Source organism: Blautia sp. MCC283, from assembly GCF_018785565.1.
GTDB lineage: Bacteria > Bacillota > Clostridia > Lachnospirales > Lachnospiraceae > Blautia_A.
On sequence record NZ_WQQB01000069.1, the window covers coordinates 56,014 to 171,356 of the forward strand.

At 46.1% G+C, this 115,343-nt stretch carries 99 protein-coding genes and 2 tRNA genes (2 of these 101 only partly in view); 82 read left to right on the top strand and 19 right to left on the bottom strand.

All coding sequences use genetic code 11. The annotated features are described in order from the left end of the window. The 4 genes in view from GPK81_RS16770 to GPK81_RS16785 are tightly spaced (at most 14 nt apart) and all read left to right on the top strand, a layout consistent with a single transcriptional unit that may run on beyond the window. Window positions 1–274, top strand: the 3' end of a protein-coding gene (locus GPK81_RS16770) for a MurT ligase domain-containing protein (RefSeq protein WP_148447486.1). It extends 1,061 nt beyond the left edge of the window; 274 of the gene's 1,335 nt are visible here — the last part of the coding sequence; its start codon lies off the left edge, out of view; the stop codon is at window positions 272–274. After that, the gene (locus GPK81_RS16775) at window positions 271–999 is read left to right on the top strand and encodes a type 1 glutamine amidotransferase (RefSeq protein WP_148447484.1); all 729 of its coding nucleotides are present in this window, start codon (window positions 271–273) and stop codon (window positions 997–999) included. Before GPK81_RS16770 ends, GPK81_RS16775 begins: the two co-directional genes overlap by 4 nt. Window positions 1,000–1,008: 9 nt before the next feature. Then, window positions 1,009–1,629 carry a WYL domain-containing protein gene (locus tag GPK81_RS16780; protein WP_148447482.1) on the top strand — a complete coding sequence of 207 codons (621 nt, stop codon included), beginning with the start codon at window positions 1,009–1,011 and terminating at the stop codon, window positions 1,627–1,629. Between the two features lie 14 nt (window positions 1,630–1,643). After that, window positions 1,644–3,065, top strand: a complete 1,422-nt coding sequence (locus GPK81_RS16785) for a substrate-binding domain-containing protein (protein ID WP_215707383.1) — start codon at window positions 1,644–1,646, stop codon at window positions 3,063–3,065. A gap of 81 nt (window positions 3,066–3,146) precedes the next feature. Here the strand turns inward: GPK81_RS16785 and GPK81_RS16790 are convergent, their stop codons facing one another. Continuing rightward, complete coding sequence (locus GPK81_RS16790; RefSeq protein WP_118071076.1) at window positions 3,147–3,719, bottom strand: xanthine phosphoribosyltransferase; 573 nt, start codon at window positions 3,717–3,719, stop codon at window positions 3,147–3,149. Window positions 3,720–3,892: 173 nt separating this feature from the next. Here GPK81_RS16790 and GPK81_RS16795 point away from each other — a divergent pair, with 173 nt between their 5' ends. From GPK81_RS16795 to GPK81_RS16805, 3 genes are all read left to right on the top strand, one after another. Continuing rightward, window positions 3,893–4,120, top strand: a complete 228-nt coding sequence (locus tag GPK81_RS16795) for a hypothetical protein (RefSeq protein WP_015526956.1) — start codon at window positions 3,893–3,895, stop codon at window positions 4,118–4,120. Window positions 4,121–4,134: 14 nt separating this feature from the next. Then, a complete protein-coding gene (locus tag GPK81_RS16800) occupies window positions 4,135–4,512 on the top strand; it encodes a metal-sensing transcriptional repressor (protein ID WP_021976076.1) in 378 nt (125 codons plus the stop codon). A 95-nt stretch (window positions 4,513–4,607) separates the two neighbouring features. Continuing rightward, complete coding sequence (locus tag GPK81_RS16805) at window positions 4,608–5,444, top strand: Mrp/NBP35 family ATP-binding protein (protein WP_021976075.1); 837 nt, start codon at window positions 4,608–4,610, stop codon at window positions 5,442–5,444. A gap of 68 nt (window positions 5,445–5,512) precedes the next feature. Here the strand turns inward: GPK81_RS16805 and GPK81_RS16810 are convergent, their stop codons facing one another. Beyond that, window positions 5,513–6,391: a LysR family transcriptional regulator gene (locus GPK81_RS16810; protein ID WP_021976074.1), complete on the bottom strand. Its 879-nt coding sequence runs from the start codon at window positions 6,389–6,391 to the stop codon at window positions 5,513–5,515. Between the two features lie 153 nt (window positions 6,392–6,544). Here GPK81_RS16810 and GPK81_RS16815 point away from each other — a divergent pair, with 153 nt between their 5' ends. The 26 genes from GPK81_RS16815 (at window position 6,545) to GPK81_RS16940 (ending at window position 36,504) form a co-directional block, all read left to right on the top strand. Continuing rightward, window positions 6,545–10,300 (top strand): phosphoribosylformylglycinamidine synthase, encoded by a 3,756-nt coding sequence (locus GPK81_RS16815; protein ID WP_215707384.1) that lies wholly within the window; start codon window positions 6,545–6,547, stop codon window positions 10,298–10,300. Window positions 10,301–10,483: 183 nt separating this feature from the next. Beyond that, window positions 10,484–10,556 (top strand) — tRNA-Val (locus tag GPK81_RS16820). Between the two features lie 16 nt (window positions 10,557–10,572). Continuing rightward, window positions 10,573–10,646: transfer RNA gene (locus GPK81_RS16825), tRNA-Met, on the top strand. Window positions 10,647–10,825: 179 nt separating this feature from the next. Next, window positions 10,826–11,791 (top strand): diacylglycerol/lipid kinase family protein, encoded by a 966-nt coding sequence (locus GPK81_RS16830; protein ID WP_118062111.1) that lies wholly within the window; start codon window positions 10,826–10,828, stop codon window positions 11,789–11,791. A gap of 93 nt (window positions 11,792–11,884) precedes the next feature. Next, window positions 11,885–14,002, top strand: a complete 2,118-nt coding sequence (locus tag GPK81_RS16835) for a glutamine synthetase III family protein (protein ID WP_174087962.1) — start codon at window positions 11,885–11,887, stop codon at window positions 14,000–14,002. 161 nt (window positions 14,003–14,163) lie between these two features. Further along, window positions 14,164–15,081, top strand: a complete 918-nt coding sequence (locus GPK81_RS16840; RefSeq protein ID WP_215707385.1) for an AAA family ATPase — start codon at window positions 14,164–14,166, stop codon at window positions 15,079–15,081. Continuing rightward, entirely contained in the window at window positions 15,074–16,873 is a 1,800-nt protein-coding gene (locus GPK81_RS16845; protein WP_021977265.1) for a hypothetical protein, read from the top strand. Before GPK81_RS16840 ends, GPK81_RS16845 begins: the two co-directional genes overlap by 8 nt. A gap of 218 nt (window positions 16,874–17,091) precedes the next feature. After that, complete coding sequence (locus GPK81_RS16850; RefSeq protein WP_215707386.1) at window positions 17,092–18,990, top strand: OPT family oligopeptide transporter; 1,899 nt, start codon at window positions 17,092–17,094, stop codon at window positions 18,988–18,990. Further along, the gene (locus GPK81_RS16855) at window positions 18,990–19,364 is read left to right on the top strand and encodes a PqqD family protein (protein WP_215707387.1); all 375 of its coding nucleotides are present in this window, start codon (window positions 18,990–18,992) and stop codon (window positions 19,362–19,364) included. Before GPK81_RS16850 ends, GPK81_RS16855 begins: the two co-directional genes overlap by 1 nt. 110 nt (window positions 19,365–19,474) lie before the next feature. After that, on the top strand, window positions 19,475–20,344 hold the full coding sequence (locus GPK81_RS16860) for a YitT family protein (protein WP_173763034.1): 870 nt from the start codon (window positions 19,475–19,477) through the stop codon (window positions 20,342–20,344). 136 nt (window positions 20,345–20,480) lie between these two features. Further along, window positions 20,481–21,572 carry a PucR family transcriptional regulator gene (locus tag GPK81_RS16865; RefSeq protein ID WP_118062117.1) on the top strand — a complete coding sequence of 364 codons (1,092 nt, stop codon included), beginning with the start codon at window positions 20,481–20,483 and terminating at the stop codon, window positions 21,570–21,572. A gap of 305 nt (window positions 21,573–21,877) precedes the next feature. Beyond that, on the top strand, window positions 21,878–22,561 hold the full coding sequence (gene ftsE, locus GPK81_RS16870; protein ID WP_021976897.1) for a cell division ATP-binding protein FtsE: 684 nt from the start codon (window positions 21,878–21,880) through the stop codon (window positions 22,559–22,561). Further along, complete coding sequence (gene ftsX / locus GPK81_RS16875; protein WP_215707388.1) at window positions 22,551–23,456, top strand: permease-like cell division protein FtsX; 906 nt, start codon at window positions 22,551–22,553, stop codon at window positions 23,454–23,456. Before ftsE ends, ftsX begins: the two co-directional genes overlap by 11 nt. Before the next feature lie 166 nt (window positions 23,457–23,622). Beyond that, on the top strand, window positions 23,623–24,810 hold the full coding sequence (locus GPK81_RS16880; RefSeq protein ID WP_021976895.1) for a S41 family peptidase: 1,188 nt from the start codon (window positions 23,623–23,625) through the stop codon (window positions 24,808–24,810). Window positions 24,811–24,835: 25 nt separating this feature from the next. After that, entirely contained in the window at window positions 24,836–25,759 is a 924-nt protein-coding gene (locus tag GPK81_RS16885; RefSeq protein WP_118062119.1) for an AEC family transporter, read from the top strand. Window positions 25,760–25,923: 164 nt separating this feature from the next. Beyond that, on the top strand, window positions 25,924–26,571 hold the full coding sequence (locus GPK81_RS16890) for an L-rhamnose mutarotase (protein ID WP_173772454.1): 648 nt from the start codon (window positions 25,924–25,926) through the stop codon (window positions 26,569–26,571). Window positions 26,572–26,895: 324 nt separating this feature from the next. Continuing rightward, window positions 26,896–27,597, top strand: a complete 702-nt coding sequence (locus GPK81_RS16895; RefSeq protein ID WP_173772455.1) for a phosphatase PAP2 family protein — start codon at window positions 26,896–26,898, stop codon at window positions 27,595–27,597. Continuing rightward, window positions 27,594–28,610, top strand: coding sequence for a lysylphosphatidylglycerol synthase transmembrane domain-containing protein (locus GPK81_RS16900; RefSeq protein WP_021976891.1), 1,017 nt, complete (start codon window positions 27,594–27,596; stop codon window positions 28,608–28,610). Before GPK81_RS16895 ends, GPK81_RS16900 begins: the two co-directional genes overlap by 4 nt. A 26-nt stretch (window positions 28,611–28,636) precedes the next feature. After that, window positions 28,637–29,320, top strand: a complete 684-nt coding sequence (locus GPK81_RS16905; protein WP_215707389.1) for a CDP-alcohol phosphatidyltransferase family protein — start codon at window positions 28,637–28,639, stop codon at window positions 29,318–29,320. Then, complete coding sequence (locus GPK81_RS16910) at window positions 29,317–30,183, top strand: phosphatidylserine decarboxylase (protein ID WP_021976889.1); 867 nt, start codon at window positions 29,317–29,319, stop codon at window positions 30,181–30,183. Before GPK81_RS16905 ends, GPK81_RS16910 begins: the two co-directional genes overlap by 4 nt. Window positions 30,184–30,432: 249 nt before the next feature. Further along, on the top strand, window positions 30,433–31,113 hold the full coding sequence (locus tag GPK81_RS16915; RefSeq protein WP_021976888.1) for a response regulator transcription factor: 681 nt from the start codon (window positions 30,433–30,435) through the stop codon (window positions 31,111–31,113). Continuing rightward, window positions 31,110–32,627, top strand: a complete 1,518-nt coding sequence (locus GPK81_RS16920; RefSeq protein WP_021976887.1) for a sensor histidine kinase — start codon at window positions 31,110–31,112, stop codon at window positions 32,625–32,627. Before GPK81_RS16915 ends, GPK81_RS16920 begins: the two co-directional genes overlap by 4 nt. A 146-nt stretch (window positions 32,628–32,773) precedes the next feature. Continuing rightward, window positions 32,774–33,406: an imidazole glycerol phosphate synthase subunit HisH gene (hisH, locus tag GPK81_RS16925; RefSeq protein ID WP_021976886.1), complete on the top strand. Its 633-nt coding sequence runs from the start codon at window positions 32,774–32,776 to the stop codon at window positions 33,404–33,406. A gap of 2 nt (window positions 33,407–33,408) precedes the next feature. Then, window positions 33,409–34,167, top strand: coding sequence for an imidazole glycerol phosphate synthase subunit HisF (gene hisF / locus GPK81_RS16930; RefSeq protein WP_021976885.1), 759 nt, complete (start codon window positions 33,409–33,411; stop codon window positions 34,165–34,167). 21 nt (window positions 34,168–34,188) lie between these two features. Next, entirely contained in the window at window positions 34,189–34,863 is a 675-nt protein-coding gene (gene ung, locus GPK81_RS16935) for a uracil-DNA glycosylase (protein WP_021976884.1), read from the top strand. A gap of 15 nt (window positions 34,864–34,878) precedes the next feature. Further along, window positions 34,879–36,504, top strand: coding sequence for a putative polysaccharide biosynthesis protein (locus GPK81_RS16940; RefSeq protein ID WP_021976883.1), 1,626 nt, complete (start codon window positions 34,879–34,881; stop codon window positions 36,502–36,504). A 163-nt stretch (window positions 36,505–36,667) separates the two neighbouring features. Here GPK81_RS16940 and pepT read toward each other — a convergent pair whose 3' ends face one another. Further along, entirely contained in the window at window positions 36,668–37,894 is a 1,227-nt protein-coding gene (gene pepT / locus GPK81_RS16945) for a peptidase T (RefSeq protein WP_174087957.1), read from the bottom strand. A gap of 187 nt (window positions 37,895–38,081) precedes the next feature. Here pepT and uraA point away from each other — a divergent pair, with 187 nt between their 5' ends. The 6 genes from uraA (at window position 38,082) to xerD (ending at window position 44,578) form a co-directional block, all read left to right on the top strand. After that, a complete protein-coding gene (uraA, locus tag GPK81_RS16950) occupies window positions 38,082–39,332 on the top strand; it encodes a uracil permease (RefSeq protein WP_215707390.1) in 1,251 nt (416 codons plus the stop codon). A gap of 175 nt (window positions 39,333–39,507) precedes the next feature. Beyond that, entirely contained in the window at window positions 39,508–40,560 is a 1,053-nt protein-coding gene (recA, locus tag GPK81_RS16955; protein ID WP_118062123.1) for a recombinase RecA, read from the top strand. A 3-nt stretch (window positions 40,561–40,563) separates the two neighbouring features. Beyond that, complete coding sequence (locus GPK81_RS16960) at window positions 40,564–41,052, top strand: regulatory protein RecX (protein ID WP_173772461.1); 489 nt, start codon at window positions 40,564–40,566, stop codon at window positions 41,050–41,052. Between the two features lie 140 nt (window positions 41,053–41,192). Next, entirely contained in the window at window positions 41,193–42,752 is a 1,560-nt protein-coding gene (gene rny, locus GPK81_RS16965; RefSeq protein WP_021976878.1) for a ribonuclease Y, read from the top strand. 129 nt (window positions 42,753–42,881) lie between these two features. Then, window positions 42,882–43,490 (top strand): stage II sporulation protein M, encoded by a 609-nt coding sequence (locus GPK81_RS16970; protein WP_021976877.1) that lies wholly within the window; start codon window positions 42,882–42,884, stop codon window positions 43,488–43,490. Between the two features lie 203 nt (window positions 43,491–43,693). Continuing rightward, window positions 43,694–44,578: a site-specific tyrosine recombinase XerD gene (xerD, locus tag GPK81_RS16975; protein ID WP_021976876.1), complete on the top strand. Its 885-nt coding sequence runs from the start codon at window positions 43,694–43,696 to the stop codon at window positions 44,576–44,578. A 269-nt stretch (window positions 44,579–44,847) separates the two neighbouring features. Here xerD and GPK81_RS16980 read toward each other — a convergent pair whose 3' ends face one another. Then, window positions 44,848–45,879, bottom strand: a complete 1,032-nt coding sequence (locus tag GPK81_RS16980; protein ID WP_021976875.1) for a 3-deoxy-7-phosphoheptulonate synthase — start codon at window positions 45,877–45,879, stop codon at window positions 44,848–44,850. Window positions 45,880–45,920: 41 nt separating this feature from the next. Beyond that, entirely contained in the window at window positions 45,921–47,255 is a 1,335-nt protein-coding gene (locus GPK81_RS16985) for a polysaccharide biosynthesis protein (RefSeq protein ID WP_215707391.1), read from the bottom strand. Between the two features lie 122 nt (window positions 47,256–47,377). On the opposite strand from GPK81_RS16985, the gene GPK81_RS16990 reads away from it, so the two are divergent. The 4 genes from GPK81_RS16990 to GPK81_RS17005 all read left to right on the top strand — a co-directional run bounded on the left by GPK81_RS16990 (window position 47,378) and on the right by GPK81_RS17005 (window position 52,170). After that, on the top strand, window positions 47,378–47,806 hold the full coding sequence (locus GPK81_RS16990; protein ID WP_015526993.1) for an RrF2 family transcriptional regulator: 429 nt from the start codon (window positions 47,378–47,380) through the stop codon (window positions 47,804–47,806). A 25-nt stretch (window positions 47,807–47,831) separates the two neighbouring features. Continuing rightward, window positions 47,832–49,019, top strand: a complete 1,188-nt coding sequence (nifS, locus tag GPK81_RS16995; RefSeq protein ID WP_119247866.1) for a cysteine desulfurase NifS — start codon at window positions 47,832–47,834, stop codon at window positions 49,017–49,019. 28 nt (window positions 49,020–49,047) lie between these two features. Next, complete coding sequence (gene nifU, locus GPK81_RS17000; protein ID WP_118062128.1) at window positions 49,048–49,494, top strand: Fe-S cluster assembly scaffold protein NifU; 447 nt, start codon at window positions 49,048–49,050, stop codon at window positions 49,492–49,494. 90 nt (window positions 49,495–49,584) lie between these two features. Then, the gene (locus tag GPK81_RS17005) at window positions 49,585–52,170 is read left to right on the top strand and encodes an HAD-IC family P-type ATPase (protein ID WP_174087954.1); all 2,586 of its coding nucleotides are present in this window, start codon (window positions 49,585–49,587) and stop codon (window positions 52,168–52,170) included. Between the two features lie 138 nt (window positions 52,171–52,308). Here the strand turns inward: GPK81_RS17005 and GPK81_RS17010 are convergent, their stop codons facing one another. Together GPK81_RS17010 and GPK81_RS17015 are read right to left on the bottom strand one after the other, a co-directional pair. Continuing rightward, window positions 52,309–54,279 (bottom strand): hypothetical protein, encoded by a 1,971-nt coding sequence (locus GPK81_RS17010; protein WP_215707392.1) that lies wholly within the window; start codon window positions 54,277–54,279, stop codon window positions 52,309–52,311. A gap of 74 nt (window positions 54,280–54,353) precedes the next feature. Beyond that, the gene (locus GPK81_RS17015; RefSeq protein ID WP_021977193.1) at window positions 54,354–55,172 is read right to left on the bottom strand and encodes a histidinol-phosphatase HisJ family protein; all 819 of its coding nucleotides are present in this window, start codon (window positions 55,170–55,172) and stop codon (window positions 54,354–54,356) included. A 260-nt stretch (window positions 55,173–55,432) separates the two neighbouring features. Between GPK81_RS17015 and gap the strand changes: the two genes are divergently transcribed. The 3 genes from gap (at window position 55,433) to tpiA (ending at window position 58,628) form a co-directional block, all read left to right on the top strand. After that, window positions 55,433–56,452 (top strand): type I glyceraldehyde-3-phosphate dehydrogenase, encoded by a 1,020-nt coding sequence (gap, locus tag GPK81_RS17020; protein WP_215707393.1) that lies wholly within the window; start codon window positions 55,433–55,435, stop codon window positions 56,450–56,452. Between the two features lie 185 nt (window positions 56,453–56,637). Further along, complete coding sequence (locus GPK81_RS17025; protein ID WP_118169292.1) at window positions 56,638–57,834, top strand: phosphoglycerate kinase; 1,197 nt, start codon at window positions 56,638–56,640, stop codon at window positions 57,832–57,834. Between the two features lie 44 nt (window positions 57,835–57,878). Continuing rightward, window positions 57,879–58,628 (top strand): triose-phosphate isomerase, encoded by a 750-nt coding sequence (gene tpiA / locus GPK81_RS17030; protein WP_021977259.1) that lies wholly within the window; start codon window positions 57,879–57,881, stop codon window positions 58,626–58,628. 230 nt (window positions 58,629–58,858) lie between these two features. Here the strand turns inward: tpiA and GPK81_RS17035 are convergent, their stop codons facing one another. After that, on the bottom strand, window positions 58,859–59,131 hold the full coding sequence (locus GPK81_RS17035) for a helix-turn-helix domain-containing protein (protein WP_021977257.1): 273 nt from the start codon (window positions 59,129–59,131) through the stop codon (window positions 58,859–58,861). Window positions 59,132–59,582: 451 nt separating this feature from the next. Between GPK81_RS17035 and GPK81_RS17040 the strand changes: the two genes are divergently transcribed. From GPK81_RS17040 to GPK81_RS17065, 6 genes are all read left to right on the top strand, one after another. Continuing rightward, the gene (locus GPK81_RS17040; protein ID WP_021977255.1) at window positions 59,583–60,701 is read left to right on the top strand and encodes an Mbeg1-like protein; all 1,119 of its coding nucleotides are present in this window, start codon (window positions 59,583–59,585) and stop codon (window positions 60,699–60,701) included. A gap of 54 nt (window positions 60,702–60,755) precedes the next feature. Beyond that, complete coding sequence (locus GPK81_RS17045; protein WP_021977254.1) at window positions 60,756–62,051, top strand: homoserine dehydrogenase; 1,296 nt, start codon at window positions 60,756–60,758, stop codon at window positions 62,049–62,051. A 139-nt stretch (window positions 62,052–62,190) separates the two neighbouring features. Next, window positions 62,191–63,732 (top strand): 2,3-bisphosphoglycerate-independent phosphoglycerate mutase, encoded by a 1,542-nt coding sequence (gene gpmI, locus GPK81_RS17050; protein WP_021977253.1) that lies wholly within the window; start codon window positions 62,191–62,193, stop codon window positions 63,730–63,732. Window positions 63,733–63,978: 246 nt separating this feature from the next. Beyond that, on the top strand, window positions 63,979–65,331 hold the full coding sequence (locus GPK81_RS17055) for an MATE family efflux transporter (protein WP_215707394.1): 1,353 nt from the start codon (window positions 63,979–63,981) through the stop codon (window positions 65,329–65,331). Between the two features lie 153 nt (window positions 65,332–65,484). Beyond that, window positions 65,485–67,245 carry a L,D-transpeptidase family protein gene (locus GPK81_RS17060; protein ID WP_252196690.1) on the top strand — a complete coding sequence of 587 codons (1,761 nt, stop codon included), beginning with the start codon at window positions 65,485–65,487 and terminating at the stop codon, window positions 67,243–67,245. An 81-nt stretch (window positions 67,246–67,326) separates the two neighbouring features. Beyond that, window positions 67,327–67,626, top strand: coding sequence for a DUF3784 domain-containing protein (locus tag GPK81_RS17065; RefSeq protein ID WP_021977250.1), 300 nt, complete (start codon window positions 67,327–67,329; stop codon window positions 67,624–67,626). Between the two features lie 168 nt (window positions 67,627–67,794). Here GPK81_RS17065 and GPK81_RS17070 read toward each other — a convergent pair whose 3' ends face one another. Both GPK81_RS17070 and GPK81_RS17075 read right to left on the bottom strand, forming a co-directional pair. After that, window positions 67,795–69,171, bottom strand: a complete 1,377-nt coding sequence (locus tag GPK81_RS17070) for an MATE family efflux transporter (RefSeq protein WP_215707431.1) — start codon at window positions 69,169–69,171, stop codon at window positions 67,795–67,797. Window positions 69,172–69,173: 2 nt separating this feature from the next. Further along, window positions 69,174–69,794 carry an HAD family hydrolase gene (locus GPK81_RS17075; protein ID WP_215707395.1) on the bottom strand — a complete coding sequence of 207 codons (621 nt, stop codon included), beginning with the start codon at window positions 69,792–69,794 and terminating at the stop codon, window positions 69,174–69,176. A 149-nt stretch (window positions 69,795–69,943) separates the two neighbouring features. Between GPK81_RS17075 and sfsA the strand changes: the two genes are divergently transcribed. The 3 genes from sfsA to GPK81_RS17090 are packed head-to-tail and all read left to right on the top strand — an operon-like array spanning window position 69,944 to window position 72,705. Continuing rightward, window positions 69,944–70,624 carry a DNA/RNA nuclease SfsA gene (gene sfsA / locus GPK81_RS17080; RefSeq protein ID WP_215707396.1) on the top strand — a complete coding sequence of 227 codons (681 nt, stop codon included), beginning with the start codon at window positions 69,944–69,946 and terminating at the stop codon, window positions 70,622–70,624. Window positions 70,625–70,636: 12 nt separating this feature from the next. Continuing rightward, window positions 70,637–71,692, top strand: a complete 1,056-nt coding sequence (gene mutY, locus GPK81_RS17085; RefSeq protein WP_021977246.1) for an A/G-specific adenine glycosylase — start codon at window positions 70,637–70,639, stop codon at window positions 71,690–71,692. Further along, a complete protein-coding gene (locus tag GPK81_RS17090) occupies window positions 71,689–72,705 on the top strand; it encodes a glycosyltransferase family 2 protein (protein WP_118062135.1) in 1,017 nt (338 codons plus the stop codon). The genes mutY and GPK81_RS17090 overlap by 4 nt, the downstream gene beginning before the upstream one ends. A 37-nt stretch (window positions 72,706–72,742) precedes the next feature. Here GPK81_RS17090 and GPK81_RS17095 read toward each other — a convergent pair whose 3' ends face one another. Together GPK81_RS17095 and GPK81_RS17100 are read right to left on the bottom strand one after the other, a co-directional pair. Then, window positions 72,743–73,432 carry a phosphatase PAP2 family protein gene (locus GPK81_RS17095; protein WP_021977244.1) on the bottom strand — a complete coding sequence of 230 codons (690 nt, stop codon included), beginning with the start codon at window positions 73,430–73,432 and terminating at the stop codon, window positions 72,743–72,745. 84 nt (window positions 73,433–73,516) lie between these two features. Beyond that, window positions 73,517–74,449, bottom strand: coding sequence for a diacylglycerol/lipid kinase family protein (locus tag GPK81_RS17100; RefSeq protein WP_021977243.1), 933 nt, complete (start codon window positions 74,447–74,449; stop codon window positions 73,517–73,519). Window positions 74,450–74,628: 179 nt separating this feature from the next. On the opposite strand from GPK81_RS17100, the gene GPK81_RS17105 reads away from it, so the two are divergent. The 6 genes from GPK81_RS17105 to GPK81_RS17130 all read left to right on the top strand — a co-directional run bounded on the left by GPK81_RS17105 (window position 74,629) and on the right by GPK81_RS17130 (window position 81,054). Next, window positions 74,629–75,303: a response regulator transcription factor gene (locus GPK81_RS17105; RefSeq protein ID WP_021977242.1), complete on the top strand. Its 675-nt coding sequence runs from the start codon at window positions 74,629–74,631 to the stop codon at window positions 75,301–75,303. Between the two features lie 151 nt (window positions 75,304–75,454). Next, the gene (locus tag GPK81_RS17110; protein ID WP_118071057.1) at window positions 75,455–77,647 is read left to right on the top strand and encodes a DNA topoisomerase III; all 2,193 of its coding nucleotides are present in this window, start codon (window positions 75,455–75,457) and stop codon (window positions 77,645–77,647) included. Between the two features lie 105 nt (window positions 77,648–77,752). After that, window positions 77,753–78,133 carry a DUF6483 family protein gene (locus GPK81_RS17115; protein WP_021977240.1) on the top strand — a complete coding sequence of 127 codons (381 nt, stop codon included), beginning with the start codon at window positions 77,753–77,755 and terminating at the stop codon, window positions 78,131–78,133. Next, window positions 78,133–78,804, top strand: coding sequence for a YkgJ family cysteine cluster protein (locus tag GPK81_RS17120; RefSeq protein WP_021977239.1), 672 nt, complete (start codon window positions 78,133–78,135; stop codon window positions 78,802–78,804). Before GPK81_RS17115 ends, GPK81_RS17120 begins: the two co-directional genes overlap by 1 nt. Window positions 78,805–78,883: 79 nt before the next feature. Further along, window positions 78,884–79,783, top strand: a complete 900-nt coding sequence (locus GPK81_RS17125; protein WP_021977238.1) for a LysR family transcriptional regulator — start codon at window positions 78,884–78,886, stop codon at window positions 79,781–79,783. Window positions 79,784–80,265: 482 nt separating this feature from the next. Then, the gene (locus GPK81_RS17130) at window positions 80,266–81,054 is read left to right on the top strand and encodes a shikimate kinase (protein WP_021977237.1); all 789 of its coding nucleotides are present in this window, start codon (window positions 80,266–80,268) and stop codon (window positions 81,052–81,054) included. Between the two features lie 137 nt (window positions 81,055–81,191). On the opposite strand, the gene GPK81_RS17135 is transcribed toward GPK81_RS17130, so the two are convergent. After that, window positions 81,192–82,100, bottom strand: coding sequence for a LysR family transcriptional regulator (locus GPK81_RS17135; RefSeq protein ID WP_021977236.1), 909 nt, complete (start codon window positions 82,098–82,100; stop codon window positions 81,192–81,194). A 283-nt stretch (window positions 82,101–82,383) separates the two neighbouring features. Here GPK81_RS17135 and GPK81_RS17140 point away from each other — a divergent pair, with 283 nt between their 5' ends. The 5 genes from GPK81_RS17140 to GPK81_RS17160 all read left to right on the top strand — a co-directional run bounded on the left by GPK81_RS17140 (window position 82,384) and on the right by GPK81_RS17160 (window position 89,042). After that, window positions 82,384–83,223 carry a sugar phosphate isomerase/epimerase family protein gene (locus GPK81_RS17140; RefSeq protein WP_118062138.1) on the top strand — a complete coding sequence of 280 codons (840 nt, stop codon included), beginning with the start codon at window positions 82,384–82,386 and terminating at the stop codon, window positions 83,221–83,223. An 18-nt stretch (window positions 83,224–83,241) separates the two neighbouring features. Continuing rightward, on the top strand, window positions 83,242–85,167 hold the full coding sequence (locus tag GPK81_RS17145; protein ID WP_118062139.1) for an oxidoreductase: 1,926 nt from the start codon (window positions 83,242–83,244) through the stop codon (window positions 85,165–85,167). Between the two features lie 160 nt (window positions 85,168–85,327). After that, complete coding sequence (aroE, locus tag GPK81_RS17150) at window positions 85,328–86,209, top strand: shikimate dehydrogenase (RefSeq protein WP_021977232.1); 882 nt, start codon at window positions 85,328–85,330, stop codon at window positions 86,207–86,209. A gap of 5 nt (window positions 86,210–86,214) precedes the next feature. Beyond that, window positions 86,215–87,414: an MFS transporter gene (locus tag GPK81_RS17155; protein WP_118062140.1), complete on the top strand. Its 1,200-nt coding sequence runs from the start codon at window positions 86,215–86,217 to the stop codon at window positions 87,412–87,414. Window positions 87,415–87,650: 236 nt separating this feature from the next. Further along, on the top strand, window positions 87,651–89,042 hold the full coding sequence (locus tag GPK81_RS17160) for a hypothetical protein (RefSeq protein WP_021977230.1): 1,392 nt from the start codon (window positions 87,651–87,653) through the stop codon (window positions 89,040–89,042). A 240-nt stretch (window positions 89,043–89,282) separates the two neighbouring features. Here the strand turns inward: GPK81_RS17160 and aroD are convergent, their stop codons facing one another. The 3 genes from aroD to GPK81_RS17175 form a co-directional block, all read right to left on the bottom strand. Continuing rightward, window positions 89,283–90,044 (bottom strand): type I 3-dehydroquinate dehydratase, encoded by a 762-nt coding sequence (gene aroD / locus GPK81_RS17165; protein ID WP_021977229.1) that lies wholly within the window; start codon window positions 90,042–90,044, stop codon window positions 89,283–89,285. 31 nt (window positions 90,045–90,075) lie between these two features. Next, window positions 90,076–90,954 (bottom strand): shikimate dehydrogenase, encoded by an 879-nt coding sequence (locus GPK81_RS17170; protein ID WP_215707397.1) that lies wholly within the window; start codon window positions 90,952–90,954, stop codon window positions 90,076–90,078. A gap of 191 nt (window positions 90,955–91,145) precedes the next feature. Further along, a complete protein-coding gene (locus tag GPK81_RS17175; RefSeq protein WP_215707398.1) occupies window positions 91,146–93,143 on the bottom strand; it encodes an oxidoreductase in 1,998 nt (665 codons plus the stop codon). Window positions 93,144–93,463: 320 nt separating this feature from the next. On the opposite strand from GPK81_RS17175, the gene GPK81_RS17180 reads away from it, so the two are divergent. The 6 genes from GPK81_RS17180 (at window position 93,464) to GPK81_RS17205 (ending at window position 97,408) form a co-directional block, all read left to right on the top strand. After that, on the top strand, window positions 93,464–93,967 hold the full coding sequence (locus tag GPK81_RS17180) for an NUDIX hydrolase (RefSeq protein ID WP_215707399.1): 504 nt from the start codon (window positions 93,464–93,466) through the stop codon (window positions 93,965–93,967). Between the two features lie 362 nt (window positions 93,968–94,329). Beyond that, window positions 94,330–94,695, top strand: a complete 366-nt coding sequence (locus GPK81_RS17185; protein ID WP_021977225.1) for a BMC domain-containing protein — start codon at window positions 94,330–94,332, stop codon at window positions 94,693–94,695. 11 nt (window positions 94,696–94,706) lie between these two features. Beyond that, window positions 94,707–95,138 (top strand): BMC domain-containing protein, encoded by a 432-nt coding sequence (locus GPK81_RS17190; protein ID WP_021977224.1) that lies wholly within the window; start codon window positions 94,707–94,709, stop codon window positions 95,136–95,138. Window positions 95,139–95,156: 18 nt separating this feature from the next. After that, complete coding sequence (locus tag GPK81_RS17195) at window positions 95,157–95,687, top strand: EutP/PduV family microcompartment system protein (protein WP_021977223.1); 531 nt, start codon at window positions 95,157–95,159, stop codon at window positions 95,685–95,687. Window positions 95,688–95,983: 296 nt separating this feature from the next. Then, window positions 95,984–96,475, top strand: coding sequence for a DUF4867 family protein (locus GPK81_RS17200; RefSeq protein WP_021977222.1), 492 nt, complete (start codon window positions 95,984–95,986; stop codon window positions 96,473–96,475). 9 nt (window positions 96,476–96,484) lie between these two features. After that, window positions 96,485–97,408 carry a radical SAM protein gene (locus GPK81_RS17205; RefSeq protein ID WP_021977221.1) on the top strand — a complete coding sequence of 308 codons (924 nt, stop codon included), beginning with the start codon at window positions 96,485–96,487 and terminating at the stop codon, window positions 97,406–97,408. A 293-nt stretch (window positions 97,409–97,701) separates the two neighbouring features. On the opposite strand, the gene GPK81_RS17210 is transcribed toward GPK81_RS17205, so the two are convergent. Together GPK81_RS17210 and trkA are read right to left on the bottom strand one after the other, a co-directional pair. Beyond that, a complete protein-coding gene (locus GPK81_RS17210) occupies window positions 97,702–99,141 on the bottom strand; it encodes a TrkH family potassium uptake protein (RefSeq protein WP_021977220.1) in 1,440 nt (479 codons plus the stop codon). Window positions 99,142–99,153: 12 nt separating this feature from the next. Then, window positions 99,154–100,512 (bottom strand): Trk system potassium transporter TrkA, encoded by a 1,359-nt coding sequence (trkA, locus tag GPK81_RS17215; protein ID WP_215707400.1) that lies wholly within the window; start codon window positions 100,510–100,512, stop codon window positions 99,154–99,156. 244 nt (window positions 100,513–100,756) lie between these two features. Between trkA and GPK81_RS18110 the strand changes: the two genes are divergently transcribed. Genes GPK81_RS18110 through GPK81_RS17230 form a run of 3 tightly spaced genes read left to right on the top strand, consistent with a single transcriptional unit; the run spans window position 100,757 to window position 102,032 of the window. After that, on the top strand, window positions 100,757–101,128 hold the full coding sequence (locus GPK81_RS18110; RefSeq protein ID WP_021977217.1) for a spore coat associated protein CotJA: 372 nt from the start codon (window positions 100,757–100,759) through the stop codon (window positions 101,126–101,128). Continuing rightward, complete coding sequence (locus tag GPK81_RS17225; RefSeq protein WP_118062144.1) at window positions 101,128–101,406, top strand: spore coat protein CotJB; 279 nt, start codon at window positions 101,128–101,130, stop codon at window positions 101,404–101,406. The genes GPK81_RS18110 and GPK81_RS17225 overlap by 1 nt, the downstream gene beginning before the upstream one ends. 2 nt (window positions 101,407–101,408) lie before the next feature. Continuing rightward, window positions 101,409–102,032 (top strand): manganese catalase family protein, encoded by a 624-nt coding sequence (locus tag GPK81_RS17230; RefSeq protein WP_015527157.1) that lies wholly within the window; start codon window positions 101,409–101,411, stop codon window positions 102,030–102,032. Window positions 102,033–102,166: 134 nt separating this feature from the next. Here the strand turns inward: GPK81_RS17230 and GPK81_RS17235 are convergent, their stop codons facing one another. Then, a complete protein-coding gene (locus tag GPK81_RS17235) occupies window positions 102,167–106,408 on the bottom strand; it encodes a 2-hydroxyacyl-CoA dehydratase (protein ID WP_118071053.1) in 4,242 nt (1,413 codons plus the stop codon). 302 nt (window positions 106,409–106,710) lie between these two features. Here GPK81_RS17235 and tgt point away from each other — a divergent pair, with 302 nt between their 5' ends. The 7 genes from tgt to ilvD all read left to right on the top strand — a co-directional run. Continuing rightward, window positions 106,711–107,862 (top strand): tRNA guanosine(34) transglycosylase Tgt, encoded by a 1,152-nt coding sequence (gene tgt / locus GPK81_RS17240; protein ID WP_118071052.1) that lies wholly within the window; start codon window positions 106,711–106,713, stop codon window positions 107,860–107,862. 178 nt (window positions 107,863–108,040) lie between these two features. Continuing rightward, complete coding sequence (gene yajC / locus GPK81_RS17245; RefSeq protein WP_015527154.1) at window positions 108,041–108,355, top strand: preprotein translocase subunit YajC; 315 nt, start codon at window positions 108,041–108,043, stop codon at window positions 108,353–108,355. Window positions 108,356–108,931: 576 nt separating this feature from the next. Further along, window positions 108,932–110,272, top strand: a complete 1,341-nt coding sequence (locus GPK81_RS17250) for an SPFH domain-containing protein (RefSeq protein ID WP_021976426.1) — start codon at window positions 108,932–108,934, stop codon at window positions 110,270–110,272. An 85-nt stretch (window positions 110,273–110,357) separates the two neighbouring features. Continuing rightward, window positions 110,358–111,443, top strand: coding sequence for a hypothetical protein (locus GPK81_RS17255; protein ID WP_215707401.1), 1,086 nt, complete (start codon window positions 110,358–110,360; stop codon window positions 111,441–111,443). Between the two features lie 14 nt (window positions 111,444–111,457). Continuing rightward, window positions 111,458–112,258 (top strand): TPM domain-containing protein, encoded by an 801-nt coding sequence (locus GPK81_RS17260; protein ID WP_021976424.1) that lies wholly within the window; start codon window positions 111,458–111,460, stop codon window positions 112,256–112,258. 324 nt (window positions 112,259–112,582) lie between these two features. Next, window positions 112,583–113,668 carry a 3-isopropylmalate dehydrogenase gene (gene leuB / locus GPK81_RS17265; RefSeq protein ID WP_021976423.1) on the top strand — a complete coding sequence of 362 codons (1,086 nt, stop codon included), beginning with the start codon at window positions 112,583–112,585 and terminating at the stop codon, window positions 113,666–113,668. A 58-nt stretch (window positions 113,669–113,726) separates the two neighbouring features. After that, window positions 113,727–115,343, top strand: the 5' portion of a protein-coding gene (ilvD, locus tag GPK81_RS17270) for a dihydroxy-acid dehydratase (protein ID WP_021976422.1). 57 nt of this gene lie beyond the right edge of the window; 1,617 of the gene's 1,674 nt are visible here — the first part of the coding sequence; the start codon lies at window positions 113,727–113,729; the stop codon falls past the right edge of the window.

Genomic DNA, 115,343 nt, shown 5'->3' on the forward strand with positions numbered 1-115,343 from the left:
ACAGGACGGAAAAGATATCTCCTGGCTCTGGGACGTGGATTTTGACCTTTTCGGAGGAGATAATATCAATTCCATCACAGTCAGCGGCATTCGCTGTCAGGATATGCGCCTCAGACTGAAATATGTGGATATCCCGTCCATGCTGGAAAGTGATGTGGAGACAGCCATCCGCAAGCGGATCGAGGATGGATGCGGCAATCTTTATGTACTTGTAAACTATACGGCGCTGTTTGGCACCAGAAATATCCTGAAGAAACTGGAGGGTGAGAAATGAAGATAACGATTGGACATTTATATCCGGATCTTCTGAACCTTTACGGTGACAGAGGAAATATCCAGTGCCTTATGAAACGCTGTCTCTGGAGAGGCATTGAGGCAGAAACCATTGCGTTTGAACTGGGAGATAAGATCGACTTTTCCAAACTGGATATCGTTCTTCTCGGAGGCGGTTCTGACCGTGAGCAGATGCTGGTATGCGAAAAGCTGAAAGAGATCCAGAAGGATTTCAAGGCCTATGTGGAAGATAATGGTGTTGTCATCGCAATCTGTGGTGGATATCAGCTCCTTGGAAACTACTATAAGACCGATCAGGGAATGATCGAGGGACTGAAACTGGTGGATATGAGCACAGAGCAGGGAAAAGGCCGTCTTATCGGAAATATTGTGATGCAGAGCAACCTTTTTGATATGCCCATTGTAGGGTTTGAGAACCATGGAGGACGTACCACCATCGGAAACAACAAAGCTCTGGGAAAAGTACTGTCCGGATATGGCAATGACGGACAGTCTGGCGAGGAAGGTGTTGTATACAAAAATGTGATCGGAACCTATCTTCACGGACCACTTCTTCCAAAGAATCCACAGCTTGCTGATCTTCTGATCAGCCGTGCACTGGAAAAGAAATATGGTAAGAAGATCGAACTTGAGAAACTGGATGACAGCGAGGAGCAGGAGGCAAACTCCTATATTTTCCACCGCTTTGTAAAGAACGAAGGATAAGAGGATAGTATGGCAAAATCAAACAATCAGAAAGCGAAGATCCTGTATCTTGAAAAAATGCTGCGGGAGACAGGGGAGCATCATGCAATATCCATGCAGACGATTCTTGCAAATCTTATGGAACATGGGATCCGTGCGGAGAGAAAGAGCATTTATGATGATGTGGAGGTTCTGCGGGAGTTTGGAATGGATATCCGCTATACAAGGGAGCGGCCAGGTGGTTATTATCTGGCAGGACAGCAGGGGGCAGAGCAGCCATCCGTTCAGACGGAAAATGCAAATGTTTCCACTCTGGAAAAAGTTCAGGAAAAGGCAGAAACAAAGAGCATTGATATAAGTGGGTACCAGGCGCTTCTTAAGAATTCTGCGGGAACCATAAAAAAAGAAATGCGCCTTCTCTGTACAGGCGTTGCACAGGCTGAAATCCGTGATTTTTTTGGCGAAGACGCAGAGTATAAAATAAAGGAAAACGGAGATCTGATGGTAACGGTTCAGCTTCCGGAAAATTCCAAGTTTTACGGCTGGCTGACAGGCATGGGCGGAGATGTCCGCATCCTGAAACCAAAGAAATCCGCACTGGCATACAGAGATTATCTGAAATCACTGGCAAAGGAATATAAAGGCTTATAGGAGAGGATTTGACCATGAAGAAAAAAACAGCGATCCTGCTTGTGGGAGCTTTGGCTCTTACAGCAGTTCTTTCCGGCTGCGGCAAAAACAAAGAGGCAACAGAGGCTGCCAATGAAAGTGTAGAGTCCGAAGATCCGGAAGGAAAAGCCAAAAACAGCGATGATGCAGAGGAAGAAGAAAAAGAGGAAGAAAAAGAAACAGCAGCTGCCGATAAGAAAGTAGGAGTATTTCTGCCTTCAGCTGCGGATGATTCCCGCTGGGCCCTGGATGGAGAAAGTCTTCAGACTGCACTGGAAGGAGACGGCTATGATGCGGAGATCTTTTTTGCAGATGAGGACAGTGATACACAGGTGTCACAGATCCAGTCCATTCTGGACGATGAAAAAACATCTGCCCTTGTGATTGCACCGGTAGATGCCTATGGCCTGAACGATGTGCTTGAACAGGCCTATGAGAAATCCATTCCTGTAATTTCCTATGATCAGCTGATCATGGATACGGATAAGATCAACTATTATGTTACTTTTGATACGAGAAAAGCAGGAAAAATGGTGGGAGATTCCATCATCAAAAAAATGGATCTGGAGAAAGCCAGAGAAGAAAAACGCACGCTGACCATCGAGTTCCTGATGGGTTCTCCGGATGACCGTGATGCACTGTTCTTTTATAATGGCGTGATGGAAAAACTTCAGGAATATTTCGATGACGGAACACTGGTGTGCACTTCAGGAAAGCAGACGCTTGATGATACTGCAGTGATGCGTTCCGGAAGAAATACCGCGAAGAACGATATGGCAGAGATCCTTTCCCAGAATTATACAGAAGGCACACCGGACATTATCTGCACAGGTGCCGATGACCTTGCTCTTGGTGCCGTTGATGCCCTGGAGGATGCTGGCCATGTGTCAGGTGAAGAGGGATGGCCAATGATCACTGGCTGTGGCTGTGAGGCAGAAGCAGTAACTGCTGTGATTGAGGGAAAACTTGCAGACAGTCTGTTCTTTGACAACCGCGTGCTGGCAAATGACTGTGTGACTATGGTGGACACTTTTCTGAAAGGGGAGAAACCAGAGATTTCTGATTACGAGCAGTATGACAACGGAACCAAGATCGTGGGAACTGTAACAAGCGATATCCAGCTGATCGATGCGGATAATTACCAGATGCTTGTGGATGACGGATATTATGATGAGGATGAGATTGTACCGGAAGCAACTCCGACACCGATTCCGACAGCAACACCGGAAGTTACGGTAACAGAAGAACCGGATAAAGATGTAACTCCTACACCGTCTGAGAAAGCTGACGGAGAAGATGACAAAACCACCCCGACACCGTCAGAAGAGGCTGGTGCTTCTGTGACTCCGACACCGGAAGCAGATGAAACGGCAACTCCGACACCTACAGAGAAAGCTTCCAAAGGTGCAGATGCATAAAACAAAATAAATATGGCAAAATAAAAATACTCCTGGAAACCGACATACGTAAGTTTCCAGGAGTATTTTTTATGATAAATCTTATTCGCGGAAAGTAAGCTTGCCACCTTCAATGGAATCAATGATGGCAAGGGATTCCAGATGGATACCCATATCACGGATGGTCTGTCCGCCGGACTGGAAGCCTTTTTCGATAACGATTCCGGCACCTTCCAGAGTTGCACCGGATTTCTTCACGATGTCGATCAGGCCAAGAAGTGCGCAGCCGTTTGCAAGAAAATCATCGATCAGGAGTACGTGATCTTCAGGACCAAGGAATTTCTTGGAAAGGATTACATCATAAACTTTCTTGTGTGTAAAGGATTCTACCTTGGTGGTATACATTTCACCGTCAAGGTTTACACTCTGTGCTTTCTTTGCAAATACAACCGGTACGTGGAAATACTGTGCCGCAATGCAGGCAATACCGATACCGGAAGCCTCGATGGTAAGGATCTTGGTGATTGGACAGTGGTCAAAACGTTTCTTGAATTCTTTACCGATCGCATTGATCAGGTCAATATCCATCTGATGATTCAGGAAGCTGTCCACTTTTAAAATATTTCCTTCTTTTACTACGCCGTCTGTCAGAATTCTGTCTTTTAAAAGCTGCATGAAATTTATCTCCTTTGATTTATCACATTAATGTATGTTTACTGCTCACGGACAGAGCAGTAATATTTTTAATATGTATCATACGACAATATTTGCGTGAGTGCAATTATTTTTGACAAAAAAACATAAAATTATTATAATAGATAAGATGACAAAGAAAGGAACAGACACGGATGAAAGAGTACGAAGTAATCTGGGAAATTTTTAACAAATGCCCGAGAAATCAGATGCGTGATGTATTTGTGGAAGAAGTGGAGATCGCAGATCCGGAAGCGTATGTGAAACAGAAATTTCAGGGAAAGGATGTCTCCTACGAGAAGACAGTACTGGAAGACGGAACCATCATTTTTGACATTCAGACATCCATGATCCGGCAGCGCTGTTCTTTCACGGAAATCTGAAGGAGGAATTACACATGAGTGATAAAAACGAAACGCATGTGCACGTTCTCGAGGATGGAACCGTTCTTGAACATACCCATGGGGAGCAGGAACATGTGCATACTCATAATGGCACACATCCTCATCATCACAGCCACGCACAGACCAAGGCTGTGCTCAACAGACTTTCCAGGGCCATCGGTCATATGGAATCCATCAAGCGCATGGTGGAGGACGGACGTGACTGCAGCGAGGTGCTGATCCAGCTGTCAGCCGTGAAATCTGCGATCAATAATACAGGCAAGATCATCCTGCAGGATCATATAGAGCACTGTATCGTGGATGCAGTGGAGCATGGAGACCGGGATGCTATCAAGGAACTGGAAAAAGCGATCGACAGATTTATGAAATAAGGTAAGGCGTTCATGAGCAAATCGTGAATGAGGAAAATGCACGGACAGAGAGCCAGTTCTGCCTGTGTAAATACAAAGAATGAGAGGAACCTATTATGGCAAAAGAGTGCAGCAATTCATCCTGCAACAAATCAAGCTGTGAAGGCTGCGGCCAGAAACAGCCCCAGAGCCTCATGGCAGAACCAAATGTTTTTTCTGACGTAAAACATGTGATCGGAGTTGTCAGCGGAAAGGGTGGCGTTGGTAAATCCTTCGTAACAGGCTCCCTGGCCAATCTGATGGCTTCCAAGGGATATAAAGTGGGCATTATGGATGCGGATATCACAGGTCCGTCCATCCCGAAGATGTATGGCATCAAGGGTAATGCACAGGGCAGTGACAACGGAATCTATCCGATGCCAACTGCAAACGGAATTGAGGTTATGTCTGTAAACCTTCTGCTTCCGGATGAGGAGACACCGGTAATCTGGAGAGGCCCGGTCCTTGCAAATATGGTAAAACAGTTCTGGAGTGATGTAATCTGGGGCGAGCTGGATTATCTCTTCGTAGATATGCCGCCAGGAACCGGAGATGTTCCGTTAACTGTATTCCAGTCCCTGCCGATTGACGGTGTTGTGATCGTTACTTCCCCGCAGGATCTGGTTCGCATGATCGTCAAGAAAGCCTACAATATGGCTGATATGATGAAAGTTCCGGTACTTGGAATCGTGGAGAACTACAGCTACGTGAAATGTCCGGACTGCGGAAAAGAGATCAAGGTCTTTGGCGAGAGCCATATCGATGAGATCGCCGCAGAACTTAAAGTTCCGGTACTTGGCAAGATGCCGATCGATGTGAAACTTGCAGAGCTTGCAGACAGCGGCCTGTTCAGCAAGATCGAGAACGAGTATATCACTGCGGCAGCAGATGTAATGCCGAAAGATGAAGCGTAAGGAATAAAAAGGCAATAACAGAAAAGACCATCGGAATCCGATACAATAAGGATTCCGATGGTCTCTTTTTAGATCTGGGAAAAATATTTCAGGAAGCACTGGGCGGCCTGAGAAAGCTGCAGCGCTTCATGGTGTGCGATCACGGCGCTTCTTGCAGGCAGCGGTGTTTTCAGGTGGACCGGTTCCAGGCCCGGGCGGTTGCGGAGCATATAGTCCGGGATACAGGCAATACCAAGTCCGATCTCCGCAAGGTCGATCAAAAGATCGTTGCTGTTCAGTTCCACCTCAGGCAGCAGCTTCAGTCCCTGGGCCGCAAACACCTGATGAAGGTATTCACTGGTAGTGCTTTTCGGAGCAAGCATCAGGATGGGATAATCCAGAAGGTTTTCCAGGGAAAGAGGCGTTTTTCCCATGGTAAAATAATCCGGGTTTGCTACGAAGATATCACGGAATTCCAGCACAGTCTGAAGTTTTGTGTGGGAAGAAAGCCGGGAGTTGGGGTAATTGGTGACGATCAGTTCTGCCTGGCCGTTTTCCAGAAGCTCCGCACATCCGATGGAAGTGATGTTGATGATCTTGATCCGCACTTCCGGGTGATCCTTGTGGAACCGGCGGAGATAAGGGATGAGGAAATAGCGGCACAGAGTATCGCTGGCACCGATCCGCAGCTGACCGGTAAGATTTCCCTCGCCGGAAAGGGCTGCCTCGCCTTCGTTAAGCATGGAAAGGGCCGGTTTTACGTGCTGGAGAAGAAGCTCTCCCTCAGGAGTCAGGATCACCCGTTTGGTGCTTCGAACGAACAGGGTGTGGCCCAGTTTTTTCTCCAGGTTTTTGACCGCCTGGCTGACTGCAGACTGGGAGATAAAAAGCTGTCTGGAAGCCTCCGAAAAACTTAGGGTTGTTGCTACATAGTAAAACACTTTGTAGAGTTCAAGATTGATATCCATATGTAAAAATCCTCCGCTTATAAATGATATAAGATATATTAATTTTACTAATGATATTTCCTATGATACTATATTTTCAGCAGAAAAGAAAGACAGAAATGCTTTCTGCACGTTTACCATCCTTATTATCGGATATAGAGAAAGGAGCCTTCTATGAGCAACGTAAGACGTGTGTATGTAGAAAAGAAACCTGCCTTTGCAGTAAAAGCAAAGGAACTGAAACATGAGATCAAACATTATCTTGGCATCAGCACTGTGACAGCAGTCCGTGAGCTGATCCGTTATGACGTGGAGAATATCTCCGATGAAGTATTTGAGAAAGCCTGCAAGACCGTATTTGCAGAGCCGCCGGTAGATGATCTGTATCTTGAGAAATTTGATGTGGCAGAGGGCGCACGTGTATTTTCCGTAGAATTCCTCCCTGGACAGTTTGACCAGAGAGCAGACTCCGCTGTACAGTGTGTACAGTTCCTGGATGAGAATGCGGCACCGATCATCCGCTCCGCAACTACTTATGTAATTGAGGGAACCGTTACAGACGCAGAGTTTGAGGCAATCAAACATCACTGCATTAACCCGGTGGATTCCCGTGAGACAGGACTTGAGAAACCGGAGACACTGGTAACCGTATTCCCGGACCCTGAGGATGTGAAGATCTTTGACGGATTCAAGGATATGGCAGAGGCTGATCTGAAAGAGCTGTACGCTTCTTTGAACCTTGCCATGACATTCAAGGATTTCCAGCATATCCAGAAATATTTTAAAAATGAAGAGAAACGTGATCCGTCCATGACAGAAATCCGTGTTCTGGATACTTACTGGTCTGATCACTGCCGACATACCACTTTCTCCACAGAGCTTACCAGCGTGAAGTTTGATGAAGGCGACTATAAAGCTCCAATCGAAAAAACATACGAAGAATATCTGGATGCCCATAAGAACATGTACAAAGACCGTGATGACAAATTTGTCTGCCTGATGGATCTGGCTCTTATGGCAATGAAGAAACTGAAAGCAGAAGGCAAACTTGCAGACCAGGAAGAGTCCGATGAGATCAATGCCTGCAGTATCGTGGTACCGGTGGATGTGGACGGAAAAGAAGAAGAGTGGCTGATCAACTTCAAGAACGAGACCCACAACCATCCGACCGAGATCGAGCCTTTTGGTGGTGCGGCTACCTGCCTTGGCGGTGCCATCCGTGACCCGCTTTCCGGACGTACCTATGTATATCAGGCAATGCGTGTAACCGGTGCGGCTGATCCGACTGTATCCGTAAAAGAAACTCTGAAGGGTAAACTTCCGCAGAAGAAACTTGTCCGCAGCGCAGCTCACGGTTACAGCTCCTACGGAAACCAGATCGGTCTTGCAACCGGTGCTGTAAAAGAAATCTATCATCCGGACTACGTTGCAAAACGTATGGAGATCGGTGCGGTTATGGGTGCTGCTCCGAGACGTGCGGTTATCCGTGAGAATTCCGATCCGGGAGATATCATCATCCTTCTTGGAGGACGTACCGGCCGTGACGGTATCGGTGGTGCTACCGGTTCTTCCAAGGTTCACACAGAGGCTTCCATTGAGGTCTGCGGCGCAGAGGTGCAGAAAGGTAATGCACCGACAGAGCGTAAGATCCAGAGAATGTTCCGCAGAGAAGAAGTCAGCCATATCATCAAGAAATGTAATGACTTCGGTGCGGGCGGTGTTTCTGTTGCCATCGGCGAGCTGGCACCAGGACTTCAGATCGACCTTGACAAAGTTCCGAAGAAGTATGCAGGTCTTGACGGAACTGAGATCGCCATCTCCGAGTCCCAGGAGCGTATGGCTGTTGTGGTTGACCCGAAAGATGTGGATACTTTCCTGAAATACGCAAATGAAGAGAATCTTGAGGCAGTTCCTGTTGCAGTTGTAACTAAGGAGCCACGCCTTGTCCTCAACTGGAGAGGAAAAGAGATCGTAAATATTTCCCGTGCATTCCTGGATACCAACGGTGCACATCAGGAGACTTCCGTTGAGGTTGAGATCCCGTCCAAAGACGGAAACCTTTTTGAAAAACGTCCGGATGTCACAGACGTAAAGAAAAAATGGCTGGATACTCTCGCTGACTTGAATGTATGCTCACAGAAAGGTCTTGTGGAGATGTTTGACGGCTCCATCGGCGCAGGCAGCGTATTTATGCCTCACGGTGGTAAATATCAGCTGACAGAGACACAGTCCATGGTTGCAAAAGTTCCGGTACAGAACGGAAAAACAGAGACAGTTACCATGATGAGCTACGGCTTCGATCCATACCTTTCCTCCTGGAGCCCGTATCATGGAGCATCTTACGCAGTAACAGAGTCTGTTGCCAAGATCGTTGCAACCGGTGGTGACTATAAGAAGATCCGCTTCACATTCCAGGAATACTTCCGTCGTATGACCGAAGATCCGAAGAGATGGAGCCAGCCGTTCTCCGCACTGCTTGGCGCTTATGCGGCACAGATCGGATTCGGCCTTCCTTCCATCGGCGGTAAGGACAGTATGTCCGGAACCTTCAATGACATTGATGTTCCTCCGACACTGGTATCTTTCGCAGTGGATGTTGCAAAAGTAAAAGACGTGATTACACCGGAGCTCAAAAAAGCAGGAAGCAAACTGGTATGGCTCCGTGCACCGAAGGACGCTTATGACCTTCCGGATTATCCGGCTCTTATGGAGCAGTATGACAAATTACATCAGGATATCCAGGCTGGCCGTGTGATCTCCGCATATGCACTTGACCGTCATGGAATCGCCGCAGCAGTCAGCAAGATGGCATTTGGTAACGGTATGGGCGTGAAGATCGAGCATAGCCTTGATCCAAGAGATTTCTTTGCCCCGGCATTCGGAGATATCATCTGCGAAGTTCCGGATGGAAAAGTCGGCGAGCTTGCTATCACTTACACAGTGATCGGTGAGGCTACAGACGATGCGAAATTCTCCTACGGCGATACTGAGATCACTCTGAAAGAGGCACTTTCCACATGGGAGGGCACTCTGGAGAACGTATTCAAGACAGCAGCAGGAACCGAGGATGTCAAAGCAGATGACGGTTCCCTTTACAAAGCAGACAGCATCTATGTATGCAAACATAAAGTGGCAAAACCATGCGTATTCATTCCGGTATTCCCTGGAACAAACTGCGAGTACGACAGCACCCGTGCATTTGAGAGAGCAGGCGCTGAAGTAGATGTAAAAGTATTCAAAAACCTGACAGCAGAAGATATCCATGATTCTGTGGAAATCTTTGAGAAAGCTATCAGTCAGGCACAGATGATCATGTTCCCGGGCGGATTTTCAGCAGGTGATGAGCCGGATGGATCTGCTAAATTCTTTGCAACTGCATTCCAGAACGAGAAGATCAAAGAAGCTGTTATGAAGCTTCTCAATGAGCGCGATGGTCTGGCACTTGGTATCTGCAATGGATTCCAGGCCCTGATCAAACTGGGACTGGTACCGTACGGCGAGATCTGTGGTCAGAAAGAGGATTCTCCGACACTGACCTACAACACCATCGGCCGTCATGTATCCAAGATGGTATATACCAAGGTTGTCAGCAACAAGTCTCCATGGCTTCAGAAAGCACAGCTTGGCGGTGTATACTGCAACCCGGCTTCCCACGGTGAGGGACGTTTCGTTGCAAATGATGAGTGGCTGAAGAAACTCAAAGAAAACGGACAGATCGCAACGGAGTATGTACCGGTAGATGAAACAGGCTATGAGGGCGAGTTCAATGTAAACGGTTCTTATATGAACATCGAAGGTATCACAAGCCCGGATGGACGTGTTCTCGGAAAGATGGCGCACAGCGAGCGTCGTGACGCAGGTGTGGCTGTAAATATCTATGGAGAGCAGGATATCAAGATTTTCGAATCTGGTGTAGAATACTTCAAGTAATATCCGTAAGCTTGCAGTGGCAGGGGATTTCAGACCTCCCTGCCACTGTAAAAATACAAAAAAACATATATTTTTTAAAAAATTAAAAAAAGTGAAAAAAAGTGTTGACACAAGTCAGAAACCATTATATAATAGCAAAGCGAGTTGCGGAACAGAAGAGTTCTTAAGACGAGCAACTGTTATGGGATCTTAGCTCAGCTGGGAGAGCATCTGCCTTACAAGCAGAGGGTCATAGGTTCGAGCCCTATAGGTCCCATGTTACAAAAAGATATGGCGAGATAGCTCAGTTGGCTAGAGCACACGGTTCATACCCGTGGTGTCGAGGGTTCGAATCCCCCTCTCGCTACTTAACAAAAGGTCTGAAGATTCAATTTTATTGGGTTTTCGGACTTTTTTTGTTATAAATTTCCGGCGGTCTGTGGTAAGACCAGATGTAAAAACTTAAGATTGACATTTTACATCGTTTTTTTTATCATAGTAAAAGAATAGACATAACGAATCATTTCGGGAAATGAGGATTGGATAATGAAAAAAAGAATGCTTTTTGTTTTCAACCCCAAAGCAGGAAAAGGAAGAATCAAGACGCATCTGCTGGACATTGTGGATATCTTTAATAAAGGTGGGTACGAAGTGATCATCCGTGCCACACAGGGACCGAAGGATGCTTATGAACAGGTGAAGGAATATGCGGATCAGGTGGATCTGATCGCCTGCAGTGGTGGTGATGGTACACTGGATGAAGTGGTTACTGGAATCGTGGAAGTGGGCAGCCAGACACCCATTGGCTATATCCCGGCAGGAAGCACCAATGATTTTGCCAACAGTCTGTTTATGCCGAAGAGTATGACTGCAGCTGCATCCATGATCATGGAGGAGCAGATCTATCACTGTGACATCGGTAAATTTAATAACCAGACATTTGCCTATGTGGCTGCGTTTGGACTGTTTACCAATGTTTCCTATGAGACAGACCAGGATCTGAAAAATATCCTGGGACATGTGGCCTATGTGCTGGAAGGGATGAAACAGCTTTTTGAGGTGAAATCCTATCATCTGAAAGTAACTTCCGATGAGCTGACCGTAGAGAATGATTTTATCTACGGCATGATCAGTAATTCCAGATCTGTAGGCGGTTTTAAGAACCTCACCGGAAAAAATGTGGATATGAATGACGGACTGTTTGAGGTGACACTGATCACCAACCCGAAGAATCCGCTGGAGCTTCAGGAGATCATGACTGCACTTCTCACCGCAGAAGATAATACAGATCTGATCTATTCTTTCAAATCCGCACATGTTGTGATTGAGTCGGAGGAGGCTGTTCCGTGGACGCTGGACGGAGAATTCGGAGGAGACCAGACCCGTGTGGAGATCGATAATCTTCATGAGGCCATGAACCTTTATCTCACCAGCAGTAAGAAACAGAAAAAAAGCCGGCTGAACCAGAAAATGCAGGAGCTCAAGGAGATCACCCAGAACAGCGAAGAATGATCCGGGCATCCGAGGACAAGGTGATCATACAGAGGTGAAAACGTCTTTCCTCATAAGAAAGACTGGATATACAGGAACGAAAAGGAGGAAGAAATGGGAGATTATATCAACGTAAAGGAAATCTTTGGCTGCGATGTATTTAACGATTCTGTTATGCAGGACCGTCTGCCGAAGAAGGTATACCGCGAACTGAAAAAGACAATAGAAGAGGGCAAGGAGCTGTCTATGGAGATCGCTGATGTGGTTGCACATGAGATGAAGGAATGGGCCATCGAGAAGGGTGCCACTCATTATTGTCACTGGTTTCAGCCGCTGACAGGCGTTACTGCCGAGAAGCATGATGCATTTGTCACAGCACCAAGAGAAGATGGCAAGGTACTCTTAAGCTTTTCCGGCAAGGAGCTGATCAAGGGTGAGCCGGATGCATCTTCATTCCCGTCCGGAGGACTTCGCGCAACATTCGAGGCCAGAGGCTATACAACATGGGATTGTACATCACCGGCCTTTGTACGTCATGACGCAGCCGGCGGAATCTTATGTATCCCTACTGCATTCTGCTCCTACACAGGAGAGGCACTTGACCAGAAAACACCGCTTCTTCGTTCCATGGAAGCAATCAATACACAGGCACTTCGACTTCTCCGCCTTTTCGGAAATACAACTTCCAAAAAAGTAACGCCTTCCGTTGGAGCTGAGCAGGAATATTTCCTGGTTGACAAACAGAAATGGCTCCAGAGAAAAGACCTGATCTACACAGGAAGAACACTTTTCGGTGCCATGCCTCCGAAAGGACAGGAGATGGATGACCATTATTTCGGAACCATCCGTCAGAGAATCTCCGCATACATGAAAGAAGTCAACGAGGAGTGCTGGAAACTGGGCGTAACAGCCAAGACACAGCATAACGAGGTTGCACCTGCACAGCATGAGCTGGCACCGATCTACGCACCGGTAAATATTGCGGCAGATCACAACCAGATCATGATGCGTATCCTCAAAAAAGTTGCAAGCCGCCATGGTATGCGCTGCCTGCTTCATGAGAAACCATTTGCAGGAGTTAATGGTTCCGGTAAGCACAATAACTGGTCCCTGACAACGGATGACGGGATCAACCTTCTTGAGCCGGGAAAAACTCCTCATGAGAATATCCAGTTCCTTCTTGTTCTCACCTGTATCCTGAAAGCCGTTGATGAGCACGCAGATCTTCTGAGAGAGTCTGCAGCAGACGTTGGAAACGATGAACGTCTCGGTGGAAATGAAGCACCGCCTGCAGTTATCTCCGTATTCCTCGGTGAGCAGCTTCAGGATGTGCTGGAGCAGCTGATCAGCACAGGTACCGCCACACACAGTAAGACCGGCGAGATCCTGGATACCGGTGTTAAGACACTTCCGGATTTCATGAAGGATGCTACAGACCGAAACAGAACCTCACCGTTTGCATTCACAGGAAACAAATTCGAGTTCCGTATGGTAGGTTCCCGTGATTCTATTTCCGAGTGCAACGTTGTACTGAACACCATTGCGGCAGAAGTATTCCGCGAGGCATGCGACCGTCTGGAAGCAGCAGAAGATTTTGACACCGCAGTACATGACCTGATCAAAGAGTACGCAACGGAGCATCAGCGTATTGTATTCAACGGAAACGGATATGCACCGGAGTGGGAGGCAGAGGCAAAGAGACGTGGGCTTCCGATCCTTCCGTCCATGGTAGATGCCATCCCTGCACTGACTACAGACAAGGCTGTGAAGCTTTTTGAATCCTTCAATGTATTCACAAGAGCAGAGCTTGAGTCCAGAGCAGAGATCCAGTACGAAGGCTATGCAAAAGCCATCAACATCGAGGCTAAGACCATGGTGGATATCGCAACCAAGCAGATCATCCCTGCAGTCATCCGTTACACAACCGTTCTTGCAGAGTCCATCAATTCTGTAAAAGCAGTAAGTGCAGCACTTGATGTCAGCGTACAGACAAGCCTTCTGGAAAAATCCTCCACCCTTCTCGCAGAGACCAAGGCAGCTATGGATAAACTTTCCGGACTGATCGCAGAGGCAGAAGCTCATGAAGAGGGACGTGACCGTGCCGTATTCTTCAGAGAGAGTGTTGTACCGGCAATGAAAGCATTAAGAAAACCGGTCGATGAGCTTGAGATGATCGTGGATAAAGATATGTGGCCGATGCCATCTTACGGCGATCTGATCTTTGAGGTATGATCGGCTGAATAAAATACAGGAAATAAGAGATGTTCCCTGAATGCAGAGGCATCTTTGAAAGCAAATGACGGGACGGATGTAAGATCTGTCCCGTTTTTTACCTGGCGGAGAGAGAAACTGTTAGGTTTTTATCCGCTTGAATCAGATTCAGGAGTAAATATATGAAAGAATTAGAATTTTTAAAAGAACAAAACGTTTCCGAAGACCTGATCCATGGCGTCGAGGAATTCCGAAAAAATTATGGCGTTGATGAAGCGGCCGCAGCCAGAGTCACCAGACCGTCCATTCCGTTCTATGGAAAAGAAATCCTGGAAATGGCCATCGCAGGTCTTCTGGAGGGGGAAAATCTCCTCCTTGCAGGTCCGAAAGCCACCGGAAAAAATATCCTGGCCGAAAATCTGGCTTATGCTTTTGGCCGCCCGATCTATAATGTATCGTTTCATGTCAACACAAACAGCGGGGATCTCATCGGAACGGACACGTTTGTAAACAATGAAGTATGCCTCCGGAAGGGCAGCATCTACCAGTGTGCCGAGTACGGTGGTTTCGGTATCCTGGATGAGATCAACATGGCAAAGAACGATGCGGTCTCAGTCCTTCACGCAACGCTGGACTACCGCCGTTCCATTGATGTTCCTGGATATGACAGGATTGATCTCCATCCGGCGGCACGTTTTATCGGAACCATGAATTATGGATATGCAGGAACAAAAGAGCTGAACGAAGCCCTTGTTTCCCGTTTTCTGGTGATCGATATGCCGGCCCAGACAGAGGAAACTTTAGGGTTCATTTTTAACAAAATGTTCCCGGAAGCAAAAGAAAAAGCAGTGGAACAGTTTATCGGCGTTTTTATGGACCTTCAGAAAAAATCTGTAAACAGTGAGATTTCCACAAAATCCCTGGATCTCCGCGGCCTTCTGGCTTCCATGAAAATCGTCCGCGCGGGACTTTCTCCCCTGGCTGCAGTGCAGATGGGAGTGGTGAACAAAACCTTCGATATTTTTGAAAAAGAGATCGTGGACGATGTAGTCCGTACAAGGATCCCGGAAGAGTGGACAAAGGACGATGTCTATGCGTAAAGATCTGACAGAAGAACTTTCCATTGAAGATTACAAACTGGATCTGGAAAACCGCATCCGGAATCTTCTCTGGACGGTCAGTGGAGATTACACCCTGGAAGTAAAGCCGGATGTATCCCTGTTTCTCCGCTCCAAAGAGATCGCACTTTACGACGGGATCAAACAGGGCGCTTTTGCCAGATATTTTGACAAAAACCTTCTTGGCCTTTACCTTGTGAAAAAGATCTATCTGGATGCGTCGGAGGCGGAACTTACCGGGCTGACACAGCTTTGCATCGAGGCAGCAGTGGGAACGCGGATCTGCGAGGAACGCCCGGGCGTGCGCCGTATGCGGAAAAAAGCGCTGGAAGATATCCTGGATCAGGAATATGAAACCCTGCCTTCCTATGATAAACTGCTGGATCGGCTGAAAGTCGCGGTATTCCGTGACGTTCTTGCAGGAAGTGTGCAACCTGTGGAGAAAAAACTTTCCGCATTCCGGGATCAGATCTATGCCTGTGCAGAAACCGGAGATACCATGGAACTGATCCGGATCATTGACAGGCTTTATAATACAGTGATCGATCCGGATTTTGAGAAGAAAAACGGTTCTCTGGATCGGGTAATGGCAGTGACGCTTGAGGAACTGACGGAATTCGGCTGGGAAGACTATCTCAACGAAGAGATGTATGAGGATGCCCTGGAAAACTATGTGGAAAAGATTACGGACCGGATGACAGATCTTGAGGATTCTTCCCTTACTGAAGATATGGAGGAAAAGCGCAAGGTAAAAAACAAGATCACAGTGGTTTCCGAGGAGGCACTTAAGAAAGCCCACACCTATGTGGAACTGAACTTTGGAAGAAGTTATCTTTCACCGGCAGAAGAAAAAAGAATGAATTATCTGATGTGCCGGGGGATTCACGGGGACTGTACGTTATATTTTACCGAAGGGATCCTGAAAAATCCGGTCCGGGACAATTACCAGTACCAGTATGCCAAACGTCTCCGCAATAAGAACATATGGGTCTATCATGACAAGCACAGGATTGCGAAACGGAATATTTCCATGCTGACGGAACTTCTGAAAAAAGCACTGGTGATCCGAAGTGAAAACCAGGAAGTCCTCTCAGACCGGGGAACCATCGTTCCTTCCAGGCTGTGGCGTGTAGGAAGAAGCAGCGAGGCGAATCTTTTTAAACGGATCCTCCGTGGGGATAATACGGATTTTGTGGTAGATGTGCTGATCGATGCCAGCGGTTCCCAGATGAGCCGACAGGGAGATGTGGCGTTGCAGGCCTATATGATCAGTTCTGCCTTAAGTAATGTGGACATCCCCCACCGGGTTATGAGTTACTGTACATTCTGGGATCATACCATCCTGCACAGGTTTCGGGAGTATGAGGATCCGGTCGCGGCAGATGATGATATTTTCAATTATGTGACTTCATCTAACAACCGCGACGGGCTTGCCATAAAAGCAGTGGGATACGGCCTTTTACAGAGAGAAGAGGAGAAAAAGATCCTGATCATCTTAAGTGACGGCCGTCCTTATGATGTGATCATAAACCGTCCCAATGCAAAAAATCCGGCACCTTATCAGGGAAAATATGCTATTGCGGATACCGCAACAGAAGTGCGCCGCCTCCGCAGCCAGGGGGTCAGTGTTCTGGGAGTATTTGCGGGAGAAGAGAAGGACCTTGCAGCGGAAAAGAAGATCTTTGGAAAGGATTTTGCCTATATCCGGGATATCGGAAATTTTTCCAAGATCGTAGGACGATATCTGACAAAACAGCTGGAAGCAGATAACTGAAAAAAAACGACATTTTTTTCGGAATGTATAATATTCAATTAACAAGAATACAGTCACTATGTTAGCATAAAAGCTGCATAGTGACTAATTTTTTGCTTATAATTATCCATAAAATTGTAAATAATACATAATATTACAGAGATAATTCCTTGCAAAAATAAGCGAAATTTGTTATACTAAATAACGTTACTAATTTACTAGATAAAGGGAGAGGAAATATGAACGAAAACACAGAGTTCAAACCTTACATTCCTGCGGAGAAAGTTACTCCGGAGTTCACAGTTACATCTGTGATCATGGGATGTATCCTTGCTGTCATCTTCGGCGCAGCCAATGCTTACCTTGGCCTTCGTGTTGGTATGACAGTATCTGCCTCCATTCCGGCGGCAGTTATCTCCATGGGTGTTATCCGCGTAATTCTTCGCAGAAACTCCATTCTGGAGAGCAATATGGTCCAGACTATCGGTTCAGCCGGTGAGTCTCTTGCAGCAGGTGCTATTTTTACCATGCCTGCACTGTTCCTCTGGGCAGAGGAAGGACTTACAAGCAAACCAGGCATCGTTGAGATCACTCTGATCGCACTTTGCGGTGGTATCCTTGGTGTACTTTTCATGGTACCCCTTCGTAATGCCCTCATTGTTAAAGAGCATGCAACTCTTCTCTATCCGGAAGGAACTGCCTGCGCAGACGTTCTTCTTGCCGGTGAGGAAGGCGGAGCAAATGCTTCCACAGTATTCTCCGGTATGGGACTTGCAGCTGTCTTCAAATTTGTTGTTGATGGACTGAAGCTTCTTCCGGCAGATGTTTCTGCAGCATTTAAATCCTTCAAGGGTGAGATCGGTATGGAGGTTTATCCGGCACTTCTCGGTGTTGGTTATATCGTAGGACCGAAGATCGCATCCTACATGTTTACCGGTTCTCTTATCGGCTGGATGGTCATCATTCCGCTGATCTGCCTGTTCGGACCTGATACATGGATGTATCCGGCAGCAGAGGGAACGACCATTGCCCAGCTTTACGCAAACGGCGGAGCATCAGCGATCTGGTCTACTTATGTTAAATATATCGGCGCAGGTGCTATCGCAACAGGTGGTATCATTTCCCTGATCAAATCCCTGCCGCTGATCGTTACAACTTTCCGTGACTCCATGAAGAGCATGAAGGGAAGCAAGAACACAAGCACAGAGAGAACCGCACAGGATCTTCCGATGCAGTTCATCCTTCTCGGTGTTATAGCAATGGTATTTATCATCTGGATCGTTCCGGCAATCCCGGTAACTCTTCTTGGTGCAGTTATCATCGTAGTTTTTGGATTCTTCTTTGCAACAGTATCTTCCCGTATGGTAGGTCTTGTAGGAAGCTCCAACAACCCGGTTTCCGGTATGGCTATCGCTACTCTTCTGATTGCTACATTTGCGATCAAGAGCTCCGGTAAAACAGGTATCGACGGAATGACAGCAGCGATCGCTGTTGGTTCTGTTATCTGTATCATCGCAGCGATCGCCGGTGATACCTCTCAGGACCTTAAGACAGGATACCTTCTTGGTGCTACACCTAAGAAGCAGCAGATGGGCGAGATGCTCGGTGTTGTTGTTTCCGGTCTTGCTATCGGCGGTGTTCTGTATCTTCTGGATGCAGCATGGGGCTACGGTACAGCAGAGATCCCTGCTCCGCAGGCTCAGCTTATGAAGATGATCGTTGAGGGAATCATGGGCGGAAACCTTCCATGGGGACTTGTATTTGTAGGTGTATTCCTTGCAATCTGCCTTGAGATCCTCCGTATCCCGGTAATGCCTTTCGCAATCGGTCTTTACCTTCCAATCTACCTGAACGCAACCATCATGATCGGTGGTATCGTTCGTGGATTACTTGACCGCAGAAAAGGTGTTGACGAAAAAACCAAGACAGCTCAGGCCACAGATGGTACTCTGTACTGTGCTGGTATGATCGCCGGCGAGGGTCTTGTTGGAATTCTTCTTGCGATCTTTGCAGTTGTCGGTATCAGCCTTGATATGTCCGGCGTTGTAAACCTTGGAAATATCGGCGGTGTTGTGCTGATGATCATCATGATCCTGTCACTGCTTAAATTCTCTATCTGGAGAAAGAAGAAAGCCTGATGAGAAAAAACAAAAAGGATAAGAAACAGGATATCAACTATCTTGATCTGATCCCGGAAACAAACCAGTCGATCCGGTGGCACCGGGACCTGAAGCAGCGGATCATTCTTGAGATAGAGAATAAGGGTATGTTCAATACCATCGCGCAGAAGGTTTTTGGAAAGCCAAGGTTTTCCAAGGTTCATCTTGATGAAATGGGAACTTTTATCTGGCCTGAGATCGATGGAGCCAAAACCGTGCAGGAGCTTGCCCTGCTGGTGAAAGAGCATTTCGGAGATAAGGCAGAACCGCTTTATCCGAGAATCGTAAAATACTTTCAGATAATGGAAAGCTATGAGTTTGTCCACTTTATAAATAAGAAGACAGACAAATAGCAAAAGAGAACGGGAACGGACGCAAAATAGTGTACGGTCCCGTTCTTTTTATGACACGTCAGTACGGGAAACTGATGCAGTTGTCATATGATAAATGAAAGGAGCACTTTATGAGTCTTGCGGCAAAAAAGAAATGGTATCTGGATTATCTTCTGATCATAGTTGGAACCGGACTGATGGCACTTGCCATCAATTCCGTGTTTGATGCTTCCGGGCTGGTAACCGGTGGTTTTTCCGGTATTGCGATCCTTGTGAAACGATGGACCGGAGGAATCGTAGATGGGGGTATCCCGCTGTGGCTTACCAACATTACCTTGAATATCCCGCTGTTTCTTCTGGGATGTAAGATCAGAGGATTTTCCTTTGTAAAAAAAGCTCTGATCGGAGAAATCTCCCTTTCAACCTGGCTTGCCCTTCAGCCGGTGTGGAATATCGCGGGAGATGATCTTCTTCTGGCTGCTGTATATGGTGGTGTGATCCAGGGAATCGGTATCGGAATGGTTTTCCTTGGACAGGGAACCACAGGCGGAACAGATATGATGGCAGCGCTGATCCAGAAATATCTGCGTCATTATTCCATCGCACAGATTATGCAGTTTATTGACGGTCTTGTTGTAATTGTGGGTATGTATGTGTTTGGCATCCAGCGTGCTCTGTATGCCATCATTGCAGTTTATCTGGTAACAAAAGTATCCGACAGCCTGATCGAAGGTCTGAAGTTTTCCAAGCAGACATTTATCATTACGGAGAAGCCGGATGAGGTGGCAAAAGTCATTATGGAAGACCTGGACCGCGGGGCAACCGGAATCTGTGGCAAGGGTATGTACTCCGGCCAGGAGAAAACCATCATCTTCTGTGTGGTAAATAAGAAGGAAATCGTGAAGCTGAAAGAGCTGGTGGATGATATTGATCCCGATGCTTTTGTGATTGTTTCCGATGCAAGAGAGGTTCACGGAGAAGGCTTTATAGAGAAAAATTAGGCGGATTTCAACAAAAATTTGTAAATTTTTTCAGTTTTCCTCTTTTATTTTTGGTGATTTTGTATTAAAATAGCCATAGATAGAGAGGGAAAGACAGAAGATAAGCATACACATAAGTGAGAAGGGATTGAACGGAATGATATCGAATCAGGTGTTACAGAATACGCTCGAGGGACTTAAAGAAATATCAAGGACGGAATTTTGTGTCATTGACACAGACGGTAAGGTACTGGCGTCTACCTTTTCTGATTTTGAAATCCAGCCGGCAGATATCCAGGCTTTTGTAGAATCCCAGGCGGACAGCCAGCTTGTCAAGGGATTTCAGTACTTTAAGGTCTGTGATGATTATCAGTTGGAATACGTCCTGGTAGCCCATGGAGATGATGAGGATACTTATATGGTAGGTAAACTTGCAGCCTTCCAGATCCAGAATCTGATCGTAGCGTACAAGGAGCGTTTTGACAAGGACAGCTTTATCAAGAATCTTCTTCTTGATAATCTTCTTCTGGTGGATATTTACAACAGAGCGAAGAAACTTCATATTGAAGCAGATGTCCGTCGTGTAGTCATGATCCTGGAACTGAACCAGGAGAAAGATCACAGCTCCGTGGAGAGCGTGAAGAGCCTTTTTGGCGGAAAGAGCAGAGATTTTATCACTGCGGTTGATGAGAAGAGCATTATTATTGTCAAGGAACTGGAAGAAGGAGAGGGCTATCCGGAGATGGATAAGCTGGCTCACACCATTCTGGATACTCTTGACCTGAATAAAGACGGTGAGGATGTCCATATGGCATACGGTACCATCGTCAATGAGCTGAAGGAAGTTTCACGTTCCTATAAGGAAGCGCGTATGGCACTTGATGTAGGTAAGATCTTCTTTGGAGACAAGGAAGTGATCGCATACAGCTCACTGGGAATCGGACGACTGATCTACCAGCTGCCTATTCCTCTGTGTAAGATGTTTATCCGTGAGATCTTTGATAACAAATCTCCGGACGACTTCGATGAGGAGACACTTGTCACCATCGATAAATTCTTCGAGAATAGCCTGAATGTATCCGAGACTTCGCGTCAGCTGTACATTCACAGAAATACACTGGTATACCGCCTGGATAAACTCCAGAAGAGTACCGGATTGGATCTTCGGGTGTTTGAGGATGCCATCACATTTAAGATTGCACTGATGGTTGTGCGTTATATGAAGTACATGGAAACGCTTGAATATTAATATCATCAGATCAGATTTTTTGACTGCTGCCTGTTCCTTACCGGAATGGGCGGCAGTTTTTGTATGATTTTTTTGCAGCGGGATATCGTGTGCCTTCAATAATAATTTGAAGATTTCACATGAACTTCACAGATAACCCTTGGGGCTCTATTGTATTTTTTGCATTTTTATTATAAAATAAATAACTCGAAGAGGGCTGTTACAGCCTGGAAAATTTATTCTTGCATTTATGCGAGATATATATTACAATAATGTTACAAAAAAGTTAAGATAATTATGCTTTTGCAATATAGAGGAGGATACATATGATCGATCTTGTAGATGTGAGCAAATCTTATGGTCCGGGTCTTCCGGCTGTGAATCATGCGAACTTACATGTTGATAAAGGGGAATTTGTATTTGTAGTAGGAAGCAGTGGTTCCGGTAAATCCACACTGATCAAGCTTCTGATGAAAGAGCTGGATTCTACCAATGGAACCATTACAGTCAGCGGAGAACGTCTGGAGAAGATGAAACACAGACGTGTGGCCAAATATCGCAGAAAGCTTGGCGTAGTATTTCAGGATTTCCGCCTGTTAAAAGACCGTAATGTATATGAGAACGTAGCATTTGCACAGCGTGTTATCGGAAGACCGACCCGCGTGATCCGTAAACGTGTTCCGGAGGTTCTCCAGGAAGTAGGTCTTGCAGGGAAATATAAGGCATATCCGGATGAACTTTCCGGTGGTGAGCAGCAGAGAGTTGCCCTTGCCAGAGCACTGGTAAACCGCCCGGACATCCTTCTGGCAGATGAGCCAACCGGAAACCTGGATCCGAAGACTTCCGAGGAGATCATGGCTCTGATGGAGCAGATCAATGACAGAGGAACCACCGTTCTGGTAGTCACCCATAACAAAGACATCGTCAATGCCATGCGTAAACGAGTAGTCACCATGCACAATGGAAAGATCATCAGCGATGAGAAAGAGGGAGGATATCATGAGGCCTAGTACGATCTGGTATACCCTGAAGCAGGGATTTAAGAATATAAAAAGAAACTGGATGTTTTCCCTGGCATGTATCATTACAATGGCTGCATGCATCTTTCTGGTAGGAATTTTCTATTCCATTGTTAACAACGTAAATTCCATAGCACATAAAGTAGAAGAAGAAGTGCCAATTACGGTATTCTTTGATGAGGGAACTACAGAGGAAGAGATCCAGGCGGTCGGCGCTGCCATTCAGGCCAGACCGGAAGTTGCCAGAATGGATTATCAGTCTGCAGACCAGGCGTGGGAGGATTATAAACAGAAATATTTTGGAGATGAAGATGCAGCAGATGGATTCAAGGATGACAATCCTCTGGCCAATTCTTCCAACTATCAGGTATATCTTAATGATATCACCAAACAGACAGAGCTGGTAAATTATATCCAGAGTCTGGATCATGTCCGCAAGGTAAATCAGTCTGAGCAGGCATCCAAGACACTTGGATCTATCAACAAACTGGTTTCCTATATTTCCATTGCGGTGATCGGGATCCTTCTGGTGATTTCCATATTCCTGATCAGCAATACTGTATCTATGGGTATTTCTGTTCGTAAGGAAGAAATTGGAATTATGAAATACATAGGAGCTACCGATGCTTTTGTACGGCTTCCATTCCTTCTGGAAGGAATCATTCTGGGTGTGATTGGTGCGGCAATCCCGTTGGTGTGTCTGTTTTTCCTCTACAGTTCCGCAGTTGAGTTTATTCTGACAAAATTCAATGTACTGACAGGAATCGTAGATTTTATCCCGATCTGGCAGATCTATGAAGGACTGATCCCGATGGGACTTGGACTTGGTGTGGGAATCGGACTTCTGGGAAGTTTCTTCACAACAAGAAAACATCTCAGAGTGTAACCAAATAGCAGAGCGGATCTGCGTGTATCCGCGGGATGCATACCTATAAGAGATACAGCGGCTGTCGGAGAACCGGCAGCCGCTTTCAGTATATAAAAAACGGACGGCACATAAGGAAAACAGAGAATCTGTGATATTACCGGGCTGTGCAGAAGAAAGGAAAGATATGAAAAATAAAGAGTTCAAAAAAGGCGTAGCCATCGGAGTGGCAGCCACGCTTGTTGTGACAGGGGCTGGTTTTGTCAGTTATCAGAAAGTGCTGTTTCCCAAAGGCAATGCACTGTCAGACGTGAAAACAGTCCAGAAGCTGAATTATCTGGAAGAACTGATCGATACAGAATATCTGGATGAAAAGGATGAAAGCAGTCTGCGGGAGGGCCTTTATGCAGGTCTGCTCGCCGGACTGAAGGATCCATACTCCACGTATTACACGGCAGAACAGTATAAAGAACTGAATACTTCCAATGAAGGTTCCTACGTGGGAATCGGGGCAGTTCTCCAGAAAGAGGATGGCGGAGGGGCAAAGGTCGTGCAGCTCTATGAAGGCGGACCGGGAGAACAGGCAGGTCTGAAAACCGGAGACGTGATCAAAGCGGTCGATGGAACAGATGTCACAGAAAAAGAAACTTCCGACATCGCTTCCATGGTCCGTGACAGTGATAAAGATTTCGTAACGCTGACCATACAAAGGGAAGATGAAGAGAAAACTCAGAATATCAAAGTAGAGATCCGAGATGTGGAAATCCAGACTGTCTCTCATGAGATGCTTGTCGGAGACACCGGATATATCCGGATTTCCGAGTTTTCCGAAGTGACCAGTGACCAGTATAAAAAAGCATTTGCAGATCTGAAAGACCAGGGAATGAAAAAACTGGTAGTCGATCTCCGCGACAATCCGGGTGGCCTTCTTACCGCAGTCTGTGGAGTACTCCGCCAGATCCTTCCGGAAGGACTGATCGTTTATACAGAGGACAAAAACGGGAAACGGGAAGAGGAAACCTGTGACGGAAAGAATGAGCTGACTATGCCGCTGGCAGTTCTGGTAAACGGAAACAGTGCCAGTGCATCAGAGATTTTTGCGGGAGCAGTGAAAGACTACGGTATTGGAACGATCGTGGGAACAACGACTTACGGAAAAGGCGTAGTGCAGACCATCCAGCCGCTTACCGACGGCAGCGCAGTAAAGATCACCATTGCAAAATATTTTACACCAAAGGGCAATGACATCAATAAAAAAGGAATCACTCCAGATGTGGAAGCAGAGCTTTCCGGAGACATTACAGACTGGGCAGAACTTACACATGAGGAAGACACGCAGCTTCAGACGGCCCTGAAAGAGCTGGAGCAGAACTGATGCGTACAGAAGGAGAGAAAAGAAAATGATAACTTTACAATTATTGCAGCAGATCATAGTATTTTTTCTGATGATGGCCTGCGGGTTTGCGGTGGTAAAATGTGGACTGATCGATGCGAAAAGCAGCAGGACACTGTCGGTGATCTGCATTTACATCATCATGCCATGTGTGATGATCAATGCGTTTCAGATTGAATATTCCAGAAGTATCCGGAATGGGTTTCTTCTGGCAATAGCAGCAGCGGTCCTGATCCATATTTTTCTGCTGGTATTTACACAGATTATCGGCAAACCGCTGAAATTAAGCGTGGTGGAAAAAGAATCCATCATTTATTCCAATTCCGGAAACCTGGTGATCCCGCTTGTGACCGTAGTCCTTGGAGAGGAATGGGTAATCTATGCCAGCGCTTTCCTGAGTGTACAGATGATCCTGATGTGGACCCACGGACAGTCACTGATGGAGGCGAAGGCAGGAATTAACTGGAAAAAAATCCTCTGCAATATCAATCTGATCGCCATTATCCTTGGCATTGTCCTGTTCTTTACACAGATCCGACTGCCTGTCATCTTTGGAAATACCATGAGCCAGATTTCAGCCACCCTGGGACCGGTATGTATGATCATGCTTGGAATGACTATGACAGAGGTAAAATGGAAAGATATTTTCAGTCATTCCAGAATCTATCTGATCACGATCCTGAAAATGGTGGTGACGCCGCTGATCGTACTGCTGCTTCTGAAATATCTGCCATTGGCATCTCTTGTAAAAGACGGAAAAACGATTCTTCTGATCAGCCTGATGGCAGTGATCACACCGTCGGCAACAACGATTGTACAGCTGGCGCAGCTGTACGATCGGGAACCGGTCTATGCCAGTACTATCAATGTAATGACAACTCTGGTCAGCATTGTGACCATGCCTTTGATGGTGATGTTTTATCTGGCCTGAAAAAAAGTGCAGAGAATGTTTCAAAATACAGTGGTATAATTGTAAAAGTATGATAAAAGTGTTAAAATCAACTCAGAGTACGGAAAAGAAAGAGACCAGTTATTTTTGATGAGACTACATATGGAAATTTCTGCAAACGCCATATAAAACAGGAGGGTACATAAATGGAACGACATGCTTTTGCAATGAAAGTAAAAGAAGGAAAAATGAACGATTACCGTAAGACCTTAGGCGAAATCTGGCCGGAGCTTACCGCATATCTGGATCGCAACGGCATTCATAATTTCAGCATCTGGAATGCTGCAGACCTGATCTTCGGATATTATGAAAATGCAGACGGAGCTGTGATCTCTCCAAAAGAGGAGAAAGTAAAAGCAGCACTGACTGAAAAAATCCAGGATACATTTACCTGGATCTCCACTCCTGGAAAAGACATGCGTCTGATGTATCATAATTTTGGTGTTGTGAGAGAAAACAAAGAGCTGATCCGCCACAGAATGTTCATGACAAAATTAAAAGACGGCTGTGAGGAAGAATACAAGGCTCGTCATGACGGACTTGTAGCACAGAGAGGCGATACAATAGATCCGGGCCCGGACAGTAACTTCAGCATCTGGAGCTCAGGCGGATATATTTTTGGATACGATGAGATCGACACTACCATGGAAGTGGAAGAAACACCGGAAGCAAGAGAGGCGACCATCGCATGGGAAACACGTCAGCTGGGGATCATGGACTGGATCACCAACGATGTGGACTGGATGACAAAAGAAGTACATCCGTCCAGTGTACGTCTTGCATGGCATAATTAAAAAAATGGGGAAATAAAAAGGAAGGAGGCCGGGGCTTTGTTTGGAGGTAGCCCCGGCAGTATGAAAAAGAAAAAAGTGTTATCAAAGGTAGTACCCTTTGCACATCTAATAATATACTCACATTTTGTGGTCATTCTGTGACGTCATTCTGAAAAAAGTATGAACAAAAAAGAAAAATTAGCTGAACTGAAATCTTAACAATTCTTAAAATTCCCATATTTAGTTGAAACCATACGCCCCGACTGTTATACTGTGAGTAACAGAAAACATCAGGAAAAAATACGTTTTCTTCCTGAGATCAATAAAATAATGAGGCGTGAATTTATGAAACGTTTTTGGAAATATGTAACAGGGGTTGTACCTGCGTACGGGCTTTTTCCCCTTGTTTTTTCATTTGTATTTAACTGTCTTGTATATTCCGGTTCAAGGGCAATTGCAGGCGGTTGGTACCATCACAACATAGAAAGTAGTCTTGACCTGCGGCTCCCGTTTGTGCCGCAGTTTTTAATTGTCTATTTCGGATGTTATATATTCTGGGCAGTGAATTATATTCTTGCGGCAAGGCAGGAGAAGGAACAGGTTTACCGTTTTTTTACCGCAGATCTTATATCCCGCTGTGTGTGCCTGATCATATTTCTGGCATACCCCACCACCAACACAAGACCGGTGATCGAGAGGAGCGGTTTCTGGGATCTGCTGGCAGGATGGCTTTATTCCATTGATGCGGCGGATAACCTGTTTCCATCCATTCACTGCCTGGTAAGCTGGTTCTGTTTCCTGGGAATCAAAGACCAGAAAAGAATTCCGGCATGGTATAAAGGAGTATCTTTTGTGCTGGCAGTTCTGGTTTTTCTGTCCACCCTTTTTACCAAGCAGCATGTTCTGGTGGATGTGGCCGGTGGCGTGATCCTGGCACAGATATGTTTTATGCTGGGACAGAAAACGGAGATCTGGCATATTTATGAACGGGTCGGAAGTAAAATTGAGAAGAAGATCAACAGATATATAGAAGGTGCCAAGAGATGAAAAGCAGAAAAAAGATCATATTTAACGGAGTATTCCTGGCGGTCGTTTTTGCCCTGACCATCTACGGCGTTTTTCACGGAGAAGATCTGTCTTCCATGATGGATGCCATACACAGGGCTGACAAACGGTGGCTGATTCCGGGAATTGCACTGGTAGCGTTTTTTATCTGGGGAGAATCCATCATCATCTGGTACATGATGAGATCCAGTGGAATCCAGCTGAAAAAGAGAACCTGTTTTCTGTTCTCTTCCGTGGGATTTTTTTTCAGCTGTATCACACCGTCCGCCAGTGGCGGACAGCCCATGCAGATCTACTACATGAAAAAAGAAAAGATTTCCATTCCGGTGTCAACGGTAATTCTGATGATCGTAACCATCACCTATAAACTGGTACTTGTGGTGATCGGTATTGGAATCGCAATTTTCGGAAGGGGATTTCTCCATAAATATCTGGAAGGGATCCTGCCGGTGTTTTACCTGGGACTGGCACTGAATATTTTCTGCGTTACATTTATGACCATCCTGGTGTTCCATCCACTTCTGGCAAAAGCGATCATGGTAAAGGGAATGAAACTTCTGGAACGACTTCATCTGGTGAAGAAAAAAGATGGGCGTCTGAAAAAACTGGAAGATTCCATGGATACTTACCGAAATACTGCGGCATATCTGAAGAATAATCCTTTTGTGATCGTTAAAGTTATTGGAATCACTTTTATCCAGCGTATGGCACTGTTTGCGGTGACCTGGTTTGTATATCAGGCTTTTGGACTTCACGGCACCGGATTCTGGGAGATCCTTTTTCTCCAGGCCGTGATCTCGGTATCTGTGGATATGCTGCCGCTTCCGGGAGGAATGGGAATCAGTGAGACGCTGTTCCTTAATATTTTCAGCCCGGTGTTCGGGGGACTGCTGCTTCCGGGAATGGTACTTAGCAGAGGGCTTGGATATTATGGGGAGCTTCTGATCAGTGCGGCGTTTACAGTGGTGGCCCAGCTGACTATTGGAAAAAAGTAATTGAAAGAGAAAAATGAGGTGTGCAAATGATAGGATTTTATGATTACACGGTAATAATGACTTACATAAGCGTAGTGTCTTCCATGATCGGAATCTTCTGCGCTGTGACGGACCATATTTCAGCAGCAGTGTGCTGTCTGGCATTTTCCGGGTTGTGTGATATGTTTGACGGAAAGATTGCGCGAACCAAGAAGAACAGAACGGAGGAAGAGAAGTGCTTCGGGATCCAGATCGATTCTCTTGCGGATATTGTCTGTTTCGGAATCCTTCCCATTGTGCTGGGATTTAAGCTTGGCATGTATCATATTTACGGAATTGCCATTCTTTTGTTCTACGGTCTTGCAGGCCTGATCCGTCTGGCATATTTCAATGTTATGGAAGAAAAACGCCAGAATGAAACCTCCGAAAACCGGAAATATTATCAGGGACTTCCCATCACATCCATGTCCGTGATCCTGCCACTTCTGTTTGTGGTTTCCCTGCTTTTTCCGGAGTATAAATGGTTTGTGGTGCTCCTCCATATCACAATGCTGGCAGTAGGACTTCTGTTTATCCTGGATTTTAAATTCCGTAAGCCAACCAACCGGGAGCTGGTGATCATCGTTGCGGTAGTTGCAGTGGCAGTCCTTCTGGTTCTTTTCTATAATGAGGGATGGTGGAAATTCAATTATCTCTACAAATTTTCCATGGAAAGAGGCGGTAATTTATGATCCGGACGGCAGACCGAAAGGGAAACATTAAAAAGGAAGATTCTTTTCAGAATAATTTGCTGGAAAAAATCTACGGTTCTGTGGCCGGGCGTATGATGATCCGGCCGCTGGTTACCCCGGCTGTTTCCACGGTTGTGGGAAAGCTTCTGGATTCCAGGATTTCGGCAGCAGCAGTGGAACCGTTTATCCGGCTCAATCATCTGGATATGAGTGATTATGAAACGCGGAAATATATTTCCTACAATGATTTTTTCAAGAGAAAGATCCGGGAGGGTGCCCGCAGGATCGATATGGAACCCGGGCATTTTATCAGTCCCTGTGACTGCCGGGCCAGTGTATATCCTGTGGATGAAAAAGCCTGTCTTCATATCAAACAGACCCGATATACAGTGGAGGAACTTTTAAGGAACCCTTCCCTTGGGAAAAGATATCAGGGTGGCTATGTGTGGGTACTTCGTCTCTGTGTCCAGGATTATCACAGATATATTTATCCGGACAATGCAGCAGAGTCCCGGCGTATCAGAATCCCCGGGATTCTGCATACAGTCAACCCTGTGGCAAATGATGCCTATCCTATCTATAAAGAAAACAGCCGGGAATATTCCCTTCTGAAAACAGAAAATTTCCGCACGATGTTGATGATGGAAGTAGGCGCTCTCTTTGTGGGGAAGATCGAAAACCGGCCAAGAAGGGCATCTGTGAAACGTGGAGAGGAAAAAGGCAATTTTGCTTTCGGTGGTTCCACCATTGTGCTGATCACCGAAAAAAATGCGGTAAAGCCAGATGAAGATATCCTCAAAAATTCACAGGCAGGAATGGAAACAAGAGTACTTATGGGAGAAAAAATCGGAGAATCCTTTTGAAAGTGAAAGGGTTCTCTTTTTTATATTTGCTTTACACAAAATTTTCTTAAAAAATGAAATTACGTTCACACACACAACACAAACCTGTGATATATTATGAGCATATAGCAAAGCGGAACGGGAAGATCCGCTTTAGAATGAACGGGAAGCAGAGAAGAAATCTGTTTTCTGTGAAAGTGGGATAACACAGAGCATTTCGGACTGAAAATAACTGTCCGGAACAGCACTTGAGAAACGGAGGAAGATAGAATGGACGCATTAAAGATTCTTGTAGTAGATGACGAGAGCAGAATGAGAAAACTGGTAAAAGATTTCCTTATCAAAAAGAATTTCCAGGTACTGGAAGCCGGTGACGGTGAGGAAGCCATGGATATTTTTTATAAAGAAAAAGACATTGCACTGCTGATCCTGGACGTGATGATGCCGAAGATGGACGGCTGGGAAGTATGTCGTGAGATCCGTAAGAATTCCAAAGTTCCCATCATTATGCTGACAGCAAGAGGGGATGAACGTGATGAACTTCTGGGATTTGAACTTGGCGTAGACGAATATATTTCCAAACCGTTCAGTCCAAAGATCCTGGTGGCACGTGTAGAAGCCATCCTTCGAAGAACCGGACAGAGCAACCCGGATGAGGTACTTTCCGCAGGCGGTATTGTCATCGACAAGGCAGCACATCAGGCAACAGTGGACGGTAAAACGATGGATTTAAGCTTCAAGGAATTTGAGCTTCTGACTTATTTTCTGGAAAACGAGGGAATCGCCCTTTCCAGAGAAAAAATTCTTAATTCTGTATGGAATTATGATTACTTTGGTGATGCCAGAACCATTGATACCCATGTAAAGAAACTGAGAAGTAAAATGGGCGACAAAGGAGAGTACATCAAGACAGTCTGGGGTATGGGTTACAAGTTTGAGGTAGGAGAATGAAAAAGCCAGAAAAAAAACTAAAAAAAATCCACAGTCTACGCCATCAGATCACCGCATATTTTATCGGACTGCTGTTTTTGTCCATTCTGACTATCACCGTGATCAACGGAGCTTTCCTTGAAAAATATTATGTGACAAAAAAAATCGATGTACTTCTTGATCTCCGTACAACGCTGGAAAATACAGACATTGACAAGATGATGAACAGTGACAGCTCCGAAGGTTCGGAGAGTATCCCTGATGAGATCCAGAGAGCCTGCTCCAGAAACAATCTTTCCTGGGTTATCATTGACAGCAGCAATACCAGCTGGCTTTCCTGGGGCGAAAATGAAAAAATGCTTCAAAGCAAACTGTTCGGATATGTCTACGATCTGGATGAGGATGGGGACAAGAGCCGGACTCTGAAACAGGGAGACAATTATACGATCCAGCAGTCTCATGACCGTTTTGCAGGAATGGATTATGTGGAATGCTGGGGACAGCTGGATGATGAACATTATTTTATTATAAGGACACCACTTGAGAGCATTCGTGAGAGCGCAAACATTTCCAATAAGTTTTATTTTGCGGTTGGACTTGCGATTATTGTAGTGAGTGGTCTTATGATCATGCTGGTGACGAAACGGATCACCCGCCCGATCAGCGAACTGACAGATCTTTCAAAAAAAATGTCAGATCTTGATTTTGAGGCAAAATATGAGAGCAAAGTAGGCAATGAGATCGATGTTCTGGGGGATAATTTCAACCGGATGTCTTCACAGCTTGAAACAACCATCAGTGAACTGAAATCCGCAAACAATGAACTCCAGCGGGACATTGAGGATAAGATCAAGATCGACAAGATGCGAAAAGAATTTCTGGATAACGTATCCCATGAGCTGAAAACTCCGATCGCGCTGATCCAGGGCTATGCAGAAGGTTTAAAAGAAAACATTTCCGATGACCCTGAGAGCAGAGAGTTCTATTGCGACGTTATTATGGATGAAGCCTCCAAGATGAATAAGCTGGTAAAAAATCTTCTTACGCTGAATCAGCTGGAATCTGGTAAAGACGCAGTTGTGATGGAGAGGTTTGACATCGTATCCCTGATCCGGGGTGTGCTCCAGACCATGAATATCATGATCGGACAGAAAGAGGCAAACGTGATCTTTGAGGCGGAGAAGCCGGTTTATGTATGGGCCGATGAGTTTAAGATCGAAGAGGTTGTGACAAACTATGTAAGCAATGCCCTGAATCATCTGGATGGTGAGAAAGAGATCGAGATCAAACTTCAGGATGAGGATAACCGTGTGAAGATCAGTGTATTTAACACAGGAACTCCGATCCCTGAGGCAGATGTGCCAAATCTCTGGAATAAATTTTATAAAGTTGATAAAGCGAGAACCAGGGAATACGGTGGAAGCGGTATCGGTCTGTCCATTGTAAAAGCTATCATGGAAAGCATGAACCAGGAATACGGCGTGCAGAACTTTGACAATGGTGTGGAATTCTGGTTTACCCTGGATCGGAAATAATGAAACTTTAGTGTGATAATGCGAAAAAACGGGCGGCAGCAGAGAAAAGTCTTTGCAACCGCCTGTTTTTGCGTTATACTAAATCAATGTAAATCGAAGGTGAGAGAGGAATATCGAGATACAAAAGAGCAGGAGGAAGCATTATTATGATAGGAATCATTGACTACGATGCAGGAAACATAAAAAGTGTGGAAAAAGCACTTCAGTATCTGGGACAGGAGACTGTCGTCTCAAGAGATCCCCAGGTGCTTCTGAAAGCAGATAAAGTAATTCTTCCAGGTGTTGGAAGTTTTGGCGATGCTATGGAGAATCTCAATAAGTACGGACTTGTTCCGGTAATACATGAGATCGTGGAAAAAGGAACTCCGTTTCTTGGAATCTGTCTTGGACTGCAGCTGCTTTTTGAGAGCAGTGATGAGACTCAGGGAGTGGAAGGCCTTGGAATCCTGAAGGGAAAGATCTTACGGATCCCGCCAAGCCCGGGACTGAAGATCCCGCATATGGGATGGAATTCCCTGCATCTTCAGAACAGCGGAAGATTATTTAAAGATATTCCGGAAAACACATACGTTTACTTTGTACATTCCTATTATCTTCAGGCAGAAGATGAAGAGATCGTGAAAGCCACCACGCAGTACAGTACATGTATTCACGCATCTGTGGAGAAGGGGAATGTATTTGCATGCCAGTTCCACCCGGAAAAAAGCAGCCGGTGGGGCTTGAAGATCCTTGAGAATTTTGCGGCACTTGAGGCAGGCACCGGAAAGGAGGAGGCATAATCATGTTTACAAAACGAATTATCCCATGTCTGGACGTAAATAAAGGACGTGTAGTAAAAGGCGTGAATTTTGTTGATCTGAAAGATGCCGGAGATCCGGTGGAAATTGCCAAAGCTTATGACGCAGCCGGTGCGGACGAGCTTGTTTTTCTTGATATCACGGCTTCCTGTGAAGAGCGTGATACGGTGGTAGATATGGTAAGAGCTGTTGCTGCCAATGTATTTATCCCCTTTACCGTAGGTGGAGGAATCCGTACTGTGGATGATTTCCGGAAACTTCTCCGTGAAGGTGCAGATAAGATCTCTGTAAATTCCGCAGCCATCGACCGCCCGGAGCTGATCCATGAGGCTGCACAGAAATTCGGAAGCCAGTGTGTGGTAGTTGCCATTGATGCCAAGAGAAGGCCGGATGGCGGCTGGAATATCTACAAACATGGCGGAAGACTGGATACCGGTATCGATGCTCTTACATGGGCAAAGAAGGTGGAAGAACTTGGCGCAGGTGAGATCCTTCTTACCAGCATGGACTGTGACGGAACCAAGGCAGGATATGATATTGAACTTACAAGAGCTGTTGCAGATGCGGTTTCCATTCCGGTGATCGCTTCCGGTGGTGCCGGAACTCTGGAGCATTTTTATGATGCACTGACTGAAGGCGGAGCAGACGCGGCACTGGCAGCATCTCTGTTCCACTACAAAGAACTGGAGATCCGGGAAGTGAAGGATTACCTTGCGGAAAAAGGAATTTCCGTGAGAAGATAAGTTGGATGAGAGGTGAAGGATATGGCTCCTATAGCGGGAGACTGGCAGGAGGCGCTGAAAGGTGAGTTTCACCAGCCTTACTATGCCAAACTTTATAAAACCGTGATGACAGAATACAGAACAAGAAAGATTTTTCCGCCTCCGGAAGATCTGTTCAATGCGTTTCATTTTACGCCGCTGCATCAGGTGAAGGTTGTGATCCTGGGACAGGACCCCTATCACAATGACGGACAGGCCCACGGGCTTTGTTTTTCCGTAAAAAAAGGTGTGGAAACACCGCCATCCCTGGTGAATATTTATAAAGAACTTGAGGATGATATGGGATGTTACATCCCAAACAACGGCAATCTGGAAAAATGGGCAAAACAGGGCGTGCTTCTTTTAAACACAGTGCTGACAGTCCGTGCCCATCAGGCCAATTCCCACAGGGGGATCGGCTGGGAACAGTTTACCGATGCCGCCATCCGGATCCTGGACGAGGAGGACCGTCCAATCGTATTTCTTCTCTGGGGCCGGCCTGCCCAGATGAAAGCATCCATGCTTCACAATCCGAAGCATCTGATCCTGGAAGCACCACATCCAAGCCCCCTTTCTGCTTACCGGGGATTTTTCGGATGCAAACATTTCAGTAAGGCCAACGAATTTCTGAAAGCCAACGGGGAAGAACCCATTGACTGGCAGATCGAGAATATTTAAGTTAAGGAAAGTAAAATGGGTAAAAAAAACGATAACACACTTGTGAAAAACGCCTCTTTTCTTATGGTTGCGGCGCTGATCTCCAAGATCATCGGAATGCTGTACAAGAGCCCGCTTTCAACCACACTGGGAAGCCAGAGTTTTGCACTTTTCCAGTTTGCACAGAATGTATATTTCATTCTGCTGATGATCGCGTCTTTCAGTATTCCACAGGCGGTATCCAAGATCATGGCGGAAAAGATCGCTTTTCACAGATATAAAGATGCACAGAAAGTATTTTACGGTGCTCTGATCTATGCGGCAGTTGCCGGCGGCATCGTGGCACTTGTCTGTGTATTTGGTGCGGGAATCCTGGTTCCGGACAGTATGGCAAATGCCCGTCTGGCACTGCAGATGCTTGCGCCTACAATTTTCATGTCTGGTCTGTGCGGTGTATTCCGCGGATATTTCCAGGCATACCGCAATATGATGCCGACATCGATCTCACAGATTATTGAACAGATTTTTGTGGCAACCTTTGCGCTTCTGATGTCACATGTATTTATTCAGCACTTCTCCGCAACGGGAGATATGGATCTGGTCCATCGCTGGGGTGCGGCAGGTGCTACCATGGGTACCGGTGCCGGTGTGGCGTCCGCTCTGATCTTTATGCTGATCGTCTACGGGGTAAACCGTAAGATCATTCGAAAAAGGATCGCTAATGACCATCACTCTGTGAATGAGAGCATGGGACATGTAATGAGTAATATCGTGCTTATCATCATGCCGATCATTCTCAGCGCATTTATCTACAACGTAAACGGATATATCAACAGCTATATGTATTCCGGTATTATGGACATCAAAGGCGCTGCCAAAGACGTGATCCAGACCCTGTATTCCGAGTACGGATATTATATGACACTGATCAATATCCCGCTTACCCTGGCAAGTACGGCGCCGACTTCCATGATTCCAGAGGTTTCTGCACATTATGCCATGCATGACATTGAGGGTGCCAATATGAAGACAGACCGTGCCACCTGGATCAGCATGTTGATCTCCATTCCAGCTGCAGTAGGTCTTGCAGTTCTTTCCGGACCGATCACAAGACTGATCTTCCCGGGAACCAATGGTGTGGGCGGACAGCTTCTGATTCTGGGAGGAATTACCATTATCCTCAACGGTAACTCCAATATTACCAACGGTGTACTTCAGGGAATCGGCAAGCCGAAACTTCCGATGATCCATGCAGCCATCGCTCTGGTGGCGGATGTGATCGCAATGGCACTGCTTCTGGTGTTTACCAACCTTGGTGTTTATACCATCGTCATCGCACAGATCGTCTATGCAGTTGTGATGTGTCTTCTTAATGACCGTTCCATCAAGAAATACATGGGTTACAAAAATCCATGGAGAAGTGCTTATTTAAGCCCGTTCCTGGCATCTATCCCAATGGGAGTTGTTGCGGGAGTGGTATATTACGGACTGTATGCACTGATCCATTCCAATGTGATCTGCCTTGGTATTTCCGTGATCCTGGCTGCTTGTGTATACTTTATTGTATATCTGTTTGTAAGTAAGCCTGGTGAAGAGGAGCTGGGTATGATGCCTGGTGGAAGGTATATGAAGAAACTGGCGAGAATGATGAAGATCATTTAACCGAATCAAGGAAGTCTTCGTCTGATTCGACCTGGTTCAGATGAATTTTATATGGTATAGAAATACCCACAGATTTATTCCGGAAAATAACCGGCCGGAGGATCTGTGGGTATTTTTTGTTTATATCAGATTTCTGGTGATGCAGGGTTTTAAGGGGATTTTCTCAATCTTTTCTCTGGGAAAACAGTTTTATGATCTCAAGGGTAACATCTACAGCGGCATCCATTCCTTCAACAGTAATGTGCTCATAAGGCCCGTGATAGGCATGTCCGCCGGTTCCAAGGTTCGGGCAGGGAAGTCCCATGAAACTTAACTGGGCTCCGTCTGTGCCGCCACGGATAGGCAAGATCAGCGGTGTGACACCGCAGGCACGGCAGGCATCCTCTGCCAGGGTGATCAGCCACGGGCAGGTATCAATGATCTCTTTCATATTGCGGTACTGCTGGGTGATGGTAAGGGTCACGGTACCTTCACCCCATTTTTCGTTGAGAATTTTGGTGATATGCGAAAGGGTTTTCTGGCGGACTTCAAAAGAAGCGGCATCGTGATCCCGGACAATATACTGAAGTTCAGCCTGGGAAACATCTCCTTTCATGGAGCACAGATGGAAAAATCCCTGATAGTCCTCTGTGTTCCTTGGCGTATCCGCAGAGGGGAGCATGGAATTAAATTCCATGGCAACAAGGGCAGCATTGACCATGGTATTTTTGGAAGAACCGGGATGGACATTGACGCCCTGGAAAATTACTTTTGCACTGCAGGCGTTGAAGTTTTCGTACTGGATCTCGCCTTCTGTATCACCGTCCAGGGTATAGGCGTAATCTGCACCGAATTTTTTTACATTGAAGTGAGCCGGTCCCATGCCGATCTCTTCATCTGGCGTAAATGCAACACAGAGAGGTCCGTGAGGTATTTTTTCCGTAAGGATATGCTCCAGCGCTGTAAGGATCTCCGCAATGCCGGCCTTGTCGTCAGCACCCAGGATTGTGGTTCCGTCTGAGGTGATGAGGGTCCGTCCGGCAAGAGAAGTAAGGTGTGAGAACATTTCCGGAGAAAGCGTTCTGCCGCTTGTACCAAGAGGGAGATCTTTTCCATCATAATTTTCAGTGATCACAGGTGTGACTGCATGGTCGCAGAAATCGGAAACTGTGTCCATATGTGCGATAAAGCCGAGGGCTTTGCAGTGTTCCAGACCTTCTGTGGCCGGAAGATGCGCGTAAACATAGCAGTGATCGTCCAGTGTTACATCAGAGATGCCAAGCCCTTTCAGTTCCTCCACAAGAAGGCGGGCCAGGTCAAACTGACATCTGGAAGAAGGGGAGGAAGTGCTTTCTTCGTTGCTTGGTGTGAATATTTTTACATAGGATAAAAGTCGTTCGTATGCTTTCATAGAAGAAAAGTCCTTTCTGAAAAAATTCGTCCGGAACAGACTGTACTTGCATTTGCGGAATCCGTCTGTTTTCCAGGAGATAACAACAGTATACCACACAGCATACGCATATTTGCGGAAAAAATCTCCCACGATGAGAAAACCTGTGCTATAATCGGTGGGATAATAAAAAACGGAGGATTTGAGAGTGGAAAAAAGAATCATACAGGTCGAAGAAAAAGTACCTGCAAAAATGCTGATACCGTTAAGTATCCAGCACATGTTTGCCATGTTCGGAGCATCCGTACTGGTGCCGTTCCTTTTTGGCATCAATCCGGCCATCGTGCTTTTGATGAACGGCGTGGGAACACTTCTTTTTATTTTCATCACAAAAGGAAAGGCACCGGCATACTTGGGCTCCAGTTTTGCCTTTCTTTCACCGGCACTTCTGGTCATCAGCAAGTACGGTTATGAGTATGCCCTTGGCGGTTTCGTTGTACTTGGTATCGCAGGTATGTGCGTGGCGTTTATTGTCCGTCAGTGTGGAACGGACTGGATCGATATCGTGCTTCCTACCGCGGCAATGGGACCGGTAGTTGCACTGATCGGTCTGGAACTTGCGGGAAATGCGGCAAGCACGGCAGGACTTCTGGATGAAAAGGTAGATCCGAAGAATGTGATCGTATTTCTGGTGACACTTGGAGTTGCGGTATTCGGGCAGATCCTGTTCCGTGGTTTTCTTTCTGTTATTCCGATCCTGATCGCGATCATTGCAGGATATGTGGCAGCAGGGGCATGCGGACTTCTGGATTTTACCCAGGTAAGAGAAGCGGCGTTTTTTGCTCTTCCCAACTTTACATCCCCGAAATTTAATTTTGAGGCTGTCATGACGATTTTCCCCGCACTGCTTCTGGTAACTTCCGAGCATATCGGACATCAGATCGTAACCGGAAAGATCGTCGGAAGGAATCTTCTGAAAGATCCGGGTCTTCACAGATCCCTGTTTGCGGATTTCTTCTCCACTACAGTTTCCGGATGCCTTGGTTCTGTGCCGACCACCACTTACGGTGAGAACATCGGTGTTATGGCTGTGACAAAGGTTTACAGCGTACAGGTTATCGGCGGTGCGGCAGTGCTTTCCATCTGCTGTTCTTTCCTTGGCAAACTGGCAGCTCTGATCAGTACTATCCCTGGTCCGGTTATCGGCGGAATTTCTTTCCTCCTTTACGGAATGATCGGAACTTCCGGACTTCGTATGCTGGTTGACAATCACGTGGATTACAGCAAATCCAGAAACCTGACACTGACAAGTGTTGTCTTTGTTGTGGGACTTTCCGGAATTGCCCTGAAACTTGGAAATGTGGAGCTTACAGGTATGGTACTGGCGTGTGTGGTTGCCATGGCATTAAGCTTTGTGTTCTATATCCTGGATAAACTGAAACTGACCAACGATCAGTAAAAAATAAGCGGCGTTCATTTTACAAAGCAGATAAAAAGGGAAACCTTTCTATCTGCTTTTTCTGCTTGACAATCATTCCGTTTTATAATACTATGTAATACAGAAAACACGAACAAAGGTTCGAAAAAACAGGAAACTTGGCGATAGAAGAGAATAAAGAATAGGAGATTGTAGAATGATCAGTGAAGAGAAGCAGAAGGCGCTGGAAGCAGCCCTTGGAAATATTGAGAAACAGTTTGGTAAGGGCTCTGTTATGAAGCTTGGAGATTCCAGTTCCCATATGCAGGTGGAGGCTGTTCCTACAGGATGCTTAAGCCTTGATATCGCTCTTGGCGTAGGTGGTGTGCCGAAGGGACGTATCGTGGAGATCTACGGACCGGAGTCCAGTGGTAAGACAACCGTAGCTTTACATATGGTTGCCGAGGTTCAGAAGAGAGGCGGAATCGCAGGATTCATCGATGCAGAGCATGCCCTTGATCCGGTTTACGCCAAGAATATCGGTGTGGATATTGATAATCTTTACATTTCACAGCCGGATAACGGAGAGCAGGCTCTGGAGATTACAGAGACCATGGTGCGCTCTGGTGCTGTGGATATCGTGATCGTGGACTCTGTTGCAGCATTGGTTCCCAAGGCAGAGATCGAAGGCGATATGGGAGACAGCCATGTGGGCCTGCAGGCACGTCTGATGTCACAGGCACTCCGTAAACTGACTGCTGTTATCAGCAAGTCCAACTGTGTGGTAATCTTTATCAACCAGCTCCGTGAGAAGGTCGGCGTAATGTTCGGTAATCCGGAGACTACAACCGGTGGACGTGCCCTGAAGTTCTATGCATCTGTCCGTATGGATGTCCGCCGCGTGGAGACACTGAAGCAGGGCGGTGAGATGGTAGGTAACCATACCCGTGTGAAAGTAGTCAAGAATAAGGTGGCTCCGCCATTTAAACAGGCAGAATTTGATATTATGTTCGGAACCGGTATTTCCAGAGAGGGAGACATCCTGGATCTTGCGGCAGACTGCTCCATTGTAAACAAGAGTGGTGCGTGGTATGCATACGAAGGGGACAAGATCGGACAGGGACGTGAGAATGCCAAATTATTCCTGAGAGAGCATCCGGAGATCCGTGATGAGATCGAGAAGAAGGTACGTGTACAGTATCATCTGGATCCGGCTGATGAAACAGCAGAATCTGCGGCACAGGCAGCGGATACGGAAGAAGAGGAATAATCCATGCTGAATCCGGAAGAACGAAACCGGGCAAGAAAGAAAGCCATGCGGCTTCTGGAACATATGGATCGTACAGAGAAAGGCCTGACGGATAAACTCCGTCAGGCTGAATTTTCACAGGAGGCAGTGGAAGATGCCATTGCCTATGTGAAGTCTTACGGTTATATTAATGATGCCCGTTATGCCAGGACATATATTTCTTTTCGCATGGAGTCCAAGAGCCGCCAGAAGATCCTTTCCGAGCTTCAGATGAAAGGTGTAGACCGTCAGACTGCACTGGAAGCCTGGGAGGAAATGGAAGAACTTATGGAACCTGATGAACGTGCCGTTTTACGAAAGACCATAGAGAAGAAATATGCACCGGATACCGAGCTTGATGAAGGACAGATGCGGAGACTCTATGGTTACCTTGCCAGAAGAGCATTTAAGTACGAAGATATTTCACATACCCTGGATGAGATGAACATCCGTGTGAAACACGAGATGGAATAATTCCGTACAAAAAAAGTCACAGTTCATGCATGCTAACCAAAATCGGCTTTTTCATGAGAAAAACTTGACATAAATGTGAAAAACAGCTAAACTTGTATTGTTGTATTTGTACAATGAAAACTAAATAAGGAGGTGCTCCTGTGGCAGGCACAATTATCGGTGTTATTGTCGCTGTGGTAGTCACGCTACTTATTGCAGTTCCTGTTACTTGCAAGGTTGCTGTTGACAAGAAAGTACGCAAGGATGCGGAAATCGTAGGTACAGCAGAGGATAAAGCAAGGAATATTCTTGATGAAGCATTGAAAGCAGCAGAGACCAAGAAACGCGAAACTTTACTTGAAGTAAAGGAAGAATCTCTGCGAACTAAAAATGAACTGGAAAGGGAAACCAAGGAACGGAGAAACGAGCTGCAGAGATACGAGAAGCGAGTTTTGTCAAAAGAGGAATCTGTTGACAAAAAAGCCAATGCAGTGGAGAAGCGTGAGCTGGAATGTACAGCGAAATTTAACGAGTTACAAGAAAAAGAAAAACGAGTAAATGAACTTGAGGAAAAAGGAGTACGGGAACTGGAACGAGTTTCAGGTCTTACCTCCGAACAGGCAAAAGAAGAGTTACTGAAATCTGTAGAAGATGACGTAAAGGTGGATGTTGCAAGACTCTATAAAGAGCTTGAAAACAGAGCCAAGGAAGAAGCCAACAAGAAAGCTAAGGAATATGTGGTCAATGCCATCCAAAAATGTGCGGTAGATCACGTATCTGAGACAACAATTTCTGTGGTACAGCTTCCAAGTGATGAAATGAAGGGAAGGATTATCGGTCGTGAGGGCCGTAACATCCGTACATTGGAGACACTTACCGGTGTGGATCTGATCATTGATGATACACCGGAGGCAGTTGTTCTCTCCGCGTTTGATCCGATCCGTAGAGAGATCGCCAGAGTGGCCCTGGAGAAACTTATTGTGGATGGACGTATTCATCCGGCAAGAATTGAAGAGATGGTGGAGAAAGCCCAGAAAGAAGTGGAAACACAGATCCGTGAAGACGGTGAGACAGCAGCCATGGATGTGGGCGTTCATGGAATCCATCCGGAACTTCTGAAACTTCTTGGACGTATGAAATTCCGTTCCAGTTATGGTCAGAATGCTTTGAGGCATTCCATTGAGGTTGCACAGCTTTCCGGACTTCTCGCAGGAGAGATCGGTGTGGATGTGCGTATGGCCAAACGTGCCGGACTTCTTCATGATATTGGTAAATCCATTGATCATGAGGTGGAAGGTTCTCATATCCAGATTGGCGTGGATCTCTGTAAGAAATATAAGGAATCCCCGATCGTTATCAACACAGTTGCGTCCCATCATGGCGATGTGGAACCGGAATCTCTTATCGCTTGTATTGTACAGGCTGCTGACGCGATTTCCGCGGCAAGACCTGGTGCAAGACGAGAGACACTGGAAACCTATACCAATCGTCTGAAACAGCTCGAGGATATCACCAATGAGTTCAAGGGCGTAGAGAAATCTTTTGCTATTCAGGCAGGAAGAGAAATTCGTGTTATGGTTGTACCGGATCACGTAAGTGATGCAGATATGGTTCTCCTTGCAAGAGACATTGCAAAGCAGATCGAAGCAGAACTTGAATATCCGGGACAGATCAAGGTTAATGTGATCCGTGAAAGCAGAGCGGTTGATTACGCAAAATAAGCTTTCGCTCACAGAATACTCTGGAAATAATGAAAGCCGGACAGCTTTAATAGCTGGCCGGCTTTTTTGCTGCCCGGAAACAGGTTATATTACGGAGAGTTTGGACGTAAACTGGTACAGGGTGAGTGAATGGAAAAAAGAAATGAAAGCAGAAAATGGAAAACAGCTGGTCGTTTTCCGGCAGAGATTCTTTTTTTGACCGGTTTTCTGGTGGGAAATATCATACCGAATCTGATCTGGAAAATGGAATGGAAACAGAAAACCCTGGCTTCTTTCTATCTGATCCGGAATTTTGCGGGGAAAGATATTTCCGGCGGAGCATATTTGCTGGAAGTGTTACGACACAGGGGAGTACTCTTTCTTTTTCTGTTTTTCTGTGGGTTTACCATATTTGGGGTACCGCTGTCAGTGGCTTATATGCTGATTCTTGGGATGGAGACAGGACTTATCCTGACTTTATCCGTGCTGGAATTTGGTATTTACGGAGGTGTGGCCGGGGCCGGACTTCTGATTCCTCAGTATGTGATCTATATTCCGGTGTATTTTTATCTTGCTGGTCTTGTATACAGACAGTCCTATGATATCTGGAAAAACTATGGGCTTGTACCTCAGAAATCGAGGCTATATATCCGGCAGGGAATGACTGCATTTCTGGTGTATACAGGGGGAATTCTTGCGGAAAGTTTCCTGAATCCGTGGATTCTTGAAAAAGTTGTAAAGGGACTGAAATTTTTTTAAAAAAATTTTTACAATATGTAGTAATGGTTTCCATAAAATCTGCGATATTTGGTGGTTTGAGGCGGAATGTGTTGAAATTGCGAGGTTTTGCGCTGAAAAACCGTTTGATTTTATGTAAAATACACAGTATAATTCAGTCATAAAAGAATACAGATTTTACGGTTTGGTTGATAACGAGTTATTTAGAAACGGGATGTAAGAGAATGGACATAGAGATACGGGAATTTATTACATATTTACATAACAGAAAAAGAACATCTCATAATACAGAGGTGTCATATCAGAGAGATCTGAAGAAAATGGCAGCATATTTTGAGGAACGTGGGATTTACGATATCCGTGACGTGGGAGAGTTGGAACTGGAGGGATATCTCAGTTACATGGAGAGGGGACAGTTTGCCTCTTCTACAATCTCAAGGAATGTAGCTTCCATCCGTGCACTGTTTCAGTATCTTCAGCAGGAAGGCCGGATTGAGAGAGATCCGTCCCTGGAGCTGAAGCCACCCAAGGTTGAGAAGAGGATGCCGGAGATCCTTTCTGTGGATGAAGTGGACAGACTTCTGAGACAGCCGGATTTGAATACTCCGAAGGGAATTCGGGACAGCGCCATGCTGGAACTTCTTTATGCCACAGGAATGCGTGTCAGTGAACTGCTTCACCTGAATCTGGAGGATATTAATCTTCAGCTTGGTTATGTAGTCTGCCACGATGAAGAGAAGGAACGGGTAATCCCTGTAGGAAATGTCTGCAGGAATGCCATGGACAAATATCTGAAAGAAGCCCGCAGAATATTTGTAAAGGAAAATGAGACGCAGAGCCTTTTTACCAACTGTTCAGGAAAGTCCATGAGCAGACAGGGGTTCTGGAAAGTGCTGAAGGGATATGCGGAAGAAGCAGGAATCCAGCATGATATCACACCACACACCCTGAGACATTCTTTTGCCGCACATATGCTGCAGAACGGAGCAGATGTGAAGAGTGTACAGGAAATGCTGGGACATTCAGATATTTCTACAACACAGATCTATTTGAATTTTGGTGTTGCGAAAATGCGTGATGTATACATGAAGGCGCATCCGAGGCATTAACCTGTAAAGAGGAATATGATATTGGGCAGAAAGAAATAAGCGGAGAATGGAACGACAGGACAGTTCTGTTTTCCGCTTTTTTTGATATATTATAAGTCTAACAGATCATGAGAATGGTCATATCTGCTTAAAAAGGGATTGAAAAAAGAACCGACGCTTCCCAGGAAAGGAAGAACGCCGGTTCTTTTGATGTACAGTTTAGTCAAGCAGATATCCGCAACTCTGCCAGGAATTTCCCTGATTCGGTAAAACTGCAGATCAGACAGACCTTAGCAGTTCTCAGCAATCGTATAAAGCAGTTTCTCAGACTCATCCCATCCAAGGCATGCATCTGTGATGGATTTTCCGTAGATGTGATCTCCACCGATCTTCTGGTTGCCTGGCTCAATATAGCTCTCGATCATGAGACCTTTTACCATAGTGTGAAGCTCAGGATCTACCTGACGGCTGTGAAGAACCTCGCTTGCGATACGAACCTGCTGCTCGTAGTGCTTGTTGGAGTTGGAATGGTTGGTATCCACGATTACTGCCGGGTTGGCAAGGTTCTTTGCGTGGTATTTGTCATAGAGAAGACGAAGATCCTCATAATGGTAGTTCGGGATAGCTTCTCCGTGTTTGTTTACCGCACCACGAAGGATTGCGTGGGAGAGCGGGTTACCGGTGGTCTCAACTTCCCAGCTTCTGTAAATGAAGCGGTGAGCGCCCTGTGCTGCAACGATGGAGTTCAGCATAACGCTGTAGTCGCCACTGGTAGGATTCTTCATACCAGCCGGAACGTCCATGCCGCTGACTGTCAGTCTGTGCTGCTGATCTTCAACAGAACGTGCACCTACAGCAACGTAGGAAAGAAGATCAGAAAGATAACGGTAGTTCTCCGGGTAAAGCATCTCATCTGCACAGGTAAAACCACTTTCGCGGATGGCACGCATGTGCATCTTACGGATTGCAATCAGTCCGGCAAGAAGGTTCGGTTTCTTCTCAGGATCCGGCTGATGGACCATTCCTTTATATCCTTCTCCGGTTGTACGTGGTTTGTTTGTGTAAACACGCGGGATAATGAGGACTTTATCCTCGATCTTTTCCTGTACTTTGCGAAGTCTTAAAAGATAATCGCATACAGCATCTTCGTTATCTGCAGAACATGGTCCGATGATAGCGAGGAATTTATCAGATTTTCCGGTGAAAACGTCGCGAATCTCAGCATCGCGTTTCTCCTTGAGAGCCTGAAGTTCAGCATCGATGGGATACTGATTGCGGATTTCCTCAGGAGTTGGCAGTTTTTTTATGAATTCAAAACTCATAGTACTTTATTCCTCCATAATTATAACATTTCGGTTATTAATTATAAACGATTATCGCCCGCTTGTCGATAGGGAAATTTTAGCGCTTTCACGTGTAGAAGGGAAAGGAGCAGTTCACCCAGAAAAATGCCGTAAAAATAGCCTCGAATCCCAATTGCCGGAATCATAAAAACAACAGAAAAAATACGGATGAGAATGCCGGCAGCGCTGTGGATCAGGCAGCGCCCCGGCCTTCCAAGCCCCTGAAGGATGCTGGTGAGCATGGTGTTGGTATAAAGAAAAGGACAGATGAAAGAAAGATACCGTATGTAAGTTCCGGCAGTTTTGCTGTGAAAAAGCAGTGTTCCAAGGAATGGTCCAAAGAGAAAGAATCCGCTTCCACACAAAAATCCCAGAAACATGCAGAGAAAAAAAGTCTGGTCTGTGACATGGCGGATCTGTTTCTGATCTCCAAGGGCATCCATTCTTGCGACAGAGGGCATCAGCATTACAGCTGCGGAAGTTGTAAGGGTGGAAGGAAACAGGAGCAGGGGAAGGGCCATTCCCGTAAAGATCCCGTAAATTTTCAGTGCCTCTGAAGAAGTCATTCCACAGCGAATCAGCATCTGTGGAATCAGAACCGCTTCTATGCTTCCGAGAAGTGTCAGGAGGATGCGGTTCAGGGATATGGGGAAAGACAGGGTAAAAAGATCTTTTATCAGCGGAAAAATTTTAACGGAAGTTTTTTCTTTTACAGGATGATTTCCAAAATGAAAAGAAACCATAAGGAGTGATATCAGAGAAGCGGCAGCTTCTCCTGCGAGGGAACCGCCGGCTGCGATCATCGCAGTGACCGGACGGCCTTCGGAGAGAAAGATCAGATACAGGATATAAGTGGCACCGATCCGGACAGCCTGCTCGCTAAGCTGCACAGCTGCGGGTACAGAAGCTTTTTTCCGGGCATAATAATAGCTGTCAATGCAGGAGTGAATGGCGCAGAGTGGTATACTGGCAGCCGTCAGCCGAAGAAAATCGGAGGTCCCGGGTGCTTTCAGGATTGTGGAAGCAAAAAAATCTGCATGCCGAAAAAGCAGAAAACCGGTTACAGCAGAAAAAAAGACAGCCGCAAAGATTCCCGTAACCAGAGAAAAATATGCCTCCTTTTTTTCCTGAAGAGCAAGTCTGGACGCAATCAGCCGGGAAAGTGCAGACTGGATTCCGGTATAGGAAAGAGCAGCCATAAGTCCCTGCAGAGGAAGGATCAGCTGATACAGACCAAGACCTTCCGCACCAATGGCATGGGATAGGAATATCCTATAAAAGAAACCAGCAATACGGCTGACAAGTCCCGTGCAGGCAAGAATCAAGGTTCCTTTGAGAAATACTTTTTTTGACATGGATAACCTGGAGCCTTTTTTGTCAGTATATGAAGAAGTTAGTCTTGACAGAACCATAGGTTTCTGATAGAGTAAACATGAAATCCGAGGAAAACACTGGGAATTGAAAAAGAGGTGAGCGGATGAAACTGTCAACAAGAGCAAAATACGGACTTAAGGCCCTGATAGACCTTGGTCTTTACAGTGAAAAAGAAGCGGTCTCGCTTCAGAGTATTGCGGGCCGTCAGAATATATCAGTCAGCTATCTGGAACAGCTGATGGCGCTTTTGAAGAAAGCGGGCCTTGTGAAGAGTGTCCGCGGTGCTGCCGGAGGATACTTTCTTGGAAGACCGGCAGAAGAGATTTCAGTGGGAGATATCCTTCGTGTTCTGGAGGGCGGCCTGGAGGCTGCTACATGCCCGGGAACAGAAGGTGACGGAGGCTGCCAGGGTTCTGATCTCTGCGTAGCTAAATTAGTGTGGAAGAGGATCAACGACAGCATCACAGATGCGGTGGATACACTGATGCTCAGTGAGCTGATCGAAGAGAGCCGGAGAATACACGAAAAATAATTATCCTGAACAGGAGGAAAAGAAAATGGGAAAAATGATATATCTGGACAATGCGGCTACCACAAAGACCGCACCGGAAGTTGTGGAGGCAATGCTGCCGTATTTTACAGAGTTTTATGGAAATGCTTCTACTGTTTATGATTTTGCTGCAAACAGCAAGGCTGCTATTGCCAAGGGAAGACAGCAGATTGCAGATGTGATCGGAGCCAAGAAAGAAGAAATCTATTTTACAGCAGGTGGTTCCGAGTCTGATAACTGGGCTCTGAAAGCAACTTTTGAGGCATACAAGAATAAAGGTAACCACATCATCACAACAAAGATTGAGCATCATGCCATCCTTCATACCTGTGAATACCTTGAAAAAGAGCGCGGTGCGAAGGTCACATATCTGGATGTAGATGAGAACGGATTCATTGATCTGGATGAGCTTCAGAAAGCCATTACACCGGAGACCATCCTGATCTCTGTTATGGCTGCAAACAATGAGATCGGTACTCTTGAGCCGCTGAAAGAGATCGGACAGATCGCACATGAGCATGGAATCCTGTTCCATACAGACGCTGTTCAGGCATTCGGACAGATCCCGATCAATGTAGATGAGTTTAACATTGATATGCTCAGCTCCAGTGGACATAAGATCAACGGACCGAAGGGTATCGGTTTCCTCTACATCCGTAAAGGTGTCAAGATCCGTTCCTTTGTACATGGTGGAGCACAGGAGAGAAAACGTCGTGCAGGTACAGAGAACGTTCCTGGAATCGTAGGATACGGCCTTGCTGCAGAACGTGCCAACAAATCCATGAAAGAGCGTACCGCAAAGGAAATTGAGATCCGTGACCATATGATTAACAGGATCCTTACAGAGATCCCATACGTACGTCTCAACGGAGATAAGGTAAAACGTCTTCCGAACAACGTAAACGTAAGCATTCAGTTTATCGAGGGTGAGTCCCTTCTTCTGATGCTTGACAACTTCGGAATCTGCGCATCCAGCGGTTCTGCATGTACATCCGGTTCTCTGGATCCGTCACATGTTCTGCTGGCTATCGGCCTTCCTCATGAGATCGCACATGGATCTCTCCGTATGACATTAAGCGAGGAGACAACAATGGAGGATGCTGATTTTGTAGTAGATAAACTGAAAGATATTACTGCAAACTTAAGAAGTATGTCTCCATTATATGAAGATTTTATTAAAAAGCAGAAAAAATAATAAAAACACTTGCCAGGAGGAAAAAATAATGTATAGTGAAAAAGTAATGGATCATTTTCAGCATCCACGTAATGTAGGTGAGATTGAGAACGCAAGCGGCGTGGGTACTGTAGGAAATGCAAAATGCGGTGATATTATGAGAATATTCCTTGATATTGATGACGAAACCCATATTATCAAAGACTGCAAATTCAAAACATTTGGATGCGGTGCAGCCGTTGCAACAAGCAGCATGGCAACAGAGCTTGTAAAGGGCAAAACCATCGAGGAAGCCATGGAAGTAACAAACAAAGCCGTTATGGAGGCTCTGGACGGACTTCCACCGGTAAAGATCCACTGTTCCCTGCTTGCTGAGGAGGCTATTCATGCAGCTCTCTGGGATTATGCAGAGAAGCATCACATTAAGATCGAAGGTCTTTCCAAACCGAAGTCTGATATCCACGAAGGTGAAGAGGACACAGAAGAGGAATATTAATCCTCTGTATTTGCGATCATAACCGAGGCATGAGCAAGCTTCAATCGAACAGAAACCGTAAGCCATTGAAAGGACAGGTAAGTAAGAAGCATGACAGGACTTACGAACGAAGAAGTTCAGGAAAGAATTGCGCAGGGCCAGGTAAATAATAACGAAAACCCCAACACCAGGACATATAAACAGATCATTCTGGAGAATACACTGACATTCTTCAATTTTCTGAACCTGGTGCTGCTGGTTCTCGTACTGGTGGTTGGTTCCTACAAAAACTCCATGTTTGTAGGAATCATTTTTATTAATACCGTAATTGGAATCATTCAGGAGATCCGTGCCAAGAAGACCATTGACAAGCTGGCTATCCTGACAGAATCCAAGACGGTTGTTCTGCGTGAAGGAAAAAAATGGAAAATTTCTACAGAGAAGCTGGTTGTCGATGATCTGATCTTTCTGAAAGCCGGAGAACAGGTTCCGGCAGATGCGAAGATTCTGGAAGGAAGCCTGGAGGTCAATGAATCTCTGCTGACCGGTGAGGCAGACAATCTTCCGAAGAATACGGGAGATGAGCTTTTTTCCGGAAGTTTTGTGACGGCGGGACAGGCATGCTGCCAGATCATCCATGTTGGAAGTGACAACTATGCGTCAAGGATCACCAGTGAGGCCAAGGAATTCAAACGCCATAATTCAGAGCTTCGAAATTCCCTGAATGCCATCCTGAAGGTGATCAGTATTATTATCGTACCACTGGGTGCGATGCTTTTTTATAAACAGTATTATTTTGTGGGAGATAATATCCGGGATTCCGTCGTCAATATGGTTGCGGCAGTTCTTGGAATGATCCCCGAGGGACTCGTTCTCCTTACCAGTGTGGCGCTGACTCTGGGTGCGCTGAAACTGGCTCAGAAGAAGACTCTGGTGCAGGAGCTGTACTGTATTGAGACTCTTGCGCGTGTGGATACGCTCTGCCTGGATAAGACAGGAACCATTACAGAAGGTACCATGTGTGTGGAAGCAGTGGAGAGCTATCCGCCGGTGTATGATGAGATTTCAGGTGAAGCAGCAGGAAATAAGACTGAGTCTGGTGAAAGTAAGAACGACAGAACTGAGAGTTCTGATCTGGTCGAGGTTTCAGCAGCTTCCGAAATTTCAGCAGTTTCAGCCGCAGAAGCGATTGCAAAAGAGGATGGGAGTTCGATTCTTTCACCACGGGAAGAGTCTGAAGCTGGCACAGAGACGTACAGCCAGGAAGATCCGGAGAAAATCCGGGAGATCGAGCATATCATGGGAAATCTCCTTTCTGTGCTGAAAGACCAGAATGCTACTGCCGATGCACTGCGGGCGAGATTTAAAGTATCCCAGGATATGGAGCTGGATCATGTGATCCCGTTCTCTTCTGACAGAAAGTACAGTGGAGCTGCTTTTAAAGATACAGGCACTTATCTGATGGGTGCTGTGCAGTTTCTTTTTCCGGAAGGGAATCCGGAGCTGGCAGAATACTGCAGCGGTTTTGCGAAAGAAGGACTTCGTGTTCTGGTTGTTGCTCACAGTGAGAATGTAAATGAAGGCACTGAGATCCCGGCAGGGCTTGAGCCGATCGGACTTCTTCTTCTTACGGATGTGATCCGCCAGGAGGCACCGGATACCCTGGCATATTTCGAAAGCCAGGGGGTGGATCTGAAGGTGATCTCCGGTGATGATCCGGTGACCGTTTCTGCCATAGCCAGACGTGCAGGCCTTAAAAATGCGGAGCAGTATGTAGATGCAACAACGATCACAACCCAGGAACAGATGGACGAGGCAGTTGCAACATACAGTGTGTTCGGACGTGTGACACCGCAGCAGAAGCAGGCGATGGTGAAATCTCTTCAGGCACAGAAGCATACGGTTGCAATGACCGGTGATGGTGTAAACGATGTTTTGGCCCTTAAAGAGGCTGACTGCAGTATTGCCATGGCTGAAGGAAGTGATGCGGCCAAGAATATTGCCAATGTGGTATTGCTGGATTCCAATTTTGCAGCGATGCCGGAAATCGTGAACCAGGGACGCAGGGTTGTAAATAATATCCGTACTGCAGCATCCATGTTTCTGATCAAGACAATTTTTTCCGTGCTGCTGTCACTGATCACAATTTTCTTCGGGGATGCCTATCCCTTTGAGCCGATCCAGATGTCACTGATCAGCGCCTGTGCAGTTGGTATTCCTACGTTTCTTCTGGCCCAGGAGAATAATTATGAGAAGATCGACCATACATTTTTGCGTCACGTGTTTATGAATGCATTTCCGGCCGCTGTGACAATCACAGGCTGCGTGTTCAGTGTGATGCTGGTATGTCAGAACGTATATCATTCCAATGCGATGCTGAATACGGCCTGTGTGCTTGTAACCGGGTGGAATTATATGGCCGCACTTAAGACGGTTTACGCACCTTTGAATACCTATCGTAAGGTGATCATTTACAGTATGCAGGTGATCTTTTTCGGGGCGGCGGTGGTTCTGCAGAATCTGCTGACGCTGGGATCTCTGGAATTCGGAATGATCATTCTGGTATTCCTTCTGATGACGTTTTCTCCGATTCTGATCGATGTGATCACAGCCTGGATCAGGAACATTTACAGCCGTTCACTGGATAAAGGAGAACAGGGAAAATTTGCCACATTTATTGATAAGCTGAGAAAATAATAATATGAGAAAAGTAAGAGGACACTACCTGGAAACGGGCAGTGTCCTCTTTAGGTTGAGTGAATAAACTGCGAAACAGATATCCGAAGCAGAGCTGTGTAGCGAATGTGGATCACGCATATCCGCTTGACGAAGATACTATTTCGTATGCATGAGCCAGATAAATCCAAAGGCCGGGATCTCTACGGCCTGTGCATCTCTTTGAACTCCTGTGAGGAGATCTGTATAAGTGCCGTCTTGTTCGTTGATCCAGGCTACTTTGTCCTGGTCACTGAAGTTGTAAATGCAGATCAGTTTCTCTTCGGAAGTTTCTCTTACCAGGGCAAGAAGGGATTTTTCCCAGGTTTCCAGTGTGTGTGCAGGAATCTCAGGGGCAAATACCGGATGGCTGGCGCGGATGGACTCCAACTGTTCCAGACTGTTAAAAATGCGTCCCTGGATCGTCTCGGCATCGGCTCTGTTCCGGGCAAGAATCCAGTTGAAATGGCCGTTGTGGAGCCAACGGGGGTCAGAAGCCCTGGAAGGGTCTGCTTTATAGGTGTAGTCGTTGAGCTGTCCGATTTCATCACCGCTTCGAAGTACCGGGATTCCAGGAAGGGAAAGAAGCAGTGCATGAAGTGCTACATCATATCGGATTCCGCGGCTGACACCATCTGTATTTCCCTCATAATCAAAACGCTCGATTCCTGCAAGGGAGGCAGTTGTTCCGCAGAGCTCGGATTCTTCTGTTTCCGGATTTACATAGATCTCACCCCGAGCAAAGGAATTCGGGAAAAGACCGGAAAGGAATTCATTCAGATAATCTCTGTGAGGACCCTCTGTGATAAAGCTGTCTTTCAGGAAATCATAGTCCAGGTTCCAGCGTACCGTGTTGCGGTTGCGGAGGTAATTCTGGAATACAGGTGCCTGTGGAAGACTGGCCGTCTTATCAATTCCGCGGCGGAGAAGAGTGGTATCTTTTGTGGCAACAGTGTGCCAGATATCGGACATCAGCTGAGTGCTGTTTACAATATGGAGTTCCGGCATATCGGAAGTTCCACCGAATGCAGCCGCTTCTGCTGGTGTGCGGTCTGTCTCACCAAGGAGAAGAACTCCAGGGCATACGATCTCGCAGACCATACGTGTCATGCGGAGAAGAGAGTGCAGTTTCCAGAGATTTTCGCTATCCATCACAGGAAGGACACCAAGACTGAATACAGAAGCGCCCTCATTTGCAAGCTCCAGGATCTGGAGAAGCATTGCATTGAAAAAGGCCGGAGTCTGAAGTACACATGGCGCGCCGGACTGTGGGTCGTCCACAGAAAGGCTTAACGGGATTTCAAGAGCCAGGCGGATACCTGCTTTCTGGCAGTTAACTGCAAGGTCGTGCAGATCTTCTGAGGTTCCGATCTCCGGGATAATGCGAAGAGAGCAGTTGGAAGTTGCCTGGAAAAGATCTGTCAGGTACAGAGTGTCTGCCTTGCATTCACTGATATAGTCCAGCTTACCGGACAGTCCGGCAAGGGTATCTGCGAAATCAGCAGGATTTACAGCCATTCCGGTAAACATGGTCTTACGGAACCAGTCCGGATCAGCAGCACAGTTCTGGTCAGCTTCTTTCATGGAAAGAGAACGCTCGCAGTAGATCTCTTTCATTTTTTTTGTGAGGCTTGAGAATGTGCCGGCAACCTCTGGATGGTCACGGAACAGCTCGCAGTAGAGCCATTTCAGATCGTTGTAGTAGTGGTTCAGGCGTTTCTCGTAGAGTGCATCGTAGGCAGTGTCTTCCTTAGAAGTTTCGACTTTCAGAGGTTCGGTTTTGGAAGTAGTAACTTTCGCCGGTTCAGTTTTGAAAGTTTCGACTTTGATCGGTTCGGTCTTTGAAGTCTCAACTTTAATTGGCTCGGTTTTTGAAGTCTCAACTTTAATTGGCTCAGTTTTTGAAGTCTCGACTTTAATCGGCTCAGTTTTGGAGGTTTCGACCTTGACCGGTTCAGTTTTTGAAGTTTCGATTTTGACGGTTTCGGTTTTTGAAGTTTCAATCTTAACAGTTTCTGGCTTCTTTTTCAGCTGTTGTTCTTTTTTTGCCTGCATGGCAGCTTTCTTTTTCTGGAGTCTTTTTGTTGACATATAGAGTTCCTCCTTAAATAAATTGGTATTTTCGGTATAAAATGTAAACTCTCTGACTGGAGAGAGAAATAGATCTACAGTTTGTGAAAAACCGGCTGACGGTTTTTGAACACAGTATAATAGGAAAAGCCACAGTCACGGAGAACATCGGCTGCCCTGTCAAAAGCATAGGCAATTTTATCCGGGGTGTGGGCGTCTGCACCGATGGTAATGATTTCGCCGCCAAGTTCACGATAACGGCGGATTACATTCACACATGGATTGGGTTCTCCAAGACCGTAGTGATAACCTCCGGTATTCAGTTCAATTCCGATGTTTTTGCGGATCAGTGTACGCAGAATTTCATCCAGGATTTCCTTATAGCGGCCATAGGAGTACTGACGGTTCTGATTGGGGCCGTAACGCACTACATAATCAATGTGTCCGTAGACATCCATTTTATCAAATGCGGCGATATTTTCCAGAATGGATTCAAAATATTCCATATAGCAGGCGGATTCTTTCCGGCCTTCAAAATAAGAAGGATAATAGGGATCATATCCGTGCACCACATGGGAAGAACCAATAACAAAGTCAAAAGGGATTTCTTTCAGAAGTCCGGAAAAAGATTCGGAAAGATGAGGCTGAAGTCCCAGTTCGATTCCGAAATTTACAGAAATCTGGTCCCGGAAAGCATCAGCCAGTTCAAAAAGACGCTGGCGGTATGCCGGGATATCCAGTGAAAAGTCCAGATTTTCCGGTGTTTCCGGGTAATCCGGATCAAGATGCTCGGTAAAACAGATTCCAGTAAGACCTTTATCAACCGCAGTCTGGATCATATCTTCCATGGGTGTTTCGGAATCTGCGGAAAAAGAGGAATGCATATGACAGTCCCATAAAATTTTCTGGCCCATTTTGTACCTCCATATTCAAGTCTGACGAGTGTGCAACAGATGCTGTACCTGCTTTGAAATTTAGAGCTGGCAGGACAGAGATTTCTCTCACAGAATTATAACACATTTTTCATAAATTTTCTTAATATTTATTTTAATGTGCTTTTTTATAAATAGCTCTTGAATTTTTGTTTGGAATTAGGTACAATATGAGACAGGTTGATGTTTCTTTAACAAAGGAACGATTTAAATCACCATTCAATTCATAGGAGGAATTTATCATGGCAGTAAAAGTTGCAATTAATGGTTTTGGACGTATCGGTCGTCTTGCATTCCGTCAGATGTTTGGAGTAGAAGGATTTGAGATCGTAGCAATCAACGATCTTACATCTCCTAAGATGCTTGCTCACTTATTAAAATATGATTCTACACAGGGAAGATATGCTCTTGCTGATAAAGTAACAGCAGGCGAGGATTCCATCACAGTAGACGGAAAAGAGATCAAAATCTATGCTAAGGCTAACGCTGCAGAGCTTCCTTGGGGAGAGATCGGTGTAGACGTAGTTCTTGAGTGCACAGGTTTCTACACATCCAAAGACAAAGCTCAGGCTCATATCGATGCAGGTGCTAAGCACGTAGTTATTTCCGCTCCGGCTGGAAACGACCTTAAGACAATCGTTTACAACGTAAACCATCAGGGTCTTACAAACGAGGACAAGATCATCTCCGCAGCTTCCTGTACAACAAACTGCCTTGCACCAATGGCTAAGGCTCTTAACGATCTTGCACCGATCAAATCCGGTATCATGTGCACAATCCACGCTTACACAGGCGATCAGATGACACTTGACGGACCGCAGAGAAAAGGCGATCTGAGAAGATCCCGTGCAGCTGCAGTTAACATCGTTCCGAACAGCACAGGTGCTGCTAAAGCTATCGGACTTGTTATCCCAGAGCTTAACGGCAAACTTATCGGTTCTGCACAGCGTGTACCTACCCCAACAGGTTCTACAACAATCCTTACAGCAGTAGTTGAAGGAAACGTTACTAAAGAGCAGATCAACGCAGCTATGAAAGCAGCTTCCAATGAGTCCTTCGGATACAACGAGGATGAGATCGTATCCAGCGATATCGTTGGTATGAGATTTGGTTCCCTCTTCGATGCTACTCAGACAATGGTACTTCCACTTGAGAATGGCACAACAGAGGTTCAGGTAGTTTCCTGGTATGACAACGAGAACTCCTACACAAGCCAGATGGTTCGTACAATCAAGCACTTCGGAAAACTTCTGAACGCTTAATTTTCTGCGAACGGGTGTAGAAGAATAGACTCAGAAAGGGTCCGGTCTGAAGAGGACCGGGCCCTTTTTTTCCAAAAGACCAAACAAAAAAATGTCTGAGGAATGACTGTTAACAGAGCGGACAACAATATCGCTCGCCCTTATTGATCTGCTTTTGCAGAAATAAAAGTTAAGGAGATATAGAGATGCTGAACAAAAAAAGTGTTGACGATATCAATGTAAAAGGACAGAGAGTACTTGTAAGATGTGATTTCAACGTTCCGCTTCAGGATGGAAAGATCACAGATGAGAACCGTCTTGTAGCTGCTCTTCCGACAATCAAGAAACTGATCGCAGACGGTGGAAAGGTTATCCTCTGCTCCCACCTTGGAAAACCGAAGGGAGAGCCGAAACCGGAGCTTTCTCTTGCACCGGTAGCTGTTCGCCTTTCCGAGCTTCTTGGACAGGAAGTAAAATTTGCAGCAGATCCTGAGGTAGTAGGACCGAACGCAAAGGCTGCTGTAGCAGCAATGAAAGACGGCGACGTAGTTCTTCTTGAGAACACACGTTATCGTGCAGAAGAGACAAAGAACGAGGATAAGTTCAGCGAAGAGCTTGCTTCCCTTTGCGACGTATTTGTAAACGATGCATTTGGAACAGCTCACAGAGCTCACTGCTCCAATGTAGGTGTTACCAAATATGTGAAGACAGCAGTTGTAGGATATCTGATGGAGAAAGAGATCGCATTCCTTGGAAACGCTGTAAACAATCCGGAGAGACCATTCGTTGCAATCCTTGGCGGAGCTAAGGTTTCCAGCAAGATTTCCGTTATCAACAACCTTCTTGACAAGGTAGATACACTGATCATCGGTGGTGGAATGTCTTACACATTCTCCAAAGCTATGGGTGGACATATCGGAAGATCCCTCTGCGAGGATGATTACCTTCAGTATGCACTTGACATGATGAAGAAAGCAGAGGAGAAAGGTGTGAAACTTCTTCTTCCTGTAGATAACAGAATCGGTGATGACTTCTCCAACGACTGCAATATCCAGGTTGTAAAACGCGGTGAGATTCCGGACGGATGGGAAGGAATGGATATCGGACCTGAGACAGAGAAGATCTTTGCAGACGCTGTTAAAGATGCCAAGACAGTTGTATGGAACGGACCGATGGGATGCTTCGAGATGCCGAACTTCGCACATGGTACAGAGGCAGTTGCAAAAGCTCTTGCTGATACAGACGCAACAACCATCATCGGTGGTGGTGATTCCGCAGCAGCTGTAAATATCCTTGGATATGGCGACAAGATGACACACATCTCCACAGGTGGCGGTGCTTCTCTTGAGTTCCTTGAGGGCAAAGAGCTTCCGGGCGTAGCAGCAGCTAACGATAAAGACTGATAAAAAATAAAGTGTTCCGCGAACACAAAAAGGAGATAAAAACAATGGCAAGAAAGAAAATTATTGCTGGAAACTGGAAAATGAACATGACACCAAGCGAGGCTGTAAAGCTTGTTGAGACTTTAAAACCGCTTGTTGTTAACGATGAAGTTGACGTAGTATTCTGCGTACCGGCTATCGACATCATCCCTGTTGTTGAGGCAGCTAAAGGTTCTAACATCCAGGTTGGTGCTGAGAACATGTACTTCGAGGAGAAAGGTGCTTACACAGGTGAGATCGCTCCGGCTATGCTCGTAGATGCAGGCGTTAAGTACGTTGTACTTGGACACTCCGAGAGAAGAGAGTACTTCGGTGAGACAAACGAGGACGTTAACAAAAAAATGCTCAAAGCTTTCGAGCATGGCATCACACCGATCATGTGCTGTGGTGAGACACTTACTCAGAGAGAGCAGGGCGTAACAATGGACTTCATCCGTCAGCAGGTTAAGGTTGGATTCCAGGGTGTTACAGCTGATCAGGCTAAGACAGCAGTTATCGCTTACGAGCCGATCTGGGCTATCGGAACAGGTAAGACAGCTACAACAGAGCAGGCTCAGGAAGTTTGCGCTGATATCCGTAAATGCATCGCTGAGATCTATGATGATGCTACAGCAGCAGAGATCCGTATCCAGTACGGCGGATCTGTAAACGCTGCAACAGCTCCTGACTTATTCGCTCAGGCTGACATCGATGGCGGTCTTGTAGGTGGCGCTTCCCTGAAACCAGATTTCGGAAAGATCGTAAACTACAAATAAATCGTATATTTTGTTCAAACTGAATAAATAAATTGTATGAAAGAACCCCTGAACACAGATAAATCTGGTAAAATTGCCGGATAAACTGTGGAAGGGGTTCTTTTTTGACAGAATAGCAGATATCACTTTCAGGAAAAGAATCGAGCTGGAAAGTAAAAAAGTGATAATAACATAAAAAACTCTTTCTGACATGGATGACACAGCCGACGAAAAGCTGCATTCCTTTACAGTCAGAGAGAGTTTTTATCATCTTTAGAGGAAGAAGTATAATTCTTCGTATCTGTTTTTTCATTCATTTCATCAGGCTCTGGAATATGCTCCACAATATCTTCAATCTCACAGTGGAGAATGGAACATAGCCTGTCTATTGTGTAAATTTCAACATTTTTATTTTTTCGCAGTCTGTCCAGAAGTGAACGGGTGATCTGATAATGTTCATAAAGATCATACTGAGTAATTCCGCGTTCCTTCATCGTGACCCAAAATCTGTCATATTTTATCATATGTATATCCTGTCCGATTCGTCCTTGAATTAATCTTATTATGAGGGTAAAATTGGGATTACAACAGTGTCCTTATACCGACACTATGGAAAGGAGAAACGATGAGGAAGTTTTTTAAGATCTTTTTTTCGGTGGTAGTTATACTTTATTTTTCAGCTACAATGTTTTATTGTTTTGTAGCCGGAACACCGGAAGCGGGAAAAGGAGCAGCAATCTATATAATGTCAGCAGCAGGTCTGTCAATTCTTTTTCCAGCGTTTACCTGTGGATGCATTCACTACATTATTTACCTCAGAAAAAAACTGGATGAAAAGAGCAAATGATTTGGATTTATGTTATGATAATAGTAAGGAGATTATTGGGGATACAGCATAGCTGTTACGTATTATAATAGAAAGAAAGCCTGCAACTGTGCGGAAGACGCTTATAGGATCATTTGGGGAGGATTTTAATGGGAAATATTCTGGATTATCTGGACTGGAGAGGGGATCTTACTTTTGAACAGACACCCTTTAATCAAGTAGACAATCTGATACTGGCATGTTTTTCTTATCTGGATCTGGATGAAATAGCTGATGTAAAAAACGGGAATACTCTTTCTGTGGAAGAACTTTTTGAGATATTTTCCGGAAAAGAAAAGGATGGAGAGGTGAAAGCAGAAAGTGCTTTTCTGCAAAATACACCAATTCTTCTTGAAAAAATGGCCAGCTCAGAAAGATTTCGAAAATGCAGGGCAGGAGGATATGTTAATGAGATCCTTTTCCGGAAAGCGCAGCAGTTTTCGGCAGTTACAGTGGAACTTCCTGACGGAACTGCATATATTTCTTTTCGTGGAACGGACGATACCATTGTAGGATGGAAAGAAGATTTTAACCTGAGCAACGGAATTGTGCCCTCTCATAGAAAAGCACTGGAATATCTGGAATTTAATGGGACTTACATGCAGTCCATGATTCGACTCGGAGGGCATTCCAAGGGAGGAAATCTGGCTATGTACACGGCAATGCAGTGTGATGACGCACTTCAGGAAAAAATCCTTTCCGTTTATGACAACGACGGCCCGGGTTTCCCGGAAGCGTTTTTCAGTTCAGAGAAAGTAGAAAAGGTTTTGCCAAAAGTCACTCGTATCATTCCTGAGGCATCGGTGATCGGTATGCTGCTCAACCACCAGAAAGATCCTCTGATTGTAGCGAGTACCCAGAAGGGAATCCTGCAGCATGATGCTTTTACCTGGGAGGTGATGGGACCATCCTTTATAGAGAAAGAAAGTCTGACGAGAAGAGCGGCGGCATCAGATCGGAGTCTCCATAAATGGATCGACCATATGGATGAAAGACAGAGGGAGCATCTGATCGGGGAACTTTTTTCCGTGCTGGAAGCAACCGGAGCAGAGACGATTTCACAGATTCAGGACGGCGGCCTGAAAAGTCTGGCGGCCATGGTACGTCAGCTGGATAAACTGGAACCCCGGTCCAAGATCATGGTTCAGGAACTGATCGCCGGAATTTTCGGCAGCTGGCTGGAACTCCTTCCGCTGCCGGAGCTTGACAAAAAGCGTTTTCTGCCATAACATAGGAGTTAACTCTGATAAAAATTGGAAAAAACGGAAAGGGGACATCAGAAAATGAGCGAAAAAGTCGTAAATGCGGCCCTTCTTGGTCTTGGAACAGTAGGAACCGGAGTCTATAAAGTTATCAAAAATCAGGAGCAGGAAATGACAGCCAAGCTTGGACGTCAGGTAAAGATCACGAAGATCCTGGTGCGTAACCTTGAGAAAGCATCTAAGAAGGTGGAAGATCCATCTGTTCTTACAACAGACTGGGCAGATATAGAAGGAGATTCTTCCATAGATATTGTGATCGAGCTGATCGGAGGAATTGAGCCGGCACGTACTTATATTCTTGCAGCACTGAAAGCCGGAAAGAACGTGGTGACTGCAAACAAGGATCTGATCGCAGTCCACGGAAAAGAGATTCTGGAAACCGCCAAGGCTGCACAGAAAGATTTCCTGTTTGAGGCTGCTGTTGCCGGAGGAATTCCGATCATCAGCCCGCTGAAGAACAGCCTCGAGGCCAACCATGTAACGGAAGTGATGGGAATCGTAAACGGAACTACGAACTTTATCCTCACCAAGATGTCCCAGGAGGGAATGGAATTTTCAGATGCCCTTGCTCTTGCCACAGAGCTTGGATATGCAGAGGCAGATCCTACTGCAGATATAGAAGGAATTGACGCAGGAAGAAAGGTAGCGATCCTTGCCTCCGTTGCTTTTAATTCCAGAGTTACTCTTGACAATGTTCATATCGAGGGAATCACCAAGATCACAGCGAAAGATATCCGCTACGCCAAGGAAATGGGCTGTGAGATCAAACTTCTGGGTGTTGCCCGCTGCCAGGAGGACGGTGTTGAGGCTTATGTATGCCCGATGCTGATCCCGGCAGAGCATCCGCTTGCATCTGTCAATGATTCCTACAATGCGGTATTTGTACATGGAGATGCTGTAGGTGATACCATGTTCTACGGACGTGGAGCAGGAGAACTTCCAACAGCAAGTGCAGTTGTCGGTGATATATTTGAGGTAGTCCGTAACATGAAAGCAGACTGCTGTGGACGTGTGGGCTGCACCTGCTATAAGACACTTCCCGTAAAAGCCATGGCAGATACCCACAACCGTTATTTCCTCCGTCTGCAGGTTGAGGACCGCTGTGGTGTGCTTGCGGAGATCCTGGAGCATTTTGCAAAATATCAGGCAAGTGTTGCACAGATCATGCAGAAAGAGAGCAAGAGACCGGATACAGCAGAGGTTGTTGTGATCACCAAGCTGGTAAGTGAGGGCGCTTTCTTTAAGGTTAAGGAAGAACTGGAGAACAGTGCATCTGTAAGAAAGATCTCTTCCATGATCCGTGTATATGAGAAATAAAAAAAGCGTTGCAAAATTCCTGGATTTTGGTACTATATAAAATGGAAAACAAAAGAATCCCGGATGGCGCAGGAAGTTTCCATATCGTCGGAAATCTGTGCCGGATGGAACTTCGATCAAAGATAAGAAGGGGAAAATTATGAGTAAAAAACCAACAGTTTTAATGATCCTTGATGGATACGGACTCAATGACAGACATGACGGAAATGCTGTATATGAGGCGAAGACACCGGTTATGGACGGACTTATGAAAGATTATCCGTTTGTAAAAGGCAATGCCAGCGGTCTTGCTGTAGGTCTTCCGGATGGACAGATGGGTAACTCAGAGGTTGGCCATATGAACATGGGCGCAGGCCGTATCGTATACCAGGAGCTTACAAGAATCACAAAAGAGATCCAGGACGGAGATTTCTTCAAGAACGAGGCACTTCTCGCTGCTATGAAGAACGCAAAAGAGAACGATTCTGCAATCCATTTCATGGGACTTCTTTCTGACGGTGGTGTACACAGCCACAATACCCATCTCTATGGACTTCTTGAGATGGCCAAGAGAGAAGGACTTAAGAAAGTTTACGTACACTGCTTCCTGGACGGACGTGACACACCGCCTGCATCCGGTAAAGAGTTTGTAGAGCAGCTGGAAGCCAAGATGAAAGAGATCGGCGTTGGTGAGATCGGTGTGATTTCCGGACGTTACTATGCAATGGACCGTGATAACCGCTGGGATCGTGTAGAGCTTGCATACAAAGCTCTTACACAGGGCGAAGGAGTAAAGGGAACAGATGCTGCGGCAGCAGTTCAGGCTTCCTATGATGATGGCAAGACCGATGAGTTCGTACTTCCGACAGTGATCGAGAAAGACGGCAAACCGGTTGCAACCATTTCTGATAAGGATTCCGTTGTATTCTTCAACTTCCGTCCGGACCGTGCAAGAGAGATCACAAGAGCTTTCTGCGATGATGATTTCAAAGGCTTTGAGAGAGTGAAGAGACTGGATACTACATTCGTATGCTTCACAGAGTATGATGATACGATCCAGAACAAACTGGTAGCATTCCACAAAGTTCTTCTTCACAATACATTCGGTGAATATCTTGCAGCTCACAATATGACACAGGCACGTATCGCTGAGACAGAGAAGTACGCACACGTTACTTTCTTCTTCAACGGTGGTGTTGAGGAGCCGAACAAGGGAGAGGACAGAATTCTTGTAAAATCCCCGAAGGTTCCGACCTATGACATGCAGCCGGAGATGAGCGCACCGGAAGTTTGCGAGAAACTTGTTGAGGCAATCAAATCTGATAAATATGATGTGATCATCATCAACTTCGCAAACCCGGATATGGTTGGCCACACAGGTGTCGAGGCAGCTGCGATCAAGGCTGTTGAGACTGTTGATGAGTGTGTAGGAAAGGCTGTAGAGGCAATCAAAGAGGTTGACGGACAGCTCTTTATCTGCGCTGACCACGGTAATGCAGAACAGCTTATAAATTATGAGACCGGTGAGCCATGGACTGCTCATACAACCAATCCGGTTCCGTTTATCCTGGTAAATGCAGATCCGAAATACACACTTCGTGAGAACGGATGCCTTGCAGACATCGTTCCGACACTGATCCAGCTTATGGGCATGGAGCAGCCGAAGGAAATGACAGGAGAGTCTCTTCTTGTTGAGAAATAAATAAGATATATGGAATCCCTGCAGATTTTCAAAGATCTGCGGGGATTTTTTTCGTCGGATTGTTCCTATTTTCACACATGGAAAAATTTTTCAAAATCATCTTGTAAAATCATTCCATTTCAACTATAATCCCTCTGATACATAAAGATAGGTAAGTTTTGAGTAAGTATAAAGTTATAAAAAGAATAACAAAAAGCAGCACAAAGTTTATAATTGAATGAATTAAGCAGGGGGGAAAAGTATTTCATGAAAACAGACATGACACAGGGGAAGCCGGTAAAAGTGCTCCTGGGATTTACGATCCCGGTATTTATCGGTAATGTATTTCAGCAGTTCTACAATATGGTAGATGCGGTAGTTGTAGGAAAATTTGTAGGAACAAAGGCACTGGCGGCAGTCGGCTCAACGGGAACGATCATCTTTCTGATTATAGGTTTCCTTCTGGGACTGACAGCCGGATTTACCGTACTGACTGCGCAGAAATATGGTGCGGGAAAAATGAATGAGATGCGCCAGACCGTAGGAAACGCACTGATCCTGACCGCTGTGATTTCCGCAGTTATGACAGCCATCAGCATGACAGGCATGCATGCACTTCTGAAATTCATGCATACACCGGATGATATTTTTAAGGACGCATATGCCTACGTTATGATTATCTGCGGAGGTATTTTTGCCCAGGCATTATATAATATCCTGGCCAGCATCCTACGTGCACTGGGAAACAGTAAAGTGCCACTGTATTTTCTGATCTTATCTGCAATGCTGAATATTGTGCTGGATCTCGTATTTATCATCGTGTTTAAGCTGGGAACGCCCGGAGCAGCCTGGGCTACCATTATTTCCCAGGGCGTATCCGGAGTTCTGTGCCTTATATATATCTGGAAGTTTGTGCCGGAACTTCGTATGAAAAAAGAAGACTGGTATTTCAGACGCGGTCTTGCGTTTAAGCAGATCGGTGTGGGGATTCCCATGGGACTTCAGTATTCCATTACAGCGATCGGAACCATGATGGTACAGTCTGCCTTAAATATGCTGGGGTCTTATGCTGTGGCGGCGTTTACCGCGGGAAGCAAGATCGAGCAGATTTTTACCCAGGCATTTGTGGCACAGGGAACTGCCAGCGCTACCTACAACGCACAGAACATCGGAGCCGGAAAGCTTGAGAGAGTGCGGGAAGGATTCCGGGCTTCTCATTTTATAGGAATTATATATTCGGTTGTTGTAGGAAGTTTTCTGTTCTTTGCGGGAAAATATTTCGCATATCTGTTTATCTCGGATAATATTGAAGAAGTGCTTCCCATGGTAGCAATCTATGTAAAATGTGTGGCACTGTTCTTTATTCCGCTGTATTTTGTCAATGTGTTGCGAAATGGAATTCAGGGAATGGGATACGGTCTTCTTCCTATGATGGCAGGTGTGGCAGAACTTGCGGGAAGAGGAATCACCGCTACCATTGCAGCAGGAAAAAGCAGCTATGTTGGTACCTGCCTGGCAAGTCCGGTGGCATGGGTTTTTGCATCGGTGCTTTTATGGGGCATGTATTTTTATGTTATGAAAGATATGTCCCGGAAATTGTACGGTACAAATAAGTTATAAAAAAACCGTGAAATGAGATGCAATTTCCAGAAAGTATGATATAATGAAAAAGCTGGTAACTGATCCGTGCACATCAGTGCGGATTAGCCCGGAAAGTATCAATGGAAAGGTGTCTTTTCGAAAGACACATAAACATAGAGGTGAAATATAAATATGAGCAACGAGGAGAAGAAAGACATCGAAGATAAGATCAATGACGCCATGGCGAAGATTGTCAGTGATACAGTCGGAGATGTCCAGCCTGAGAAAAAATCAGATCCATCCGCTTCTCACGTAACAGCAGAGAACTCAAAATCTGCAGGACATTCGAAGTCAGCCAGACCATCTAATGTGTCGCATGCAAGATCTGCGAGACCATCCGGTGGATCAGGAACTTCAAGATCAGGACGGCCATCTGGCAATGGTACAGTCACTTCCAAGTCAGCGAGGCCGAAGAAGATCAGTTATGTGCCTATTGATGAATCTGAATTTGCCCCCATCGTTCTCCCCAAAAAGAAAAAGCATAAGGCTTTGAGGGTAACTGGAATGATCGCAGCGATGGTTCTGGTTGCTGCCGGGTGTGCGTACGCAGGAGTGTCTTATTACTACACGAATCATTTTTTTGAGGGGACAACGATCAATGGAATTAACAGTTCCAATAAAACTGCGTATGAGGTAGAACAGGAGATCGCCAGTAAGATGGCGGATTACAGCATTGAGATAAAGGCCAGAGATCAGGAAGCACAGACGATCACCGGTTCGGATATCGACTATCGCTATATATCAAGTGGAGAGATATTGAATCTTCTGAAAGAGCAGAAACCTTATGAATGGGTGAAAGGTTTTTTTGAAAAAACAACCTATACAGCGAAAGAGGAGACAGCTTTTGACAAGACCAAGCTGGAGAATGAGGTGAAGTCGCTGAACTGTGCACAGAAGGAGAATCAGGTAGCTCCGGAAAATGCATACGTAAGTTTTAATAATTCTGAGTTCACTATTGTGCCGGAGACAGCAGGAAGTGAGCTGAAGGTAAAAGAAGCTTATCAGATGATCAGTGAGGCCATCAGCAGTGATGACGCGGAAGTAGATCTAGGAAGCAATCCGGATGCTTATGTCACAGCCGATATCACAAGTGACAGTGCTGATCTTCAGGCAACTGTAGATGCATACAACAATTTTGCGAAAGCAAGTATCACGTATACATTTGGGGATGAGACAGTAACTCTTGACGGAAATACGATCAAAGACTGGCTGCAGTTTGACGAGAAAGGACAGCTGATCCAGGATGATGCGTCTTTTAAACAGCATATTGTTGATTATGTAGCACAGCTTGCGGCAGCACATGACACAGTTGGCACAGAGCGGCAGTTCCAGACTACAAGTGGAAGAACAGTATCTGTATATGGATCTGCATATGGCTGGAAGATCGATCAGGACGGAGAGGTAGCACAGCTTACCCAGGAGATACAGTCCGGAACGCAGACGACCAGAGAGCCGGTTTATTCCATGAGAGCCAATTCCTATGGCGTCAATGATCTGGGTAATACTTACATTGAGGTGGATCTGACTGAGCAGTATATGTGGTATTATCAGGATGGAAATGTAATATTTGAGTCGGATATCGTATCCGGACTCGCAAGTGATCCGGATAGAAAAACGCCTCCTGGAATTTTCACCCTGTATTACAAGAAGAGCCCGGATGTACTCCGTGGTACCAAGAAAGCAGATGGAACATATTCTTATGAACAGCCGGTAACTTACTGGATGCCGTTTAACGGAGGAATTGGATTCCATGATGCGGACTGGCAGCCATACTTTGGTGGTGACCGGTATCTCACAGGAGGTTCCCACGGCTGTATCAATATGCCGCCGGATAAGGCAGGAGAGCTTTACAATATTATTCAGTACAATGTTCCGATTATCTGTTTTTATTGATCGGATCTATAGCAATAACAAACAGGAGCCAGCCGGTGATCCGGTGCGGGGCTCCTGTTATTTATAAGGAGGAAAATAATTATGTTTGATCAGACATTCAGTTATGTACTGGCAATTGCGGCGCTGGTAATAGGCGTTATGCTTCTTACAGGTCATGGATCTGTGTTTATGAAAGGTGGGAATACTCAGGCCAGAGCACAGAAATATGATGAGAAAAAAATGGAAAAGTTTTCCGGAATCTGCCTGATTCTTATTGGAATTGCCACCGGGGTCGATGCTTTTACCGAAAGCATGGCAGCAAAGATTGCATATGTGGTTATCTTATTTGTGATCCTCGCAGTTTTTCTGTTTCTTCTCAGAACAAAATGTCTGAAAAAATAATATAGGGCCGATTTCTGTGATCCATAAAAAACCTCTCTGTGGATATCCGGAAACGATTCTTATCGTTTCCGGATTCGCAGAGAGGTTTTTATTTTGAGTAATCCTGTAAAGGTCTGACAGCATTGTGGGAAGCGGTAGATCACATCCGGACAAGTTCCTTTTGATGCATTAATTCCCGGAACTACTATCGTTTAATTTTGTACGGCTGGTATGACGGAATGTCATTGTAAAGACAATGCCCTTTACAATGGAAGTAAGGGAAAGCGCCCACCAGATACCGTCAAGTCCCATTCCCACGTGAGTCAGCAGCATGGCAAGCGGAATTCTGGAACCGGTCAGGATAATGCTGATGATACTGCAGAGTTTGGTCATTCCAAGACCGGACAGAGCACCGATGGTCATCAGCTCAATGGCCATAAACGCCTCGCTGAAACCAATGATGATCAGGTAATTTACGGAAATTCCAAGTGACTCCGGATCATGGAAAAACAGACCGGAGATCGGGCGTGGAAGCAGCACAAAAGATGCGGTTATAATAAGACCCCAGATTGCCAGGATGCCGAAAGAAATGCGGTATCCATGGCGGATGCGGTCGTATTTTTTTGCACCGAAATTCTGTGCGGTAAATGCATTTAATGCAGAGGCAAAACCATCTGCGGTATTCCAGGAAACAGATTCGATCTGCCCGCCCACACGCTGGACAGCGATGGCAGCAGCACCGAAGGCGGAAACCATTCTGGTCAGTACCATGGAGATCATGCAGTAGATCATGCTCTGGATAGCTGTTGGCAGACCAATGCGGAGGATATTTTTATAAAATTTTCCCGGAAAACGTGAGAAAAGATGAAGCCCACGAAGTACATTGGGTTCCAGCCTGGACGTAAAAATACGGAAAACCAACACTGAAAAAACCAGGATCTGAGCAGTTACTGTGGCAATGGCAGCCCCCACAGTCTCAAGCCGTGGAAACGGTCCCACGCCAAGAATCAGGAGTGGATCCAGGATCATATTTCCTACAAGTCCCAGAAAATTGGCCATCAGTGGTGACCTGGAATCTCCCTGAGCTGTGAAAAGTCCGGTGAGGGTCAGGTTCAGGAAGGAAAAAATGATCAGTCCGCAGGTGATCAGCATATAAGATCTGGCAGAAGCATAGGCATCAGGGTCTGCCAGATTAAAAAATCCGATCAGCGGATCGAGAAAAACGATGCTTGCCACAGCAAATAAGAGGCCGAACAGAATGGTCATCTGCAAGGCACTGGCTGCGTAGAAACCGGCTTCTTTATAATCTTTCCTGCCGCAGGCCTGGGCAGTGTTTACCTGTCCGCCCATTCGGGGAAGGGCGACCAGTCCCTGGGAAAGCCACACATACATGCCACCTACCCCTACGCCGGCAACTGCTTTGGATCCCAGAAGCCCGATCCAGGCCATGTCCGTGATATTATAGGCAGTTCCCAGAAAGGAAGAGGCCATGATAGGAAGGGCCAGTTCCGCAAGAGTTTTCAGGATTGGACCGGAAGTAAGGTCTATGGATTTTGATCTTTTCATACTCATCTGCATATCTCCGTAAGGTCAAAAGGCCTGGTGATCCGGTAATCCGGTTTATCCACCTGACCGAAACCGTATTCAGCAAAGATAAAAGGAACTCCTGCTTTCCGGCAGGCATTAAAGTCTCCTATAGTATCACCGATATAAACCGGATCGGAAAGATTATTATCCTCGCGGATCTTCATGATATTTTCCGCTTTGGCCATGCCGGTGTCACCGGGACAGAGATGGCCCTTGAAATAGTGGCCAAAGCCTGTGGATTTCAGGAACACTTCAATATATCCGGCCTGGCAGTTACTGACGATAAAAAGAGGAAAACGGCTGGAAAGGATCTTCAGTGTTTCCTCAAGATCCGGATACAGCGGAGCACATTTGCGAAGCAGTGCCTCGTGCTCTGCCTGGCAGCAGCCGTCAATGATCCGAAGCTGTTCCGCTTCCGAAAGCTCCGGAAAAAGAGCCTTCGCAATATCCGGCAGCAGCTGGCCAAAAAGTCCCATCAGCCGGCTGGAACTTACATCGGTATCCATGTGTTCCGTATGGATAAGGTAATCGCTCCATGCCTCAGCCACGATCCCTGTGGAATCCCAGAGCGTACCGTCAACATCAAAAATAATACTGTCCATCAGAAAAACCTCCCAAAATATCTGTAATATGTAAAAAAGCAACTCTTTGTACTGGACATAGTACAAAACAATTCTATATGAGAAAAGAAAAAAAAGCAACTGTGCTTTTGAAGATTTTATGTTATAGTAAAAGATATGAGGGAAAAAATATGAACTATAAAAATACGATCAGAGGTATTTTCAAAGACAGGCCAAACCGGTTTATCGCCCATGTACAGATCGGGGATCAGCTGGAGACGGTTCACGTAAAGAACACAGGCAGATGCAGACAACTTCTTGTTCCGGAAACAGAAGTGATCCTGGAAAAGAGTGACAATCCTGCCAGGAAAACAAAATACGATCTGATCTGTGTAAACAAGGCGGGCCGTTGGATCAATATGGATTCCCAGGCTCCGAATAAAGCAGCAGAAGAGTGGGTGGCAGCCGGAAATCTTTTTCCGGAGAAAGTGACTGTCAGGCGGGAGAAGACATATGGAAACTCCCGTTTTGATCTGTATGTGGAATCTGAAGAGCGAAAGGCTTTTATTGAGGTAAAAGGCGTCACCCTGGAAGAAAATGATATCGTGCGTTTTCCGGACGCACCTACAGAGCGTGGGATCAAGCATCTCCACGAACTGATGAAAGCGGCATCTGACGGCTATGAGGCCTATCTTCTTCTGGTGATCCAGATGAAGGACGTACGGTATTTTGAACCGAACCGGGAGACACATCCGAAGTTCGGGGAAACACTTAAGGAGGCAGCAGATGCCGGTGTCCACATCCTGGCCTATGACTGCGCCATCACGGAAGATTCCATGAAGATCTGTGATCCGGTACCGGTGAAATTATAGAAAGGAAACAATATGACCGAAAACATTGCAGAACCCCTTCTGAAATGGTACGATAAAAACAAGAGGATCCTGCCCTGGCGTGATAAGGACAATGCCTATTACACCTGGGTATCGGAGATCATGCTCCAGCAGACCAGAGTGGAAGCTGTGAAACCTTATTTTGCACGGTTTATCCAGGAGCTTCCAGATGTGGCAGCACTTGCGGCGGCGCCGGAGGAGCGTATTGTCAAGCTGTGGGAGGGACTTGGCTATTACAGCCGTGTCCGCAACATGCAGAAAGCGGCCATTCAGGTCATGGAAGAATATGACGGCAGGATTCCTGAAGACTTTGAGACACTTCTCTCGTTAAAAGGAATAGGAAGATATACGGCAGGTGCCATTGCATCCATTGCCTACGGGAAGAAAGTCCCGGCAGTAGATGGAAATGTACTGCGGGTATATACAAGACTAACCGAAAACCATGAAGATATCATGAAACAGTCTGTGCGGAAAGCTGTAGAAAACGAGCTTACAGAGCGGATGCCCAAGGATCGGCCCGGAGATTTCAACCAGGCCATGATGGAACTGGGAGCTGTAGTCTGTGTTCCAAACGGAACGGCAAAATGCGAAGAATGTCCTCTAGGAGAATTCTGCCTTGCCAGAAAACACGGAACAGTAGAAGAACTTCCGGTAAAAGCACCGAAAAAAGCCCGCACCATAGAACAGCGCACCATCCTTGTAATCCAGGACGGTGCCAGCACAGCAATCCGGAAACGCCCGGATACAGGACTTTTGGCAGGCCTTTATGAGCTTCCCAATGTGGAAGGACACCTGACCAAAAAGGCAGCTCTCGCCCAGGTAAAAGATATGGGACTGGAACCCTTAAGGATCGAAGCACTGCCGGATGCGAAGCACATTTTTTCACATATTGAATGGAGGATGTGCGCTTACCGTATCGCGGTATCTTCTCTGGAAGAAGCACCTAGGGAAAAGTTCCTGTTTGCAGATAAGAGAGAATCTGCCGAGAAATATGCAATACCATCTGCGTTTCGCGCATACACCAGATACATGAAGGAGGAAAACACATGAAACTTTTGAGCGTAGCAATACCATGCTATAATTCAGAGGCTTATATGTCAAAATGCATCAATTCCCTGCTGATCGGAGGAGAGGAAGTAGAGATCATCATTGTAGATGATGGTTCCAGTGACCGTACTGCCGAGATTGCAGATGATTATGCCGAGAAATATCCAACCATCGTAAAAGCCATCCATCAGGAAAACGGCGGCCATGGACAGGCAGTGAACACAGGAATCAAAAACGCAACAGGACTTTATTTCAAAGTTGTGGACAGCGATGACTGGGTAAATCAGGATGCCTATTATGAGATCCTGAAGACACTTTACGATCTCACCCGCGGAGCCGAGACTGTGGATCTTCTTATCAGTAATTTCGTCTATGAGAAGCAGGGAGCTACCCGCAAAAAGGTCATGCAGTACAGACACTGTTTTCCAACAAACCAGATTTTCGGATGGGACGAAGTACGCCATATGAAAAAAGGCCAGTACCTTCTTATGCATTCCATGATCTACCGTACCAAACTTCTTCATGACTGTGGAATGGAACTTCCGAAGCATACGTTCTATGTAGATAATCTGTTTGCGTTTGAGCCGCTTCCCTATGTAAAAAATCTCTATTATCTGGATGTGAATTTCTACCGGTATTTTATTGGAAGAGATGATCAGTCCGTCAATGAGAAAGTAATGATCAAACGTATTGATCAGCAGATCCGTGTAAACAAGCTGATGGTGGATGCCTATCTGAAAGCAAATGTAAGCAACCGGAGACTCCGTGCGTATATGTTCAGCTATCTGGATATCATCACAACCGTTTCTTCAATCATGCTGGTAAGAGCTGCAACGCAGGAATGCCTGGATAAAAAACAGGAGCTGCAGGATTACATCAAAGATCAGAATATGGGACTGTACCGGAAACTTCGGAGAAGTCTTTTCGGAAGAGTGTCCAACCTTCCGGGAAGAGGTGGAAGAAAGATGTTTGTGGCAGCCTATAAGATCTGTCAGAAGTTTTATGGATTTAACTAGGACGCAAATAAAAAAGCCCCCAACGGGGCTTTTTTTGTTATAAATTTTGTTCCGGTTTCTTCTTGCTCATCTGTGCCATAGCACGCTGTTCCTCATAATCTTCCACTCTCTGTGGGTAGAACAGCAGATGTCCGAACAATGCCAGTGTGGTACCGAGACATACATCGATCACCGAATGCTGTTTGATAAACATGGTGGACAGGATGATCAGAATGGAAAGGATCAGAGATCCTCTCTGGATCCATTTCTTATCTTTCAGTGCCTGGCAGTGATGGATGGCAAAATAAACAGCCAGGGAATTAAATACATGGATACTTGGCAGGATGTTGGTCGGGGTATCTGTCCTGTAGATTTCTGCAATCAGCTGTGTAAAGATATTGTTTCTCGGGAATACCGCAGGGCGGAGATGCTGAATATTCGGATAGATGTAGGAAACAACAAGGAAAACCGTCATTCCCATCATCAGATTGAAGATCAGCTGGAAATATTCCCGTTTATTCTTATTGCGGAACAGGAAATACACAACTGTCAGTATCACATATGGAAACCATAAAAGGTACGGAATAATAAAAATCTCGCAGAACGGGATCATATCATCAAAAACAGTATGTACAACATGGTAGGCACGTACAGGCCGCTGTTCCAGATATCCAAACAGGATAAGATACACAACGAAATAGATCGCTATGATAAAACCGTGCCTGTATTTTTTTATCTTACTCAACATTTTGCCGCTCCTTTTCTTGATGTATGGCCAAAATGCCATGGGTGTCAGTCTTAAGCTTCTTTTTTGTCAAGTATCTACCTGCTACTATAACACAGGCATTATGATTTTTAAAGGTTTCTTTTCAATGGTCACAGAAAATTCACGCTGGATTCCGCCGGATTCTCCGTCTTTATGCACAGGAAGAGGACGGTCACTTGTAATATGTACGTTTTTGCACTGCGAAATATGTACACCGCGAAGGTGTGTATGTTTTCCCCAGAGTGCACCTGGCAGGCAGAAAAGCATTTTCAGTTTGGAGATTCCTTCAATGACGATTACATCCAGAAGGCCGTCATCCGGACTGGCATCCGGGCAGAACTTAAAGCCGCCTCCTTCGTATTTCTGGTTCATTACAGCCACAAACCAGGTTTTCCCGAAGGTTTGTGGTTCGCTTCCGTCAAAGGTTACCGTAACCGAAGACGGGGTGAGGAAGAGAAACTGTTTCAGCGCCACCATAAGATAGATCAGTTTGCCCATATGGAGACGGTTGAGAAATTTTTTCCCCGGGGTGATCAGGACTTCCTGGCAGACTGCAGCATCGTAACCCATTCCCGCACTGATGCCGAACCGGTAAGAATGGCTGCCAAGATGGATCACAGGAACATCCATGGAAATCGTCCTTCTGTTCTCAAGGATGGAGTGAAGTGCTTCAAAAGGATCAAATGGCAGACCCATGCTGCGGCAGAAATCATTGCCGGACCCAACCGGAATAAATCCAAAGATGACTGAAGACAGATCACGGATCCCGGTAAGTACTTCGTAAATTGTGCCATCACCGCCTACAGTTACCAGCGTTACCGGATCTTCCGGCGTTCCAGCGGCACTGATCTTTTCTGCCAGCACTGTGGCGTGTCCCACATATTCTGTGAGAAAATACTGATATGAAATCCCCTGACTTTCCATGATGCTGCGAAGCCGGTTCCAGACATTACGCCCCTCTCCGGATCTTGAATTGGGATTCACAATAAAAGAATACATAATAAAAACCTCCAAACAACTGTCAGCTTTATCATAACATTGACGTCCGGCTTTTACAAATTAAAATTTCTTAAGGATTTCTATATTTTACATAAACTTAACGTTTTTTCTATGTTGGATTTTACGAAGGCACTTTATACTTGCAACTGTCAGGTGAAAAATGAAGTTGGAGGAAAATTATGATATATCTGGTGGAAGATGACGAAAGTATCCGTGAACTTGTTGTATATACATTAAACAGTCAGGGCCTTGATGCACAGGGATTTGAACGGCCATCACTTTTCTGGAAGGCGATGGAAAAAGAACAGCCTTCTCTGGTACTTCTGGATATTATGCTTCCGGAAGAAGACGGACTGTCTATTTTAAAGAAAATCCGTATCCGTCCGGATGTCCGGAAACTTCCGGTGATCATGCTTACTGCAAAAGGCAGTGAATTTGATACAGTGGTAGGCCTGGACAGCGGTGCAGATGACTATATTCCGAAACCGTTCCGCATGATGGAACTGATCTCCAGGGTACGGGCCCTTCTTCGGAGATCAGAGGACAATGGCGCAGAGGAATACCGCATGGAAAATCTTTATGTGTGTCCGGGAAGACATGAGGTGACCGTTGACCAGGAACCAGTGAATCTGACACTGAAAGAATATGAGATGCTTTGTCTCCTTCTGAAAAACAGTGGAACGGTTCTCTCCAGAACTCAGCTTTTAAATCAGATCTGGGGATATGAATTTGACGGGGAAAGCAGAACCGTAGATGTACATATCCGTACCCTTCGCCAGAAACTTGGTTCAGCCGGTGATCTGGTGGAAACGGTCCGTGGGGTAGGTTATAAGATCAGCGGAAAATGCGCGTAATAAAAACAAAAAACACAAAAAAATAAAAGAGCATTTCGACGGAAAAAGGCTTTGGCCCTTTTCTGGACGAAGTGCTTTTTTCATGCTATAATAGGTGAACCCTGGAGCGTAATCGAGAAGGCTCCAAAGAGCATGAGGTGAAATAAAAAATATGAAATCATTAGTGATCGCAGAGAAACCGTCGGTTGCCAGAGACATTGCCAGAGTCCTCCACTGCAGCCAGAAAGGGAACGGAACCCTGGAAGGAAAAGACTATGTGGTGACCTGGGCACTGGGACATCTGGTAACCCTGGCAGATCCGGAAGAATACGATAAAAAATATACCAAATGGGAACTTTCCACTCTTCCCATGATGCCGGAGAAGATGAAACTGGTGGTGATCCGTCAGACATCCAAACAGTACAATGCAGTAAAAACCCAGCTTTACCGGAAGGATATCGGGGAGATCATCATTGCCACAGATGCCGGACGAGAGGGAGAACTGGTAGCCAGATGGATCCTTGCAAAGGCAGACTGTCATAAACCAATCAAACGTCTGTGGATCTCATCGGTAACGGACAAGGCGATCCGTGACGGTTTTGCCCACCTTAAGAATGGTCATGATTATGATAATCTTTACCGTGCGGCACAGGCAAGGGCAGAGGCAGACTGGTTGGTGGGAATGAACGGAACCAGAGCGCTGACCTGTAAATACAATGCACAGCTTTCCTGCGGACGTGTGCAGACACCGACCCTTGCCATGATCGCAAGAAGAGAGCAGGAGATCCGGGAATTTAAACCGGAAAGCTATTACGGAATTACTATTGAGGCAGGAAACGTGCGCTGGACCTGGCGTGACGGAAAGAGCGGAAGCCTCCGTACATTTAAGAAGGAACGTGCCCAGGAGATCCAGACAAAAGCCGGAAAAGGCAGCATTACCGTAACAAAAGTTTCCAGAAAGCCGAAGAAAACTTATGCACCGGGACTTTATGATCTGACAACTCTTCAGAGAGAGGCCAATCAGAAATACGGTTTTTCCGCAAAAGAGACGCTGAACATCATGCAGCGGCTCTATGAGAACCATAAGGTTCTTACTTATCCAAGGACCGATTCCAGATATATCGGAAAAGACGTAGTTCCTACTATTAAAGAACGTCTTCAGGCATGTGGAACAGGTCCTTACCGGAAACTTGCCGGTGTGCTTGCCAACAAACCAATCCAGGCCAATGCAAGTTTTGTGGATGATAAGAAAGTCAGTGACCATCATGCAATTATTCCGACAGAACAGTTTGTACAGCTGGATCATATGACAAATGAGGAACGGAAAATTTATGATATGGTAGTCCGCCGTTTCTTAAGTGTGCTGTATCCGCCGGCTGTATATGAGCAGGTGAGCATGGAAGGAACGGCAGCAGGAGAAACTTTCGCCGCAAGCGGACGAATCGTAAAAAGCGCCGGATGGAGAGAAGTCTATGAAGGTGGCTGTCAGGATGAGGAAGAAGAGGAGGCTGACAGGCTGAAAGACCAGAAGCTTCCGGCCCTTGCGGAAGGCCAGATTCTTACTGTGGAATCTGCATCCCTTACAAATGGACAGACAAAACCGCCTGCAAGATTTACAGAGGCCACACTTCTTGGCGCCATGGAGAATCCGGTCCACTTTATGGAAAGCCACGACAAAAAGGCGGCAAAAACTCTGGGCGAAACCGGCGGTCTTGGAACAGTAGCAACAAGAGCCGATATCATCGAGAAACTTTTTAACAGTTTTATGATGGAAAAAAGAGGCAATGAGATCTACATTACCTCCAAGGCAAAACAGCTCCTGGAACTGGTTCCGGAAGAACTGAAGAAGCCGGAACTTACCGCAGACTGGGAGATGAAACTCAGCGATATCGCAAACGGGAAACTCCGTCAGGATAAATTCCTCACAGGGATCCGTGAGTATGCCTGTGAGATCGTAGATGAGATCAAGAGCGGACAGGGAACGTTCCGCCATGACAATATGACAAACAAGAAATGCCCCAACTGTGGCAAACACCTTCTGGCAGTTAATGGAAAGAATGCGAAGATGCTGGTATGTGAGGACAGAGAATGCGGATACAGGGAGACGGTATCCAGAACTACCAACGCGCGCTGCCCGAAATGCCACAAGCGGATGGAGATGCTTCTGAAGGGAAAAGAAGAGACCTTTGTATGCCAGTGCGGATATAAAGAGAAGCTTTCAGCTTTCCAGGCAAGACGTGCCAAAGAAGGTGCAGGTGTCAATAAAAGGGATGTGCAGCGTTATCTTAAAAAACAGCAGAAAGAGGCCAACGAGCCGGTAAACAACGCATTTGCACAGGCATTATCAGGAATCAGACTGGATTAAATAAGTTGGCTGTCAGAAGCAGGTACCCGGAGATTTGGATATAGATGCGCCGGTCAGAAAGCAGGTATCTGGCAGAACAGGACAGCAGAAAGAGAGGAAACGGATATGGGATTACAGGATGACAGAATGTCAGGAAATATTCAGGATATCGCAAGACTGATCACAAGGCTTCTTCTTAAAGGAGACATGCCACAGTATACACTTCCGGCAGCAGAGGCAGATTATACAGAAGCAGATCATCTTTTTAAGAAGGTTATCGGACTTGCTGATGAGGGAGATATCAACGGAGCGGAAAATGAGCTTCTTATGAATATGGAGGATGATGATCCAGATTATCTGGAACTTGCCCTTACGTTTTATCTGTATCTCAACGATATGGACGGAGATTACCTGGATGACCACGGTTACTCCAGAGAAGAGGTTCTGGACGGAGTGAAAAGCCTGGCAGAGGACTGGGGCGTTACCGGACTGGAGACTCTGGTCTGATGCGGCGGGAAGTTACGCTGGAGGAGATTTCCGACGGCCGTTTATACGAAGCAAATGACATGGTAAAGGCAGACTGCCAGGACTGCAAAGGCTGTTTTGACTGCTGTACGGGAATGGGAGATTCCGTTGTGTTGGACCCGCTGGATGTATGGCGGTTAAGCCAGGGCCTTCATTTAAGTGCGGACCAGCTTCTCACGGGAAAAATCGAACTTGGCGTTACAGACGGGAACATTTTGCCGCATCTTAAGATGGCGGGCGCAGAGGAACGATGCGTATTTCTGGATGGAAACGGGAGGTGCTCCATCCACAGCTTCCGTCCGGGTTTCTGCCGCCTGTTTCCGCTGGGAAGATATTATGAGGATGGTGGATTTAAGTACATCCTTCAGATCCACGAGTGCAAAAAGACCAGCCGCAGTAAGATCAAGGTCCGGAAATGGGTAGATACACCGGATTTCAAAAATTACGAAAAATTTGTCTGTGACTGGCATTATTTTCTTCTGGATGTACAGGAAGTTCTCTATGAGAGTGAGGACAGTGACCTGATTCGAAACCTGAATATGTATGTGGTAAACCAGTTCTATCGGAAACCTTATGATGGAAACCGGGATTTTTATGAGCAGTTTTACGAGAGACTTGCGGCGGGAAAAGAGCTCCTGAGCCTTGGTATGTGAAACAGACCAGGCAGCGAGGCAGGCTGAATTACCTGCCGGAAAGTCTCTTAAGCGGAGGAAAGAAAGGACTTTTTAACATATGAACTTAAATCAGCTCACATATTTTGTGACGCTTGCCCAGATCGAAAATTATACCAGGGCGGCCAAGCGGCTGGATATTACACAGCCAAGCCTCAGCCATGCCATCTCCAACCTGGAAAAAGAACTCCAGGTTCCACTTTTTGAGCGTCACGGAAGAAATGTGACCATGACCAAATACGGGGAAATGTTTCTGAAATATGTGCAGGACTCCTTACATATCCTGAATCTTGGTGTGGAGAGGATCCAGGAGGCGGCAAGGATTCCAGGCGGAAGCATTTCCATCGGATATATCCATACCCAGGGACGCAGATTTATTCCGGAACTTGTACGTGGGTTTCTTGATGAGCAGGAAGGGAAGAAGATTGATTTTCATTTCCAGAATGCAGCTACCGGGAACCTGATCCGGGGCCTGAAAGAAGAAAAGTTTGACATGATCTTCTGCTCCCGTGCGGAAGGGGAAAAAGAGATCAGTTTTGTACCGGTAGCGGAAGAAAAACTGGTGGCTGTTGTACCGGAAGATCATGCTCTTGCCGGAAAAAATACAGTGACCATAGAGGAACTGGGCCAGTATCCCCAGGTGACTTTTACCCCTACCAGTGGGCTGTATTTTGTGGTGCGTGAACTTTTTGAAAAAGAGGGGATCGTACCGGAAACCGCTTTTGAAGTGGAGGAGGATGGCGCCCTTGCGGGAATGGTGGCAGAAGGGTTCGGTGTGGGAATCGTGCCGGATGTGCCGGTGATCCATACTCTGCCTGTGAAGATCTTAAATATCGAGAATCTTCATTACCGCCGTTACATATACATGGGAATGTTGAAAAAACGGTACCCAAGTTCTCTTGTGGAGCAGTTTCGGGATTATATTTTCAAACATTACCGGATCTATGAAGTGATACAGTAGAATACCTGTGAAAAAATTGTATGAAAAAATCTCTGCTTTTGTAATAATAGGGCAGAGATTTTTTAATCGAATCAAGGAAGTCCCCTGCTTCACTTGCGAAAAGCAATAAGCAGCGGGGGGAGTTGCTTGTATCAGGAGGAGTGATCCTCCTGATAAACTGCGAAGCAGTTATTCGGTGTAGAGCTGTGTAGCGAATGCGGATTGCGAATATCCGTTTGACTGTAGATTTCAATAGGATTTTGGTTATGAGGGCAGAGGAAGAAGTGTGATTCCGGGTGTCAGGGCTCATTCTTCGGTAAGATATGTGACAGGATTCCCTGAAAAAATCATAGAAAATATCTATGAATCACATGTGCAAATTCAATAAAAGTTTAGGTTGAGATAAAAATGACCAGTTGGTATAATAAGAACAGACACTTGGTTTAAAGTGATAAAGTGATGACGGAAATCCGTGATACAACGAACGAAGCAAAGGAGAAGTTATGAACCAGTTAGAAGTATTAAGAGAGAGCCTTGGACAGTGCGATGAGATCATCCTGGACGCACTGCTTATGAGAAACAGAATCGTAGAGGACATCATGGTATACAAGGAAGCCAACAATCTTCCGGTACTGCAGCCGGAGCAGGAGGCGAAGCAGAAAGGATGGCTGGAAGCCAGAATGGAAGGCAGACGCCATAAGAAAGAAGTTAATGATGTTTTCGCAAGCATCACACAGAACAGTAAGAGAATCCAGTCCAGAAATCTTTTCAACTACAATATTTTCCTGATCGGATTCATGGGCGCAGGGAAATCCACAATCTCTGATTATCTGAAGAACGCGCTGGCTATGGATGTTGTGGAGATGGATCAGTGTATCGTGGAGAGACAGGGAATGAGCATTTCCGATATCTTTGAGACTTACGGAGAAGAGTATTTCCGTGAGCTTGAGACAAACCTTCTCATTGAGATGCAGTCTCAGTCCAATGTTGTCGTATCCTGTGGCGGTGGTGTTCCCATGAGAGAGCGCAACGTTGTTGAAATGAAGAAAAACGGCCGTGTTGTACTCCTTACCGCAAAACCTGAGACGATCCTGGAGCGTGTAAAAGACAACCATGACCGTCCGCTGCTTGAGAACAACAAGACGGTTCCGTTCATCGCAGATCTGATGGAGAAACGTCGTGCGAAATACGAGGCAGCAGCCGACATCGTTATTGAGACCGATGGTAAGAGCGAGCTTGAGATCTGTGAGGAGATGATCCACAGACTTCGTGAGGCAGATGCGAATAAATAATTACTGATTACAGAAACAGAATATTCTTACATAATAAGAGGACAGCTGTCCAATAAACCGTACAGAAACAAGACGGGAATTGGACAGCTGTCTTTTTGGCTGTCAGGAGATCTCCTTTGGAAGGTCTCCCGAAGCTCTTAATTTGTTTTATAGAAAATCTCTTTTGATGTTTTCTCGATCACAAACTTCTTAAAGGCTTCCACAACCGGAGGATGGTATACATCTTTCAGCATGGCCATGTAGAAATTTCTCTGCCAACTTGGAGAAACAAGGGGCAGGATCTTAAGATCCAAAGAATGAAGGATGGGGATATCCGGGGCAATGCAGATGCCGAAATCATTGGCAACAAATCCTGCGGCAACCTGGTCCTCATCGATCTCAAAGGCCACATCCGGGTACTGACCGATACTCTTAAACAGCTGGTCGATGATCTGGCGGAGCCCACTTCGTTTCTTAAAAATGATCTGTTTGTAAGGAAGGGTTTCCTCCAGATGGATCTCGGATTTCTCCGCAAGAGGATGGCCGGGCGGAACAATAACCACCAGGTCCTGTTTGGCAACCGGGATAAACTCGATCAGCGGTTCGTCATCAAATTTGGAACAGAAGCCGATATCATATTTCTTCTCTTTCAGCCCGGTAAGGATATCGCCGGTAAGAACCTTGTCACAGAACAGATTGAAATTGATCTGTTTTCCTTCGTTGGCGGTGAGAAAATTGCGGATGATCTTCGGCACAAAATCAACTCCAAGGGTCCTGAGAAAAGCCACATCAATTTGCCCTTCTCCTTTTCCTGCAAGCTGGAGGCCGTTTACAGAGGAATCCAGCCGGTTCAGGGTTTCTTCCACATCTCCCAGAAAAGTCTTGCCATATTTGGTGAGAGAAACATTCCGTCCGTTTTTTTCAAATAATTTCACTCCAAGTTCTTCCTCCAGGGAAGAGATCGCATGACTTAAACTGGGCTGTGTGATCGCCAGAACATCAGCAGCTTTCGTGTAATGTTCCAGATGCGCCAGTGTCACGAAATAACGAAGATGATACAGGTTCATTTTCGAAGCTCCTTTCGTAAGTTTAGCTGAATGTTTTATTCAGGCAGATTCCAGTGAAGTCGGATGATCAGAAGGAATTGCCGGTCTGACTGCTGTGACGGTGGCAGTACAGTGAAAATGTTTTTATATAGTATACCACGATATATTGATAAAATCTATGAATTCTCCTGGTACAATCAATTTGTTTTGTATTTAACGAAGTTATATAATGCTTATAGAAAAAAGATACAAAATAATTAAAAAAAACCTAAAAAAATTATTTATATTTTCAGGAGGAGTTATCATGTCAAAAGAATTTCCAATTACAATCAGTTCCTGGACACTTGGGGATCAGTGCAAATTTGAGGACCGTGTAAAAGCTGCCAAAGAAGCTGGCTATGAGGGAATCGGCCTGAGAGCGGAAACCTACGTAGATGCCCTGAATGAGGGACTTTTCGATAAGGATATCCTGGCAATCCTGGATAAATATGACATGAAGGTAACAGAGGTTGAGTATATCGTACAGTGGGCAGAGGAGCATCGTTCCTACGAGCAGAAATACAAAGAACAGCTCTGCTTCCATATGTGTGAATTATTTAACGTAAAACAGATCAACTGTGGACTGATGGAGAACTATTCTGTGGAGTATACAGCACAGAAACTTCGTGAGCTCTGTCAGAGAGCTGGCAAATACATCATCGGCGTTGAGCCAATGCCATACAGCGGAATCCCGGATGTAAAAAAAGGCTGGGCTGTTGTAAAAGCTGCTGACTGCGAGAATGCAAAACTGATCCTCGATACATGGCACTGGGTAAGAGCAAACCAGCCGATCGAACTTTCTGTACTTGAGGGAATCCCGGCAGATAAGATCGTATCCATCCAGATCAACGATGTATGGGAAAGACCATATGCGACAACTATCTTAAGAGATGAGTCCATGCATGACCGCCTTGCTCCTGGAACCGGAATCGGAACAACCGTACCGTTCGTGAAAATGATCCGTGAAAAAGGAATTAAACCAAACGCTATCGGCGTAGAGGTTATCAGCGATGCAAACCTTGAAAAAGGTATCGAGTATGCTGCAAAACATACATACGAGAACACAAAGAAGGTACTGGAAGAAGCCTGGCCAGAGGTACTTTAATCAGAAAGGAGAACCCACATGAAATTCAATGCGATGTTTCAGCCGATCGAGATCGGCCCTATGACCGTAAAAAACCGTTTCGTTGTTCCGCCAATGGGAAATAACTTTGCAAATACAGACGGAACTATGAGCGAGCAGTCCGCTGCATATTATAAGGAAAGAGCAAAAGGCGGATTTGGCCTGATCACTATCGAGGCTACCGTCGTTCACAAAGGCGCAAAGGGCGGCCCGCGTAAACCATGTCTCTATGATGATTCTACCATCGAGAGCTTCCGCAAAGTTATTGACGGATGCCATGCGGAAGGTGCAAAAGTTTCCATCCAGCTTCAGAATGCAGGTCCGGAAGGAAATGCAAAGAACGCAGGAGCACCGATCACAGCAGCAACCAGCATCCCGTCTGTATGTGGACGTGACATTCCGAAACAGCTTACAACAGAGGAAGTTTATGAGCTGATCAAAGGATATGGCGAGGCAGCAAGAAGAGCCATGGAAGCAGGTGCAGATGCTGTTGAGATCCATATGGCACACGGCTATCTGGTAAGCACATTCCTCTCTCCAAGAACAAACAAGAGAGTGGATGAGTTTGGCGGATGCTTTGAGAACCGCATGCGTTTCTCACGCCTGATCATTGAGGAGATCAAGAAAACAACACAGGGCAGGATTGCGATCCTTGCAAGAATCAACTGTGCAGATGAGGTTCCAGGCGGCCTTGACATCCATGACAGCGCGGCGATCGCAGCATACCTGGAAAGCTGCGGACTGGATGCCATCCACGTATCCCGTGCCGTTCATATCAAAGATGAATTTATGTGGGCACCGACGGTTATCCATGGTGGATTCTCCGCATCAGAGGTTGAGGAGATCAAACGTGCGGTAAACATTCCGGTGATCACAGTCGGACGTTATACAGAGCCACAGTTTGCAGAACTGATGGTAAAAGAAGGAAGAGCAGACCTTGTAGCATTTGGCCGTCAGAGCCTTGCAGATCCTGCTATGCCGAAAAAAGCACTGGAAGAGCGTCTGGAGGATATGACTCCATGTATCGCCTGTCTTCAGGGATGTGTTGCAAACATGTATGCAGGAAACCCGATCTGCTGTCTGACCAACCCGTTTCTTGGACATGAGGCAGAGCCAATTGCTAAGACAGAGAATCCGAAGAAAGTTATGGTGATCGGCGGTGGTGTTGCAGGACTTTGCGCTGCATTTATCGCAAAAGAGAAAGGACACGAAGTAACACTTTATGAAGCAGGAGATGTTCTCGGCGGAAACATGAGACTTGCGGCTTATCCACCAGGAAAAGGTGATATCACAAACATGATCCGCAGCTATATCCACCGCTGCCAGAAAGACGGCGTGAAGATCGTGATGAACTGTGAGGTAACTCCGGAGCTTATCAAAGAGGAGAAACCGGACAGTGTGATCATCGCAACGGGTTCCAAGACTCTGATCCTTCCTATCGAGGGAATCGACAATCCGGCCATCATCCACGGTTCTGATCTTCTGGACGGAAAGAGACCAGCAGGCAAAAAAGTTCTTGTTGTGGGCGGTGGAATGGTAGGATGTGAGACCGCTGCATTCCTGGGCGAGCAGGAGCATGATGTAACGGTGATCGAGTTCCGTGATACCGTAGGTGCAGACGTGATCCATGAGCACAGAGTCTATCTCATGAAAGATTTCGAGGACTACGGAATCAAAGAGATCACCGGAGCAAAGGTATGCAAATTCTATGAAGACGGTGTAGAGTACGAGACAGCTGACGGAGTACGTCATGAGACAAGAGGATATGATTCCGTTATCCTTTCCATGGGATTCCGCAATTACAATCCACTTGAAGAAAAGATCAAAGATCTTGTACCTGAGACACACGTGATCGGAGATGCCATCCGTGCAAGACGTGCACTGGATGCAACAAAAGAGGCTTATGAGGTAGCTTCCAGACTCTGATGGGATATCCGCCTGACAGCGTCAGGCACCGGATCGTATCAATACACAAGAAAATAATTGTCCAATAAACAGGACAGAAGAAAAATAAAAGAAACATCCTGACAGGCACCGGAGAAAACATCCGGTGGCTGCAAGGAGAGAATGCAGGAGGAAAAAAGAAATGGAACAGAGAATTAAAGGAACAACTGGTTTACTCGCGCTGATCGGAAGTCCGGTAGGACACTCCGGATCACCGGCTATGTACAACTTCAGCTTCCAGTACCATAACCTGGACTATGCTTACATGGCATTCGATATCAAAGAGGATCAGGTTCCGGCAGCTCTTGATGCAATGCGCCTTTTCAAAATGAGAGGATGCAACGTAACCATGCCTTGCAAGAACAAAGTAGCTCAGTGTGTAGACGAGCTTTCACCGGCAGCAAAGATCATCGGCGCTGTAAACACCATTGTGAATGAGGATGGAAAACTTGTAGGACATATCACAGACGGTATCGGATTTGTCCGCAACTTAAAAGAGCACGGCGTTGACGTAAAAGGCAAAAAGATGGTAGTCTTAGGAGCAGGCGGAGCAGCTACAGCTCTTACTGTACAGTGTGCCCTTGACGGAGCAGCATCCATCGCGATCTTCAATCCGGATGACCCGTTCCTTGAAAGAGCAAAAGGAACAGCAGAGAAGCTTGCAAAAGAAGTACCGGACTGCAAAGTAAGCGTATACTGCCTGGACGATCAGGACAAACTGAGAGAAGAGATCGCAAACGCAGACATTCTTGCAAACGGAACACTTGCAGGAATGAAACCACACGATGACCTTACTCTGGTTGACAAATCCATGTTCCACAAAGATCTTGTCGTTGCTGACTGCGTATACAATCCTGCAGAGACAAGAATGGTAAAAGAGGCAAAAGAAGCAGGCGTAAAACTTGCAGTAGGCGGAAAAGGAATGCTTCTGTGGCAGGGCGCTGAGTCCTATAAACTGTACACAGGACTTGAGATGCCTACAGATGAGTACCAGAAATTCCAGGCTGAGAACGAAGGGAAATAAGGATCATGAGCCAGACAGGTAAGAAAAATTTGGTAATTACTTCTATCGCGCTGTATTTTACATATTTCATTCACGGAATCGGAGCTTCCATCATGGGCCAGTACAAGCCGGAGCTTGCGGCTCACTGGGGAGCAAAGGCTTTAAGTGACGGAACTATGGATGTCAGCATGGTAGTATCCGTAATCGCTGCACTGGGACTTGGAAGACTGATCTCCCTTCCGTTTTCCGGTCCCCTGTCCGACAAATTCGGACGCAGATTAAGTGGAATCATTGGTGTGATCTGCTATGCAGCATACTTTATGGGAATCGCATTTGCTCCGTCTATGGGCGTTGCCTATGCCTTTGCCATTGTAGGTGGTATCGCAAACTCTTTCCTGGATACCTGTGTAAGCCCTACATGCATGGAAATCTATGTAAACAATCCTTCTGTGGCGAACCTGTTTACAAAATTCTCCATGTGTATCAGTCAGTTCCTACTTCCGTTCCTCATCGGATTCGTAGCAGCGGCTAATATGTCCTACAGAACCATCTTTATCGTTGCAGGTGCTGCAATCTTCATCGATGGAATCCTGATCCTGTTCCTGCCATTCCCGGACAGAAATACAACAGGTGCAGAAAAGAAAGAGAAAACAAAGTTAAAGATCACTCCTGCGGCAATTGCAGCGATCCTCATTGGATTTACAAGTTCTTCCACATTCATGCTGTGGCTGAACTGTAACCAGGAGCTTGGAAAACTTTATAATTTAAGTGATCCTTCCAAGATCCAGTCCTTCTATGCAGTTGGAACTTTTGCAGCGATCCTGTGTTCCTCTGTATTTATCAAAAAAGGACTGAAAGAGATCAATATCCTGATCATCTATCCGCTGATTTCCTTTATCATGCTGGGACTGTGCTACTTTATCCAGAACCCGACTATCTGCCTCATCGGTGGATTTGTCATCGGTTTCGCAGGCGCAGGCGGTGTATTGCAGCTGGCAGTTTCCACAACCGCTGAATTCTTCCCGGAGAACAAGGGAACTGCAACATCCATGGTTATGATCGCATCCAGCGTTGCAAACTATACCATCCTGACACTGGCAGGTTACATTACAAAGACTGCCGGAACCAGCGCTCCGAGAATGATCCTGCTTCTTAACATGGCAGTGACATTCATTGGAATCCTTCTTGCACTGTTTGTCAAGATGAACCGTGGAAAAGAAGCCTGAGACAGGGTGGAAATAAGTGAATGATCAGTTACGGTTCGCAGGTCACGGAGTGAACCGTAACAATCATTGTATGGATTCGGACGAAGATGACGGAATCTGTACAAAATAAAGTTCCAATTCGGGAACAATTCCCGGATTGGACTTTGATGTTTCTGGAAATGTTTGTTAATTAACAAACTTCCAGAACAAAAGATACTATATATGTATTATCAAAAAACTGACAAAGGAGAATCGTTATGGCGCGTGCAGCAAGACAGAGAAGAGAAAACGAACTGCCCTACATTCCGTTTGGGCCATTTCAGGTTCGTCTTCCCTTTATTCATTACAAACTTGAGTCCGTAGAATTTATCCAGGGCCTGATCCTTGGCGTTACGGCACTTGCGGCTGTCCCTTATCTGGAACAGTATCTGGGACTGCCTTATGAGCTGGCATGGAGCTGTGTCATCATAGAGACCATGCTGTATATGCTACACAGTTTACTTGGTGATCCGGTAGTTCCCGGATGGATCACGCCGACCCTTCCGCTGACTATCGTATTTCTGGAAGGCTTTCCCCTGGGAAAAGAGCGTATCCAGGCAATGATCGCCTTGCAGATGCTGGTTGGTCTTGTGTTCATATTTATGGGCGTTACCAAACTTGCGGATAAATTTGTCCATGCTGTACCGGATTCCGTCAAGGGTGGAATCCTTCTTGCAGCGCCGGTTACGGTTATGGCAGGTCAGCTGGGAGAGGGCGGCAATATGCACAAATATCCCTTGGCGATCGTCGCAGGTGTTGGCCTTCTGATCCTGATCAGTTTTTCGGATAAATACCAGGAGAAGAGAAAGAACAATAAATTTCTGGATCTTGTTGCCCGCTATGGAAACCTTTTCCCGTATCTGATCGCCATGGTAGTTGGCCTTCTTGTGGGGGAGCTGGACAAACCGGGATTAGAGATTGGAACTTTTATCAAGATCCCGCAGTTTAAAGAGATCATCTCACAGGTAAGTATTTTCGGTGTGGGAATCCCGCCGCTTTCCATGTTTATCAAAGCGCTTCCTCTGGCACTTGTATGCTATGTTATCGCATTTGGTGATTTTGTTACCACAGAAACCCTGGTTACTGAGGCACGTCAGTCCAGAGATGATGAGTACATTGATTTCAATTCCAGCCGTTCCAACCTGGTCAGCGGACTTCGAAATCTGATTCTTTCCATCATCGCACCGTTCCCGCCCCTTTCCGGTCCGTTATGGGTTGGCATGACCGTATCTGTCTCCATCCGTTACAAAGAAGGAAAGAAAGCCATGAAGTCTCTTCTTGGCGGTATGGCGTCCTTCCGTATTGCAACTTTCTTAAGTGTGCTGATCATTCCAGTTGTAAGTTTCTTCCGCCCGATCTTCGGAGTTGGTTCTTCCATCACTCTGATGTTCCAGGCCTTTGTCTGTGCAAGGATCGGTATGGATTACTGTAAGACAGACCGTGACAAGATGATCGCAGGTGTTATGGCTGCTGTCCTTGCAACCCAGGGAACTGCATGGGCATCTGCATGGGCTCTGGCTGTTGGTTTCGGACTGAATATCTTCCTTTCCAACTGGGACCCAAGGAAAAAATCACAGGAAAATGTCATTGAGGAAAAAACTGAGAAATAATAAGTAAAGCGATAAAAGAAAATAGGAACTGCACTGGATGGGTCAGCGCAGTTCCTATTTTTGTCATGAGATTTGTTTTTGTTACAAAATAGATTTGCTATTATGGGATTAAAGCGGATAAAATCATCCGCATTTGCTATTTGGTTAAATTTGTTACATTAATTGGGATTAAAATTTGGTCTATAATTCACGTTCTTTCTTAAACGAAGCCGTAGATCCTTTCAATGGGAGGTTACAGGATCACAGGCTTTTGTGGATAATGTCAAGAACCTGTTCAAGCTCGTTGACATTGATCTGCCCCGGTGCGGAAGCTTTTGTAGCGGCACCGAAGGTAAGGGCGGAACCAAAGGTTTCGCCAGTGAGACGGCTGACAACACCGGTTCCTGCCATGGACATGGTAATGATCGGGCGGTCGGCGAACTGCTCGGACATTTCCAGTGTTGCACTTAAAAGGGTAAGTACGTCCTGTTTGCTCTTAGGCATAACAGCCATCTTCGGGATATCTGCGCCATAATCCTGCATCATGCGGAGACGGCGCACGATCTCATCTTTCTCAGGAGTTGCATCAAAATCATGGTTGGAAGCGATGACTTTTACGCCATAGCTGTGAGCTTCCTGGATCATGCTTTTTACGATCTCTTCGCCTGTGAAGGCTTCTACATCAATGAAATCTACATAGCCGCTTTTTGCAACAGCCATGTTGAGGGCTTTGTAATCTTCGCTGGAGATTGCTTTTTCTCCGCCTTCCTTTGCAGTACGGAAGGTAAAGAGGATCGGAGTGTCCTTTAAAACGGTCTGGAGATCTTTTGCCACATCAAGAACTTTGTCTGTGTCAAAAACATTCTCGAACCAGTCCACACGCCATTCTACAACATCCACCGGGATTCTTTCGAAGGTTCCTGCTTCAAGAAGGATATCCTCCTTTGTCTGTCCAACGATCGGGACACAGATCTTCGGTCTGCCCTCTCCGATTGTGATATTTCTTACCTGAACTGTTTTCATAATGGTCCTTTCCGATACGGATGGGATTTTATCAGTCATCGTATCTGATATTAAGAATCTCTTTCATATGCTCGATCGGCATCGGCTCGCCGGTCCACAGTTCAAATGCAGCGGAGCCCTGGAAAAGCATCATGCCAAGGCCGTTCATTGTCTTGCAGCCAACTTCCTTTGCCATGGAACGCATAGTGGTTTCAAGAGGGGAGTATGGTACGTCAACAACGATAAGCTCCGGACGGAAATAAGATTTATCCGGGACAACGGACTGGCCTTCCAGCGGTTTCATTCCAACGCCTGTGGCATTTACAAAAATATAACTGTCAGCCATTTCTTTTTTCAGCTGGTCAAGGTCGGAGAGATCATAGAGAACTGAGTGGCTGGATGTTCTTGTGTTGATCTTTTCAACAGTAGATACGGCACGGTCCCAGAACTCATCCTTACGGTTAAAGATCACGATCTCGCCTACACCGTCAAGTGCAGCCTGGATCTCAATAGCAGTAGCAGCACCGCCTGCGCCTACGATGGTCATTTTCTTTCCGATGGCGTCAATGTTGTTGTCTTTCAGTGCTGCCATAAATCCGATGCCATCTGTGATGTGGCCTGTAAGATGGCCGTGATCATTGACGATGGTGTTTACAGCACCGCACATTTCTGCTGCCGGTGAAAGCTCGTCAAGGTACTGGCCTACCAGAGTCTTGTTCGGCATGGAAACGTTGGAACCTCTCATTTTCAGAGTACGGATGGCTTTTACAGCATCCTCGATCTCATCTGCGCCAACTTCAAATGCAAGGTATGCATAGTCATAGCCAAGCTTTGCAAAAGCTTCGTTCTGCATGGCAGGAGAGCTGGAGTGACGGATCGGATAAGCCATAAGACCGATGAGCTCTGTGTGTCCTGTGATTCTTTCTGACATGGTAATAACTCCTCTCATTGGTAAAAATCTTGGGTAACTTTTTTAAAACCTCCCGCCACATCAGTCTGAAGAAGTTGCGGATGTTCTTCGGACGGCTGCAGCGGGAGGAAGACGTGGAAAATCTATAGACACTCCGTGGAGCGGACTTTATAACATATGAAAATGCCCGTCAGGAGGTTATAGCGATGATATTAAAGGTATCCTCTCTGCTCGAGAATGGTAAGGATGTTACGTCCTTCCTGGGTACCGTCAATGATTCTTCTTGCTCTCTGGCTGTCGCCGATGTTCATGATCTCAACATCCTCAGAAGAAAATTCTTCTGCAAGGCTCTGGTAAAGCTGTCCCTGGGCTCTCATTCCGAGACATACGAAACCGTATTCAAATGGAATCTCATAAGGCTCGCCGTCACCTTTTACAAGGAAGGAAGAATCCTTAACCTCAAGGAGAGCAGTTTTTGTAAGCTGATGTACATTGTGTTTTTTCATCATGGCCTTTGTGTCGTTCTTGCTTACCGGATCAAGGTCACGTCCGATCTGATCCATCATCTCAACGATAGAGATGTCTGCATTTCTGTCTGCGAAGAATTCCACAACATCAAGACCTACAGCACCGCCGCCTACGACAACGACTTTTTTGCCTTCCAGATCCTTTGGAAAATCATTAATGTGGTTGATCATACCAAGAATAGAATAAATATTATAGTCCTCGTTGTCAATACGATCCTTCAGTCCTGCGATCGGAGGCAGAAGAGGAGCGGAACCGGTGGAACTTACGATGATATTCGGATGGAACTTGCGAATGTTCTCCGGTGTTCCTTCTGTATTTGTGAAGATATAAAGGTTCTCAAGCTGCTCTGCGCGGTGCATGAGATAGTGCGGGAAATCAGCCAGACGGTTCTTTGCAGGGATTTTTGAGATCAGAGATGCAAGTCCGCCAAGCTCGCTGCCTTTTTCCAGAAGGAAGGTGTTGCAGCCAACCTCTGCGGCTGTGCAGGCAGCTTCCAGTCCGGCAGTACCACCGCCGATAACAACCACGTTGCAGTTTTTGTTTACATGCAGTTTCTTATATACATCGCCCTCAAGAACAGACGGGTTTACGGTACAGCGGATCGGACGGTTTACACCGATACGGTTTCCGGCGCATCCAACGTTACAGGAGATACATTTGCGGAGATCGCACTCATGCCCTGTGGCAACTTTGTTTACCCATGCAGGATCAGCGATAAGGCCGCGTCCCATACCGATAAGATCTGCGTCGCCGTCAGCGAGGATTCTCTCGGCAACTTTCGGGTCACGGATGTTACCCATGGAAATACACGGTTTGTTGAATTTTTCTTTTACAGCTTTTGCCATGTAGGAACGCCATCCATCCGGAAGATAGTTTGCGTCGATCTGGTACTGGATGGAACCGTTGAGACCGCAGGAAACGTCGAAGATATCAACTTCTTCCTGAAGGTAATCCAGATATTCCAGAGTATCATCAAGTGTGTTTCCACCTTCCATCAGCTCATCTGCACTGAGACGGAGCATGATCGGAAAGAATGGTCCGACCTGTTTTCTTACCTCGTCGATGACCATGCGGCAGAAACGGGTACGGTTCTCAACAGATCCGCCGAACTCGTCGGTACGCTTGTTTGTGATCGGGGAAAGGAACTGGCTGATCAGGTAGGAATGTCCTGCGTGGATCTCTACTGCGTCAAAACCGGCTGTCTGTGCACGTTTTGCAGCCTCGCCGTATTTCTTTACAATGTGAAGGATCTCTTCTCTGGAAAGAGGACGCGGGATCTCGCCGCCTTCTTTTGACGGAACATCAGATGCGGAAACCGGCTGCATGTTGATCCTGGAAGAAATTGCGGAAGCTCCTGCATGGTTGATCTGGATCGCGATCTTTGTTCCATATCTGTGGATGTTCTCACAGAATTTGAAAAGACGTGGAAGATAGTTGTCATGATCGATACGAAGCTGGGTAGTACCGTTGGAACCTTGCGGGGAATCGATGCTTGCGTTCTCTACGATAATGAGGCCTGTGCCACCCTTTGCACGCTGCTCATAGTAGTTGATATGAAGAAAACTCATTTCGCCGTTCTGCTCACCGTAGTTGGTACCCATCGGCATCATAACAATACGGTTCTTAATAGTCATATTTTTAACGGTTAAAGGGGAAAAAATATGCGGATAATCATTCTTCATCTGGAAAAACCTCCCTGGTTATTTTTTAATAGAATCGTTTGTTTGTGTTAATTATATAACAAAAATATCTATAAAACTAATTCATAATACCAGTAATATAATAAAAATAATCTATAGATTTTTAGTGGATGGAAAGTGACTGGAAAATAGTGCAGGATTCCAGGGTTTACATACAGGACTTTAGCGTGTTATCATAACAAATAAAAAAGATACAGAATGCGGGGAGACGGGGCAGATATCCGTAATTTATATTTGCTGCTGCAGGTGGTTAAATATAAGATCGTATTACCGTGTACTGTATAAAGACAGGAGATAGAAAAATGGAATTCTGGGATATTTACGATGCAGATAAGAAACCGACGGGACGTACCATGAAACGGAATGACTGGTGTCTGAAAGATGGAGAATATCATCTGACAGTCCTTGGCGTGGTTGCAAGGCCGGATAAAACCTTTCTGATCACCAAACGTGTGATGACAAAAGCCTGGGCTCCGGGCTGGTGGGAAGTTTCCGGTGGCGCTGCCCAGGCAGGTGAGGGATCCAGGGAGGCAGTGTTCCGTGAAGTAAAAGAAGAGACAGGACTGGATGTAAGAGAGGCAGAGGGAGGATATCTTTTTACCTATAAAAGAGAGAATCCTGGTGAGGGAGATAATTATTTTGTGGATGTGTACCGTTTTGTGATGGATGTGCAGGATAAGGATCTGGAACTTCAGACTGAAGAAACAGACGGATATATGTTTGCAACTCTGGATCAGATCAGGGCGTTTGCGGCTGAGGGAAAATTCCTGCATTATGACAGCATTAAGAGGGCATTTGAGTTCTGAGAGAAGCTGAGTATGATGAACTTAAGCTGTGTCTGGGTCCTGCTGAAAGTTGCTTACTGTTTGTGTGAGAGCAAAACGATGATCGTGGCAATGGGAAATATAAGAATTTCTGACTGATTTTCTATACAGATATAAAACAAGTGTTGTTTTCTGTGGATTTTTATTTTTAAAAACGTTGTTTTCTGCCTTGTTTTAGAAGAATTGTATTGACATTAAAATGGATAAATAGTAAAATTTATCGTAGGGAAATTGTAAGCCGGATGAACAAAATCCGGCTTATCGAATATTAAATCGATTGAAAAAACTATGGTATTGATTTTGACAATGCCATATTACGAAATTTTTGAAAGCGAGGAATCATCATGGCAGATGAACATAAAGACCAGATCAGAATCGTACAGGAGACCGTAGCCGGTAAGGAGATCACATTTGCCCATATCATGGGTGGTCCGGCACCGATCATATATCAGAAGCTTGGACTGAATCCACAGGTGGACTATGGATCATCTGCGATCGGAATCATGAATATGACACCTTCCGAGTCTGCTGTGATTGCATCCGATATCGCAGTGAAGAGTGGTAATGTATATCTTGGTTTTGCAGACCGTTTTACAGGAACTCTGATCATAACGGGAGAGATTTCCGATGTGCAGACAGCAATGGAAGAAATCGTGGACTATTTCCGTGATACCCTGGGATATGTGGTTTGCAAGATCACCAAGAGATAAGGAAGTGCACCATGGAAGAAAGGATAACGAAGGAAGAACTGCTGGAGCGGCTGTTTCATGATGATTATGAGAACCTTAAGGGAAAAAGACTTCGACTGACCCGGGTGCGTGTACCTGGAAAAGAGCTTTCTTTTGCACATGTTTTTACACCAAGTGATAAATCTGTCTATGAGAATCTTGCGTTACATATCGGTGTTCATGAAGGCGAGGACCATAGAGGAGATGCGATCGGTATGGTCAGAGTCACACCCTGGGAGGCGATCGTAGTTGCGGCAGATGTTGCAGTGAAGGCAGCTCACGTGGAAGTAGGATTTATGGATCGTTTCTGTGGAACGCTGATTCTGACAGGCGGTTTTACGGAAGTGATGACAGCTGTGGAAGAAGTGGTGCGTTTTTTCCATGAGACATTGAAGTTTGATGTCTGTGAGATCCACAGAAGCTGAGGCAGGACGGGATAATAAATGAAAAAAATTTTTCTGATGGGTCGAAGTGAAGCCGGCAAGACATCCCTGACACAGGCACTTAAAGGGGAAGAACTTCATTATCATAAAACCCAGTATACCAACACAAATGAAGATACCATTGATTCACCGGGAGAATATGCGGAGTCCAAGCATTTCAGCGTGGGGCTAGCCTGTTTCTCTTTTGAGGCAGATGTGATCGCCATTGTACAGGCGGCTAATGAGCCATTTAACCTGTTCAGTGACGGAAGCAGGAATTTCCTTCTCCGCCCGCTGATCGGGATCATCACCAAGGTGGATTCTCCCCATGCAAATATCCCCATGGTCAGACAGTGGATGGAGAACATGGGCTGTGAGAGAATCTTCATGGTAAACAATAAAACAAGAGAAGGAATCAGTGAGCTGATGGATTACCTGAAAGATGATCTTCCGAAGCTTACACTGGAACAGGCGAAATTCAAGCAGAGTCTTGGACTGAATGAATGGGATCCCATGCCGGAGGGAGTGGAATATCCGGAATCGATACGGTAAGGTTGGGACATGACATTAACCGGATCAAGCAGTTATTCGGTTATGAGCAAGTAACGAATGCGGATGATTTTATCCGCTTGACTTACAGATAATTAAGAAATTAAATGCAGAACATGGCTGGATGGATGTTCTGCATTTTTTTGTAATAAGTCTCCACCAGCGGATGATTGTTTTTCACAATCCTGCAGGGGACTTCCCTGATTCGGTTAATTAATACATTGAATAACAAAAAGAGAATGCCTGATATAAGATTTTTTCTATAATGGGAAATTACAAAGAAAGAAGGTATATATATTATGAGAGAAGTAAAAGCAGTGACCATCACAAAAGAGGAATTCGCGCCATACGGAACATTTTATGACATGACTCATCCCGACGGATATCCACTTCAGGGCGAGATCCACAAATTCTATCCGGACCGCATTTCCGGAACAGCCATGGGCAGCATGGCATTTTCACCCATCGAAGTAAAAAAGGACGATCGGATCGTAAAATGTGCAGAGTATCACACAACCACCTGGGAAGGTATCGTAGCGCTGGACGACGATATGATCATCCACGTAGCCCCTGCATCCGCCGGAACCCCTGTCCCACAGCTCGCAAAAGCATTCCTCGTACCAAAAGGTTCCATGGTAAAGATCAACGCTGCAATCTGGCACTTATGCCCTCTGCCGGCAAACAATGAAGTACTCCACGCCATGATCATTTTGCCGGAATGCACTTATGCAAACGACTGTACAGTGGTGGAGTTTGAGGAGAAGGACTGGTTTAAGATCGTGACAGACTGAGGGAATTTTATGAGTGAAACTGAAGAAATCATGTCTGCATGCAGTCTCTGTCCAAGAGACTGTCATGTAGACAGAAATGCCGGTAAAAAAGGATTCTGCGGGGAAGATAAAACGGTTTATCTTGCGAGAGCGGCACTTCATATGTGGGAAGAACCTTGTATTTCCGGAAAGAAAGGATCCGGGGCAGTGTTTTTTTCCGGTTGCGGACTGAGGTGCTGCTTCTGTCAGAACCATGATATTGCCATTGGAAGCAGAGGATTGGCGGTAACGGTAGAGCGTTTAAGTGAAATTTTTCTGGAATTGCAAGAAAAAGGTGCCGCCAATATCAATCTGGTGACGGGAGCACATTATGTTCCACAGATTGTTCAGGCGCTGGATCAGGCCCGTATGGAAGGAATGGATCTTCCGGTTGTATATAATTCCAGCGGTTACGAAAAGACTGAAACACTGAAAATGCTGGAAGGGTATGTAGATATTTATCTTCCGGATATGAAGTATATGGAAACAGATCTGGCAGAAAAATATTCTCATGCGGCAGACTATCCGGATATTGCAAAGGCAGCTGTTGCGGAAATGGTGAGACAGACAGGTCCATGTGAATTCGGAGCAGATGGTTATATCCGAAGGGGAACGATCGTCCGGCACCTGATCCTGCCGGGACATACCAGAAATTCAAGGGAAGTTCTGAACTACCTTCATGAAACTTATGGAGAAAATATTTATATCAGCATCATGAACCAGTATACACCAGTAAGAAAATTTGAAAAGTTTAAAGAGCTGAACAGAAAAGTAACAAAGCGGGAATATGAAAAAGTTCTGGATGCTGCGGTAGATATGGGAATTCAAAATGGATTTATCCAGGAGGGGGAAACTGCTTCCGAAAGTTTCATTCCGGAATTCGATTATGAAGGGGTGAAAAAAAATACCCCATAAATGGAAGGAGGCCGGTACTTTCGTACCGGCGCGTATGAAAAAGAAAAATATTATAGAAAGCTCATCGCCTTCTATGGCTAATAATATACAGGAAAAATGTGAAGAAAGTGTGACTAAGATTTGAAATAAATGTGAAAAAATGCGATTTATGACGCAAATATGACAAAATATGCTTGCAGTGAAATGGATATGAGTAAAAAGTGAAAGAGATCCGCGAATGTCCGATCGAGGGCGGCGGGAAACAAAAACCGGAGAAATGGGAAAAACCCATGTTTCTCCGGTTATATTTTTTATCAGAATTTTTTCCAGGTTTCCCGGAGGAAAAGAATCAGAATCGGGAACAGCTCCAGTCGTCCGGCAAGCATGTCAAAAGAGAGAACCAGCTTGGACAGGGGAGAAAAGATCCCGAAGTTTCCGGTAGGGCCGATCAGGGAAAGACCGGGGCCTACATTGTTCAGTGTAGTTGCTACAGCAGTGAAGTTTGTCACGAGGTCAAATTCGTCAAAACTGATGAGAAAAATAGATACGGCCATCAGCATAAGGTAAACAATCATATAAATATTGGTGGCACGCATTACTTCGTGTGATACCGCTTTTCCGTCCATTTTGATCTTTTTTACCGCATTGGGATGCAGATAAAGATGCAGTTCCTTGCGGACGGATTTTGCAAGAAGCAGAAGACGGGAAATCTTGATTCCGCCGCCTGTACTGCCAGCACAGGCACCACAGAAGGTAAGCAGTACCAGAATCGTTCTGGATACCGCAGGCCACTGGTTAAAATCCGTAGTGGCATAACCGGTGGTGGTGATAATAGAACCAACCTGGAAAAATGCCTGTTGAAGTGCTTCCCACACATTGTCAAACAGATGTCGGACATTGAATGTGATCATCAGGGCAGAAGCGATGATCACAAAGAAGTAGCAGCGGACCTCTTCAGATTTCAATGCCTGAGAAAACTTCCTGGTGAGAAGAAGAAAATAGACATTGAAGTTAACGCCAAACAGGATCATAAAGATAGTGATGACGATCTGAATATATAAGCTGTAACTTCCCATACTGTCGGATTTGATTCCGAACCCACCGGTTCCGGCAGTTCCAAATGCTGCACAGAGACTGTCATAAAGCGGCATTCCGCCAAGCAACAGAAAGATGATCAGTGCAATTGTGAGAGCAATGTAAATTTTGTACAGGACTTTGGCGGTTGACTGAACTTTTGGAAGGAGTTTTCCTACGGAAGGTCCGGGGCTTTCTGCCTTCATAAGGTTCATATGATAGCCGCCTGCAAGCGGAAGCAGTGTCAGGATAAATACCAGAACACCCATACCACCGATCCAGTGGGAAAAACATCTCCAGATATTGATGCTGTAAGGCATCTGTGATGGATCGGAGAGAATACTGGAACCGGTTGTAGTGAAACCGGAAACAATCTCAAAAAAAGCATCAATGGGATTCGGGATAGCCCCGCTGAGCACAAACGGAACAGCACCGACAATACTGAGGACGATCCAGCTTAAAGCAGTAGTCACAAGGCCTTCACGGGAGTAAAACGCTTTCTTGGACGGTTTGCGGCTGACCAGTGGAACACCGATCGCCAGGCATGCCAGAATTGTGATCAGGAAGGCAATACCGGATTTTTCGCGGTAGATAAGGGCAGTGATGCCGGGAACCAGCATACAGACAGCCTCCACATTCATGATCCATCCCAGGATATAAATAATAATCGAATAATTCATTTGGCAGTACCTCTATTTTTCAAGTATATCTGTGATGTCGCGAAGCCCCTTGTGAGTGGTTACGATGATCACGGTATCTCCCACCTGGATCATATCCTGACCACGGGGAATGCGGATGCGGCCGTTGCGGTTCAGGCATCCCACCAGAAGATTCTTGCGGAGATTCAGCTCTGCAAGAGGGATATAAGTTACGGCAGATTCCTCACGGATCGCAAATTCCAGTGCTTCTGCATTGCCATCCAGAATATGATAAAGAGTTTCTACATTGCTGCCGATGCTGTTCTGAGTGGCGCGGACATACTGCAGGATATAATCAGCAGTGATATTTTTCGGGTAGATGACACTTCCGATATCCAGGGAGTCGATGACATCATCAAATTCCAGACGGTTGACCTTAGCAACCAGCTTGGCATCGGAGATGCTTTTGGCAAAGAGGGCAAGAAATACATTCTCCTCATCCAGATTCGTCAGTGTGACAAAGGATTCGGACTCGGAAAGTCCTTCTTCGAGAAGAAGAGAACGGTTTGTTCCGTCACCATTGATGATAGTCGCATCCGGAAGCAGTTCGCTTAAGTGCTCGCAGCGATTTTTGTTCTGCTCGATGATCTTGACACCGATCTTCATATCAAGAAGTGCGTGTGCAAGATAGTAGGAAATGGTTCCACCACCTACAATGATACAGTTTTTGACCTGATTGGTCTTGAGACCGATCTTACGGAAAAATGCCGCTGCATTAAGCGGAGAGGCCAGAATGGAAACCATATCTCCGTCGTGTATAATGTGATCACCACCAGGAATGGATACATTGTCACGGCTCTCGATCGCGCAGACCAGAATATCACTTCGGAAAGCATCTGAGATCTGGGAAACGCTCATTCCGTCCAGCTTGAATTCCGGGAGAACTTTAAACTTGAGAAGTTCTACACGGCCACGAGCAAAGGTGTCAATCTTGATCGCAGATGGAAAACGGAGAAGCCGTGAAATTTCCTGGGCAGCGGCAAGCTCCGGATTAATGATCATGGTAACACCAAGACGTTCTTTGATGAAGCCGATTTCTTTTTCATAAATGGGGTTACGGACGCGGGCGATAGTCTGGCAGTGGTTGGCCTTCTGCGCGATCAGACAGCAGAGAAGGTTCAGCTCGTCAGAAGCGGTAACTGCGATCAGGATATCTGCAGTATCAACACCTGCCTCCATTAAAGTATTGATGCTGGCACCGTTACCGACGATTCCCATAGCGTCGATATTTTCGCAGAGATCATTGATCTTGTCGGCGATAACGTCGACAAGAGTGATATCAATATCCTCTGCCTGAAGCTGCTCTGCAAGATTTCTACCGACTTTTCCGCAGCCTACAATAATTACCTGCATAATTTCCTCCTTCAATAGCCGGTCAGGGCTACAAATCATAAGTAAAAGCGCCCATCCGTGTAAAGATAGGCAAGGATATTATAGCATTGTATATCTGATTTTTAAACAGTAATATTTTCCTGTATTTATAGAAAAAAATGATGGAAAGATAGAGATTTGTGAAGGAAAGTGGACATTACTGTTTTCACAAGTTTAAAAAACTGTCATAAAATATAGCGTGATCATGAATGAAAGGATTTCGCTTATGGATCGATTTCAGATGAATCGTTCAGGGTGCCGGCCATATCAGTATACCTGTGGCATGAATGGCGGAATGGCAGCCAGGAACGATCGTTCATCTTCAGATATGGCAAATCACGGTAACCAGAACGGGAACTATTGCAACAGCATGAAGAAAAATATGCCGAAGGAAACCTGTGGATGCAAAATGCCGGGAACCGGAAACAGCGCTGACCAGGAGATGTATTCGCATCTTAAACATCTGGTTCCGGCAATGGCTTATGTGCCATGCCAGGAATTTGCGCCTACGTTTGAGCTGAAAAAAGCGCTTCAGGTTGGAACAATCTTTCCTGAGCTTTGCAAGCCGTTCTGCGGCAGGAGAGGAGGCCGTAGATGATGTCCGGAAACTGTACTTCAAAAAAAGAACTGTTACAGTCCATTGATCAGGTAAGTTTTGCTATTGATGATCTTCTTCTTTTCCTGGATACACATCCAGGGGAAAAACGGGCGCTGGAGTATTTCAGCGAACTTTCTGCCAGAAGAAATGAACTTCTGGAAAAATATGCAAAACTTTATGGTCCGTTGACCATCGATACCGGAAACGACAGCAATCTTAACTCCTGGCAGTGGATGGAGCAGCCGTTTCCGTGGGAACAGGAAGGAGGGTGCAGATAGTTATGTGGAATTATGAAAAAAGACTCCAGTATCCTGTAAATATCAAAACGCCCAATGCAAAACTGGCACAGTTCATCTCTAGCCAGTACGGCGGTCCCGATGGCGAAATAGGCGCTTCCATGAGGTATCTTTCCCAGAGATTTACTGCGCCGAACCGGATGGTCGCGGCGGTGCTGAATGATGTGGGAACGGAAGAATTAGCTCATTTGGAAATTGTATCCACCATTGTCCATCAGCTGACAAAGGATCTTTCTATGGAAGAAATCGAGAACAGCGGACTTGGGCCGTATTATATTGACCACACGGTGGGAATCTGGCCGCAGGCTGCAGGTGGAGTGCCCTTTAATGCCTGCGAATTCCAGAGTAAGGGTGATCCGATCACGGATCTGTTTGAAGATCTGGCAGCAGAACAGAAGGCACGCTCCACCTACGATAATATCCTCCGGGTGGTGAAAAATATCCCGGAGGTTGCAGATCCCATCCGTTTCCTTCGGGCAAGAGAGGTAGTCCATTTCCAGCGTTTCGGTGAAGCACTGAGATCCGTGCAGGAGCAGCTGGATGCCAAAAATTTCTATGCCTTTAACCCGAGCTTTGATGCTCCGTGCAAAGCCTCCTGTGAAGAGTGATGGATCAGAGAAAAAATCTGTCTGACAGGAATCATATCTGAAATAAAAAGAGCTGCACAGCCGGCAGGGATCCTGCGGCTGTGCAGCTTTGAATTTGTTTTTGGGAAAAAGATGTTTGTAACCTGCATTTCTTGTTATGCGTCTTTTTTATCGTCTTTATGCAGATTCTTCTGTGCTGTGGAAAGCATAAGCTTGATCCTGTTCAGCTGATTTACTTCACTGGCACCTGGATCGTAGTCGATGGCAACAATGTTGGCTTCCGGATGCTCACGGCGAACTTCCTTGATGACACCTTTTCCTACGATGTGGTTCGGCAGGCATCCAAAAGGCTGGATGCAGACGATGTTCGGGACACCGCCGTGGATGAGTTCCATCATCTCTCCGGTCAGGAACCATCCTTCACCGGTCTGATTTCCGGCAGAAACGATGGGCGCAGCCATTTTTGCAAGATCACGGATATCTGCGGCCGGTGTAAAGTGGCGGCTCTGCTCCAGAGCCTCATTTGCTGTTTTTCTCAGCCAGTCGATGGCTCTGAGACCAAGATTTGCGATGGTTGCCTTGGATTTCTTGAATCCAAGCTTTTCAACCTTGAAATTCTGGTTGTAGAAGCAGTAGCAGATAAAGTCAATAAGATCCGGAACAACCGGTTCTGCCCCTTCTGCCTCTAGAAGATCTGCCAGGTGGTTGTTGGCAGCAGGCAGGAACTTGACAAGGATCTCACCTACGATACCAACGCGAGGCTTTTTCTCATCGGAGATCGGGATCGTATCAAAATCATGGACCATCTCACGGCACATTTTTTTGAAGGTACCATGGCTGACGCTGCTGCCTGTTACGAAGGCAATGACGCGCTGCTCCCAGATTTTGTGCTTGCGGTTTACGATACCCTTTTCCAGCTCGTAAGGACGCATGCGATATACGCATTTCATCAGGATATCACCGAATACGGCACCGTAAACGATACGCCTGATCAGCGGCAGTGTCAGCTTAAAGCCAGGGTTGCTTTCCAGTCCGCTTAAGTTGAGGGAGATAACCGGAATCTGTTCCATGCCGGCTTTTTTCAGAGCACGGCGGATGAATGCGATATAGTTGGAGGCACGGCAGCCGCCGCCTGTCTGAGACATGATGACTGCAGTTTTGTTCAGGTCATATTTGCCGGAAAGAAGAGCATCCATGATCTGTCCCACAACCATCAGGGACGGATAGCAGGCATCGTTGTTTACATATTTAAGGCCCACATCAACAGCATGCTTGTTGTCGTTGGGGAGGACTTCCAGGTTATAGCCGGATGCTTTAAAAGCAGCCTCAAAGATTCCGAAGTGGAATGGAGACATCTGCGGGCAGAGAATGGTGTACTCCTTACGCATCTGCTTGGTAAAGGATATCTTCTCAATGGAAGCCGGATTGATGTTCCTTTTTTTATTCTGTGCCTGTTTTGCACGGATAGCAGCGATCAGGGAACGGATACGGATCCTTGCCGCACCCAGGTTGTTGACCTCATCGATTTTCAGGCAGGTGTAGATCTTGTCACTTCCATCCAGGATCTCATAAACCTCATCGGTGGTAACGGCATCAAGTCCGCATCCGAAGGAATTCAGCTGGATCAGATCCAGATCCTCTCTTGTTTTTACAAAATTTGCGGCAGAGTAGAGACGGGAGTGATACATCCACTGGTCGTTGACACGGATGGGACGCTCCAGATGTCCAAGGTGTGCAACGGAGTCTTCGGTAAATACGGCGATTCCGTAGCTGTTGATCATATCCGGGATACCGTGGTGGATTTCCGGGTCAATATGGTATGGACGGCCTGCAAGAACGATTCCGCGGCGTCCGGTTTCTTTCAGGTACTGCAGGGTTTCTTCACCCTTTTTCTGGATATCCGTATGTACGGCTGCAAGTTCTTCCCAAGCCTTGTGGGCAGCAGCTTTGACCTCGGCGGCAGGTATATCCTGGAATTCTTCCACAAGGCGGTTTGTAAGGATCTCCTCGGAAGTAAATGCCAGGAACGGGTTGCGGAAAGTGATGGACGGATCGTTAAGTTCGTCCACATTGTTCTTGATGTTTTCCGCATAGGAAGTAACGATCGGGCAGTTATAATGGTTGACTGCATCCGGGAACTCGTTGCGCTCGTAAGGGATGCACGGATAGAAGATAAACTTCACACCGTTACGGATCAGCCATGTGACATGTCCGTGAGCAAGTTTTGCAGGATAGCATTCGGACTCACTTGGGATGGACTCGATACCCAGCTCATAGATCTTACGTGTGGAAGTCGGAGAAAGCACCACCTGGTATTTCAGTTCGGTAAAGAAAGTATACCAGAACGGGTAATTCTCAAACATGTTCAGAACACGAGGGATACCGACCTGTCCACGGGATGCCTTGTCTGCGGAAAGTGGCTCGTAGGAAAAAATTCTCTTATATTTATAGTCGAAAAGGTTCGGGATATGATCCTTGTTCTTTTCTTTTCCAAGTCCGCGCTCACAGCGGTTTCCACTGATATATTTGCGGCCGCCGGAGAATTTGTTGATGGTCAGACGGCAGTTGTTGGTACATCCGCGGCAGTTCGCCATGGAGGTGGTGTACTGCAGGCTGTTGATCTGATCAATGGAAAGCATGGAAGTTTTTTCACCCTCCTGATAGCGTTCCCTTGCGATCAGAGCGGCACCGAAGGCACCCATGATTCCGGCGATATCCGGGCGGATAGCCTGACAGTTGGCAATTTTCTCAAAACTGCGGAGAACCGCGTCATTGTAGAAGGTACCACCCTGTACAACGATGTGTTTGCCAAGCTCGGAAGCATCGGAAACCTTGATAACTTTGTAGAGGGCGTTTTTGATAACGGAGTAGGCAAGACCAGCGGAGATATCGGAAACTTCGGCGCCTTCTTTCTGTGCCTGCTTAACCTTGGAGTTCATAAATACAGTACAGCGTGTTCCAAGATCAATAGGATGTTTTGCAAAAAGAGCTGCTTTTGCAAAGTCCTGTACGGTGTAGTTCAGGGATTTTGCGAAAGTCTCGATAAAGGAACCACAACCGGAGGAACATGCCTCGTTAAGCTGTACACTGTCTACCGTCTGGTTACGGATCTTGATGCATTTCATATCCTGACCGCCGATATCCAGGATGCAGTCTACTTCCGGATCAAAGAAAGCAGCTGCATAGTAATGGGAAACAGTCTCAACCTCACCTTCATCAAGAAGAAGAGCCGCTTTGATCAGGGCCTCGCCGTAACCGGTGGAGCAGGAAAAGGCAATCTCGGCGTCTTCCGGAAGGAGTTCATAGATCTCCTGGATGGAACCGATGGTGGTCTTCAGCGGATTTCCGTTATTATTGCTGTAGAATGAGTACAGAAGTGTTCCGTCTTCGCCTACCAGTGCAGTTTTGGTGGTGGTGGAACCGGCGTCGATTCCCAGGAAACATTTTCCCTTATATGTAGAAAGGTCGCCTGTTTTTACCTTGTAGGCGCTCTGGCGGTCATGGAAGGCCTGATAGTCCTCCTCTGTGGCAAAAAGCGGCTCCATACGTTCTACCTCAAAGTCCAGTTTGATGGTGGTACGCATGCGTTCCTTCAGTTCAACCAGAGATACGGTTACGTCTTGCTTCGCGTTGAGGGCGGAGCCGATGGCTGCGAACAGATGGGAATTGTCCGGCGCGATAATGTGTTCGTCATCCAGCTTCAGGGTGCGGATAAAAGCGGTCTTCAGTTCGGAAAGGAAGTGAAGCGGGCCGCCCAGGAATGCAACGTGTCCGCGGATCGGTTTACCGCAGGCAAGACCGGAGATGGTCTGGTTGACAACTGCCTGGAAAATGGAAGCGGAAAGGTCTTCCTTGGTTGCTCCGTCGTTGATCAGCGGCTGGATATCTGTCTTTGCGAAAACACCGCAGCGTGCCGCAATGGGATAAAGTGCCTTGTAATGTTTGGCGTATTCATTGAGGCCCGGTGCATCGGTCTGGAGAAGAGATGCCATCTGGTCAATGAAGGAACCGGTACCGCCGGCACAGATACCATTCATACGCTGCTCTACATTTCCGTTTTCGAAATAGATGATCTTGGCATCCTCGCCTCCAAGCTCGATAGCAACATCCGTCTTTGGTGCCAGCTTCTGCAGGGAAGTGGATACGGCGATAACCTCCTGTACAAAAGGTACTTCCAGATGATTGGCAAGTGTCAGTCCGCCGGAACCTGTAATGACCGGACAGAGTGTCAGTTCACCAAGCTGATCCTCAGCTTTCTGAAGAAGATCTGCAAGGGTTTCCTGGATATTTGCAAAATGTCTCTCATAGTCGGAGAAGACAAGTGTATCGTTTTCGTCTAAGATCGCAATCTTAACAGTGGTGGAACCAATGTCAATTCCAAGTGTGTGTTTCTTCATAAAAAATTGATTTCCTCCTCGTTGTATCTATACAGGGGTTGCCCGACTCTGACATTTCTGTCAGATGGGAGTTGTTTCTTCTTATTATAAAGGATTTTTAAGCGAATATCCTATATTATACGATATCGTTTAAAAAATGGCAATGTAAAAGTTTAACAATCAGTAGCAGGAAAGAAAAAAATGTGTTATGATATTGACTAAAAGTTTTGAAAGATATCTGCATCGGCAGCTGGTTATGGCTGTATCTGCGACGCAGATGCCGGGCAGAGACAACTTTAAAATATTTTTAGAAGGGAAATGAAATGGCAGAATATAAACTGATCACAACAGAAGGAAGAGCGAAAAGGGGCGAGTTTAAGACGGTCCACGGAACGATCCAGACTCCTGTTTTTATGAATGTAGGAACAATTGCAGCAATTAAAGGTGCAGTTTCCACTGTGGATCTTCATGAGATCGGTACACAGGTAGAGCTGTCCAATACCTATCATCTTCATGTGCGCCCTGGCGACAAGGTGGTAAAGCAACTGGGAGGTCTTCATGAATTTATGAACTGGGACAGACCAATCCTTACCGATTCCGGCGGATTCCAGGTGTTTTCGCTGGCGAAGCTTCGTAAGATCAAGGAAGAGGGCGTGTATTTTAACTCTCATATCGATGGTCATAAGATTTTTATGGGACCGGAGCAGAGCATGCAGATCCAGTCAAATCTGGCTTCTACCATTGCAATGGCCTTTGATGAATGTCCGAGCAGTGTGGCGGAGAGGGATTATGTGCAGAAATCTGTAGCGCGTACTACCCGCTGGCTTAAGAGATGTAAGGATGAGATGGCACGTCTGAACAGCCTTCCGGATACCATCAACAAGGATCAGCTTCTTTTTGGTATCAACCAGGGTGCTGTTTATGAGGATATCCGTATTGAGCATGCACAGGCGATCGCAGAGATGGATCTGGATGGTTATGCGGTTGGTGGCCTGGCAGTTGGTGAGAGCCATGAGGAGATGTACCGGATCCTGGATGAGGTAGTTCCGCATCTGCCGCAGAACAAGCCGACGTATCTGATGGGGGTTGGTACTCCGGCAAACATTCTGGAGGGTGTTGAGCGAGGTATTGATTTCTTTGACTGTGTATATCCGAGCCGCAACGGTCGTCATGGCCATGTGTATACCAACCATGGCAAGATGAATCTTTTTAATGCGAAATATGAACTGGATTCCAAACCGATCGATGAGGAATGCCAGTGTCCGACCTGCCGTCATTACAGCAGGGCATATATCCGTCATCTTCTGAAAGCGAAGGAGATGCTTGGTATGAGGCTTTGTGTGCTGCATAATCTTTATTTCTACAATCATATGATGGAAGAGATCCGGGATGCTCTGGATGCGGGGAATTTTGCGGCTTATAAGAAGATGCGTCTGGAAGGGTTTGAGGAAGGTAAGATTAACGGGAACCGGTAGTTTTTATTTATAAAATTTGCGTAAATTACTTTGATTTTATAAGAAAACGCTTGAAGGTTTTTTGGTTTTTGTGTATGATAGTACGAAGTGACATTTTTTATAGTGGCGGGAGCTGCTATAGGTCAGAAACGGCGGGTAACCGCATAAGAAGAATTGATTTTAGCAGGAGGAATTTGGAATGATCGCATCATCTACAGCAGCAGCTGGCGGACTTAGCGCGGGTCTTGGTATTGTCTGGATCGTAGTTCTGTTTGGAATTATGTATTTTATGATGATCCGTCCGCAGAAGAAGGAGCAGAAGAGAACTCAGACTATGTTGAACAGCATGGAGGTTGGTGACAGTGTTGTTACTACCAGTGGTTTTTATGGTGTTGTTATTGATATGACTGAGGAAGATGTTATTGTTGAGTTTGGTAATAATAAGAATTGCCGTATTCCTATGAGGAAGCAGGCGATTGCTGAGGTTGAGAAGGCTGATCAGGCTTCTGCTTGATGACTTTTTTGGCAATAACGTGAATATGGGAAGGCACTGCGTTTTTTTGACGTGGTGTCTTTTTTTGTGCAGAAGGGACGCCGGGGAAGGGGATGCTGTCTGGTCTGCGGCTTCGTCGGGGGCTGGTTCTAGGGCGCCGGGATTCTGCTAAAACCGTTTTCCAAAAGTCCGAACTCGCGGCGTGACGCCGCTCAGACAGCGGACTTTTGAAAAACAACGCAGATTCCCGCCGCCCAAGTACCAGCTCCCCTCCTGCAGAAGCAGAGCCAGCCAGCATCCCCTTCCCCGGCTGACTTTCGGCAGCGTGAGGGTGATCAAGGGACGGCTGAGGCGCTGCGCTGTCAGCCTGAGGTTGGATGTGAGGTTGTGTTGTTAGATTGGGATTGGAGTGTGGCTGAGGCGCGGTGCTGTCAGCTTTAATTTGGGATGTGACAAATGTAATATTGTATAGAAATAAGTGGATTTTTGATGTAATTCATGCAATAATGGTATTACTATCAGAAATGAGAGTGACGGTTACTGCAGAATATTATAAAATTACAAATAAGAATGAATTTTCAGAAAGGGGTCGGGTTTATGGGTCTTATCAGAGCGGCTGTTGGCGCAGCAGGGGGTACGATGGCGGATCAGTGGAAGGAGTTTTTTTACTGTGAGGCTATGGATAAAGAAGTGATGGTGGTGAAGGGTACGAAGCGTACATCATCCAGGTCTTCCAATAAGAGAGGCAGCGACAATATCATTACCAGCGGAAGTGGGATTGCAGTTGCAGATGGTCAGTGTATGATGATCGTGGAGCAGGGGAAAGTTGTGGATATCTGTGCAGATCCAGGTGAGTATACTTATGATGCTTCCACAGAGCCGAGTATTTTTGCGGGAAGTCTTGGGGAAGGTATCCGCAGGACTTTCCAGACCATCGGTAAGCGTTTTGTGTTCGGTGGTGATACGGGTAAGGATCAGAGGGTATATTATTTTAATACCAAGGAGCTTGTGGATAACAAATTTGGCACGGCTACTCCGATCCCGTTCCGTGTGGTAGATTCCAGGATCGGACTTGATATTGATGTTGCAGTGCGCTGTCATGGAGTATATTCCTATCGGATCGCGGACCCGCTTCTTTTTTATACCAATGTGTGTGGGAATGTAGAGCGGGAATACACGAGAGAGGAGCTGGATGGACAGCTGAAAACGGAGTTTGTCAGCGCACTGCAGCCGGCTTTTGGCCGTCTTTCTGAGATGGAGCTTCGTCCGAATCAGATCGTGACCCACAACACGGAGCTTGAGAATGCCATGAATGAGGTTCTTTCAGCGAAGTGGGCAGAGCTTCGGGGCTTAAAAGTCGTAAGTGTTGCGCTGGGCTCGGTTACACTTCCGGATGAGGACGCCGAGATGATCAAGCAGGCCCAGCGCACGGCTATGATGCGTGATCCTTCGATGGCTGCAGCCACACTGACTGGTGCTCAGGCGGATGCCATGAAGGCTGCGGCTTCCAATTCCGCCGGGGCTATGACTGGTTTTATGGGCATGGGGATGGCTGCCAGCGCAGGGGGCCTGAATGCTCAGCAGCTTTTTGAAATGGGACAGAAGCGTGAGGCACAGGCAGCGCAGAACAACGTACAGACTCAGCCAAAGATCCGGCCGGCAGCAGGCGGAGATTCCTGGACTTGCAGTTGTGGTGCGGTTTCTACGGGTAAGTTCTGTCCGGAGTGTGGGGCACCGCGTCCGGTGGAGGACAGCTGGACTTGTTCCTGCGGTACAGTGAATAAAGGGAAGTTTTGTACGAACTGTGGAGCGAAGAGGCCGGAGAAGAAGTTGAGGTATCGTTGCAGCAGGTGTGGATGGGAACCGGCTGATCCGGAGAATCCACCGAAGTTCTGCCCGGAGTGCGGGGATCCGTTCGGACCGGAGGATGCTGTATAAATCACAAAATGGAGAAGGTCAGGAGAAATTCACAGGATAACTCCTGCCGGTCGATGGATACAGAAGGATGAATTGAGGTGGATATATGGCGAAGATGCAGGAGTTTAAGTGCCCGTGCTGTGGTGGCTCCATAGAGTTTGACAGTTCTGCACAGAAGATGAAGTGTCCGTTCTGTGATACGGAGTTTGATGTTAAGACATTATCGGAGCATGCTAAGGCTGTAGAAGAAGAACAGCCGGAGGATATGAACTGGTCGGATGAGGCTGGCAGTGAGTGGCAGGATGGAGAGCGTGAGGGATTACGTACTTATACGTGTAAGTCCTGTGGCGGTGAGATCGTGGGTGATGCCAATACGGCAGCGACAGCCTGCCCGTTTTGCGGCAGCCCGGTGGTAATGACCGGACAGCTGTCCGGTGCACTGAAACCAGATTACGTGATTCCGTTTAAGCTGGATAAAAAGGCTGCAAAGGAGAAGCTGAAGAAGCATTTGTCAGGCAAGCGCCTTCTCCCGAAAGCGTTTAAGTCGGAGAATCATATCAGTGAGGTGAAGGGGATCTACGTTCCGTTCTGGCTTTATGATACGGATGCCAGTGCGGATATCCGCTATAAAGCTACGAAGACCCGTTTCTGGAGTGATAATGATTATGATTATACGGAAACCAGTTATTATGCAGTACACAGAAGTGGTTCTCTGGGATTTGATCATGTACCTGTGGATGGTTCGGCCAGTATGGAAAATGATCTGATGGAGTCCATAGAGCCTTTTGATTTTAAAGAGGCGGTGGATTTCCAGACTGCATATCTGGCGGGATATTTTGCGGATAAGTATGATGTGACGGCGGAAGAGTGCGAGGGACGTGCCAATGAGCGTATCCGTCACAGTACGGAAGATGCATTCCGGGATACGGTCAGAGGCTATTCCAGTGTGGTTCCGGAGAATACCAGCATCCGGCTTCATAACGGAACTACGAAGTATGCACTGTATCCGGTATGGATCCTGCAGACGAAATGGAAAGGCGATAATTACATATTTGCCATGAATGGCCAGACTGGGAAATTTGTGGGGAATCTGCCCACAGATAAGAGTGCTTTTGCGAGATGGTTCCTAGGAACGACGGGGATCGTTGGCGTGATCGCCTATATTATCCTGTATCTGATCTGGGCTTTGTAGGGGAGGTGAATGCCATGAAAAAGAGAATATCCGTATTTCTGACAGTGATCCTTTTATGCCTGGCATGTGCCTTTCCGGTATGGGCGGAAACAGAAAGCCGGCTTGCGGATCAGGCGGGACTTCTGGATACAGATCAAAAGGAGAGCCTTTGCAATACACTGGATGAGATCAGTGAGCGGGAACAGGTAGATGTTATCATTGTTACCACCAATAGTCTGGAAGGAAAAACGGCGCAGGCTTATGCAGATGATTATTTTATTGATCATGGATATGGACAGGGAGAAGATGGTGACGGTATTTTGTTCCTGGTGGATATGGGTGACCGTAACTGGGCTATTGCAACACATGGTTATGCTATTGAAGCGTTTACCGATGCCGGACAGGAATATATCATGGAGCAGGTGAAGCCTTATTTAAGTGATGGGGATTATAACGAAGCGTTTCAGATGTTTGCCATGGAATGCGATGACTTTATCATGCAGGCGGATGAGGCAGAGCCATATGATGTGGGAAATCTTCCAAAGGAGCCTTTTGATGTGGGGGCAAATCTGCTGATTGCTCTTGCAGTGGGACTTGTGGCAGGCGTGCTTATAACCGGAAATATGAGGAGGAAACTGAAAACTGTGCGAAAACAGGATCAGGCTGCTTCCTATGTACGTCAGGGCAGTATGAAGGTAACCAGAAGTAACGAGTATTATCTTTACAGTACGGTGTCAAAATCCGCAAAACCGAAAAATGAGGACAGTGGCGGGGGCTCCAGTACACATACGTCTTCCTCGGGGGATACTTTTGGCGGCTCCAGTGGAAAATTCTGAGAGATTTTTTGAAAAACAGAATACAGGAAAAAGAAAAGGCTGCTGTACCGGAAACGGGAAGGCAGCTTTTGCCATAGTGGAACATCCTGTGGCATAAGATACTTTTCGGGCGGGAGCGTGGCGGTAACGGGCAGAAAGCAGGGAGCCAAAGTACCAGGAGTCAGGAAGAAAATCAAAGACACAGGAGCTCTTTTTATATCCTGGAGATAACTTTATCTATTTAATAGGTTGAAATCCGTCGAAAAGTGCGTTATGATAATAACAATTATCCACACCAGTGCGTTAAAATTTTACAGCACAGGGGAAATCGGAGGAGTAGATAAAATGGAGTACAAAATTGCCCTGATTCCGGGAGACGGAATCGGCCCGGAGATTGTTGCCGAGGCCAAAAAAGTTTTAGACAGAGTATGCGAGAAATACAGCCATAAATTTTCATACACAGAAGTTCTTTTAGGAGGTGCATCCATTGATGCTCACGGAGTACCTCTTACAGAGGAAGCCATTGCTCAGGCAAAAGCTTCTGACGCCGTACTGATGGGGTCCATCGGCGGCGATGCCAAGACATCCCCGTGGTACAAACTGGAGCCGTCTAAACGTCCGGAGGCAGGACTTCTTGCAATCCGTAAAGCGCTGAACCTTTTTGCAAACCTTCGTCCTGCATATCTTTACAATGAGCTTCGTGATGCATGCCCGCTTCGTGATGAGATCATCGGAGATGGTTTTGACATGATTATCGTAAGAGAGCTGACAGGAGGTCTTTACTTCGGAGCCAGAAAGACTACCGAGGAGAACGGAGTCCGCACAGCCGTAGATACTCTTTCCTATAATGAGAATGAGATCCGCCGTATTGCCATCAAGGCATTTGAGATCGCACGTAAGAGAAGAAATAAAGTTACAAGTGTAGATAAGGCAAACGTTCTGGATTCTTCCAGACTCTGGAGAAGCGTTGTGGAAGATGTTGCAAAAGACTATCCGGATGTAACACTGGAGCATATGCTGGTTGATAACTGTGCAATGCAGCTGGTACGTGATCCGAAACAGTTTGATGTCATCCTTACAGAGAACATGTTCGGAGATATCCTCTCTGATGAGGCAAGTATGGTAACCGGTTCCATCGGAATGCTTTCTTCCGCAAGCTTAAATGAGACAAAACTTGGCCTCTATGAGCCGAGCCACGGTTCCGCACCGGATATCGCAGGTCAGAACAAGGCAAACCCGATCGCAACTATCCTTTCTGCAGCCATGATGCTGAGATATTCTCTGGATCTTGACAAAGAGGCAGATGCTGTGGAAACAGCAGTACAGAAAGTTCTGACAGCTGGTTACAGAACCGGAGATATCATGTCTGAGGGCTGCAAACTTGTGGGAACTAAAGAGATGGGCGATCTGATCGCAGATGCCATCGCATAAATAAATTTGAAGAGATATAGAACCATATCGTAAAGAATAAAAAGGAGAACCTTAAAAAATGAGAAGTGATACCGTAAGAAAAGGCACACAGCAGGCACCACACCGTTCCCTGTTCAATGCCCTTGGAATGACAAAAGAAGAAATGGACAAACCACTGGTAGGAATCGTAAGCTCTTACAACGAGATCGTACCGGGACATATGAACCTTGACAAGATCGTAAACGCCGTAAAACTTGGCGTTGCAATGGCTGGTGGAACACCGGTTGTATTCCCGGCGATCGCAGTATGTGACGGAATTGCAATGGGACACGTTGGAATGAAATATTCCCTGGTAACCCGTGACCTGATCGCAGATTCCACAGAGGCTATGGCAATGGCTCATCAGTTTGATGCTCTGGTTATGGTACCCAACTGTGATAAGAACGTACCTGGCCTTCTGATGGCAGCAGCAAGAATCAATGTTCCGACTGTATTTGTAAGCGGAGGCCCGATGCTTGCCGGTCATGTAAAAGGACACAAAACAAGTCTTTCCAGCATGTTTGAGGCAGTAGGTTCCTATGCAGCAGGAACGATCACAGCAGATGACCTGGCAGAATTCGAGAACAAAACCTGTCCGACCTGTGGATCATGTTCCGGTATGTACACTGCAAACAGCATGAACTGTCTGACAGAGGTTCTTGGAATGGGACTTAAGGGAAATGGTACCATCCCGGCCGTATACTCCGAGCGTATCCGTCTTGCAAAACATGCAGGAATGCAGGTAATGGAAATGTACAAAAGGAACATCCGCCCAAGAGACATCATGACAAAAGAGGCAGTTTTAAATGCTCTTACCGTAGATATGGCACTTGGATGCTCCACAAACAGTATGCTTCATCTTCCGGCTATCGCACATGAGATCGGAATGGACTTTGACATCAGTTTTGCAAATGAGATCAGTGAGAAGACTCCGAACCTCTGCCACCTTGCACCGGCAGGCCCGACTTACATGGAAGACCTCAACGAGGCCGGCGGTGTTTATGCGGTTATGAATGAGCTGAACAAGATCGGACTTCTTCATACAGAGTGTATGACAGTAACAGGAAAAACAGTTGGGGAAAATATCAAAGATTGTGTAAATCTGAATCCGGAAGTTATCCGCCCGATCGACAATCCGTATACAAAGACAGGCGGACTTGCCGTACTGAAAGGAAACCTTGCACCGGACGGCGGCGTTGTAAAACGTTCCGCAGTTGTACCGGAAATGCTGGTACATGAAGGTCCTGCACGTGTATTTGACAGCGAGGATGACGCGATTGTGGCAATCAAGAGCGGCAAGATCGTAGAGGGTGATGTAGTTGTTATCCGTTACGAGGGACCAAAAGGTGGTCCTGGAATGAGAGAGATGCTGAACCCGACATCCGCAATCGTGGGAATGGGACTTGGTTCTTCCGTAGCCCTGATCACAGACGGACGTTTCAGCGGCGCATCCAGAGGAGCTGCTATCGGACACGTATCACCGGAGGCAGCCGTAGGCGGCCCGATCGCACTGGTTGAGGAAGGCGATATCATCAGCATCAATATTCCGGAACTGAAACTGGAGATCAAAGTTTCTGACGAAGAGATGCAGGCAAGAAGAGAAAAATGGCAGCCAAGAGAGCCGAAGGTAACAACCGGATATCTGGCAAGATATGCT

What these genes read in the sequence shown, in the direction of transcription:
- GPK81_RS17140 (WP_118062138.1), top strand. Translation starts at nt 82,384, where the DNA reads ATGTCAAAAGAATTTCCAATTACAATCAGTTCCTGGACACTTGGGGAT.
- GPK81_RS16905 (WP_215707389.1), top strand. Translation starts at nt 28,637, where the DNA reads ATGATAGGATTTTATGATTACACGGTAATAATGACTTACATAAGCGTA.
- GPK81_RS16960 (WP_173772461.1), top strand. Translation starts at nt 40,564, where the DNA reads ATGCTGAATCCGGAAGAACGAAACCGGGCAAGAAAGAAAGCCATGCGG.
- GPK81_RS17205 (WP_021977221.1), top strand. Translation starts at nt 96,485, where the DNA reads ATGAGTGAAACTGAAGAAATCATGTCTGCATGCAGTCTCTGTCCAAGA.
- GPK81_RS16790 (WP_118071076.1), bottom strand. Translation starts at nt 3,719, where the DNA reads ATGCAGCTTTTAAAAGACAGAATTCTGACAGACGGCGTAGTAAAAGAA.
- GPK81_RS16985 (WP_215707391.1), bottom strand. Translation starts at nt 47,255, where the DNA reads ATGTCAAAAAAAGTATTTCTCAAAGGAACCTTGATTCTTGCCTGCACG.
- GPK81_RS16860 (WP_173763034.1), top strand. Translation starts at nt 19,475, where the DNA reads ATGAGTCTTGCGGCAAAAAAGAAATGGTATCTGGATTATCTTCTGATC.
- GPK81_RS17070 (WP_215707431.1), bottom strand. Translation starts at nt 69,171, where the DNA reads ATGAAAAGATCAAAATCCATAGACCTTACTTCCGGTCCAATCCTGAAA.
- GPK81_RS17015 (WP_021977193.1), bottom strand. Translation starts at nt 55,172, where the DNA reads ATGGGCCAGAAAATTTTATGGGACTGTCATATGCATTCCTCTTTTTCC.
- GPK81_RS16915 (WP_021976888.1), top strand. Translation starts at nt 30,433, where the DNA reads ATGGACGCATTAAAGATTCTTGTAGTAGATGACGAGAGCAGAATGAGA.
- tgt (WP_118071052.1), top strand. Translation starts at nt 106,711, where the DNA reads ATGGCAGAATATAAACTGATCACAACAGAAGGAAGAGCGAAAAGGGGC.
- GPK81_RS16970 (WP_021976877.1), top strand. Translation starts at nt 42,882, where the DNA reads ATGGAAAAAAGAAATGAAAGCAGAAAATGGAAAACAGCTGGTCGTTTT.
- GPK81_RS17065 (WP_021977250.1), top strand. Translation starts at nt 67,327, where the DNA reads ATGTTTGATCAGACATTCAGTTATGTACTGGCAATTGCGGCGCTGGTA.
- GPK81_RS17055 (WP_215707394.1), top strand. Translation starts at nt 63,979, where the DNA reads ATGAAAACAGACATGACACAGGGGAAGCCGGTAAAAGTGCTCCTGGGA.
- GPK81_RS16940 (WP_021976883.1), top strand. Translation starts at nt 34,879, where the DNA reads ATGGGTAAAAAAAACGATAACACACTTGTGAAAAACGCCTCTTTTCTT.
- GPK81_RS17090 (WP_118062135.1), top strand. Translation starts at nt 71,689, where the DNA reads ATGAAACTTTTGAGCGTAGCAATACCATGCTATAATTCAGAGGCTTAT.
- GPK81_RS16980 (WP_021976875.1), bottom strand. Translation starts at nt 45,879, where the DNA reads ATGAGTTTTGAATTCATAAAAAAACTGCCAACTCCTGAGGAAATCCGC.
- leuB (WP_021976423.1), top strand. Translation starts at nt 112,583, where the DNA reads ATGGAGTACAAAATTGCCCTGATTCCGGGAGACGGAATCGGCCCGGAG.
- GPK81_RS16855 (WP_215707387.1), top strand. Translation starts at nt 18,990, where the DNA reads ATGAGAAAAAACAAAAAGGATAAGAAACAGGATATCAACTATCTTGAT.
- sfsA (WP_215707396.1), top strand. Translation starts at nt 69,944, where the DNA reads ATGAACTATAAAAATACGATCAGAGGTATTTTCAAAGACAGGCCAAAC.
- GPK81_RS17130 (WP_021977237.1), top strand. Translation starts at nt 80,266, where the DNA reads ATGAACCAGTTAGAAGTATTAAGAGAGAGCCTTGGACAGTGCGATGAG.
- mutY (WP_021977246.1), top strand. Translation starts at nt 70,637, where the DNA reads ATGACCGAAAACATTGCAGAACCCCTTCTGAAATGGTACGATAAAAAC.
- GPK81_RS17200 (WP_021977222.1), top strand. Translation starts at nt 95,984, where the DNA reads ATGAGAGAAGTAAAAGCAGTGACCATCACAAAAGAGGAATTCGCGCCA.
- GPK81_RS16910 (WP_021976889.1), top strand. Translation starts at nt 29,317, where the DNA reads ATGATCCGGACGGCAGACCGAAAGGGAAACATTAAAAAGGAAGATTCT.
- GPK81_RS17060 (WP_252196690.1), top strand. Translation starts at nt 65,485, where the DNA reads ATGAGCAACGAGGAGAAGAAAGACATCGAAGATAAGATCAATGACGCC.
- GPK81_RS17025 (WP_118169292.1), top strand. Translation starts at nt 56,638, where the DNA reads ATGCTGAACAAAAAAAGTGTTGACGATATCAATGTAAAAGGACAGAGA.
- recA (WP_118062123.1), top strand. Translation starts at nt 39,508, where the DNA reads ATGATCAGTGAAGAGAAGCAGAAGGCGCTGGAAGCAGCCCTTGGAAAT.
- GPK81_RS18110 (WP_021977217.1), top strand. Translation starts at nt 100,757, where the DNA reads ATGGATCGATTTCAGATGAATCGTTCAGGGTGCCGGCCATATCAGTAT.
- GPK81_RS17190 (WP_021977224.1), top strand. Translation starts at nt 94,707, where the DNA reads ATGGAAGAAAGGATAACGAAGGAAGAACTGCTGGAGCGGCTGTTTCAT.
- GPK81_RS16920 (WP_021976887.1), top strand. Translation starts at nt 31,110, where the DNA reads ATGAAAAAGCCAGAAAAAAAACTAAAAAAAATCCACAGTCTACGCCAT.
- GPK81_RS17260 (WP_021976424.1), top strand. Translation starts at nt 111,458, where the DNA reads ATGAAAAAGAGAATATCCGTATTTCTGACAGTGATCCTTTTATGCCTG.
- GPK81_RS16835 (WP_174087962.1), top strand. Translation starts at nt 11,885, where the DNA reads ATGGGAGATTATATCAACGTAAAGGAAATCTTTGGCTGCGATGTATTT.
- GPK81_RS17135 (WP_021977236.1), bottom strand. Translation starts at nt 82,100, where the DNA reads ATGAACCTGTATCATCTTCGTTATTTCGTGACACTGGCGCATCTGGAA.
- GPK81_RS17125 (WP_021977238.1), top strand. Translation starts at nt 78,884, where the DNA reads ATGAACTTAAATCAGCTCACATATTTTGTGACGCTTGCCCAGATCGAA.
- GPK81_RS17225 (WP_118062144.1), top strand. Translation starts at nt 101,128, where the DNA reads ATGTCCGGAAACTGTACTTCAAAAAAAGAACTGTTACAGTCCATTGAT.
- GPK81_RS16850 (WP_215707386.1), top strand. Translation starts at nt 17,092, where the DNA reads ATGAACGAAAACACAGAGTTCAAACCTTACATTCCTGCGGAGAAAGTT.
- nifS (WP_119247866.1), top strand. Translation starts at nt 47,832, where the DNA reads ATGGGAAAAATGATATATCTGGACAATGCGGCTACCACAAAGACCGCA.
- GPK81_RS16865 (WP_118062117.1), top strand. Translation starts at nt 20,481, where the DNA reads ATGATATCGAATCAGGTGTTACAGAATACGCTCGAGGGACTTAAAGAA.
- trkA (WP_215707400.1), bottom strand. Translation starts at nt 100,512, where the DNA reads ATGCAGGTAATTATTGTAGGCTGCGGAAAAGTCGGTAGAAATCTTGCA.
- GPK81_RS16880 (WP_021976895.1), top strand. Translation starts at nt 23,623, where the DNA reads ATGAAAAATAAAGAGTTCAAAAAAGGCGTAGCCATCGGAGTGGCAGCC.
- tpiA (WP_021977259.1), top strand. Translation starts at nt 57,879, where the DNA reads ATGGCAAGAAAGAAAATTATTGCTGGAAACTGGAAAATGAACATGACA.
- GPK81_RS17235 (WP_118071053.1), bottom strand. Translation starts at nt 106,408, where the DNA reads ATGAAGAAACACACACTTGGAATTGACATTGGTTCCACCACTGTTAAG.
- GPK81_RS16795 (WP_015526956.1), top strand. Translation starts at nt 3,893, where the DNA reads ATGAAAGAGTACGAAGTAATCTGGGAAATTTTTAACAAATGCCCGAGA.
- ftsX (WP_215707388.1), top strand. Translation starts at nt 22,551, where the DNA reads ATGAGGCCTAGTACGATCTGGTATACCCTGAAGCAGGGATTTAAGAAT.
- gpmI (WP_021977253.1), top strand. Translation starts at nt 62,191, where the DNA reads ATGAGTAAAAAACCAACAGTTTTAATGATCCTTGATGGATACGGACTC.
- GPK81_RS16840 (WP_215707385.1), top strand. Translation starts at nt 14,164, where the DNA reads ATGAAAGAATTAGAATTTTTAAAAGAACAAAACGTTTCCGAAGACCTG.
- GPK81_RS17005 (WP_174087954.1), top strand. Translation starts at nt 49,585, where the DNA reads ATGACAGGACTTACGAACGAAGAAGTTCAGGAAAGAATTGCGCAGGGC.
- ung (WP_021976884.1), top strand. Translation starts at nt 34,189, where the DNA reads ATGGCTCCTATAGCGGGAGACTGGCAGGAGGCGCTGAAAGGTGAGTTT.
- GPK81_RS17110 (WP_118071057.1), top strand. Translation starts at nt 75,455, where the DNA reads ATGAAATCATTAGTGATCGCAGAGAAACCGTCGGTTGCCAGAGACATT.
- aroE (WP_021977232.1), top strand. Translation starts at nt 85,328, where the DNA reads ATGGAACAGAGAATTAAAGGAACAACTGGTTTACTCGCGCTGATCGGA.
- GPK81_RS17120 (WP_021977239.1), top strand. Translation starts at nt 78,133, where the DNA reads ATGCGGCGGGAAGTTACGCTGGAGGAGATTTCCGACGGCCGTTTATAC.
- GPK81_RS17115 (WP_021977240.1), top strand. Translation starts at nt 77,753, where the DNA reads ATGGGATTACAGGATGACAGAATGTCAGGAAATATTCAGGATATCGCA.
- GPK81_RS16810 (WP_021976074.1), bottom strand. Translation starts at nt 6,391, where the DNA reads ATGGATATCAATCTTGAACTCTACAAAGTGTTTTACTATGTAGCAACA.
- pepT (WP_174087957.1), bottom strand. Translation starts at nt 37,894, where the DNA reads ATGAAAGCATACGAACGACTTTTATCCTATGTAAAAATATTCACACCA.
- GPK81_RS16900 (WP_021976891.1), top strand. Translation starts at nt 27,594, where the DNA reads ATGAAAAGCAGAAAAAAGATCATATTTAACGGAGTATTCCTGGCGGTC.
- GPK81_RS16895 (WP_173772455.1), top strand. Translation starts at nt 26,896, where the DNA reads ATGAAACGTTTTTGGAAATATGTAACAGGGGTTGTACCTGCGTACGGG.
- GPK81_RS16775 (WP_148447484.1), top strand. Translation starts at nt 271, where the DNA reads ATGAAGATAACGATTGGACATTTATATCCGGATCTTCTGAACCTTTAC.
- GPK81_RS17160 (WP_021977230.1), top strand. Translation starts at nt 87,651, where the DNA reads ATGGCGCGTGCAGCAAGACAGAGAAGAGAAAACGAACTGCCCTACATT.
- GPK81_RS17210 (WP_021977220.1), bottom strand. Translation starts at nt 99,141, where the DNA reads ATGAATTATTCGATTATTATTTATATCCTGGGATGGATCATGAATGTG.
- yajC (WP_015527154.1), top strand. Translation starts at nt 108,041, where the DNA reads ATGATCGCATCATCTACAGCAGCAGCTGGCGGACTTAGCGCGGGTCTT.
- GPK81_RS17155 (WP_118062140.1), top strand. Translation starts at nt 86,215, where the DNA reads ATGAGCCAGACAGGTAAGAAAAATTTGGTAATTACTTCTATCGCGCTG.
- gap (WP_215707393.1), top strand. Translation starts at nt 55,433, where the DNA reads ATGGCAGTAAAAGTTGCAATTAATGGTTTTGGACGTATCGGTCGTCTT.
- GPK81_RS16990 (WP_015526993.1), top strand. Translation starts at nt 47,378, where the DNA reads ATGAAACTGTCAACAAGAGCAAAATACGGACTTAAGGCCCTGATAGAC.
- ftsE (WP_021976897.1), top strand. Translation starts at nt 21,878, where the DNA reads ATGATCGATCTTGTAGATGTGAGCAAATCTTATGGTCCGGGTCTTCCG.
- GPK81_RS16890 (WP_173772454.1), top strand. Translation starts at nt 25,924, where the DNA reads ATGGAACGACATGCTTTTGCAATGAAAGTAAAAGAAGGAAAAATGAAC.
- GPK81_RS17100 (WP_021977243.1), bottom strand. Translation starts at nt 74,449, where the DNA reads ATGTATTCTTTTATTGTGAATCCCAATTCAAGATCCGGAGAGGGGCGT.
- GPK81_RS17035 (WP_021977257.1), bottom strand. Translation starts at nt 59,131, where the DNA reads ATGATAAAATATGACAGATTTTGGGTCACGATGAAGGAACGCGGAATT.
- GPK81_RS17170 (WP_215707397.1), bottom strand. Translation starts at nt 90,954, where the DNA reads ATGTCAGAAAGAATCACAGGACACACAGAGCTCATCGGTCTTATGGCT.
- GPK81_RS17045 (WP_021977254.1), top strand. Translation starts at nt 60,756, where the DNA reads ATGAGCGAAAAAGTCGTAAATGCGGCCCTTCTTGGTCTTGGAACAGTA.
- GPK81_RS17180 (WP_215707399.1), top strand. Translation starts at nt 93,464, where the DNA reads ATGGAATTCTGGGATATTTACGATGCAGATAAGAAACCGACGGGACGT.
- GPK81_RS17250 (WP_021976426.1), top strand. Translation starts at nt 108,932, where the DNA reads ATGGGTCTTATCAGAGCGGCTGTTGGCGCAGCAGGGGGTACGATGGCG.
- GPK81_RS17040 (WP_021977255.1), top strand. Translation starts at nt 59,583, where the DNA reads ATGGGAAATATTCTGGATTATCTGGACTGGAGAGGGGATCTTACTTTT.
- GPK81_RS17255 (WP_215707401.1), top strand. Translation starts at nt 110,358, where the DNA reads ATGGCGAAGATGCAGGAGTTTAAGTGCCCGTGCTGTGGTGGCTCCATA.
- GPK81_RS17105 (WP_021977242.1), top strand. Translation starts at nt 74,629, where the DNA reads ATGATATATCTGGTGGAAGATGACGAAAGTATCCGTGAACTTGTTGTA.
- GPK81_RS17195 (WP_021977223.1), top strand. Translation starts at nt 95,157, where the DNA reads ATGAAAAAAATTTTTCTGATGGGTCGAAGTGAAGCCGGCAAGACATCC.
- GPK81_RS17145 (WP_118062139.1), top strand. Translation starts at nt 83,242, where the DNA reads ATGAAATTCAATGCGATGTTTCAGCCGATCGAGATCGGCCCTATGACC.
- GPK81_RS16885 (WP_118062119.1), top strand. Translation starts at nt 24,836, where the DNA reads ATGATAACTTTACAATTATTGCAGCAGATCATAGTATTTTTTCTGATG.
- GPK81_RS16800 (WP_021976076.1), top strand. Translation starts at nt 4,135, where the DNA reads ATGAGTGATAAAAACGAAACGCATGTGCACGTTCTCGAGGATGGAACC.
- hisH (WP_021976886.1), top strand. Translation starts at nt 32,774, where the DNA reads ATGATAGGAATCATTGACTACGATGCAGGAAACATAAAAAGTGTGGAA.
- GPK81_RS17095 (WP_021977244.1), bottom strand. Translation starts at nt 73,432, where the DNA reads ATGTTGAGTAAGATAAAAAAATACAGGCACGGTTTTATCATAGCGATC.
- GPK81_RS17185 (WP_021977225.1), top strand. Translation starts at nt 94,330, where the DNA reads ATGGCAGATGAACATAAAGACCAGATCAGAATCGTACAGGAGACCGTA.
- GPK81_RS16780 (WP_148447482.1), top strand. Translation starts at nt 1,009, where the DNA reads ATGGCAAAATCAAACAATCAGAAAGCGAAGATCCTGTATCTTGAAAAA.
- GPK81_RS16845 (WP_021977265.1), top strand. Translation starts at nt 15,074, where the DNA reads ATGCGTAAAGATCTGACAGAAGAACTTTCCATTGAAGATTACAAACTG.
- GPK81_RS16830 (WP_118062111.1), top strand. Translation starts at nt 10,826, where the DNA reads ATGAAAAAAAGAATGCTTTTTGTTTTCAACCCCAAAGCAGGAAAAGGA.
- hisF (WP_021976885.1), top strand. Translation starts at nt 33,409, where the DNA reads ATGTTTACAAAACGAATTATCCCATGTCTGGACGTAAATAAAGGACGT.
- aroD (WP_021977229.1), bottom strand. Translation starts at nt 90,044, where the DNA reads ATGAAAACAGTTCAGGTAAGAAATATCACAATCGGAGAGGGCAGACCG.
- GPK81_RS17230 (WP_015527157.1), top strand. Translation starts at nt 101,409, where the DNA reads ATGTGGAATTATGAAAAAAGACTCCAGTATCCTGTAAATATCAAAACG.
- GPK81_RS16805 (WP_021976075.1), top strand. Translation starts at nt 4,608, where the DNA reads ATGGCAAAAGAGTGCAGCAATTCATCCTGCAACAAATCAAGCTGTGAA.
- GPK81_RS17010 (WP_215707392.1), bottom strand. Translation starts at nt 54,279, where the DNA reads ATGTCAACAAAAAGACTCCAGAAAAAGAAAGCTGCCATGCAGGCAAAA.
- GPK81_RS17175 (WP_215707398.1), bottom strand. Translation starts at nt 93,143, where the DNA reads ATGAAGAATGATTATCCGCATATTTTTTCCCCTTTAACCGTTAAAAAT.
- GPK81_RS16785 (WP_215707383.1), top strand. Translation starts at nt 1,644, where the DNA reads ATGAAGAAAAAAACAGCGATCCTGCTTGTGGGAGCTTTGGCTCTTACA.
- GPK81_RS17075 (WP_215707395.1), bottom strand. Translation starts at nt 69,794, where the DNA reads ATGGACAGTATTATTTTTGATGTTGACGGTACGCTCTGGGATTCCACA.
- nifU (WP_118062128.1), top strand. Translation starts at nt 49,048, where the DNA reads ATGTATAGTGAAAAAGTAATGGATCATTTTCAGCATCCACGTAATGTA.
- GPK81_RS16815 (WP_215707384.1), top strand. Translation starts at nt 6,545, where the DNA reads ATGAGCAACGTAAGACGTGTGTATGTAGAAAAGAAACCTGCCTTTGCA.
- xerD (WP_021976876.1), top strand. Translation starts at nt 43,694, where the DNA reads ATGGACATAGAGATACGGGAATTTATTACATATTTACATAACAGAAAA.